This is a genomic window from Ruminococcoides intestinale (assembly GCF_040095935.1).
Taxonomy (GTDB): Bacteria; Bacillota; Clostridia; order Oscillospirales; family Acutalibacteraceae; genus Ruminococcoides; species Ruminococcoides intestinale.
On the sequence record NZ_JBBMFQ010000002.1, the window covers coordinates 173,014 to 288,356 of the forward strand.

At 41.9% G+C, this 115,343-nt stretch carries 95 protein-coding genes and 1 tRNA gene (2 of these 96 only partly in view); 47 read left to right on the plus strand and 49 right to left on the minus strand.

Annotated features, from left to right (window positions below; translation table 11 throughout):
• The 5 genes from hrcA to prmA form a co-directional block, all read left to right on the plus strand.
• A protein-coding gene (gene hrcA, locus WMO31_RS04545) for a heat-inducible transcriptional repressor HrcA (RefSeq protein ID WP_295182339.1) crosses the window boundary here: on the plus strand, positions 1 to 731 show its 3' portion. Its footprint begins 373 nt before the window's first position; 731 of the gene's 1,104 nt are visible here — the last part of the coding sequence; the start codon falls outside the window, past its left edge; its stop codon occupies positions 729 to 731.
• A gap of 29 nt (positions 732 to 760) precedes the next feature.
• Entirely contained in the window at positions 761 to 1,318 is a 558-nt protein-coding gene (locus WMO31_RS04550) for a nucleotide exchange factor GrpE (protein ID WP_367999290.1), read from the plus strand.
• A 71-nt stretch (positions 1,319 to 1,389) separates the two neighbouring features.
• Positions 1,390 to 3,246 (plus strand): molecular chaperone DnaK, encoded by a 1,857-nt coding sequence (dnaK, locus tag WMO31_RS04555; protein ID WP_367999291.1) that lies wholly within the window; start codon positions 1,390 to 1,392, stop codon positions 3,244 to 3,246.
• Between the two features lie 122 nt (positions 3,247 to 3,368).
• Complete coding sequence (dnaJ, locus tag WMO31_RS04560) at positions 3,369 to 4,511, plus strand: molecular chaperone DnaJ (RefSeq protein ID WP_015523065.1); 1,143 nt, start codon at positions 3,369 to 3,371, stop codon at positions 4,509 to 4,511.
• A 203-nt stretch (positions 4,512 to 4,714) separates the two neighbouring features.
• Positions 4,715 to 5,650 carry a 50S ribosomal protein L11 methyltransferase gene (prmA, locus tag WMO31_RS04565; protein ID WP_367999292.1) on the plus strand — a complete coding sequence of 312 codons (936 nt, stop codon included), beginning with the start codon at positions 4,715 to 4,717 and terminating at the stop codon, positions 5,648 to 5,650.
• 243 nt (positions 5,651 to 5,893) lie between these two features.
• On the opposite strand, the gene WMO31_RS04570 is transcribed toward prmA, so the two are convergent.
• The 4 genes from WMO31_RS04570 to WMO31_RS04585 all read right to left on the minus strand — a co-directional run bounded on the left by WMO31_RS04570 (position 5,894) and on the right by WMO31_RS04585 (position 8,733).
• Positions 5,894 to 6,229: a leucine-rich repeat protein gene (locus WMO31_RS04570; protein ID WP_367999293.1), complete on the minus strand. Its 336-nt coding sequence runs from the start codon at positions 6,227 to 6,229 to the stop codon at positions 5,894 to 5,896.
• A 4-nt stretch (positions 6,230 to 6,233) separates the two neighbouring features.
• The gene (locus WMO31_RS04575; protein ID WP_367999294.1) at positions 6,234 to 7,058 is read right to left on the minus strand and encodes a P-loop NTPase; all 825 of its coding nucleotides are present in this window, start codon (positions 7,056 to 7,058) and stop codon (positions 6,234 to 6,236) included.
• Positions 7,059 to 7,105: 47 nt separating this feature from the next.
• The gene (locus tag WMO31_RS04580; protein WP_367999295.1) at positions 7,106 to 7,933 is read right to left on the minus strand and encodes a hypothetical protein; all 828 of its coding nucleotides are present in this window, start codon (positions 7,931 to 7,933) and stop codon (positions 7,106 to 7,108) included.
• Positions 7,934 to 8,145: 212 nt separating this feature from the next.
• Positions 8,146 to 8,733, minus strand: coding sequence for a hypothetical protein (locus WMO31_RS04585; protein WP_367999296.1), 588 nt, complete (start codon positions 8,731 to 8,733; stop codon positions 8,146 to 8,148).
• Between the two features lie 253 nt (positions 8,734 to 8,986).
• Between WMO31_RS04585 and WMO31_RS04590 the strand changes: the two genes are divergently transcribed.
• Genes WMO31_RS04590 through WMO31_RS04605 form a run of 4 tightly spaced genes read left to right on the plus strand, consistent with a single transcriptional unit; the run spans position 8,987 to position 11,685 of the window.
• Positions 8,987 to 9,406, plus strand: a complete 420-nt coding sequence (locus tag WMO31_RS04590) for a helix-turn-helix domain-containing protein (RefSeq protein WP_242956370.1) — start codon at positions 8,987 to 8,989, stop codon at positions 9,404 to 9,406.
• 42 nt (positions 9,407 to 9,448) lie between these two features.
• The gene (locus WMO31_RS04595) at positions 9,449 to 10,177 is read left to right on the plus strand and encodes an ABC transporter ATP-binding protein (RefSeq protein WP_295228475.1); all 729 of its coding nucleotides are present in this window, start codon (positions 9,449 to 9,451) and stop codon (positions 10,175 to 10,177) included.
• Positions 10,177 to 10,923 (plus strand): ABC transporter permease, encoded by a 747-nt coding sequence (locus WMO31_RS04600; RefSeq protein ID WP_367999297.1) that lies wholly within the window; start codon positions 10,177 to 10,179, stop codon positions 10,921 to 10,923. Before WMO31_RS04595 ends, WMO31_RS04600 begins: the two co-directional genes overlap by 1 nt.
• A gap of 3 nt (positions 10,924 to 10,926) precedes the next feature.
• Entirely contained in the window at positions 10,927 to 11,685 is a 759-nt protein-coding gene (locus tag WMO31_RS04605; protein WP_296060758.1) for a heparan-alpha-glucosaminide N-acetyltransferase domain-containing protein, read from the plus strand.
• Between the two features lie 68 nt (positions 11,686 to 11,753).
• Here the strand turns inward: WMO31_RS04605 and WMO31_RS04610 are convergent, their stop codons facing one another.
• From WMO31_RS04610 to WMO31_RS04650, 9 genes are all read right to left on the minus strand, one after another.
• On the minus strand, positions 11,754 to 12,458 hold the full coding sequence (locus WMO31_RS04610) for a YoaK family protein (RefSeq protein WP_367999298.1): 705 nt from the start codon (positions 12,456 to 12,458) through the stop codon (positions 11,754 to 11,756).
• 204 nt (positions 12,459 to 12,662) lie between these two features.
• Complete coding sequence (gene argF, locus WMO31_RS04615) at positions 12,663 to 13,592, minus strand: ornithine carbamoyltransferase (protein ID WP_015523074.1); 930 nt, start codon at positions 13,590 to 13,592, stop codon at positions 12,663 to 12,665.
• Positions 13,592 to 14,764, minus strand: coding sequence for an aspartate aminotransferase family protein (locus WMO31_RS04620; RefSeq protein ID WP_367999299.1), 1,173 nt, complete (start codon positions 14,762 to 14,764; stop codon positions 13,592 to 13,594). Before WMO31_RS04620 ends, argF begins: the two co-directional genes overlap by 1 nt.
• Positions 14,765 to 14,779: 15 nt before the next feature.
• On the minus strand, positions 14,780 to 15,202 hold the full coding sequence (locus WMO31_RS04625; protein ID WP_021883825.1) for a GNAT family N-acetyltransferase: 423 nt from the start codon (positions 15,200 to 15,202) through the stop codon (positions 14,780 to 14,782).
• A gap of 186 nt (positions 15,203 to 15,388) precedes the next feature.
• Positions 15,389 to 16,240: an acetylglutamate kinase gene (gene argB, locus WMO31_RS04630; RefSeq protein WP_015523076.1), complete on the minus strand. Its 852-nt coding sequence runs from the start codon at positions 16,238 to 16,240 to the stop codon at positions 15,389 to 15,391.
• A 52-nt stretch (positions 16,241 to 16,292) separates the two neighbouring features.
• Positions 16,293 to 17,519 (minus strand): bifunctional ornithine acetyltransferase/N-acetylglutamate synthase, encoded by a 1,227-nt coding sequence (argJ, locus tag WMO31_RS04635; protein WP_367999300.1) that lies wholly within the window; start codon positions 17,517 to 17,519, stop codon positions 16,293 to 16,295.
• Positions 17,520 to 17,531: 12 nt separating this feature from the next.
• Positions 17,532 to 18,569, minus strand: coding sequence for an N-acetyl-gamma-glutamyl-phosphate reductase (gene argC / locus WMO31_RS04640; RefSeq protein ID WP_367999301.1), 1,038 nt, complete (start codon positions 18,567 to 18,569; stop codon positions 17,532 to 17,534).
• Between the two features lie 536 nt (positions 18,570 to 19,105).
• Positions 19,106 to 20,482, minus strand: coding sequence for an argininosuccinate lyase (argH, locus tag WMO31_RS04645; RefSeq protein ID WP_293639388.1), 1,377 nt, complete (start codon positions 20,480 to 20,482; stop codon positions 19,106 to 19,108).
• A 245-nt stretch (positions 20,483 to 20,727) separates the two neighbouring features.
• Complete coding sequence (locus WMO31_RS04650) at positions 20,728 to 21,951, minus strand: argininosuccinate synthase (RefSeq protein WP_015523080.1); 1,224 nt, start codon at positions 21,949 to 21,951, stop codon at positions 20,728 to 20,730.
• Positions 21,952 to 22,401: 450 nt separating this feature from the next.
• On the opposite strand from WMO31_RS04650, the gene WMO31_RS04655 reads away from it, so the two are divergent.
• Together WMO31_RS04655 and WMO31_RS04660 are read left to right on the plus strand one after the other, a co-directional pair.
• A complete protein-coding gene (locus WMO31_RS04655; protein WP_438871050.1) occupies positions 22,402 to 22,767 on the plus strand; it encodes a type II toxin-antitoxin system HicB family antitoxin in 366 nt (121 codons plus the stop codon).
• 50 nt (positions 22,768 to 22,817) lie between these two features.
• Entirely contained in the window at positions 22,818 to 23,327 is a 510-nt protein-coding gene (locus WMO31_RS04660) for a flavin reductase family protein (protein WP_367999302.1), read from the plus strand.
• A 162-nt stretch (positions 23,328 to 23,489) separates the two neighbouring features.
• Here WMO31_RS04660 and WMO31_RS04665 read toward each other — a convergent pair whose 3' ends face one another.
• The 13 genes from WMO31_RS04665 to rimP form a co-directional block, all read right to left on the minus strand.
• Positions 23,490 to 27,560, minus strand: a complete 4,071-nt coding sequence (locus WMO31_RS04665) for an alpha-amylase family glycosyl hydrolase (protein ID WP_367999303.1) — start codon at positions 27,558 to 27,560, stop codon at positions 23,490 to 23,492.
• Between the two features lie 304 nt (positions 27,561 to 27,864).
• Positions 27,865 to 29,079 carry a sensor histidine kinase gene (locus WMO31_RS04670; RefSeq protein ID WP_367999304.1) on the minus strand — a complete coding sequence of 405 codons (1,215 nt, stop codon included), beginning with the start codon at positions 29,077 to 29,079 and terminating at the stop codon, positions 27,865 to 27,867.
• Complete coding sequence (locus tag WMO31_RS04675) at positions 29,079 to 29,726, minus strand: response regulator transcription factor (RefSeq protein WP_278868163.1); 648 nt, start codon at positions 29,724 to 29,726, stop codon at positions 29,079 to 29,081. Before WMO31_RS04675 ends, WMO31_RS04670 begins: the two co-directional genes overlap by 1 nt.
• A 170-nt stretch (positions 29,727 to 29,896) precedes the next feature.
• Positions 29,897 to 32,542, minus strand: a complete 2,646-nt coding sequence (locus tag WMO31_RS04680) for an ABC transporter permease (RefSeq protein WP_367999305.1) — start codon at positions 32,540 to 32,542, stop codon at positions 29,897 to 29,899.
• 2 nt (positions 32,543 to 32,544) lie between these two features.
• Entirely contained in the window at positions 32,545 to 33,216 is a 672-nt protein-coding gene (locus WMO31_RS04685; protein ID WP_195230049.1) for an ABC transporter ATP-binding protein, read from the minus strand.
• Positions 33,217 to 33,682: 466 nt separating this feature from the next.
• The gene (gene truB / locus WMO31_RS04690) at positions 33,683 to 34,597 is read right to left on the minus strand and encodes a tRNA pseudouridine(55) synthase TruB (RefSeq protein WP_195230050.1); all 915 of its coding nucleotides are present in this window, start codon (positions 34,595 to 34,597) and stop codon (positions 33,683 to 33,685) included.
• Entirely contained in the window at positions 34,594 to 35,535 is a 942-nt protein-coding gene (locus WMO31_RS04695) for a DHH family phosphoesterase (protein WP_117950400.1), read from the minus strand. The genes truB and WMO31_RS04695 overlap by 4 nt, the downstream gene beginning before the upstream one ends.
• Positions 35,519 to 35,896 carry a 30S ribosome-binding factor RbfA gene (gene rbfA, locus WMO31_RS04700; RefSeq protein ID WP_015523089.1) on the minus strand — a complete coding sequence of 126 codons (378 nt, stop codon included), beginning with the start codon at positions 35,894 to 35,896 and terminating at the stop codon, positions 35,519 to 35,521. The genes WMO31_RS04695 and rbfA overlap by 17 nt, the downstream gene beginning before the upstream one ends.
• Positions 35,897 to 36,159: 263 nt before the next feature.
• Positions 36,160 to 38,523, minus strand: a complete 2,364-nt coding sequence (gene infB, locus WMO31_RS04705) for a translation initiation factor IF-2 (protein WP_367999306.1) — start codon at positions 38,521 to 38,523, stop codon at positions 36,160 to 36,162.
• A complete protein-coding gene (locus WMO31_RS04710; protein ID WP_015523091.1) occupies positions 38,510 to 38,842 on the minus strand; it encodes a L7Ae/L30e/S12e/Gadd45 family ribosomal protein in 333 nt (110 codons plus the stop codon). The genes infB and WMO31_RS04710 overlap by 14 nt, the downstream gene beginning before the upstream one ends.
• Positions 38,843 to 38,857: 15 nt before the next feature.
• Entirely contained in the window at positions 38,858 to 39,166 is a 309-nt protein-coding gene (gene rnpM, locus WMO31_RS04715) for an RNase P modulator RnpM (RefSeq protein WP_021883811.1), read from the minus strand.
• A 24-nt stretch (positions 39,167 to 39,190) separates the two neighbouring features.
• Positions 39,191 to 40,351 carry a transcription termination factor NusA gene (nusA, locus tag WMO31_RS04720; RefSeq protein WP_117950402.1) on the minus strand — a complete coding sequence of 387 codons (1,161 nt, stop codon included), beginning with the start codon at positions 40,349 to 40,351 and terminating at the stop codon, positions 39,191 to 39,193.
• A gap of 85 nt (positions 40,352 to 40,436) precedes the next feature.
• On the minus strand, positions 40,437 to 40,916 hold the full coding sequence (gene rimP, locus WMO31_RS04725) for a ribosome maturation factor RimP (RefSeq protein WP_015523094.1): 480 nt from the start codon (positions 40,914 to 40,916) through the stop codon (positions 40,437 to 40,439).
• Between the two features lie 446 nt (positions 40,917 to 41,362).
• Between rimP and WMO31_RS04730 the strand changes: the two genes are divergently transcribed.
• The 7 genes from WMO31_RS04730 to WMO31_RS04760 all read left to right on the plus strand — a co-directional run bounded on the left by WMO31_RS04730 (position 41,363) and on the right by WMO31_RS04760 (position 46,269).
• Positions 41,363 to 41,438: transfer RNA gene (locus WMO31_RS04730), tRNA-Thr, on the plus strand.
• A gap of 383 nt (positions 41,439 to 41,821) precedes the next feature.
• Positions 41,822 to 42,019 carry a hypothetical protein gene (locus WMO31_RS04735; RefSeq protein ID WP_015523097.1) on the plus strand — a complete coding sequence of 66 codons (198 nt, stop codon included), beginning with the start codon at positions 41,822 to 41,824 and terminating at the stop codon, positions 42,017 to 42,019.
• 295 nt (positions 42,020 to 42,314) lie between these two features.
• Positions 42,315 to 42,836 (plus strand): DUF443 family protein, encoded by a 522-nt coding sequence (locus WMO31_RS04740; protein ID WP_021883805.1) that lies wholly within the window; start codon positions 42,315 to 42,317, stop codon positions 42,834 to 42,836.
• On the plus strand, positions 42,833 to 43,027 hold the full coding sequence (locus tag WMO31_RS04745) for a helix-turn-helix transcriptional regulator (RefSeq protein ID WP_015523099.1): 195 nt from the start codon (positions 42,833 to 42,835) through the stop codon (positions 43,025 to 43,027). The genes WMO31_RS04740 and WMO31_RS04745 overlap by 4 nt, the downstream gene beginning before the upstream one ends.
• Positions 43,028 to 43,251: 224 nt before the next feature.
• Positions 43,252 to 44,220: an Abi family protein gene (locus WMO31_RS04750; RefSeq protein ID WP_367999307.1), complete on the plus strand. Its 969-nt coding sequence runs from the start codon at positions 43,252 to 43,254 to the stop codon at positions 44,218 to 44,220.
• A gap of 330 nt (positions 44,221 to 44,550) precedes the next feature.
• A complete protein-coding gene (locus WMO31_RS04755) occupies positions 44,551 to 45,243 on the plus strand; it encodes an iron-sulfur cluster assembly scaffold protein (RefSeq protein ID WP_015523100.1) in 693 nt (230 codons plus the stop codon).
• 21 nt (positions 45,244 to 45,264) lie between these two features.
• Positions 45,265 to 46,269 (plus strand): GGGtGRT protein, encoded by a 1,005-nt coding sequence (locus WMO31_RS04760; RefSeq protein ID WP_015523101.1) that lies wholly within the window; start codon positions 45,265 to 45,267, stop codon positions 46,267 to 46,269.
• A gap of 285 nt (positions 46,270 to 46,554) precedes the next feature.
• Here the strand turns inward: WMO31_RS04760 and WMO31_RS04765 are convergent, their stop codons facing one another.
• Positions 46,555 to 47,253 carry a CpXC domain-containing protein gene (locus WMO31_RS04765; protein ID WP_015523102.1) on the minus strand — a complete coding sequence of 233 codons (699 nt, stop codon included), beginning with the start codon at positions 47,251 to 47,253 and terminating at the stop codon, positions 46,555 to 46,557.
• A 192-nt stretch (positions 47,254 to 47,445) separates the two neighbouring features.
• Here WMO31_RS04765 and WMO31_RS04770 point away from each other — a divergent pair, with 192 nt between their 5' ends.
• The 4 genes from WMO31_RS04770 (at position 47,446) to WMO31_RS04785 (ending at position 53,524) form a co-directional block, all read left to right on the plus strand.
• Positions 47,446 to 48,051 carry a hypothetical protein gene (locus WMO31_RS04770; protein WP_117885649.1) on the plus strand — a complete coding sequence of 202 codons (606 nt, stop codon included), beginning with the start codon at positions 47,446 to 47,448 and terminating at the stop codon, positions 48,049 to 48,051.
• A 285-nt stretch (positions 48,052 to 48,336) separates the two neighbouring features.
• Positions 48,337 to 51,240 (plus strand): acyl-CoA dehydratase activase, encoded by a 2,904-nt coding sequence (locus WMO31_RS04775; RefSeq protein WP_117519480.1) that lies wholly within the window; start codon positions 48,337 to 48,339, stop codon positions 51,238 to 51,240.
• Between the two features lie 17 nt (positions 51,241 to 51,257).
• Entirely contained in the window at positions 51,258 to 52,583 is a 1,326-nt protein-coding gene (locus WMO31_RS04780) for a 2-hydroxyacyl-CoA dehydratase (RefSeq protein WP_117519479.1), read from the plus strand.
• 143 nt (positions 52,584 to 52,726) lie between these two features.
• Positions 52,727 to 53,524 (plus strand): DUF2238 domain-containing protein, encoded by a 798-nt coding sequence (locus tag WMO31_RS04785; RefSeq protein WP_117951610.1) that lies wholly within the window; start codon positions 52,727 to 52,729, stop codon positions 53,522 to 53,524.
• Between the two features lie 282 nt (positions 53,525 to 53,806).
• Here WMO31_RS04785 and WMO31_RS04790 read toward each other — a convergent pair whose 3' ends face one another.
• Positions 53,807 to 55,546, minus strand: a complete 1,740-nt coding sequence (locus WMO31_RS04790) for a trypsin-like peptidase domain-containing protein (RefSeq protein WP_367999308.1) — start codon at positions 55,544 to 55,546, stop codon at positions 53,807 to 53,809.
• A 447-nt stretch (positions 55,547 to 55,993) separates the two neighbouring features.
• On the opposite strand from WMO31_RS04790, the gene fba reads away from it, so the two are divergent.
• The 3 genes from fba to WMO31_RS04805 all read left to right on the plus strand — a co-directional run bounded on the left by fba (position 55,994) and on the right by WMO31_RS04805 (position 58,067).
• Positions 55,994 to 56,860: a class II fructose-1,6-bisphosphate aldolase gene (fba, locus tag WMO31_RS04795; protein WP_046431197.1), complete on the plus strand. Its 867-nt coding sequence runs from the start codon at positions 55,994 to 55,996 to the stop codon at positions 56,858 to 56,860.
• A 270-nt stretch (positions 56,861 to 57,130) separates the two neighbouring features.
• Positions 57,131 to 57,679 (plus strand): biotin transporter BioY, encoded by a 549-nt coding sequence (locus WMO31_RS04800; RefSeq protein WP_015523107.1) that lies wholly within the window; start codon positions 57,131 to 57,133, stop codon positions 57,677 to 57,679.
• Entirely contained in the window at positions 57,657 to 58,067 is a 411-nt protein-coding gene (locus WMO31_RS04805; protein WP_303666574.1) for a DUF1284 domain-containing protein, read from the plus strand. Before WMO31_RS04800 ends, WMO31_RS04805 begins: the two co-directional genes overlap by 23 nt.
• A 55-nt stretch (positions 58,068 to 58,122) precedes the next feature.
• Here the strand turns inward: WMO31_RS04805 and WMO31_RS04810 are convergent, their stop codons facing one another.
• Positions 58,123 to 58,662, minus strand: coding sequence for a type III toxin-antitoxin system ToxN/AbiQ family toxin (locus WMO31_RS04810; RefSeq protein ID WP_021883797.1), 540 nt, complete (start codon positions 58,660 to 58,662; stop codon positions 58,123 to 58,125).
• A gap of 549 nt (positions 58,663 to 59,211) precedes the next feature.
• On the opposite strand from WMO31_RS04810, the gene WMO31_RS04815 reads away from it, so the two are divergent.
• The 9 genes from WMO31_RS04815 (at position 59,212) to WMO31_RS04855 (ending at position 76,509) form a co-directional block, all read left to right on the plus strand.
• Complete coding sequence (locus WMO31_RS04815) at positions 59,212 to 60,891, plus strand: FtsW/RodA/SpoVE family cell cycle protein (protein ID WP_117931320.1); 1,680 nt, start codon at positions 59,212 to 59,214, stop codon at positions 60,889 to 60,891.
• 117 nt (positions 60,892 to 61,008) lie between these two features.
• Positions 61,009 to 62,406 carry a penicillin-binding transpeptidase domain-containing protein gene (locus WMO31_RS04820; protein ID WP_117882628.1) on the plus strand — a complete coding sequence of 466 codons (1,398 nt, stop codon included), beginning with the start codon at positions 61,009 to 61,011 and terminating at the stop codon, positions 62,404 to 62,406.
• Between the two features lie 67 nt (positions 62,407 to 62,473).
• Positions 62,474 to 65,341, plus strand: a complete 2,868-nt coding sequence (gene secA, locus WMO31_RS04825; RefSeq protein ID WP_296176512.1) for a preprotein translocase subunit SecA — start codon at positions 62,474 to 62,476, stop codon at positions 65,339 to 65,341.
• 660 nt (positions 65,342 to 66,001) lie between these two features.
• Positions 66,002 to 70,450, plus strand: coding sequence for a DUF7601 domain-containing protein (locus tag WMO31_RS04830; protein ID WP_367999309.1), 4,449 nt, complete (start codon positions 66,002 to 66,004; stop codon positions 70,448 to 70,450).
• 186 nt (positions 70,451 to 70,636) lie between these two features.
• Complete coding sequence (locus WMO31_RS04835) at positions 70,637 to 72,034, plus strand: SpaH/EbpB family LPXTG-anchored major pilin (protein WP_367999310.1); 1,398 nt, start codon at positions 70,637 to 70,639, stop codon at positions 72,032 to 72,034.
• A 510-nt stretch (positions 72,035 to 72,544) separates the two neighbouring features.
• Positions 72,545 to 73,489, plus strand: coding sequence for a class C sortase (locus WMO31_RS04840; RefSeq protein WP_367999311.1), 945 nt, complete (start codon positions 72,545 to 72,547; stop codon positions 73,487 to 73,489).
• Positions 73,482 to 74,270, plus strand: coding sequence for a class C sortase (locus tag WMO31_RS04845; protein ID WP_304016731.1), 789 nt, complete (start codon positions 73,482 to 73,484; stop codon positions 74,268 to 74,270). Before WMO31_RS04840 ends, WMO31_RS04845 begins: the two co-directional genes overlap by 8 nt.
• A 239-nt stretch (positions 74,271 to 74,509) precedes the next feature.
• Positions 74,510 to 75,418: a dockerin type I repeat-containing protein gene (locus WMO31_RS04850; protein ID WP_367999312.1), complete on the plus strand. Its 909-nt coding sequence runs from the start codon at positions 74,510 to 74,512 to the stop codon at positions 75,416 to 75,418.
• Between the two features lie 182 nt (positions 75,419 to 75,600).
• A complete protein-coding gene (locus WMO31_RS04855) occupies positions 75,601 to 76,509 on the plus strand; it encodes a dockerin type I repeat-containing protein (protein WP_303806688.1) in 909 nt (302 codons plus the stop codon).
• A 505-nt stretch (positions 76,510 to 77,014) separates the two neighbouring features.
• Here the strand turns inward: WMO31_RS04855 and WMO31_RS04860 are convergent.
• Positions 77,015 to 77,656 carry a hypothetical protein gene (locus WMO31_RS04860; RefSeq protein ID WP_303806687.1) on the minus strand — a complete coding sequence of 214 codons (642 nt, stop codon included), beginning with the start codon at positions 77,654 to 77,656 and terminating at the stop codon, positions 77,015 to 77,017.
• A gap of 423 nt (positions 77,657 to 78,079) precedes the next feature.
• Here WMO31_RS04860 and mgtE point away from each other — a divergent pair, with 423 nt between their 5' ends.
• The 7 genes from mgtE to nifJ all read left to right on the plus strand — a co-directional run bounded on the left by mgtE (position 78,080) and on the right by nifJ (position 88,722).
• Positions 78,080 to 79,447: a magnesium transporter gene (gene mgtE / locus WMO31_RS04865; RefSeq protein ID WP_015523115.1), complete on the plus strand. Its 1,368-nt coding sequence runs from the start codon at positions 78,080 to 78,082 to the stop codon at positions 79,445 to 79,447.
• 596 nt (positions 79,448 to 80,043) lie between these two features.
• On the plus strand, positions 80,044 to 80,904 hold the full coding sequence (gene metF / locus WMO31_RS04870) for a methylenetetrahydrofolate reductase [NAD(P)H] (protein WP_367999313.1): 861 nt from the start codon (positions 80,044 to 80,046) through the stop codon (positions 80,902 to 80,904).
• Positions 80,901 to 81,545 (plus strand): vitamin B12 dependent-methionine synthase activation domain-containing protein, encoded by a 645-nt coding sequence (locus WMO31_RS04875; RefSeq protein WP_015523117.1) that lies wholly within the window; start codon positions 80,901 to 80,903, stop codon positions 81,543 to 81,545. The genes metF and WMO31_RS04875 overlap by 4 nt, the downstream gene beginning before the upstream one ends.
• The gene (locus tag WMO31_RS04880) at positions 81,523 to 83,937 is read left to right on the plus strand and encodes a homocysteine S-methyltransferase family protein (RefSeq protein WP_117950104.1); all 2,415 of its coding nucleotides are present in this window, start codon (positions 81,523 to 81,525) and stop codon (positions 83,935 to 83,937) included. The genes WMO31_RS04875 and WMO31_RS04880 overlap by 23 nt, the downstream gene beginning before the upstream one ends.
• Positions 83,938 to 84,046: 109 nt before the next feature.
• On the plus strand, positions 84,047 to 84,463 hold the full coding sequence (locus tag WMO31_RS04885) for an MJ0042-type zinc finger domain-containing protein (protein ID WP_187299904.1): 417 nt from the start codon (positions 84,047 to 84,049) through the stop codon (positions 84,461 to 84,463).
• 33 nt (positions 84,464 to 84,496) lie between these two features.
• The gene (locus tag WMO31_RS04890) at positions 84,497 to 84,817 is read left to right on the plus strand and encodes an HAD-IA family hydrolase (protein WP_252967938.1); all 321 of its coding nucleotides are present in this window, start codon (positions 84,497 to 84,499) and stop codon (positions 84,815 to 84,817) included.
• A 344-nt stretch (positions 84,818 to 85,161) separates the two neighbouring features.
• A complete protein-coding gene (nifJ, locus tag WMO31_RS04895) occupies positions 85,162 to 88,722 on the plus strand; it encodes a pyruvate:ferredoxin (flavodoxin) oxidoreductase (RefSeq protein WP_021883784.1) in 3,561 nt (1,186 codons plus the stop codon).
• Between the two features lie 517 nt (positions 88,723 to 89,239).
• Here the strand turns inward: nifJ and WMO31_RS04900 are convergent.
• Positions 89,240 to 90,427, minus strand: coding sequence for a L,D-transpeptidase family protein (locus tag WMO31_RS04900; RefSeq protein ID WP_304018475.1), 1,188 nt, complete (start codon positions 90,425 to 90,427; stop codon positions 89,240 to 89,242).
• Positions 90,428 to 90,603: 176 nt separating this feature from the next.
• Here WMO31_RS04900 and WMO31_RS04905 point away from each other — a divergent pair, with 176 nt between their 5' ends.
• The 4 genes from WMO31_RS04905 to pflA all read left to right on the plus strand — a co-directional run bounded on the left by WMO31_RS04905 (position 90,604) and on the right by pflA (position 94,998).
• Positions 90,604 to 91,128, plus strand: coding sequence for a DUF5662 family protein (locus tag WMO31_RS04905; RefSeq protein WP_303994703.1), 525 nt, complete (start codon positions 90,604 to 90,606; stop codon positions 91,126 to 91,128).
• 119 nt (positions 91,129 to 91,247) lie between these two features.
• Positions 91,248 to 91,739, plus strand: coding sequence for an HD domain-containing protein (locus WMO31_RS04910; RefSeq protein ID WP_015523121.1), 492 nt, complete (start codon positions 91,248 to 91,250; stop codon positions 91,737 to 91,739).
• A gap of 266 nt (positions 91,740 to 92,005) precedes the next feature.
• A complete protein-coding gene (pflB, locus tag WMO31_RS04915) occupies positions 92,006 to 94,243 on the plus strand; it encodes a formate C-acetyltransferase (RefSeq protein WP_015523122.1) in 2,238 nt (745 codons plus the stop codon).
• Entirely contained in the window at positions 94,243 to 94,998 is a 756-nt protein-coding gene (gene pflA / locus WMO31_RS04920) for a pyruvate formate-lyase-activating protein (protein WP_015523123.1), read from the plus strand. The genes pflB and pflA overlap by 1 nt, the downstream gene beginning before the upstream one ends.
• 129 nt (positions 94,999 to 95,127) lie before the next feature.
• On the opposite strand, the gene WMO31_RS04925 is transcribed toward pflA, so the two are convergent.
• Positions 95,128 to 95,259, minus strand: a complete 132-nt coding sequence (locus WMO31_RS04925) for a hypothetical protein (protein ID WP_367999314.1) — start codon at positions 95,257 to 95,259, stop codon at positions 95,128 to 95,130.
• Between the two features lie 256 nt (positions 95,260 to 95,515).
• Between WMO31_RS04925 and WMO31_RS04930 the strand changes: the two genes are divergently transcribed.
• Positions 95,516 to 95,734, plus strand: a complete 219-nt coding sequence (locus WMO31_RS04930) for a hypothetical protein (RefSeq protein ID WP_015523125.1) — start codon at positions 95,516 to 95,518, stop codon at positions 95,732 to 95,734.
• Between the two features lie 575 nt (positions 95,735 to 96,309).
• Complete coding sequence (locus WMO31_RS04935) at positions 96,310 to 98,175, plus strand: hypothetical protein (protein ID WP_303666645.1); 1,866 nt, start codon at positions 96,310 to 96,312, stop codon at positions 98,173 to 98,175.
• Positions 98,176 to 98,374: 199 nt separating this feature from the next.
• On the opposite strand, the gene WMO31_RS04940 is transcribed toward WMO31_RS04935, so the two are convergent.
• The 17 genes from WMO31_RS04940 to rfbF form a co-directional block, all read right to left on the minus strand.
• Positions 98,375 to 98,509: a hypothetical protein gene (locus tag WMO31_RS04940; protein ID WP_298176580.1), complete on the minus strand. Its 135-nt coding sequence runs from the start codon at positions 98,507 to 98,509 to the stop codon at positions 98,375 to 98,377.
• A gap of 250 nt (positions 98,510 to 98,759) precedes the next feature.
• Complete coding sequence (locus WMO31_RS04945) at positions 98,760 to 99,008, minus strand: serine O-acetyltransferase (protein WP_252864745.1); 249 nt, start codon at positions 99,006 to 99,008, stop codon at positions 98,760 to 98,762.
• A gap of 355 nt (positions 99,009 to 99,363) precedes the next feature.
• Complete coding sequence (locus WMO31_RS04950) at positions 99,364 to 100,518, minus strand: Coenzyme F420 hydrogenase/dehydrogenase, beta subunit C-terminal domain (RefSeq protein ID WP_117882669.1); 1,155 nt, start codon at positions 100,516 to 100,518, stop codon at positions 99,364 to 99,366.
• A gap of 2 nt (positions 100,519 to 100,520) precedes the next feature.
• Positions 100,521 to 101,606 carry a polysaccharide pyruvyl transferase family protein gene (locus WMO31_RS04955; RefSeq protein ID WP_367999315.1) on the minus strand — a complete coding sequence of 362 codons (1,086 nt, stop codon included), beginning with the start codon at positions 101,604 to 101,606 and terminating at the stop codon, positions 100,521 to 100,523.
• A 15-nt stretch (positions 101,607 to 101,621) separates the two neighbouring features.
• Positions 101,622 to 102,524 (minus strand): glycosyltransferase family 2 protein, encoded by a 903-nt coding sequence (locus tag WMO31_RS04960; RefSeq protein WP_015523131.1) that lies wholly within the window; start codon positions 102,522 to 102,524, stop codon positions 101,622 to 101,624.
• Positions 102,525 to 102,537: 13 nt separating this feature from the next.
• On the minus strand, positions 102,538 to 104,067 hold the full coding sequence (locus tag WMO31_RS04965; protein WP_367999316.1) for an oligosaccharide flippase family protein: 1,530 nt from the start codon (positions 104,065 to 104,067) through the stop codon (positions 102,538 to 102,540).
• Positions 104,067 to 105,185 carry a polysaccharide pyruvyl transferase family protein gene (locus WMO31_RS04970; RefSeq protein WP_367999317.1) on the minus strand — a complete coding sequence of 373 codons (1,119 nt, stop codon included), beginning with the start codon at positions 105,183 to 105,185 and terminating at the stop codon, positions 104,067 to 104,069. The genes WMO31_RS04965 and WMO31_RS04970 overlap by 1 nt, the downstream gene beginning before the upstream one ends.
• Entirely contained in the window at positions 105,182 to 105,946 is a 765-nt protein-coding gene (locus WMO31_RS04975; protein ID WP_367999318.1) for an O-antigen ligase family protein, read from the minus strand. Before WMO31_RS04975 ends, WMO31_RS04970 begins: the two co-directional genes overlap by 4 nt.
• A gap of 562 nt (positions 105,947 to 106,508) precedes the next feature.
• Entirely contained in the window at positions 106,509 to 107,480 is a 972-nt protein-coding gene (locus WMO31_RS04980; protein ID WP_117931796.1) for a glycosyltransferase family 2 protein, read from the minus strand.
• Between the two features lie 13 nt (positions 107,481 to 107,493).
• A complete protein-coding gene (locus tag WMO31_RS04985; protein WP_367999319.1) occupies positions 107,494 to 108,687 on the minus strand; it encodes a Coenzyme F420 hydrogenase/dehydrogenase, beta subunit C-terminal domain in 1,194 nt (397 codons plus the stop codon).
• Between the two features lies 1 nt (position 108,688).
• Positions 108,689 to 109,858 carry a polysaccharide pyruvyl transferase family protein gene (locus WMO31_RS04990; RefSeq protein WP_367999320.1) on the minus strand — a complete coding sequence of 390 codons (1,170 nt, stop codon included), beginning with the start codon at positions 109,856 to 109,858 and terminating at the stop codon, positions 108,689 to 108,691.
• A gap of 4 nt (positions 109,859 to 109,862) precedes the next feature.
• The gene (locus WMO31_RS04995) at positions 109,863 to 111,110 is read right to left on the minus strand and encodes a glycosyltransferase (protein WP_367999321.1); all 1,248 of its coding nucleotides are present in this window, start codon (positions 111,108 to 111,110) and stop codon (positions 109,863 to 109,865) included.
• A gap of 2 nt (positions 111,111 to 111,112) precedes the next feature.
• A complete protein-coding gene (locus tag WMO31_RS05000; RefSeq protein ID WP_117837885.1) occupies positions 111,113 to 112,120 on the minus strand; it encodes a glycosyltransferase family 8 protein in 1,008 nt (335 codons plus the stop codon).
• Positions 112,121 to 112,156: 36 nt separating this feature from the next.
• Entirely contained in the window at positions 112,157 to 112,729 is a 573-nt protein-coding gene (gene rfbC, locus WMO31_RS05005) for a dTDP-4-dehydrorhamnose 3,5-epimerase (RefSeq protein ID WP_117837884.1), read from the minus strand.
• Positions 112,730 to 112,753: 24 nt separating this feature from the next.
• Complete coding sequence (locus WMO31_RS05010) at positions 112,754 to 113,674, minus strand: NAD-dependent epimerase/dehydratase family protein (RefSeq protein WP_367999322.1); 921 nt, start codon at positions 113,672 to 113,674, stop codon at positions 112,754 to 112,756.
• 31 nt (positions 113,675 to 113,705) lie between these two features.
• The gene (gene rfbG, locus WMO31_RS05015; RefSeq protein ID WP_367999323.1) at positions 113,706 to 114,752 is read right to left on the minus strand and encodes a CDP-glucose 4,6-dehydratase; all 1,047 of its coding nucleotides are present in this window, start codon (positions 114,750 to 114,752) and stop codon (positions 113,706 to 113,708) included.
• Positions 114,749 to 115,343, minus strand: the 3' portion of a protein-coding gene (gene rfbF, locus WMO31_RS05020) for a glucose-1-phosphate cytidylyltransferase (RefSeq protein ID WP_303806672.1). It continues 185 nt past the right edge of the window; the window shows 595 of its 780 coding nt (coding positions 186-780); the start codon falls outside the window, past its right edge; the stop codon is at positions 114,749 to 114,751. The genes rfbG and rfbF overlap by 4 nt, the downstream gene beginning before the upstream one ends.

Sequence of the window (115,343 nt, forward strand, 5' to 3'; positions counted from 1 at the left end):
GCGCAGATTCCCCCGAGAGTATTCTCAAAGAGGCAAGCGGTGTTATTTCAAGGCTGACAGGCTGCACGGCGGTAACAACAACACCTTCGGGTGAGGAAAGCAGAATCCACAGAATAAGATTTGTTCAGACGGGTTCGCACACGGCAATGGCTGTTGTGATTGCCTCAAACGGAATCATAAAAACAAAGCTGTTTCGTTGCGATTTCCTTTTGAATCCCGAACTTTTGACCGTGTTTGACAAGGCATTTAACGAAATCTTTTCGGGAATGAAGCTTTCATCGGTCAACCGACCGTTCATACAGACAGCGGCGGCAAGGCTCGGTGAACTTTCGATGTTTACCCCGGGAGTGCTTGTGGCAATTATGGAGGCTTGTGAAACGGCAAAGGAAGTCAGCGTTTATCTCAGCGGTGTGACAAAGCCGTTGTTTATGTCCGATGTCAATTTTCTTAACGCACGAAATGTTATGGAGTTTTTGAACAACAGACACGACCTTGCGGAAATGCTTGAAAATCTTCCGCTTGACACCTCCGTCAGCATAGGCGGCGAAAACAGCAGAACAGAGCTTGCAGGGAGTGCGGTAATCTCCACACGATACCGACTTGACGGCAATCCGTCAGGTGTGCTTGCGGTGATAGCACCCGTGAGAACGGACTACGCAAGAGCAATTTCAATTCTTGAATGTGTGTCCGAAAGCGTTAGCACTCTTATTGATGAGCTGATAGAAATATGATAAATAAAAATCCTTGAAGGAGGATAAAGATGACTAAGAAAAAATCCGAGAAAACCGAAGAGAAAAAGGTTTCCGAAGAAACAGTCGCAGAAGAAACCGAGACTGAAAATACCGAAGAGCCTGCAAAGAATGAAAATGCGGATAAAATCAAGGCTCTTGAAGATGAGCTTTCGGCACAGAAGGATAAGTATATGCGACTTGCCGCCGAGTACGACAATTACCGTAAAAGAACGGCAAACGAAAAGCTTTCAATCTATGACGATGCAACTTCAAAGGCTTGTATCGAGCTTCTTCCCGTTGCAGACAGCGTAACGCTTGCTCTTGCTAATCTGAAAGACGCCGATCCCGATATCATCAAGGGTATTGAGCTTATTTCAAATCAGCTTGCAGAGAGCTTTGAAAAGCTAAAGATTGAGTCCTACGGCAAAGCAGGCGATGCATTCGATCCGAACTTGCACAATGCGGTTTCAAAGATTGAGGACGAAAACCTCGGTGCCGACACAATCGCAGCCGTTTATCAGACGGGTTACAAAATCGGTGACAAAATTATCCGTCACGCAATGGTACAGGTTGCCAACTGTGACTGATTTCATATATAAATATTCAGCAGAAAACACACAAACAAAAACAATTAAAAATTCAATTGGAGGAATTTATCATGGCTAAGACAATAGGTATAGATTTAGGTACAACAAACTCATGCGTAGCAGTTATCGAAGGCGGCGAGCCTGTAGTTATCGCTAACGCAGAAGGCGCAAGAACAACTCCGTCTGTTGTTGCTTTTTCAAAAGACGGTGAAAGAATGGTCGGTCAGGTTGCCAAGCGTCAGGCTATCACAAACCCTGACAGAACAGTTGCATCAATCAAGAGAGAAATGGGTACTGCTCACAAGGTAACAATTGACGGCAAGAGCTACACTCCGCAGGAGATTTCAGCAATGATTCTTCAGAAGCTTAAGTCAGATGCAGAGGCTTACCTCGGTGAAACAGTTACACAGGCAGTTATCACAGTTCCTGCATACTTCACAGACGCACAGCGTCAGGCTACAAAGGATGCCGGTAAGATTGCAGGTCTTGATGTTAAGAGAATCATCAACGAGCCTACAGCAGCCGCTCTTTCATACGGTGTAGATAAAGAAAAAGACCAGAAGGTTATGGTATATGACCTCGGCGGTGGTACATTCGATGTATCTATCATCGAAATGGGCGACGGTGTTCAGGAAGTTCTTGCAACAGCAGGTAACAACCGTCTCGGCGGTGATGACTTCGATAAGAGAATCATCGACTGGATGGTTGCATCATTCAAGACAGAAACAGGCATTGACCTTTCACAGGATAAGGTTGCAATGCAGAGATTAAAAGAGGCTGCCGAGAAGTCAAAGATTGAACTTTCAGGTGTTACAACTTCTAACATCAACCTCCCGTTTATCACAGCAGACCAGACAGGTCCTAAGCACCTTGACCTTACTCTTACAAGAGCAAAGTTTGACGAACTCACATCAGACCTCGTAGAAGCTACAATGGGTCCTGTAAGATCGGCTCTTCAGGATTCAGGTCTTCAGATCGGTCAGATTGACAAGGTTCTTATGGTTGGCGGTTCTTCCAGAATCCCTGCTGTTCAGGACGCTGTTAAGAAGCTCATCGGCAAAGAGCCGTTCAAGGGCATCAACCCTGATGAATGTGTTGCTATCGGCGCAGCTATTCAGGCAGGCGTACTCGGCGGTGAAGTTGAAGGACTTCTCCTCCTCGATGTAACTCCGCTTTCACTCGGTGTTGAAACAATGGGCGGTGTTATGACAAAGATTATCGACAGAAACACAACAATCCCAACAAAGAAGAGCCAGATTTTCTCAACTGCCGCTGATAATCAGACACAGGTTGAAATCAATGTTCTTCAGGGTGAGCGTGAATTTGCCCGTGACAACAAGCAGCTCGGTCTTTTCGCTCTCACAGGCATTGCTCCTGCAATGCGTGGTATTCCGCAGATTGAAGTAACATTTGATATTGATGCCAACGGTATCGTTAATGTATCTGCAAAAGACCTCGGTACAGGCAAAGAGCAGAAGATTACAATCAGTAACTCAACTTCAATGAGCAAGGAAGATATCGACAAGGCTGTTAAGGAAGCTGAACAGTTTGCCGCAGAGGACAAAAAGCGCCGTGAGGCAGTTGACGCTAAGAACGAGGCTGAAAACATTGTTTATCAGGCAGAAAAGCTCGTCAGCGAAAGCGGTGACAAGATTCCTGAGGATGACAAGAACGCAATCAACACAAAGGTTGCAGCTCTTAAAGAGGCTGTCTCAAAGGACGATGCCGCACTCATCGGCACAGCTAAGGAAGACCTCCAGAAGACTCTTAACGATGCTGCCGCTAAGCTTTATCAGCAGGCTGCTCCGCAGGGCGGTGCTCCCGATATGAACGGTGCTCAGCCAAACGGCGGTAATCCTACAGGCAACAACGGCGGAGATCCTAATGTATATGACGCTGATTTCACCGATGTTGACGATAACAAGTAATTTATGTTAGAATAACATATAGTCAAAGGAGCTGTTATATGGCGGCTCCTTTTGGCTGTATAAGACGATAACCGGCTTGCAATATTGCGTGATTTCGGTATTTTGACAAAGGTGAGAGTAATATGGCAGACAAAAGAGACTACTACGAGGTGCTTGGCGTTCAAAAGGGCGCAAGCGACGATGAAATAAAAAAGGCATACAGAGCCTGTGCCAAAAAATATCACCCGGATTTGCATCCCGGCGATAAAGAATGCGAGGAAAAATTCAAGGAAGTAAACGAGGCTTATGAGGTTCTTTCCGATTCCGATAAAAAGGCTCGTTACGACCAGTTCGGTCATGCGGGTGTTGATCCCAACTACGGTGCAGGTGCAGGCGGAGCAGGAAGTCCGTTCGGTCAGGGTATTGATATTGACGATATCTTCTCCAGCTTTTTCGGCGGATTCGGCGGCAGACGCTCCAACAATGCAAATGCTCCTATGCGTGGCAGTGATATTGAAACTACGGTTTACATTTCATTTGAAGAGGCGGCAAAGGGTTGCAAGCAGACAATCAACTATTCATGCGTAACAACCTGTGATGCCTGCCACGGAACAGGCGCTCAGCCCGGCACAAGCCCCAAGACCTGTTCGTCATGCGGCGGTTCGGGCAGGGTAACAATCAACCAGAGAACGCCTTTCGGTGTTGTCCAGACTCAGCGTACCTGTGATGCCTGTCACGGCAGAGGCAAGATTGTTGACAATCCATGCAAAAAGTGCGGCGGTTCGGGCAAACAGCGCAGAAACAAGACTGTTGATGTAACGATTCCGGCAGGTATCAAGGATCAGCAGATTCTTAATGTAAGCGGCAGAGGTAACTCAGGTACAAACGGCGGTCCTGCAGGCGACCTTCATGTTTATGTAAATGTTCGTCCGCATCCTGTTTTTGAACGCAGAGGTGACGATGTGTGGTGCGAAGTTCCGATAACCTTTACACAGGCGGCTCTCGGAGCAGATGTTGTCGTTCCTACTCTTGACGGCAAGGTTTCCTACACGGTTCGTGAGGGTACACAGCCGGGTGATGTTTTCAGACTCAAGGGCAAGGGTATTCAGCGACTCGGCGGCAGAGGCAGAGGCGACCAGTATGTAAGAGTTACCGTTGAAGTTCCGAAGAATCTTAACGGTAAGCAGAAAGAGCTTATCAAACAGCTTGACGGCGCAACAGGCGACAAGAACTACGCAAAACGCAGAAACTTCTTTGATAAAATCAAGAAGATGTTCAACGAGTAACACAGAATAAATAAGATTTGTGGGGCATTTGTCCCCACAAATTTTTTATACGGCGTGTCGCCGTTCCCAATTCGAGCAGATAATTTGTTGTGCAAAAAACATATTATGTCCGAGTGTACAATTGTGATTGTCTGAACAATTTATCCGCCACTACATTACAAACAAAAATATCGGCATAAAATGCCCGTGAATCAGAGGTTAAAATGGAATCCTGGACAGAAATAAAAATATCCGTTGACGCAAAGGATATTGACAGAGCAAGTGATATTGCAAATGTCGTAGTTCCCTACGGCATCTATATTGAAGATTACACAAACCTTGAGCAAGAGGTTGAGGACATTGCCCATATTGACCTTATTGACGAGGATTTGCTTGCAAAGGACAGAAACAAGGCTTTTGTTCACATTTATCTTGAACCCGATGTTTCGCCGTCAGAGGCGGTTGCATTCCTTTCGGAACGCTACAATGCGGAGGGTATAAAGCATTCAATTGAACTTCTTGACTGTCTTGAAGAGGATTGGAGAAACAACTGGAAGAAATATTTCAACCCGATTGAAGTCGGTGAAAAACTTCTTATCCGTCCGAGCTGGCGAGATGATTACGATGCCGGCAACCGCAAAGTTCTCAACATTGATCCGGGCCTTGCGTTCGGCACGGGCGGTCATGAAACCACAAGGCTTTGCCTTGAAATGTGCGAAAAGTACCTTAAAGAGGGCGATTCTGTTCTTGATGTGGGTTGCGGCAGCGGTATTCTCAGTATTGCAACATTGCTTTTGGGTGCAGATCGTGCCGTCGGTGTTGACATTGACGAAACTGCGGTGAGAACTGCGGCGGAAAACGCAGAAATTAACAGCGTTGCTGACCGCTTTACAGCTATCTGCGGCAGCTTTACCGACAAGGTTGAGGGCAAGTATGACATTGTTCTTGCCAATATTGTTGCCGATGCGATTATGTTTCTCTCAAAGGGCATTAAGGACTTTATGAAGGACGATGCCGTTTACATTATGAGCGGTATCATCGACACTCGTGCCGAGGAAGTTAAGGCATCCGTAAGTCAGTATTTTGACATCATCGAAGAACATCTTGACAACGGATGGGCTTGTTTTGCCGCACGGCGTGCCGCCGTTCCCCGTTCGTGAAGATAGTTTTTGATTAGGGTTAGGGTTAAGACCTTCCGAGCGGAACTTTTTTAAATTGAAAATGGAAAATTGAAAATTGAAAATTATGGTCGGGCAGCAGGTTTGCATAATGCAAAACATTGTTGCCCGACCGTTTTCTTTATATGGCAGTTATTGTTTATTAGAACACGGTTCTCCCCTACAAAAACAAAACAGCTTTCCGAACTCAAAATCGGAAAGCTGTTTTTAATTTACATTAACTTTTTACTTGATTATCTCATATGACAAATTGTTTTCTTTTGCATATGCTTCGGCGGCTGAACCTTTTTTGCAATACATTTTAAAGCCCTTGAGCGGAACACTGTCATAATTGTCAGCAACATCCATACCAAGACCGCAATTATCCATTTCCTTTACGGAATCGGGAACCGTAACACTTTTAAGGTTTGGCATAGATGTGAACGCATCGCTTTCAAGAACCTTTACACCGTCGGAAATTTTAAACTCGTATATATTGTCATTGAAACTAAATGCAAACGAATCCACAACCTTAACGGTTTTCGGGATAACCACTTTAACCTTAAAAGCAAAATATTGCAAATGCTTATTTACTAAGTTCTTTTTCGATTATTTCTGCCGCTTCGTCAAGATAGTTTCCTTCAAAAAATTCAATCTTTCCCTCGTCAACACATTTTGCAAGTTCGGGATCAATCGGAAGCTTTGCAAGCACCTGTGTGTCATATTCCTTTGCAACTTCCTCAATGTGGCTGTCACCGAAGATGCTGTGTTTCTTTCCGCAATCGGGACACATGAACCAGCTCATATTTTCAACAAGACCTAAAATCGGCACATTCATCATCCTTGCCATTTTAACGGCCTTTTGAACTATCATTGAAACCAGCTCCTGCGGTGACGCAACAATAACAATTCCGTCAATCGGCAGGCTTTGAAATACCGTAAGCGGAACATCGCCTGTTCCGGGAGGCATATCAACAAACATATAGTCAACATTTTCCCAGATTACATCTTTCCAAAACTGCTTTACCGTGCCTGTGATAACCGGCGAACGCCACACCACGGGATCGGTTTCATGTTCAAGAAGAAGGTTTACGGAAATCATCTTGATTCCCGTTTCGGTAACAACGGGGAAAATTCCCTCATCGTTGCCTCTGCATCTCTCATGTACTCCGAATGCCTTTGGAATTGACGGACCTGTGATATCTGCGTCAAGAATAGCCGTGCTTTTACCGAGTCTGTTAAATGTTACTGCGAGCATTGAGGTTACAAGACTCTTGCCTACTCCGCCCTTGCCCGACACAACGCCGATTACCTTTTTTACACTGCTGTATTTATTAAGTTCTTCGTGCAAATTCTGTTCCTTGCTTTTGCAATCCGAAGAACAGCTTGAACAATCGTGGGTGCAACCCATTTAAAACATCTCCAATTTCATAAATTCATTTTATCAAAAGAAAACAATCAGTTTTCTTCAACATACGGTTCATCGCCGCCGTTCTCGTATGACTGTGTCGGCTGAGTGTCATCCGAAGTCTGTGACGATTCGGTAACACTGATATCACTGCTCTGCTGCGGCTCTGTTTCAGGCTGATACTCTGTCTGCGGTTCAGTTTGAACAGGAGCTTCTGTTTCAGGCTGATATTCAGTCGGCGGTTCATATGTCGGTTCTTCCGTGTAAACGGGAACATAGTTGTCATCGCCGTATTCCGTTGTAGGCTGTACCGTTGTCACCTGTTCCGTTGACGGTGATGTGGAAGCCTTGTTATCATTTTTCTGTGAACTGCATTGTGTGAATGCAAAAACAATGGCAACAATAAGGCAGATTACCGCCGCAATTGTTAAGATAACCGCCACATTACGGCTTGTTCTCTTTTTCTTTTTAACAACCTTTTTACGCTTTGGGTGTATCGTTGATTTTGTGTAGTAGTTACCAATATCGTCAGATGAAAGGTCATACTGAAAATCCTTTGTAGCCTTTGACACCTGCTCCCCTGTCTGAGAATCAAAATTGTCGCCATAGTCGGGAGTCTGTGTGCGGTCATCTCTTTCCGACGGCATTTTTACGGGAGTTTCCATATCGTCCTCAAAGTCGATTTCCGGCATCTGAACGGCGTCTTCGTCATAATCGCCGACAAATTTTACATCATTGTCAAAGTTATCGCCGTAATCCTCCTGAATATCGGAAGATCTTTCGGGGGCGTTGTTTCTTCTTGCAGGAAACGCAACCTCGTCATCAAAGTTGTCAGGCTCATAATCCTTGTTTCTATTATATTTATTGTTATCGTCCATTATGTAATTCTCCTTTGAAAGAAAAATTTTGAAACAGAAAAATACGGTGCATTTATTCTGCACACCCCGTACCAAAATAATAAATCAGCCGTGACAATTTGTCAACTGAATATTAGCACTGTTAAGTTTAAAAGCATAATTTTTGCCATATACAAAAAGTACCCGCACAAGCCGTGCAGGTACTCGTCGATTTAAGAAAAATCAGCAGTGAATCAAGCGTTTTCACCGTTATCGGTTTCGTCTGTTGATTCGCCTTCATCCTCGGAAAGTTCCTCTGTTTCAACCTCTTCGGATTCTTCAAATGCAGTATCTTCTGCGTTTTCGTCATCTGCAAGATCAGCCTCAATGCCTCCCTGAACAGGGTTGCCTGATTCTTCTTCAACAGCCTCATCATCGGCAACTTCAAAACCGCTGAGGAATGAGTAAGGAATTCCGTAACCGAGTGCGATACTTGCAAGCGTTACAATAACGCTTAATCCCGAGCCGTTTGCATTTGAAAATACATCATAAAGCGGAAGTCCCGGAGCAAGGGAAGCAACGATTATGTAGAGTGACGGGAGCACCATTACAATAAGTGTAACGAGCGAAAAACGCTTTACCGCCTTGCCGTCACCGACACGGGTTGCATAGAACATCAAAAGACCGAACACAGCATACACAAGAATCGGAATGATTGAACCGAGTGGCTGTGAAAGGGCTGATGCGTACTGTGAGAAGAAGTGTGCGCAAACGATAAATGCGATGATCAGAAATGCAGAGAAAAACAGATTGATTGTATCTCTTTTAGTAGGTTTTTTCATAATATGTCCTCCGTACATACGATATTGGTTTAAGTTTAACATTGAAATGTGACAGTTTTGTGAACAAACAATGATATGTACATTAGAATAATGTAAACAAGGCGTAAAAAACGCAACCGCCTTTTGTTTGACAAAATTCGTAAGGGAGTTTATCATAAATCATAAAGGGATTATGCAACTGATTTTTACATAAAGTGTAAAATCAGGTTGGTAGAAATTGCGTTACATATGAAATATACTTAACTCAGGAGGTATGAAAAGTATGATTGGTATGAATTTGAAGTATCTTCGGAAAAAGTACGGATATTCACAGGAGGACCTTGCGGAGAGGCTTGAGGTGTCAAGACAGTCTGTTGCAAAGTGGGAAAACGAGGAATCTCTTCCCGATGTTGAAAAATGCGTGACGATGGCGCAGATTTTTGAAACTACGGTAGAAATGCTTCTTGTGTGTCCTTTTTACGAGGAAGAATCTGACGCACTTACTCCCGACGGTGACGGAAAGTACATTTTCGGCATTGTTAAGGTCAGCGAAAGAGGACAGATTACACTCCCTAAACACGCAAGAAAGGTGTTCGGAATTGAGGCAGGTGACAGACTTCTGGTTCTCGGTGACGAGAAAAAAGGTATGGCACTTGCAAAAATAAAAAATCCCTTTGATAAGTTAATGAAGTAAAATTTGACTTAAATCCATTTTATCCTGAATTGAGGAGAAAATATGTACGCAATAAAAACAGAAAAACTTACAAAAAAATATAAGGAAAAAACGGCTGTATCAAACCTTGATCTTAAAATCAACGAGGGCGAAATGTACGGCTTGCTCGGAGTCAACGGTGCAGGAAAAACAACAACAATGAAAATGCTCACAACGCTTATTATGCCGACATCGGGTGAGGCAGAGCTTCTCGGTCACAGCATAAAAACCGACAGAGCAGCGGTAAAACAGATTATCGGAATTTCACCGCAGGAAAGTGCGGCGGCAATGAACCTTACCGCAAGAGAAAATCTTGAACTCATGGCAGAGGTTTACGGCTTTTCAAAGAAAGTTGCAAAAGCCAAAGCAAGCGAGCTTATCGAACGCTTTTCCATGCGGGAATTTGAAAACCGCAAGGCTAAAAAGCTGTCGGGCGGTGAGGTCAGAAGATTGAGCATTGCAATGGCACTTATCTCAGAACCGAAAATTCTCTTTCTTGACGAACCCACGCTCGGACTTGATGTAATTGCAAGACACAGCCTTTGGGTTGAGATTGAAAAGCTCAAGGGTAAAATCACCGTTATCCTCACAACGCACTATCTCGAAGAGGCTGTTGCACTCTGCGACAGAATCGGTATTATGGCTCACGGTAAATTTGTGGCTGAGGGTACTTCCGATGAGCTTGTTGCCCTTTCGGGCGAAAAAGATTTTGAGTCGGCTTTTGTAAAGCTGACAAACGGAGGTGCGTTGTAATGAGATTGACTGCGTTTGCTTCACGAAATACAAAGGAAATTCTCCGTGATCCGCTGACATTCTGTTTCGGACTCGGATTTCCCGTTGTACTTCTTCTTTTGTTGTCGGCAATAAATTCGGCAATCCCCGAACAGGCTCAGATGACAATGTTCAACATCGACAAGCTGACGCCCGGTATTACGGTTTTCGGAATGAGCTTTATCTCGCTGTTCTCGTCAATGCTCATTGCAAAGGACAGAACTACAAGCTTTATGATGAGATTATTCACATCTCCGCTCAAAGCACACGAGTTTATTATCGGATACACACTTCCGCTTTTGCCAATGGCAATTTTGCAGAGTGCCGTATGCGTTGTTGTTGCGTTCTTCCTCGGACTTGAGGTCAGCGTGAACATTTTGCTTATGCTTGCGGTAAACATTCCGATTGCAATTGTGTTTATCTCGCTCGGACTTCTGCTCGGCACACTTCTGAATGAAAAGGCTGTCGGCGGAATCTGCGGTGCATTGCTCACAAACCTTTCGGCATGGTTTTCAAACATTTGGTTCGATACCGCAATGGTCGGCGGTTGGTTCAAAAACCTTGCAAACGCACTTCCGTTTGCCCATGCCGTAAACGCTGCAAGAGATGCAATTTCGGGCAACTATTTGGACATTATGCCCGAACTTATCCCTGTCTGCGGATATGCGGTTGTGTTGCTTGTTCTGGCTGTGGTCGTCTTTTCCGTTATGATGAAAAGGAATAAATAATTGATGAATCCAAACGGTAAAGCCTTGTTAAAAGAAAACAAAAGATATTATCTTCTCGACTCTCTGCGTGGAATTTCAACCGTCAGTATGGTTGCGTTTCACTTATGCTACGATATTTTTATGATGTACGGACTTAACACAAGCTGGTACTTTTATCCCATGACAGCGGTCTGGGAACGCAGTATCTGTGTAGTGTTCATACTGCTTTCGGGAATGTGCCTTAACTTTTCGGGAAACGGCATAAAAAGAGGTGTTCTTTTGAATCTTGCGGGTTTTGCCGTTACCTGCGTTACTGTGATTGCCGAACCAAATCAGGCGGTATGGTTTGGTGTACTGAATCTGATAGGCTGTTCAATGATGATTGTTTCCGTTCTGTCGGATAACCTCAAAAAAATAAGCCCCCTGTCGGGAGCGTTGATTTCACTTTTGTTGTATGCGGTTTCGTATGATTTGCAAAAAGGCTGTGTCGGATTTTTCGGGCTGGATATCGTAAAATTGCCCGATTTTCTCTATTCGTGCAAGTACCTTGCATTTCTGGGATTCCCCTCGTCCGACTTTGTGTCGGCAGACTATTTCCCGATTATTCCGTGGATTTTCCTTTTTACGGCAGGCTTTTATCTTTGGAATTTCATCGCACAAAAAAATCTTGCAAAATATTTTGAATTCAAAATCCCGCTGTTTGACAAAATCGGCAAATACAGCCTGTGGATTTATCTTGCCCACCAGCCTGTTATTATGGGTGTTTTGATGTTGATAATGTGACTTTGCCGATTGAAAGTTATAAACAAAAAAATAATGTCGGAGGTGTACCGCCGACATTATTTTTTATTTTAAATTGTTTCCGATTGTGCTGCTAAGCCTTCGGATGTTGCAAAAGATTCTTTTCTGTCGAACACTCCGCAGAGCCACATATATGAAACTGTTGAAAGGGCAATGCTTACCAAACCGAACCAGATGCTGTTCACACCGATAAAAACGCTCGGAACGCAGGCAAGGACAACACCTATATGATAGCTTGCAAGCGTAAGCCAATAAAATTTAGCCTTTTTCTGCATATCTTTGTCCTTGTCAATAATACCCGTGAATGTTGAAACCGTTGCAACACGAAGGTTGTTTGTCGAGAAAATCGGAGATGTAACATAACTTCCGGCTGTTCTGAATGAATTCCACAAAACAGGAGTTACGAACAGAATCGGCAGAATTGCAAGGTAGTTGTTTGAAATATTCGGGAAAATTCCGATAATCAGAAGTGCGACCGCACTTGCAATAAGGCTGACGGTTTTGGTTTCAAGCTTAATAAAACGGTCGGCAATTACAAAGAAAACATTGCCGAGAATATATGTAAGGAGAGCGATGACGATAAACACAACGCCCTCAAAATCACCCGTAAAAATTTTGCTGACAAGGTGAATCATATTTGCTGTCTGTGCGTTACCGAACACATCACAGTGATTGTAAATTGCATATCCGCCCATAAATCCGCCCAGAGAGCTGACTGCAAAATGCAGAATATGCTGTTTTTGTTCTCTTGTCATTTTAAAGACTTCCTTTTTCGCCATAAAACGTGTAATTGTTTAACATAATTATACACCTGCAATTCTGATTTTGCTATTATCCCCCAATGGAATTATACTCCGTTTTGCAATAAAAATTAAGCCACATTGCACAAAACAGCTGTCTTACTGTTGTACAAGGTGACTTTTTTGCTTTTTATGAAGTTTTAAAGAATCAAACTGTCATCAAACTTTTTCAGGCATTTCATCTGCCATACATTCAACAAGAACAGCCTTCTGAGCGTGAAGACGGTTTTCTGCCTCCTCAAAGATTTCATTTGCGTGTTCTTCAAATACATCTGCAGTAATCTCTTCGCCACGGTGTGCAGGGAGACAATGGAGAACCATACAATCCTTGTTTGTAACAGCCATAAGCTCCTTGTTAACCTGATAGCCTGCGAATGCTGCCTCACGGATTTTCTTTTCTTCTTCCTGTCCCATTGATGCCCATACATCTGTATAAACAATATCGGCATTCTTAGCGGCCTCAAGCGGATCTGTTACGATTTCAAACTTGCCGTTACCGTACTTTTCCCCGAACTCGATAATGTGCTTAGGAGGCATATAATCCTTTGGACAGGCGGCAGAGAAGCTCATGCCTGTGCTGAGTGCGCCGACGATGAGCGAGTTCATCATGTTGTTGCCGTCACCGATAAAGCACATCTTGAGTCCTTCAAGCTTGCCCTTGAATTCACGGATTGTCATAAGGTCTGCAAGAACCTGACATGGATGACAATAGTCTGTAAGACCGTTGATAATCGGGATTGAACCGTACTCTGCAAGAGCCTCAACTTCTTTCTGCTCAAAGGTACGAATCATAATACCGTCAAGAAAACGGGAAAGAACACGGGCTGTGTCCTCAACAGGCTCGCCTCTGCCAATCTGAAGGTCATTTGATGAGAGGAAAAGCGGATAACCGCCGAGCTGTGTCATACCAACCTCAAATGAAACACGGGTACGGGTGCTTGACTTTTCAAAAATCATACCAAGAGACTTGCCCTTGAGAATTTTATGCTCAATGCCGTGTTTCTGCTCATATTTAAGCTGATCGGCAAGGTTAAGTGTGTTGATAATTTCTTCTGTTGACCAATCCTCAAGTTTAAGTAAGTGTTTCATTAGTTGTTCTCCTTTATTGTTTTTTCGAGTATATTAATCGCCTCGTCAATTTCATTGTAATCGATAACAAGCGGTGGGAGCATACGGAGCAAATCTTTTGCCGTGATAATAAGCAAGCCGTTTTCAACGCATTTGATTGCAATGTCATGTGCATCGCCCTTTTCAAGCTCAATACCAATCATAAGTCCCATTCTGCGAACGCTCTTTACGCCGTCAATTTTTGTGAGCTTGTCCTCAAAATACTGACCTTTTTTCTCAACCTCGGCAAGAAATTCGTCATTTGCAACTGTGTCAAGAACATAGTTTGCACCTGCACAAACAACAGGATTTGCGCCGAATGTTGTGCCGTGAGTTGACGGTGACATAACATCCTTGAGCTTTTCACCGCACATACAAACACCGATAGGAAGTCCGCCGCCGAGCCCCTTTGCAACCGTCATAAGGTCGGGGAGGATACCGTAATTCTGATGAGCAAACAGCTTGCCTGTTCTGCCTACGCCTGTCTGAACCTCATCGACAATAACGAGAATATCGTTGTCGTTGCAATACTTAACAAGTTCTTTTACATATTCGGGATCGAGGATATTTACACCGCCCTCGCCCTGAATGAGTTCAAGCATTACTGCGCAGGTTTTGTCTGAAACAACTGCTTTCAGAGCGTCCATATCGTCTGCGTCTGCATACTTAAAGCCCTCTGTAAAAGGGAAGAAATAGTTGTGAAAAACATCCTGACCTGTTGCGGCAAGAGTTGTAACAGTTCTGCCGTGAAAGGAATTGTTAAGCGTTACGATTTCATTTCTGCCCTCGCCGTACTTGTCAAAGCTGTACTTACGGGCAATTTTGATTGCGCATTCGTTAGCCTCTGCACCGCTGTTGCCAAAGCAGACCTTTGAAAGACCTGTAAGTGTGCAAAGCTTTTCGGCAAGGTTGCTTGCCTGTGAACAGTAAAAATAGTTTGACATATGCTGAATTGTGCCTGCCTGCTTTGAAACAGCCTCAACCCAACCGTCATTGCAATAGCCAAGGCTGTTTACACCGATACCCGATGAAACATCAATGTACTTTTTGCCGTTTTCGTCATATGCGGTAACGCCTTTTGCGCTTTTGAGAGCAACATCGTAGCGACCGTATGTGTGCATAATATATTTTAAATCTTTCTCTTTTGTAGTCAAGTTAGCCACACCCTTTCATATTTTATCGTTGCTGAAGGAGTAAACAAAAACATCCTCACGCTTTTCAAAGCCGAAATCACGCCAGAAGCTTTGACCTGTTTCGTTGTTCTGATAACAGAAAATGTGAGTTTTGTCGATGCCTTGTTCACGGATTTTTTGGATAGCGGTCTGTGCAAGAGCGTGACCGATTTTCTTTCGTCTGAATTCGGGCAGAACAGCCATATGGTGGATAAATCCCCGTCTGCCGTCATGACCTGCAAGCACGGTTCCGACAATTTTTCCGTCAACCACGGCAACCTGACTCATACCGGCGTTGTGCTTGAGATAACGCTCCATCTGATCTTTTTCATCAGCCTTAGAGAGCGCACGTTTTGTGGTAATCTGCCACATCTCATAGACCTCGTCATAGTCGTCAATTGTCATTTCTCGTATAATCATTGCACCCTCCAAAATCTAATCTGTAGGGGCGAACTGCGTTCGCCCGCGGGAGCACACGGTGCTCCCCTACAAACAATACACTGCTTTTGTCAAATAAAAATTTTAAGTTAAACAGAAAGTTTTATTTAGCGAGCGACCAATGACCGCCTCTACCGTTTTTACAAATCAGCAAAACAGCAATGCTAATCAATAAAACATTGTACCGATGCCTTCATCGCTGAAAAGCTCGAGCAGAATTGAATGTTCGATTCTGCCGTCAATGATATGGGCACGGTTTACACCGCTGCGGACTGCCTCAACACAGCAATCAATCTTGGGAATCATACCGCCGCTGATGATGCCGTCACGCTTGAGCATAGGAACTTCGCTGACATTGACAACTGGGATGAGTGAATCCTCATCGTGAACATCACGGAGAAGTCCTCTGATATCTGTCATAAGAATGAGCTTTTTTGCACCGATTTTAGCGGCAATCTGCGATGCCGCAATGTCTGCGTTAATATTGTATACATTGCCGTCATAACCGCCTGCAACTGTTGAAACAATCGGAATATAGCCGCTTGCAAGAGCATTGTTGAGCGGTTCGGGGTTAACCTCCTTAATTTCGCCCACATAGCCGAGGTCTGCGCCTGTAACAAGCTTTTCAGCCATGAGCATTCTGCCGTCAAGACCGCAAAGTCCCATAGCCTTACCGCCGTGACTGCCGAGGAGCTGAACAAGGCTCTTGTTGACCTTGCCTGCAAGCACCATCTGAACAATGTCGATAGTTTCCTTGTCGGTCACTCTCATACCGTTGATAAACTTGCTTTCCTTGCCAACGGCTTTGAGCATTGCATTGATTTCGGGTCCGCCACCGTGAACAAGCACAACATTGACTCCGACAAGCTGCATAAGAACGAGGTCACTCATAACTGCCGCTTTAAGTTCTTCGTTTATCATAGCGTTTCCGCCGTATTTTACAACAATTGTTTCGCCCGAATATTTCTTGATATAGGGCATTGCCTGTATAAGTACCTTGGCTCTCTTTGAAACATCCATTTTCTTCAATCCTTTATGTAGTTGATTTCCGCTCACACAATCAAATCGCATATTATGTGCGGTAGTCACCGTTGATTTTCACATAATCATAGGTAAGGTCGCAACCGTAAGCCTCGGCAGATGCATTGCCGTCACCTAATTTCACGAGAATTTCAATTTCATCCTCAAGCAAAATCTCCTTAGCCTTGTCCTCATCAAACACAAGACCGTTGCCGTTCTTGCAAACAAGGATTTCACCCTTTGCGGATTTATATGAAACATCAATTTTTTTAACATCTGTTTCGGCACCGCTGTAGCCGATTGCGCAGAGGATTCTTCCGCAGTTTGCGTCAGCCCCGAACATTGCCGCCTTTACAAGACTTGAACAGATGATGCTCTTTGAAATAATCTTTGCACTCTTATCGTCTTTTGCACCGTCAACCTTGCAGATAAGGAGCTTTGTTGCACCTTCACCGTCTTTTGCAAGCTTCTTTGCAACCTTTTTGAATGCATCGGTAAGAACGGCTGTAAAGGCTTTGTAATCATCGTTCTTCTCTGTGATTTCCTTGTTGCCTGCATAACCCGATGCCATAATTGCAAGGGTATCGTTTGTTGAGGTATCACCGTCAACGCTTACCATATTATAGCTGACATCAGCGGCTTCGATAAGTGCGGACTTGAGCATTTCGGAAGAAATTGCCGCATCGGTTGTTACAAAGGAAAGAGTTGTACCCATGTTAATATGAATCATACCGCTGCCCTTAGCAATACCGCCGATTGTAACCTTTTTGCCGTCAAGAACCGTTTCGACAGCCCACTGCTTTTTCACGGTGTCGGTTGTCATAATTGCCTCTGCGGCAGAGATTCCGCCGTCCTTTGAAAGCGTGCCTTTGAGCTTTTCAATTCCGCTTGCAATGGGTTCAATCGGGAGAGGCTGACCGATGACACCTGTTGATGCAACGATTACATCGTTTTCGTCAACACCGAGAGCGTCTGCGGCAAGACTGCACATTTTCTCAGCCTTTTCATAGCCGTCAGGGTTACAGGCATTTGCATTGCCTGAATTTACGACAACAGCCTGAGCCGTACCGTTTTCAAGGTGTTTTTTAGTAACATATATAGTGTCGGACTTTACAAGGTTCTTTGTAAAGATAGCCGCACTGTTGCAAACCTTGTCGCAGTAAATGAGCGCAAGGTCTTTTTTAGTTGTGTTAGATGCTTTGACTCCGGCACAAATTCCGTTGGCTGTAAAGCCCTTTGCGGAAGTGACCGAGCCGTTTTCAATATACTTGATTTCCATAGATATTCACCCTTAAAATGCAGGCGGAACGATTACCAAACCTGTTTTTTCGTCAAGTCCGAAGATGATGTTCATATTCTGAATAGCCTGACCTGCGGCACCCTTGACCATGTTGTCGATTGCGGCACAGGCAACGAGCTTGTTTGCTCTCTTATCGTGGTGAATTGAAACATCACAGAAGTTAGAATATTTGATATTGTGAATGTCGGCACATTTGCCGTCATCAAGAAGTCTTACAAAAAATTCGTTCTTGTAAAAGTCCTCATAAGCCTTTCTGATTTGTTCAAAGGTTACACCGTCTTTGATGTCGGCATAAACAGTTGCGAGAATGCCACGGTTTACGGGGAGAAGGTGCGGAACAAAGGTGATAATAACCTTTTCGCCCGAAAGCTTTGAAAGAGTCTGCTCAATTTCGGGAGTGTGGCGGTGGCTTGCAACCTTATAAGCGTGGAATCCTTCGTTAAGTTCGGGATAGTGGTTGCCCTGATTTGGCTTTCTGCCGGCACCCGTAACACCGCTTTTGCAGTCGCAAATGATGCCCTTTGTGCTGACAAGTCCGTTTACAATTGCAGGAGCAATTGCGAGCGGTGAACAGGTTGTGTAACAACCCGGATTTGCAACAAGCTTTTTGCCCTTGATTTTATCTCTGAAAAATTCAGGAAGTCCGTAAACTGCCTGTTCGTGAAGTTTTTTGTCAAGAAAAGTTCCGCCGTACCATTCGGTGTATTCTTCTTCGCTTTCAAGGCGGAAGTCAGCGCCGAGGTCAATAAATGCCTTGCCTGCATCAATGCACTTTGCGGCAAGCTCCTGTGAAAGACCGTGTGGGAGAGCGGCAAAGATAACATCGCTCTTTTCAACAACAGCGTCCTGATTTTCACAAATCATATCGTTTAAAAATGTATAAGACGGATAAACATCGCTCAGCTTGTCACCCTCAAAGGAAACAGAGCTGATTGCCGAAATTTCAGCCTCGGGATGAGCGGTAAGAAGTCTTACAAGCTCTGCACCTGCATAGCCCGTTGCACCGACGATACCTGCTTTTATTTTCATTGCTATCACCTAATCTATTGTAAATTTATATATTGTTTCTGTTGCTTAAAAACATTCTGATAAAACATAAAGTTTTCTCAATACCACGGATTTGCACACACAATTTCAATATTACGCTCGGGCAGAATATGCTTTTAATACTGCAAACTTTCTACACGAACCGGTAACGGCGGCTCGCTGTACTTTATATCTCTGTCAATTCATATTGACTTTTATTTGCATATACTATATAATAAGGCTACAGGGAAAACCGTTTAAAGCGGTTGACCTACTTTGTCTGGCATAATAACCGTCCGAAAGTAGAGCGTCGGGCGGTTATTTTTTTATGTTTTTAATGACTTCTGCAAGTGCTACGAGTAAAATTACGAGTAATACCGTTTCAGTCATACATATCACCCCCATTCATTTGGGAGTGTCAACCGCCTTAACTTCCCTGCAACCCCAACAAACCCGAAAATCGGGTTTATCGGCATTGAGTTTGCTTATTTATTAAATTATTTGAAACATTCCGTTAATTCGGAATGTTATTTTATTTTTTACAGCTTTTCTGCGATTTCTGCAACACGCTTAGCCTGAGCTTTTACATTTGCCGATGCAGGACCGCCGAATACTGTACGCTCGTTTGTACAGCGTTCAAGTGAAATTGCACTGTAAACATCATCGTTGAACACATCGCAAACCTTTTTGTATTCGTCCATTGGAAGATTTTCGAGGTCTGTACCGAGTTCAATACATCTTGCAACGAGTTCGCCTGTTGCCTTGTAGGCATCTCTGAACGGAACACCGTTCTTTGTGAGCCAGTCGGCACAGTCTGTTGCGTTGATAAAACCGCCTGCTGCGGCTTTTCTCATATTTTCGGGAATGACACGCATTGTGTCGAGCATGGGAGTAAAGGCTGTGAGGCACATTTTAACCGTGTCGAGTGCGTCAAAGATAGCCTCCTTGTCCTCCTGCATATCCTTGTTGTATGCAAGTGCAGTACCCTTCATAATTGTGAGGAGCGTCATATTGTCACCGAAAACTCTGCCGCTCTTACCACGAACAAGCTCAGCAATATCGGGGTTCTTTTTCTGCGGCATAATTGATGATCCTGTTGAAAAAGCGTCATCAAGTTCAATGAATTTAAATTCCCAACTGCACCACATAATGATTTCCTCTGAAAATCTTGAGAGGTGAACCATTATTATCGAAAGCACCGATGCAAATTCGATGCAGTAATCTCTGTCGGAAACACCGTCAAGAGAGTTGTTTGTAATTCTGTCAAAGCCTAGGAGTTCGGCTGTGATTGTTCTGTCAATCGGATATGTTGTGCCTGCAAGCGCACATGAACCGAGTGGCATTTCGTCCATTCTTTTAAGGCAGTCTTCAAGCCTTGAAACATCTCTCAAAAGCATTTCACCGTAAGCAAGGAGATGATGTCCGAAGGTAATCGGCTGTGCTCTCTGGAGGTGAGTATAGCCGGGCATAACAATTTCGCTGTACTTTTCAGCCTTGTCGGCAATAACCTTAATAAGACCTACAACGAGATTTTTTACATTGACAACCTCTTTTTTGAGGTAAAGCTTGATGTCAACTGCAACCTGATCGTTACGGCTTCTTGAGGTGTGAAGTCTTTTGCCGTTGTCGCCGATTCTTTTGGTAAGCTCACCCTCGATAAAGGTGTGAATGTCCTCAGCCTCCATATCAATGTGCAGAGTACCGTTTTCAATGTCAGCAAGAATGCCTTTAAGACCTTTTACGATATCGTTTGCCTCTTCTTCTTTAATAATGCCGCATCTGCCAAGCATTGTTGCGTGGGCAATGCTGCCCTCGATGTCTTCTTTATACATTCTGCTGTCGAATGAAATCGAGCTGTTAAAATCGTTAGTGGTTTTTGAAAGCTCCTTTTTGAAGCGTCCTTTCCAAAGCTGCATTATTATTTCTCCTTACATTATGTTTAGCCGTTGTAAAGCACTTTGTTGCTTTTGGTTTTAAATATTTATTTACACCTTGTTATTAATGTTGGATTAACCTGTAGGGGCGTTCATTAGACGCCCGCAAGTAATCGCAGAATATTTTTCAACCGACAAATACCGTAAAAAATAAAAAGGTGTAATAAACACTTATCGGGGCAGAGAAATTCCCTGCCCCTGATTATGTATGCAAATCAAAGATTTAATTATTTGATAAGGCCTTTCTTTGCACGAACCTTGATTGGAAGACCAAAGAGGTTGATAAAGCCTGCACTGTCGTTCTGGTCATAAACCTGATCTTCGTCAAAAGTAGCAATTTCCTCATCGTAGAGTGAATACGGGCTTGTTACGCCTGCATCAATGATGTTGCCCTTATAGAGTTTAAGTTTTACATCACCTGTTACATACTCCTGAGTGCTGTCAACGAAAGCTGAGAGAGCCTCACGGAGAGGTGTGTACCACTTGCCGTCATAAACGAGCTCTGCAAAAGCGTTGGCAACATTTTGCTTGTAGTGGAGTGTGTCCTTGTCAAGGCAGATTTCCTCAAGCTTTGCGTGAGCAGCATAGAGGATTGTACCGCCCGGAGTTTCATAAACGCCACGAGCCTTCATACCAACAAGACGGTTCTCAACGATATCTGTGATACCGACGCCGTTTCTGCCGCCGATTTTGTTGAGTTCCTTAATGAGTTCAACGCTGTCGATAGCCTCGCCGTTAAGTTTTGTGGGAACACCCTTTTCAAATGTAAGAGTTACATATTCTGCCTTATCGGGAGCCTGCTCAGGTGAAACACCGAGTTCAAGGAAGCCTTCCTTATTGTACATCGGCTCATTTGCAGGATTTTCAAGGTCAAGACCTTCGTGGCTCAAGTGCCAGAGATTCTTATCCTTTGAGTAGTTTGTTTCACGGTTAATCTTGAGCGGAATATTGTGCTTTTCAGCATATTCAATCTCATCTTCACGGCTCTTGAATTCCCATGTTCTCCAAGGAGCGATAATCTTCATGTCAGGAGCGTAAGCTTTGATAGCAAGTTCAAAACGAACCTGATCGTTACCCTTGCCTGTACAGCCGTGGCAAATTGCGTCAGCACCTTCGGCTTTTGCAATTTCAACGAGTCTTTTTGCAATGATAGGACGGGCAAAAGATGTGCCGAGGAGGTACTTGCCCTCGTAAACAGCACCTGCTTTTACTGTAGGAATGATATATTCGTCAACAAATTCCTTGTTGAGGTCTTCAATGTAAAGTTTTGATGCGCCTGTTTTGATAGCCTTTTCTTCAAGACCGTCAAGCTCTGTACCCTGACCAACATCACCCGAAACAGCGATAACTTCGCAGTTGTCGTAGTTTTCTTTAAGCCACGGAATGATGATTGAAGTATCAAGACCGCCTGAATATGCAAGAACTACCTTTTTAATCTTATTGTCAGCCATTTTTGATTCCTCCGGAATTTGGAAACACTTTATGTCGGTGTTTCCTTTAATTAATTTTTATTACTCTTACATTATACACTCTGTTTTCAAAAAATCAAGTGTTTTTTGAATAAATATTCAATGTTTTTTCAAATTTGCATTTTTGGGTACAAATTGACCGAAATCTGCTTTATTTTCGCTGTATTATCAGTGTTTTTGGCGGTTGACATGTCACATTCTCCCCTGAATTTCTGAAAAATGTATATATGCACAAAAAATGAATATTCATTTTATTCATCCATTTATGCATATTCATACATACATATACACCCATTTTGCATATTTTTCATTTTGTGAAAACGGCTGAAATCACTTCAAAAACCTGTTGACACCGTATGTGATACCATTTATAATATTATTCGGAAATACGAAAACAGACATTAAGACAAATTGTTGAAGGTGAGGCGAAAGATGATGAAAACACTTAACGATTATCTTGCAATGTCATATCGTATGGAAATTGTCGAGGACAAGAACGAGGGCGGTTTTCTTGTATCATTTCCTGAGCTTCCGGGTTGCATAGCCTGCGGTGATACAATTGAATCGGCTGTTGCAAATGCAGAGAACGCTAAAAAAGCCTGGTTTGAAGCCGCCTTTGAAAGCGGAGTTGTAATTCACGAACCCGACAGCCTTGAAGAATATTCGGGACAATTCAAGCTGAGAATCCCGAAAAGTCTGCACCGCTCACTTGCCGAACATTCAAAGAAAGAGGGCATAAGTATGAATCAATACTGTGTCTATCTTCTGGCAAAAAATGATGCAGTCTATTCAAAATAGAATTTTGAAAGCATATTATATAAAACACAATTGTTGAAAGGAAGATTTATATGTCAGCATTCAAAGAGATCAATCCGAAAGAAATTGTTGAAAGTCCGTTTAAGCTTATCGGTGATGATTGGGCGCTTGTTACGGCAGGCGACAGGGAAAAATTCAACACAATGACGATAAGCTGGGGCGGTGTAGGCATTATGTGGGGTAAGCCCGTTGTATTCACCTTTATTCGTCCGCAGAGATATACATTTGCGTTTATGGAGAACGGCGACCGCTATACAATGAGCTTTTTTGATGAAAAGTACAGAGATGCCCTCAAATTCTGCGGTTCAAAGAGTGGCAAGGATTATGACAAGGTAAAGGAAACAGGTCTTACTCCTGCGTTCACGGAAAACGGCTCTGTATATTTTGAAGAGGCAAAGCTTGTTCTTGAATGCAAAAAAATGTACGCTCAAAGTCTTAATGCCGAAAGCATTGCCGACCGTGAAAACGTTGACAAGTGGTATGACAACGACTTCCATAAAATGTACATCAGCGAAATTACAAAGGTTCTTGTAAAAGTATAATCGGTAATTTTAAATTCATCATGACAAAATGGCAGACAATCACACGGTTGTCTGCCATTTTCTATTTAAAAAGCTGTACAAAAAATGCCCCTCACATTTTGTGAGGGGCATTCCTTACTATATCGACTAAACGGAACGATATGTCAATTGCTTTAAAACTTATTAAAAGTTGCTGATGAGGTCTACAACAAACTTCTGAATAGTAGTAGCATCCTTAACTGTGATTGTGCCGTCATGGTCAACATCGGCAGCAGTAAACTGGTCGTTTGTGAATGCAACGAGCTGAGCAACGTACATCTGAACTTCGGTTGCATCTACAACTGTGATGTCGCCGTCCATGTTAACATCACCAAGGGTTACATCGCCGACAAATGCCGTTGATGCGTTTACTGATACTTTTTCAAAGCCTGTAATGCCTGTTACATCGCAAACCTTGCTGTTATTTACAACAGATGCCTGATTAAGCTTGTTGCCCTTTACATAACCTAATGTAAGGTACTGTGTGTCAAGATATACGCTTGCAGTACCTGAACCGATAACCTCAAATGTGAGTGAGATAAATGTATCTCCGTTGTACTGAGTAGGCACCTGTGGGTTAGTAAATACACCCTTAATTACATTGCTGTAAGCATTGTGAATAAGGTTTGACTGTGAAGGCATGATTGTCTGCTTGCCGTCTGCCTTGTTATCAGCCATGTTGAATTTGAGCTTGCTTGAATCATACTTAACAGCCCACTGTCCGTCAACAACGCCCATGTTTGAGTTGAGCTTGTAGAGAACAGTTACCTTCTTGCCGTCAGTGCTTACTGTCTTTGATGCAGAACCAAAGTAATTTGAAGTAGCGTTTACTGTGAGCTTCTGAGCAGGAGCAGTAGTCGGCTCTGTAGCTGTTGTAGGCTGTGTAGGTGCAGTCGGCTGAGTAGCTGTTGTTGGCTGAGTAGCTGTAGTCGGCTGAGTTGAAGTAGTAGGCTGTGTCGGAAGTGTAGGAGATGTTGGAACAAATCCGCTTTCAATGTCGCCGTTCTTCATAGCATATGAATATGTGCCGTTTACACCGTTTCTTGTTGCGTCAACCTTGATTGTGCTTGTTTTCTTGAGAGCTGATGTTGCAACTGTGAATGCGCCCGTTACATCGTCTGCAGTAGCAGTATATGTCTTACCGTCAACTGTAACAGTTACCTTTGCACCGCTGGCTGTAACACCTGATACAACGCTCTTGCCTGCAACTGCATATGTGAGTGTTGCAGGAGCAAGTACAAGTGCCTTCTGAGCTGACTTGAGGTCTGCAATCATAGCATTCATATCTTCAGCTGTTGTAGCGTCTTCGCCTGCTTTAATCATAGCCTCGGCTGACTTGAGAACCTTCTGAGCATTTGCCCAGCTCTCTGCTGTGTAGTCTGATGCTGTCATAGCAAGAATCTTTCTTGCTTCTTTCTTGAGTGATTCATAAGGTGAAACAACGATTGGCTTTGATGTAAGCTTGTATGTTGTACAACCTTCGTTTGTAATTTCGATTGTAGCGCCATCTCTAACGCCTGTGATATCTGCTGTCTGACCTGAACCGCTGCTGAGAATAATGCTTACTTCGTCAACATTATCGAACTTAACAACATAGTTGCCGTCAGAATCTTTTTCTGTAAGAGCAACGCCCGGCCATGCGCCTGTGAGCTTCTGTGTATCATTCCAAGCGTAAATTTTGTAGCTTGCAGATGGGCTGTAAGGCTTAATTGTTACGGAAACAGAACCCTCTGCAGGCTCTGGCTCGCCGCCGCCTCCCTGCTGATTACCGTTGGTTACTGTCTTAACCGATGCGTAGTTGCCGTTCTGAATTTCGAGAACAGCACCGTCATAAAGACCTGTGATATCGCCTGACTGTGAGCCGCTGCCGTTGTTGAGAACAACGCTGAATGACTTGTCAGCTGAAACAGGAAGTGTGAGTTCATATGTGTTTGCCTGACCTGAAACGGCTGCTGCCTTTTGACCCGGCCATGCACCGTTGAGTGCTGTGCTTGCACCTGTCCAAGCGTAAACATTCGGAGCGCCTGCTGTGCTCTTGATTGTAAGCTTTGATGTCTGACTTGCTGTCGAACCGGGAACAGTTGTGCTCTGTGTCGGGCTGGTTGTAGGCTTTTCGTCGTTTTCGCCGAGCTTGAGGAATGTGAATTTAGCCTCTGAGCTTGCCTTGTCGTTTGTAGCCTCAACAGTTACTTCGATTGTATCGTTCTTGTAAGCTGTCTGACCGATTGTGAATGTGTCGCCGTCCTTAACAACAAACTTGTTACCGCCGTCAACAGAAACCTTTGCGCTGTCGCATTCCTTGAGAGAAACAGTAACCTGCTCTGTGCCGTAGAACTTCGGCTCGCCTGTGATTGATACAAGCGGCTGACCGTCAGCATTTTCCATAAGGATTGTGCCGTTTACACCGCTGTTGAAAGTTACCTTACCGTCAGTAACAACTGAAGATGAGTTGTCATAAGTATTGATTACATAGCTGCCGTCTTCCCAAAGAGTTGAAACATCAACAGTTACGCTTGAATTTTTGTTACAGCCGATTACTGCAGCTGCCTGATCTGTTACGCCGTTCTTATCGTATGTACGGCCGAAAGCAACACCGCTTGTAGCTGAGAGCTTAACATTTGCGCCGGCACCGATAGATACGTGCTTGTTACGGAACTGACCAACCTTCTGCCACTGAGCAAGAAGAGTTTTGTCCATGTCGTTCCAGTTCATATCACTTCTGAGTGCGTGACCCGATCCGCCGTAACCGTCAAATGCAACGCCGGGATAGAGAGGACGGTTGGTTTCGTCACCGTAGAAAATCTGAACTCCGCCCGGGAGAAGGAGGAATGCAGCCGCATTGTAAAGCATTGTGTTCTCATCGCCACGGGTAAGTGTTTCATCGTGTGATGACATAAATGAAAGAACGTTAAAGCCTTCCTTTGTGTTGATCTTGTCTGCATAGCCCTGATATGTGTTTGCAACACTACCGCTTGCAAGAGCACCGCCGCCTGTAACTGCGAAGTTAATCATTGAGTCGAAGCCGCCCTCGGAATAGTATGTGTCGTAGCCTACACCGTGATCCCAATGCTCGCCTGTCATCCAGAAATCTTCTTTCCAGTCAGCACCTGCTTTGCCCTTGTTGTTGGATCTCCACTCTCTGAGAGCAGAAACACAAGCCTGCTTGAGCTGGTTCCAAGAAGCCTTATCAACATGCTTTGCAGTATCGCAACGGAAACCGTCAACACCGTACTCCCTAACCCACTCTGAAAGCCAGGTTGAAAGGTAGCCTGTTACTGTGTTTTTGTCACCGTATTTTGCGAGCTTCTGAGCATATGTACCTTCCTGAGTCCACTTTGTTTTGAGGATCGGAGGAATTGTAACATCCTTTGTCTGCTCTGTTCTGAAGTCGGGAAGTCCGCTGAGTGACATTGTAAGATCACCGCCGGCACCCTCTGTATATCCGGGAAGACCGCTGCGGATCCAGTCATTGCTCCACCATTTGCCCCAGTCTTCTTCTGATGTTTTATAGTCAATGTGGTCGTTTACTTCACCTACATCTGTGAGCTTGTATTTGAAGTCTAACGCACCGTCAAGGAGAGTACCGAAGCCGAACTGCTCCATATCTGCAACGGTGTTGTAGCCTGTGTGGTTCATTACGATATCCATGATAACTCTGATACCGTGCTCATGCGCTGTGTCAACGAGAGTTTTGAACTCCTCTTTTGTACCGAAGTTTGCATCGGTTTCGGTATAGTCAAGAACATAGTAGCCGTGATATGAGTAGTGAGCAAAGCCCTTACCTGAATCACAATAGCCGTGGGTCTGCTCATACGGAGCTGAGATCCAAATTGCGTTTACACCGAGGTTGTCAAAATAGCCCTCTTCAATTGACTGAGTAACACCTGCAAAGTCGCCGCCGTGGAATGTACCGGGGTTTGTATCCCAGCCGTCAAGCGGTTTGCCGTCCTTGTCAAGTGTTCTGCCGTATGAATGGTCATTTGCGGTGTTTCCGTTCTTAAAACGGTCGGTAAGCAGGAAATACACATTGGCATTATCCCATGTAAAGCCGTCATCCTCAACAAGTGAACCTGCGGCAGTTGATGATGCAGATGTGCTGCTGTCATCGGAAACTGTTGCAGCACTTGCCGAACCAAATGCTACGGAAGCACCGGGGAGAGCCATACAAAGTGTCAAAACGGCACTGAGCGCTCTCTTCATACTTCTTTTTTTCATTGTTTGATTACTCCTTTCAAAGCTTTTAAAACGTAGGGTCAAACATCCCTAGACAATTTGATTTTATCACAAAACTCTCACAAAAACTACACATAATCCTTTTATTTTGTAAAAATAGCAAGTTACACAATCTTTACACTGGAATTTTATGCAAAATTACCCTTGTCGCTCTTCTGTTTTTATTTATAAAGACAGTTTCAATTGCCCCCCTGCCGAAAATTACATAAATACGGTCGGGAATAATAAGATTTGTACTTAACAAAACTTTATTCCCGACCGAAATTTTCGCTTTTTAATTTTTATCTTATCTGAGTCTTACATTCAAAAATCTGAGTTTAAAGGTTGAGCCGACGCCGAGTTTGGAATCTGCGGTAATATATCCGCCTGTTTTTTCAACAATTGATTTTGCAAGCGACAGACCTATGCCAACGCTTGACGGGGATGAATTTCGTGCTTTATAGAACCTCTCAAAAATGTGGGGCAAATCCTTCGGGCTGATTCCGCAGCCGTTGTCGCTTATGGTGATTTCCGAATACATACTGTTCCTATAGGCAGAAATTCTGACATAACCGCCGTCGGTATGCTCAATACAGTTTTTTACAATGTTTGAAACCGCTTCGCAAATCCAGCGAAAATCGCAATTAAGCATAAAATCATTTTTGACGGTTTTTTCAATTCTCACATCACGGATATCGGCAAGAACCTCTGTGCGTGAAATGCACTCGTCAATTATTTTTTCAACCGACACATCTCCGAACTTCAATTCAACAGTTCCCGAATCAAGCATTGAGAGCGTAAGCAGACTTTTTACAAGGAAATTTATCGAATGGGCATTATGCGCTATATCCATAACAAAATCCCGTCTGATTTCAACGGGCATATCATCGTCATCAAGGATATTTTCGGTTGTTATCAAAATTGAAGTCAACGGTGTTTTAAGCTGATGTGAAATGTCGGCAAGCGAATTTTTGAGGATTTCTTTCTCTCGCATTGAATTGTCGGCATACTCACGAAGCATTACCGTTGTTTTTTGAATCTCCTGCTTTAACAGTGACATATCGTCGTCGGTTGAGCCGTCAAGGTCGAGGTCGTACTCTCGGTTGTTTATTTTTTCAAGACATTTTACAATTTCAAGTCGCTGTCGCTTTTGCTTTTTACAGTATCTTATGAACACAACGCAGAGCAAAATTCCGAACACACAAACACCTGCGGTTGCAATCACAATTGTAATTGTTGCATAACTTCCGCTCTGAATGTCAACCCAGCCACTGTCGGATTTTATTCCGTACTTTGCAAAGTCGCCTTTTATGCCGGCAGTGTCGCTGTTCAAAATTTGAGCAAGCTCCTTTTCCGAAATGTCGGGATATTGTTCCCTAACCTTTTCCGCAACGGCAATTATCTTTTTATCCGTGCTTTCACGAACAGCGTTAAAGCCTGCACCGATGCCTACTGCAACGGCACAACAGAAAAGCCCCGTTATCGCAAGCATTACCGCAAGAAATTTTGATGTGTTTTTCATTATACCTCCAGCCTGTAACCAAGGCCCTTTACGGTTTTAATCATATTTGTATCAAGTTTTTTGCGAAGTCTTTTTATGTACACGGTCAGCGTGTTGTCCTCAACATAATTCCCCGACAAATCCCATATGCGTTCAAGAATCTGTTCACGGGTCAGCACCTTGCCGCTGTTTTTGGCAAGCATTGCAAACAGACGGTACTCAAGCGCCGTAAGCACAACGGGATTGCCGTTTTTGCAAACCTGTTTTTTGTCAAAGTCAATGCTGATGTCGCCAAAATTCATAGCCATAGTTTTGTCGAGCTTTTTGGTAATTCGTTTAATTCTTGCAAGAAGCTCACGGCTTGAAAACGGTTTTGTTATGTAATCCTCCGCTCCGAGGTCAAAGCCTTTTACAATGCTGTCCTCATCGTCAAGTGCGGTGAGAAAAATCACGGGAGTTTCGCACACTCTTTTTATCTCGTCACAAAGCTCAAAGCCGTTGCCGTCGGGAAGCGATACATCAACAATAAAAAGGTCAAAGTCACCGCCGAGAGAGTTAAGGGTTGATTCGGCATTTTCACACAACGCAACCTCAAAGCCGTTTTGTTCAAGAGTGTAAACAAGTCCTTTTGAAATTGCACGGTTGTCCTCAACAAGAAGAATTTTCACAACAAGTCCTCCAAAATGAAATTCGGGCGGATTAAATCAATAATCCGCCCGTCAGCAATGAAAACATACAAAATATTGTGGTATCTGTTGTTACAACTACATTATAACAGAGTGTAAAACTATTGTCAACAAATTTCAACAAAATACAGTCTGTTGGCTGAATATGACGCTCAGATATTGTCATTTCTGATTGTTTCAATAATATTTTGTTTATTAACCTTTGAAATTGAGTATTTCATAATCAGCCATACCACAATAAATACAGCCGCAATACTAATCAAAATCGCTTTCCATGGGAATACAAAGCTTATTGGAACGCTTCCTTTTGAAAATGCCGAGAAGATTGCAAATACACCGAGAACGCCGAGAGGAATACCGATAAGCAAAGATTTTATGCCGTACATAAGGCTTTCGAGGCGAATCATACGGTTAAATTCTTTCTTTGTCATACCGATAGATTTAAGCGATGCAAATTCCTTGCTCCTCAACTGCATATTGGTTGAAATTGTGTTGAAAATGTTTGTAAGTCCGATAAGCGAGATAACACCGATGAAACCGTAAACAAATATCCCGACAATCAGCATAATGGCATTGAACTGTCTTACGTTTTCTTCATAGTCAAAAATGTAAATGCTGTCGTCCGCACCTTCCATAGACTCAATGCGGTTTGTAAGCGAAGTGTGGTTCGATGTATTGGCGTAGAGGGTAATATAGCATTCGTGTTCGCCAAGCTGAGGTGAGATTACACCCTGTTCACCGATTATCAATCCCTGACCGAAAATTGTTCCTTCGCCGATTACAGAATCAGCCGACTTTGGAATTTCATCAAACACTGACGAAACCTTTAATTTGCCTGCTATCAGCTCATTTCCGTTATCATCATTTCCGTAAACGATAAACTTTGTCGGAGCGGTTTTGCCGAACAGTTTCATTGGCTTTGAAGAGTTGCCACTCTCACTGTTATCGGGGGTTACCTGAGAATACACAAGTACACCGCCCTTGACCTTGTTGTAGTCAAGTTCCAATTCCCTGCAAATCTTAACAAATGTATCGTGTTCAAACTCAAGAAATTCCACGCTGAATGACTTTGTACCGTCAGCATTGTCATAAAGGAAATTTTCTCCGCATTCGTTAACAGGCACATCTGCCGACACATGACCGTACTGTAAACCGACTGTCAGATAATTATCAATTTCAGGCATTTTTTCAATTGTCTGAGCCTGCTTTGTATCAATTCCGGAAACCATATAGCTGTAGTCTGTTTTGCCGTAGTAATGCTCTGTATATGTCATTCCGTAGTCCATAAATGCCGAAACTGCAATGAACATTGCAACGCTGACTACAATTGAGATAACCGTTGTGCGATACTTTTTCCTACTGCGTTTAAGGCTCTTTGAGGCGATTTCACCGCCTACACCGAAAAGCTTTTTTGTAAGTTTCGAGGTGCGGTAGGATTTGTTGTTCTTCACCTTGATATCCTTGTTGCCTCTGATTGCAACAAGGGGCGGAATTCTTGACGCACGAAGTGCAATGAAGAATGATGAACAGAATATAGTAACAGCCGAAAGAACAATTGCACAAATAATCGGAATTGTCGGAGTTACAAAGACAAATTTTGCTCCGTTCAGCATATCCCCGAGAACGCTGTTGAGTATTGTAATAAGAATTGCGTTTACACCGAGTCCGAGAAGTATGCCGAGAGGAATACCGATTAAGCCGAGAATAAATCCCTCAAAAAGCACATTCCTGCGGATTTGCCTTTTGGTTGCACCGACCGACGCAAGCATACCGTACATACTCGTTTTCTCTGTAATTGAAATTGCAAAGCTGTTGCGGATTACAAACACGCTTGCAAGCATTACTATAATAATGATAATAACGGCAAGGCTGAAAATCACAGTATTTGTTGCGTCATTTGAACCGTAGCCTTTCATACTGAGGAGTATGGAATTGAATTCGTATGCATTTATTCCAGAGGTCTGCTGATCTTCGGGTGAAATTTCATCGCTGATTACATTACTCATATCATCAGCTTTAAAGCCTAAAATATCCGCTGTATTTTGAAGATAATTGCCTTCGCTCTGAGGAGTATAGGCGATATACAGCTTATTCATATGCTTTGTTCTGATTGCCTCGATAGGTGCTTTTTCATCAGACACGGTATATATCATAGAAAGATTTGACGGATCATAGAGTTCGCTCGTTTTCGGTCTTTCAATAATACCCGTTACGGTATAGGTTCTTTTTACCGTGTCAATAATGCTGCACTTATTAAAATCTTTTTGCAACAAATTATGAATGCCTTCCTCATCAAGGACATTGCCGTCCTTGTCGGTAAGCACACCGACATCAAGTGTGATTTTGTCGCCGATTTTCACATCTTTTCCGTCCTGTGTTTTAAACGATTTTGTAACAACAGCCTCACCCGAATTTGTGGGGAACTTGCCCTTTATAAGGTCTATCTTAAAACAGTTGCCGTAGGTATTTTCGCTCATGGCAAGAACGCTGTAATCGCAGATTTCGCCGTCAGCATTTTTTGTCCTGGCATATCCGAGCCTTTCTTTATAAAAGGCATTTTCAACATTGCGGTTCTGTCGGATTTTATCAATTTTTGCGGTGTCGATAATATCAAGTGCAACATCATAATTGCCCGACCAGGTTTTTTGACCGTCAATCATAGTCTGTCGTCCGCTGAGTGCCATTCCCGAAACTACCGTGATGAGTGCCGCCGAGAGCATAATTCCCACGATTGTAACAATTGTACGCACCTTGTTAAGTCGCAGGTTTTTAAGAGTAAGCTTGTTGAGAAGTTTCATAATCAAACCTCCTCAACAATTTTGCCGTCGCTGATTGTTATGATTCTGTCTGCCTGTTTTGCAATGTCAAGGTTGTGCGTAATCATTATAACAGTCTGTCCGTAACTCTGATTGCACATTTTGAGCATACTCATAACCTCGTCGCTTGACTTTGAATCAAGGTTGCCTGTCGGTTCATCGGCAAGCACAAGAGACGGATTGTTAATGAGCGCTCTGGCAATAGATGTTCTTTGTTGCTGACCGCCCGAAAGCTGGTTTGGAAGGTGTTTTCTTCTTGCACGCAGTCCGAACGAATCAAGAATCATCTCAAGTCGTTCTCTGTCAACACCTCTGCCGTCAAGGTCACAGGGGAGCGTGATGTTTTCTTCAACAGTCAGAATCGGGATAAGATTGTAGAACTGGTAGACAATGCCCACCTGTCTGCGGCGAAATACGGCAAGCTTGTCATCATTCATTTTGCTTATATCGTTGCCGTCAACAAAAATTTTTCCGCTTGTGGGACGGTCAACACCGCCGATGAGATGAAGAAGAGTTGACTTGCCGCTGCCGCTTGCACCGACAATGGCAACAAATTCGCCCTTTTCAACCGAGAACGAAACATCGTCAACCGCATGGACAAGGTTTTCACCGCTTCCGTAGGTTTTTGTAAGCTTTTCAACTTTCAGAATTTCCATAAAATATACCTCCAAATTCATTTTACACCCATATTATAGTGACGCAAAATGACTGTAAAGTGAATCCTGCAAACAAATTGTTTTATTGCACAAAATAATGTAGCGGAGAACCGTGTTCGCCAATCGTATCGTGTGCAAACACGAAATGATTAACTATCAATTTTTCTGTTCATCTGTAGGGGCGTTCATCGGACGCCCGCTTTGATGGAATGTTATGTTTATACACATATGTTTTGATATGATGAAAGTAGTGCAATAACTTTCATATAAACAAAAAATGCATCAATGCTGTATCGGGCATCAATGCAATTTCTTTATCTAACTATCTTCTCGAATTGAGTGCGGTGGCTCACCATCAACCGCATTTTTTCATTTTCAATTTTCAACTTTCAATTTAAAAGCAACGCTCGGGCGATAATGCTTGAACTATCGCAAACTGTCTTCACGAATTGGGCGTAGCGACACGCTACCTGCAGTTTTGAAAATATATTTTGATGAGATTATTCGGCTTGTCGGCAATGCCTATGCCTAAAAAATCACCATCATGGGTTTTCATTCTGAAAAGCTGACCGTTCTCGTACCCCGACTTGGCAAGATATGTTCTGTCGGCACTCAACGCACCGCCGTTTGCAAATCGTTTTGCCTGCGCAGGCGATACGGCAAGATAGCCTAAACTCATAAACAGACTTTCAACGGAACGCAGTTTTTCTTCAACATTTCCGTTTTCGCAGATGCTTTTCAGCTCGTCAAGCGTTATGCACTCGTCAAGCGAAAATCCGCAAGCCGAGGTTCTGCAAAGTGCCGTCATAACCGCACCGACACCGAGAACCCTGCCTATGTCATCAATTATCGTGCGTACATAAGTACCCTTTGAACAGGAAATTTCAAGCGTGCCTGTCTGTGCTTTTTCGTCAAAATTTGCAAGCGAAAGAGAATAGACAGTAACCTTTCGGCTCTCACGCTCAACTTCAATTCCCTGTCTTGCAAGGTCATAAAGCCTTTGACCGTTCTTTTGCACGGCAGAGTACATCGGCGGAATCTGCTCAATTTCGCCCGTGAATTCAGGAATTACTCTGCGAAGCTGCTCCTCTGTAACCGAAGACTCGCATTCTCCCGTCACCGTACCCCAGATGTCGAGGGTGTCGGTGGTTTTGCCAAGCTGAAATTCTGCCGTGTATGACTTGTCATGATTGAGAATCAAATCCTGCGTTTTCGTTGCAGTTCCGAGCAAAACAGGCAGAACGCCCGTTGCGTTCGGATCAAGTGTTCCCGTGTGACCGAGCTTTTTTTGTCCTGTCAGTCTGCGAACAACGGCAATAACATCAAACGAGGTGAATTCCTTCGGCTTGTCAATCAGCAGTACACCGTTAAGATTGCTCATGATAAAAACTTCTCCGCAGCTTTTTCAAGCGTTGTCTTTACGGTTTCAAGGTCGCCCTCAATTGAGCAGCCTGCCGCCGCAGGATGACCGCCGCCTCCGAACTGCGAACAGAAATCCGAGGCATTGATATTATTGTTTGTACGAACGGAAATCTTGAAGAATCCGCCCTCTTTTTCACGCATTGTGATTCCGATGAGAACACCCTCAATCTGACGGGGAATAGAGGCAAGTCCCTCCATTTCGTCATCACCCGTGTTGAGCTTTTTGAGCATATCAAGCGTTGTGTAAATTATTGCGCACCTGCCGTCTGCACAATAGGTCATTGACTCATAAACGGCTCTTTCAAGCTGAATTTTGTTTTTCGACTTTGTTTCAAACATCGCCTTGTTTATGTATGCGGTGTTACAGCCAAAGTCCATAAGACTTGCGGCAACACGCATGGTTTCAGCGGTTGTGTTTGTGTATCTGAAACAGCCGGTGTCGGTTGAAATGCCTGTGTAGAGGCAGTCTGCAATGTCCTTTGTAAAGTTGATGTGCATTCTGAGGAACAGCTTGTAGAGAATTTCGCAGTTTGCCGCCGCATATTTGTCAACAAACTTTTCCTTAGCGGTAAATGTGTTTGAACCGTGGTGGTCAATGCACAAATCAACCTTGCCGATATATTTGCCCATATTTGAACCGAGAAGGCTGTCAGCCGCAACATCAACGCTGACAACCGTTTCGGTTGTAAAATAATCTTCCTCTATGTTCTTCTGAAGATAGGTAAACTTTGACGGAACACCTGTTGTGATAACTCTTGCTTTTTTGCCGATTTGGCGGAGCGCAAGGCAGAGTGCAAATCCGCTGCCGAGGGTGTCACCGTCAGGATAAGCGTGAGTCAGAATATCATAATTATCGTGTGCCTCAAGAAAACGGGCAACCTCATACAGATTCATCATTTTCTTCCTCGTCTTCCTTAATGTCAAGGCTGTTGAGAATACGGCTGATGTTTGCGCTGTATTCTATGCTGTCTGTTGCGTGGAAAATGAGTTCGGGAACATGACGAAGATGGAGTCTGTGTCCAAGCTCTCGTCTGATAAAGCCAGAGGCAGACTTTAAGCCCTTGACAGCCTCTTTGGCTCTGTCAAGACCTTCAATTGCGCTGATCTGTACCGTGCAGTATGAAAGGTCATTTGTAACCTCAACTCTTACGATAGAGATAAACGCCTGCTGAACCCGTGGGTCTTTTAATTCTCTGAAAATAGCAGTAAGCTCTCTTTTGATGTCCTCTGTTGTTCTTTCAATTCTATGGCTTCCCATGCTATCACATCCTTTTGTCTTATTTCCGTAGGGGCGGTCATCGGCCGCCCGCTTTGATGAAATATTTTGTTATTTTACAGCTACTGACTTGAACTATACAGTATTTATTTAAACTGAAAATTTCTGCCGTTACCTGCGGGCGCCCAATGACCGCCCCCTGCAAAATAACGGTAAATTTGTGCCGTTTTTGATTTGACAAACAACCGACCGCAGGACGATTTCATCCGTCACAGCGGAATTCACCGACTGATTTGCTTTGCAAGTTAGTCCCTGTATTCTTCGATTGTATAAACCTCGAACATATCGCCCTCTTTGAGGTCGTTGAATCTTTCAAGACCGATACCGCATTCGTAGCCTTCGCTAACTTCCTTGACAGCGTCCTTGAATCTCTGGAGAGATGCAATTGCGTCATCTGCAATAACGATACCGTCACGGATAACTCTTACGCTTGCGCCACGCTGAATCTTACCGCTCTTAACATATGAACCTGCGATTGTGCCGACTGACTTAATCTTGATAACATTACGGCACTCAGCCATACCGAGAACAACTTCTCTTGTCTTAGGAGCAAGCATACCCTTCATAGCAGATTCGATTTCGTTTATACAATCGTAGATAATGCTGTAAAGACGCATATCAACGCCCGAACGCTCTGCATTTTCTGCGGCAACCGCATCCGGACGAACATTGAATCCTACGATAATTGCGTTAGATGCCTCTGCAAGCATTACATCGGACTCGTTGATTGCACCTACTGCGCTGTGAATTACATTTACTCTTACCTCGTCATTTGAAAGCTTTTCAAGTGACTGCTTAACAGCCTCGGCAGAACCCTGTACATCGGCTTTAACGATAATCTGAAGTTCCTTGATTTCACCGAGTTTCATCTGGTCAAAGAGATTGTCAAGAGTAACCTTAGTCTGTGCGTTGAAGATTTCTTCCTTCTTAGCGGCCTTTCTCTGGTCAACAAGAGTTCTTGCAAGACGCTCGTCGGAGACTGCGTCAAAGATATCGCCGCCAACCGGAACTTCGTCAAGACCTGTGATTTCAACAGGAACAGAAGGACCTGCCTCGGTAACTCTTTCGCCCTTATCGTTTGTCATAACTCTTACACGACCGACGCAAGTGCCTGCGATGATTGTATCGCCCTTGTGAAGTGTACCGTTCTGAACGAGTACGGTTGCGATAGGACCTCTGCCCTTGTCAAGTCTTGCCTCGATAACAGTACCCTTTGCGGCTCTGTCGGGGTTAGCCTTGAGTTCTTTCATCTCTGCAACAAGAGTAACCATTTCAAGAAGATCGTCAAGACCTTCCTTTGTCTTTGCGGAAACAGGAATACACGGTGTATCGCCGCCCCACTCCTCCGGAATAAGCTCATACTCTGTGAGCTGCTGTTTAACATTTTCGGGATTTGCGCCGACCTTATCCATTTTGTTGATGGCAACAATAACAGATACACCTGCGGCTTTTGCATGGTGGATAGCCTCAACTGTCTGCGGCATGATACCGTCATCGGCGGCTACAACGAGGATTGCGATATCAGTAACCTGAGCACCTCTTGCACGCATTGTTGTGAATGCCTCATGTCCGGGTGTGTCGAGGAATGTAACAGGCTTGCCATTTACCATAACTCTGTAAGCACCGATATGCTGTGTGATACCGCCCGCCTCGCCTGCTGTTACATTTGCGTGACGGATAGCGTCGAGAATTGAAGTTTTACCGTGGTCAACATGACCCATAACAACAACAACCGGAGCTCTCTCAACGAGATTTGCCTCATCGTCCTCGCTGTCATCAATAATCTGTTCTTCGATTGTAACAACAACCTCTTTTTCAACCTTTGCGTGGAATTCCATGGCGATAAGTGACGCTGTGTCAAAGTCGATTGTATCTGTTGCTGTTACCATTGTACCCATAAGGAATGCCTTTTTAACAACCTCGGCAACGGTAGCCTTAAGTCTGAGAGCAAGCTCCGAAACTACGATTTCATCAGGAATCTGAACTGTAATCGGTTTCTGCTTACGCTCAAGAGCAATACGGTTCAGACGCTCCTGCTCTGTTTCACGCTTCTGTCGTCTGCCCTTTTGACGCTGGGTACGGTTTGTGAATTTCTGCTTTTTAACAATGTTGTCTGTGCTTCTGCCCTTTGAGCTGTCGCTTGCAAGGTCATCATACTTCTGGTTGTAACGCTCAACATCAACATTTGTTGCACGGGTGTCAATTACTCTGCGCTTGCGGGGAGCAGACTCCTCAACGCTCTTTTCCTGAGTAACTTCAACCTTTTCCTGTTTTGATGCAGGCTTTGCATCCTTGTTGTTAGGCTTTTTGTCGTTTTTATCGGTCTTTTTCTTCTGATTGTCAGCCTTTGCATTCTGCTTTGCGGGCTTATCTTCCTGCTGTGGCTTGCTTTCGTTGTCAAGCTTGTTGTTGCGTGCCGCAAAGTATTCGTCAAAGTTTTCAACCTTGTTCTTCTTTGTGATTACATCAAAAATCACATCGAGTTCGCTTTCCTCGAGTGTTGTCATTGTTTTCTTTGTAACACCGCAATATTTTTCGAGAATCTCAATAATTTCCTTGTTTGAAACTCCGAGATCTGCTGCTGCGTCCTTTACCTTATATTTTATCATACAATTCTCCTCCCGATTCGTTTTCAATAAGCTGTTCAAGCTTATCTGCAAAGCCTTTGTCTTCGGTTGTCATAACTCCGCAGATTTTTCCGAGAGCAAATCCGATTTCCTCTTTGCTTCGGTTCATTGTCAATGTTTTCACATTGCATTCATCAGCGGCTGTTTGCACGCTTTTCTTACTGCTCTTTGAAAAATCATTTGCAAAAATAACAAGCTTTGCCTTGCTTTTTCGTATTGAGTCAATCGTCGTGTCGGCACCTGTAATCAGCTTGCCTGCCCTCTTGCAAATGCCAAGCAGCGACAAAATCCTGTCGTTCATAAAAAATCCTTTCGCCTACTCGCTGTCTGCTGCGGCAAGTTCACTTTGCATCTGCTCATATACTTCATCAGGGATTTTACAGCTTAACGAGCGTTCAAAGCGGCGTGCCTTGCGAGCCTTTTCAAAGCAGGCAAGATTTCTGCACACATATGCGCCTCTGCCTGCCTTACGACCTGTGAGGTCAAGCGAAATTTCGCCTTTTGCAATGATTTCACCGTTTTCATCTTTGGTGTCGGGTGCTTTGACAACACGGATAAGCTCACGCTTTTCTTTCATCTCTCCGCAACCCGTACATTTACGCAACGGCATTTTTCTTTGCTTCATAAAATCCCTCTCTGTTTAATCTGATTATTCCTCTGTTTCATCCGAAACAACTGTTTCGCCTTCTGTGCTTTCGTCAAGGTCGAGAACATCTTCGGACTTTTCTTCTGCCTTTGGTTCATCGTCATCATCTTCGCCGTAGAAACCGCTTTCGGGACGGATGTCAATTCTCCAGCCTGTAAGTCTTGCGGCAAGACGGGCATTCTGTCCTTTGTTGCCGATAGCAAGTGAAAGCTGACCGTCGGGAACGGTTGCACGGCAGCTCTTTGTTTCTTCATCTGTAATTTCAACCTTGCAAACGCTTGCAGGAGAGAGAGCCGCCGAAATGTACTTTTCGGGATCATCGCTGTAAAGCACGATGTCGATTTTTTCACCGCCGAGTTCTTCAACAATCTTGTTTACACGAGCGCCCTTGTTACCGATACATGAACCGATTGCGTCAACATCGGGATTTGAGCTGTAAACAGCCATTTTTGTACGGCTGCCTGCCTCACGGGAGATTGACTTTATTTCAACAACGCCGTCATAGATTTCAGGAACTTCCTGTTCAAACAAACGCTTTACAAGACCGGGGTGTGTTCTTGAAATGATTGCGTGAGGACCTCTTTCGTTGTCTTTGACATCTGCAATATAAACCTTAATGTGGTCGCCTTCTTTAAGGTCGTCATGACCGAGCTGTTCGCTTTTTGGCAGAGTAGCTTCGCTCTTGCCAATTTTGATTGTTGCAACGCCCGACTTAGGATCAATTCTTTCAACGGTTGCAGTAACAATTTCACCGAGCTTGCTCTGAAACTCGATAAGAGTCTGACCTTTTTCGCCCTGACGAATGCCCTGACGGATAACATTTCTTGCAGAAGAAACAGATGTCCAACCGAGGTGCTTGGGATCAATCGGAACTTCAATCTCATCGCCGACAATAAATTTCTTTCTCTTGTTAATCTGCTGAGCCTCCTCAACAGTAACCTCAAAGTTAGGATCAAAAACCTCGTCAACTACTGTTTTGACAAGCTTTGCGTCAAAGCTGTTCTTTTCCGGATCAACCTTGAATACAACATTTTCATTACCGCCGTAGTAGTTCTTGCAGGCAACGGAAATTGCCTTTTCAATGTTTTGAAGCATATAGTCCATAGGAATGCCCTTTTCCTTTTCAAATGTTCTCAATGCCTCAAATAAATCTTTGTTAGTCATTTTCCAAATCATCCTTTTCTTATTTTTCGGTTATATACAAATTGTTATGCTGTTATGTGTATCCGTAGTGTTCAAACTGCAATTTTTAATCAAAATCGTCAAGCTTAATCCATGCGGCGTCCTTTTTGCTGATTGTGATTTCATTCTCACCGCTGTGATCCTCAATTGTGACCTTACCGTCGGAATAATCCTTTAAAACCCCTTTAAATTCTCTGCCTATGCCGTCAATGGGGCGGAGCATCTTAACCATAATATCCGCACCGATGAACTGCATAAAATGTTCGTCACGGATAAGTTCACGCTCAATTCCGGGAGAGCAGACCTCAAGACAGTACGCCTCCTCAATCGGATCAAGCTCATCAAGAGGGCCGTTGATTGCACGGGAAACATTTTCGCAATCGTTAATGTCAATGCCTTCGGGCTTGTCAATGTAAACACGCAGAAAACGGTCTGCACCTTCCTTAACATAACGCACATCCCAAAGTGAAAGTCCGAAGCCTTCAACAATCGGCTGACAAAGCTCCCATACTTTTGATACGGTTACACCGCCTTTGCTTTTTGCCATAAATTCACTGCCTTCCTGTCTGCAAAAATACCCTGTACGAAATATTGCAGACAGATAAACCGCACCGAGGAACAAAGTGAAAACTAATAAATAAGGAGCGGGTTTGTTGCCCACTCCTTTAGCTTTCATTATTTACAAGAAAATTATAGCACCAAAACGGCTTATAATCAAGTGTTTTTCAAATCTTTTCGTATTTTTTACAAAAAAGTTTAAAAAAACATTTGAAATCACCGTGCAAATGTGTTATTATATTTCGTGGACACTTTACATCACGATGTTTTTGTGATATAATCACCGTGGTTTTGCGACCGTGTAAAAAAAGTAAAATTAATTTTGATTTTGTTATTGTTGGATTTTTACTGTTTTTTATATCAATGATTTGGCTGTTAATGTCCGAAATTTTGTGAGATTAACATTATAAAGGTTGCAACCTTACAATTAAATATGCTGATATAGCTCAGTAGGCAGAGTGCGTCCTTGGTAAGGACGAGGTCACGGGTTCGAATCCCGTTATCAGCTCCATAAAAGGGTATTGGTTAAAAAGACTGATACCTTTTTATTGTTGTTTCAGATTAAGATAACGGGAATAACGGGATTCGAAAGCCCGTTTAGAAAACGCTTTAGTAAAGCGTTTTTAGGGCGTAGCGTTGATGAGCGTTCAGAATTTGCACCGCAAACAACAAGCGAGGTATGCACTCTTGCAATTGTTTTCGTGGCTTTTAATGAAGTCATTAAGAATATAAAGAAATAACCGCCCTGTGTAGCAGCACAAGACGGTTAAGTTGAAAAATTTAATCTAGTTGCAAGGTTGCAAGCGAAACAGCTAAAGTCGTTCCTTTGCAACTATATTATACAACAACAACAATTTGAAGTCAATAGATTTTTAACGGTCAGGCGGTGAAGAAATGGCAGAAAATAAGAACAGCAGGGCGAGAATTGAGGCAAACAACCGATATAACGCTAAAGCATATGACCGTATCAATGTTGCTGTGCCGAAAGGTCGAAAGGACATTATCAAAGCCCACGCAGAAAAGAACGGCGAAAGCGTGAACGGCTTTGTTAATCGTGCTATTAATGAAACAATACAGCGTGACGGTGAGTAATTCCACAAGGCAAGCTCTGAAATATGGGCTTGTCTTGTTTTGTTTTAGTTGACAGGTTTCGTAACGGATTTAATTTTCCAAAACAGCCAAATGAAAGTATTTTTGAAATTATGTAAAATATACTTGACAATAAGTAACTTTTAATGTACTATAATGGTACAGAAAGCTTTTTGTACGCATTGTGGATTTTTTAAGTATTCACATCTAAACACATAAAATTTTTTAATATTATTTGCGGATTATCGGTTGGACGAATAAATCTGCAAATTGGCTGATTTATTTGGGAGATGTTATTATGGGAGAAAAATACTATTGGGTGCTTGGTTTTTGTTGCGGTTTTATTGCCGTAGTTATCGTAACGCTCATTATCGCAAACATTAAAAGGAAAAAGAACACTTACACAGAATACGATGAACGACAGATTCTTGCACGGGGCAAGGCTTATAAATCGGCATTTTTTGTGCTTATCGGGTACATAATTGCCTGCGCTTTAGTTAATGTTTTGGAGATTAATTGGGCTGAACTCAGCGTTCAAATGTTCATAGGACTGTTTCTTTCAACCGCCGTATTCGTCGGAATAAGCATTTTAAATGACGCATATTTCACATCGAATAAAGGCAGAAGGAGTCTTTTAGGCTCTTTGGCATTTGTTGCGGGAGCAGAATGTTTGGGAATTGCTTTCGGCAACAAAACCTTTGTTACAAACGGAATAGCAAATCTTGACATTATTCCTATCATTGTAATGATTTGGACAATAAGTATTTTTGTGATAGTTGTCATCAAAAAAATAATTGACAAAAAGGCAGTTGAAGAATGAAGAATTTAAGATTAAAAAGCGCCCGTGCCGCAAAGGATTTGTCACAGCAACAGCTTGCGGAACTTGTAAAGGTGTCAAGACAGACAATAAGCGCAATTGAAAAGGGCGACTACAATCCCACAATTAACCTTTGCATAGCAATATGTAAAGCGCTCGACAAAACCCTTGACGAATTGTTTTGGGAAGAATAAGTAAACTTTAACGGCAATCGGCTCAAAAAATTCAATTATCTATTACACAACATATCAGTTATGGAGACTTACAACTTATTTAGCAATTATAATCTTCTATATTTTTACTATTTATAATAAATACACTTTTGACTTGTATCTTGGAACAATCTGAGATATAATATACTAAAATGTAGAAAAAATACGATAAGTTTGCAAAATAGTTCACATACGGAGTGTTGTACATGAAACCTAAAAGCATAAATTCGCTCATGGCATATATGCGTGATGAAAAGAAAATAAATATATATGGTAGTTTTCAAAAAAGACAATTAAGAAATATGGGATATTATCATGGATACAAAGGGTATCGCTATTGTGGATCTCCAAATCAAATACTTTTATACACTGATTTCAAACAGATAAAAGCAGTGTATGATTTTGATATGAAAATTAAATCCATATTCTATCCACAAATTATGTTTTTAGAAACAACAATAAAAAACTATTCGTTAGAAATAATTCTAAACGAGGTTAATAGTGATAGATTTGTTGATGTTTACACAAAGTTAATGAACAACTATAAATCTTATCCTTTTAACAGCAAAAAATACAAGATAGCTATCACCAAAAAAATGTCCATGCGCAATAAAATATACGGAAACATTGCAAGAGATTATGGAAAAAATAATATAATTAAGCATTATTATGACAAAGACAAACCTGTTCCCATATGGGCTATTTTTGAAATATTAAGTTTAGGAGAATTCGGAAACTTCTTTTCATGTTTAAATAAAACGGTTAGAATAAAAATATCTAAATCAGTAGGCATTAAATCTAGTGTTGACAGCAATGGCGAAATGATTGAAAACATCGTATTCGCACTTAAGGATTTAAGAAATGCCATCGCACATAACAACACAATATTCGACACTAGATTTAAAAGCAATAAAATTAATGGGGTTATTAGCAAGTATATATCGATGGAGACCGGAATAAAAAATATAAATTTTCAAAATATAACAGATTATTTAATTCTAATTTCTTTCGTAATGAAATTGTTAAAGTGTAATAGAACTGATATAATAGCCTTGATAAATCAATTTAATAATGAATGTGAGGATTTAAGAAAGCAAATTCCAATGAATATTTTTTCTAAAATTGTATATACTGATACTAAAGGGAAATTAAGAGATTTAAAAAATTTTTTATAATTATTCAAATCCTCTTGAATTTTTCTTTATTTTGTTCTATAATTAAATATAGAATTGCGGCAGATGTCTGCGGACTATGCCTAAGGGAGTCGGATGCGTCCGGCTCCCTTTTTAACATTTTCATAATAATGAATGAAATAATAAATCATCTCTCTTGAACACAACAATTTCCCGTTTCAAAATCAAACGGAAAATTGCCACGGGAAATATTACAATGTGGGGGAATTGTAAAAATTAACGAAAAATGCTTGAAAAATGTCGGGTTAAGCCGTATAATATAGGTGTTTGAGGATTTCGGACTCATACAATTTATTGAAAGGAGAAGTACACATGATTTATTCAAAAGAAGTTGAAAATATGTGCACTGTAGCAAAGGGACCTAAGCACGGTCCTGCACCTATTCCCGAAGAGGGCAAGTGGGTAAAATCTTATGACATTAAAGACATTTCAGGTCTTTCACACGGCATTGGCTGGTGTGCTCCTCAGCAGGGTGCCTGCAAGCTTACACTTAATGTTAAAGACGGTATCGTTGAAGAGGCTCTTGTTGAAACAATCGGTTGTTCGGGTATGACTCACTCTGCAGCTATGGCAGCAGAAATTCTTCCTAACAAAACACTCCTTGAGTGTCTTAACACAGACCTCGTTTGTGACGCTATCAACACAGCTATGAAGAACATCTTCGAGCAGCTCGTTTACGGCAGAAGCCAGACAGCTTTCTCAGAGGGGGGTCTTCCGATCGGCGCAGGTATGGAGGATCTCGGTAAGGGTCTTCGCAGCCAGGTTGGTACAATGTACAGCACAAACGCTAAGGGCGTTCGTTACATGGAAATGGCTGAAGGCTATGTTCTCAAGACAGCACTTGACGAGAACGATGAAGTTATCGGCTATCAGTTCGTAAAGCTCGGCAAAATGCTCGAGGACATTCGTCACGGCGTTGAGCCAAACGAAGCATACAAGAACAACATCGGTCAGTACGGTCGTTTTGACGGCGCAGCTAAGTACATTGACCCTCGTGAAGAATAATTCGGTAAGGAGGACACCATAATGGCAGTAACATTTGAAGGTATGGAAAGAAGAATGCCTAAAATTGAGAAGTGCCTTGCCGAATACGGTATTGCAAATCTTGAAGAGGCAAGAAAAATTTGTAACGATCTCGGTTTTGACCCCTATGACATCGTAAAGGGCGTTCAGCCGATCGCATTTGAAAACGCAGGCTGGGCTTACACACTCGGTTGTGCAGTTGCAGTTAAGAAGGGCGCAAAGACTGCTTCAGAGGCAGCAGAAGCTATCGGTATCGGTCTTGAGGCTTTCTGTATTCCCGGCTCAGTAGCTGAGCAGAGAAATGTTGGCCGTGGTCACGGTAACCTCGGCGCAATGCTCCTCAGAGATGAAACAAAGTGCTTTGCATTCCTCGCAGGTCACGAAAGCTTTGCAGCAGCAGAGGGTGCTATCGGTATCGCTCGTAACGCTAACAAAGCAAGAAAAGAGCCGCTCCGTGTTATCCTTAACGGTCTTGGCAAGGACGCTGCTTACATTATTTCAAGAATCAACGGCTTTACATATGTAAAGACTCAGTTTGACTATTTCACATCAGAGCTTAAAATCGTTGAAGAGAGAGCTTTCTCAGACGGTGAAAGAGCTGCAGTTCGTTGCTACGGCGCTGATGATGTTCGTGAAGGTGTTGCAATTATGCAGCATGAAAATGTAGGTGTATCTATCACAGGTAACTCTACTAACCCGACTCGTTTCCAGCACCTCGTTGCAGGTACATACAAGAAGTGGGCAAATGAGAACGGCGTTAAGTATTTCTCGGTTGCATCAGGCGGCGGTACAGGCCGTACACTTCACCCCGATAACATGGGTGCAGGTCCTGCTTCATACGGTCTTACAGACTCAATGGGCAGAATGCACGGTGACGCTCAGTTCGCAGGTTCATCTTCTGTTCCTGCTCATGTTGAAATGATGGGCCTTATCGGTATGGGTAACAACCCGATGGTTGGTGCTACAGTTGCTTGCGCAGTTGCAGTTTATGAAGCTGTTAACAAGTAATTACCAATCTTTTCAATAAATTAAAAAGGGATCGGCTCTTTGAGTCGATCCCTGATTTTTTTGTGCAACTAAAATCCCAAATTGTATTAGCATTCTGACAAGTTTGAATTGCAAATACAAAAAATATTAAGCTGAATGATTCCGCCACCCTAATCGGTACGGCGGAAATTTTTATGCATTTTTGCTTTAACGAGTTTATGTTTACGGATATTCTTTACAGTGTATATGTTACTTATTTGCAGATTCTTTTTTAAACCAAAAGAATCGACTGACTACAGTAACAGCTTACTCTTTCAGCTTGTTAAGCTTTTCAATATGCTTCATGCGCTTGTAGCGGTAGAGAATGTTTTCTGCCCATTCACGGTCAATTTTAAGAAAGCCCTTTAATTTTTTGTCCTTATATGCAAGCGAATCGACAATTTTCTTCGATTTAACATAAATTTCAAGTCTTGCTGTCTGAACATACGGTGTATGCTTTTCACCTGTAAAATATGTAAATCCCATTGTGTTGCGTTCACGATCGTACATTGAAAGGTAGCCGTCATGAATTTCCGCACCGTTAAGCTTTTTTGAAACCGTTTGGCTGATTGCAAGCTTTGTAAGCTCAACTGACATATCGTCAAGTCCCGACTCAAAGATAAAAATTTTCTCCTTGAACGAATTGAAGGTCGGAACAATTCGTTTGCTTATGTTGCGGAGATTGCTGTATTTTTCTTCAAGCTCGTTGTCGCAGAGCTGAAAATGATCAATTTTGGGAATGAAATACACCATAAAACGATTCTTCATATCATTGTAGAGAATCGGATATGTGAGCCTTGCGGAGTATCCGCATGACGGACATTTCCACGCAAAAAGCTCACCGTCAAGCGCTCTTCTGCGCACACCCTTTGTTACGGACGGGTTGATGCTGGTGTAAACATCAGCCTTGCTCATTTCACCGCACATTGGGCAGACGATTGCCTTGGTAATTTTCTTTTCAGGCATCCAAACCACCTCTTTAACACTCTATGAAACTAATTATAGCAATTGACCGTGATTTTAACAAGTAAATTTTAAAAAAATGTTGATTTTATCAAAAAAATCTGTCATAATAATAGAAATAAGTTTAATATTATTCGCCACGGCAGAATGTGTCAGAGTGTTTGTGCCGAAGCGGTTTTAAAGGAGAAATTTACTATGACGATACTTGACAGTGTAAAAGGAACAGTAAATACAGCCGTTGATACAATTTCATCGGTAGCTCAGACAATAGTAGAAAAGAACAGAACAAACGCAAAGCTCAACAGATTAAGACTTGTTATGAAAAGCGAAAGCGAGCTTATGAACAGAGCATATATTGCTCTCGGAAAGATTATGTACGACAGCAGAAAGAAAGGCACTGAAATTAATGACGCCGAGTGCGAAAAGCTTTTGAAGGTTATTGACACTTCAAAGGCCAAAATCGCAAAAGCAAGAGAGTGTTACAGAAAGATTGTCAACAGCTCAAACGATATTTTCTACGGCAATCCCGAGGTTGCTCCCGAGGTTAAAGAGGATGATATTGTTGATATTACAGTAGCTTGCTCAAATGAGGGCGACTACAAGTCATCTCCTTTTAAAGAGGAAAAGCCTGTTGAAAAACAGCCCGAGGCTGTTGCCGAAGAAAAGGCAGAACCCGAGCATCTTACAAACATCTGCGACCTCAAGGCAGAGCTTGAGGCAAAGCGTGAAGAAGGATTCTCCGAGTCCGCAGATTCAGACGAGGCAGATGACGGTGAAGCTCCTCACGGTGAACTTTTCTGATAATTTAAATACTTAAAGCTAAAGACCTGCCGATTTCGGCAGGTTTTTCTGCATTTTTAAGATATATTAAAGTCGGAACAATGCTCCGCTTTGCTTTTGAGGGCAAATTATATGCAGTAGATTATACATTATGCCCTTTATGTGTATTGAATTTTTGTGATAAAAATGGTAAAATTCATCAAAGGTGAAAATATTCCGAATTAGAATTATTTTCTTGACAAAAAATACTATAATTAATTAGATATACACAATGAGATTACTATGTATTGATTTCGGAGGCACAAGTTGAAATTAGGATTGGATATTGGCTCAACAACAATAAAATGTGTTGTGCTTGACGACGAAAACAAATTAATATACAGCACATATGAAAGGCATTATTCCCGAATTACGGAAAAGATTGCAGAAATTCTTGCACTTGTACGAACAAGGATTGACGGCGTTGAAAATGCCTCGGTGGCTCTTTCGGGTTCTGCCGGAATGGGTGTTGCCGAGTCTGTCGGCGTTGATTTTATTCAGGAGGTTTACGCAACAAGAGTTGCCGCCAATACTTTTATTCCGGGTACAGATGTTATAATTGAACTCGGCGGTGAGGATGCAAAGATATTGTTCCTCACAAACGGACTTGAGGTAAGAATGAACGGTACCTGCGCCGGCGGCACGGGTGCGTTTATTGACCAGATGGCAACACTTCTGAATGTTAAGCTTGAGGATATGGACGAGCTTGCAAAACAGCACGAAAAGACATACACAATCGCATCAAGATGCGGTGTGTTTGCAAAGACCGATATTCAGCCGCTCCTTAATCAGGGTGCGAGAAAGAGCGACATCGCAGAGAGTATTTTCAATGCGGTTGTAAGCCAGACTGTTGCAGGTCTTGCACAGGGCAGAGAAATTGAAGGTCAGATTGTATATCTCGGCGGACCTCTTACATTTATGAGCGAACTGCGAAACTGCTTTGACCGCACGCTCGGAACAAAGGGAATCTGCCCCGAAAATTCACTTTATTATGTTGCCTGCGGTGCGGCTTTGTGTGCCGAAAAGACTATTGATTTTGACGAGGTTATCGAAAAGGTAAAGAACTACCGTGGCAGCGGTAACTTTGCGTTCAATCAGCCGCTCTTTAAAAACGAAGAGGAGTACAAGGAATTCTGCGACCGTCATGCAAAGGCTGATGTTAAGCAGAAGGAGCTAAAGGGATACACAGGCAAGGCTTATATAGGAATGGACGCAGGCTCAACAACCGTAAAGGGCGTTGTCCTCAATGATGACGGTGAGCTGCTCTATTCAAAATATCTGCCATCAAAGGGAAACCCCGTTGAGATTATGAAGCAATTCCTTGACGAGGTTTACGAAATAAATCCCGAAATAAATGTTGTTTCTTCTGCCGTAACAGGTTACGGAGAGGACATTGTAAAGAACGCATTTGCGGTTGATTACGGCATTGTTGAAACAATCGCCCACTTTACCGCCGCAAAATATTTTATGCCCGATGTTGAATTTATCATCGATATCGGCGGACAGGATATCAAATGCTTTAAGATACATAACGGTGCAATTGACAATATATTCCTTAATGAGGCTTGTTCATCGGGTTGCGGAAGCTTTTTGCAGACTTTTGCAAACGCTCTCGGATATGAGATTGCCGACTTTGCAAAGCTCGGACTTTTTGCAAAGCGTCCCGTTGACCTCGGCTCACGCTGTACCGTATTCATGAATTCAAGCGTTAAGCAGGCTCAGAAAGACGGCGCAACAATTGAAGATATCTCGGCAGGCCTTTCACTCAGCGTTGTAAAGAATGCCCTTTACAAGGTTATTCGTGCGTCAAGCCCCGACGAACTCGGCAAGCGTGTTGTAGTTCAGGGCGGTACTTTCCTTAACGATGCTGTTTTGCGTGCATTTGAACAGGAAATGGGCGTTGAAGTTGTCCGTCCTAACATTGCAGGACTTATGGGTGCTTACGGTGCGGCTCTTTACGCAAAGAAAAAGTCAAAGGGCGTTGGCAAGAGTACAATTACCGACAAAAAGGGACTTGATGAATTCGTTCACGAAATCAAGGTTGCAAACTGCGGTATGTGCAACAACAACTGCCGTCTTACAATAAATTCATTCGGCAAGGGCAGAAAGTTTATTGCGGGAAACCGTTGTGAAAGACCAATCACAAAGAAGGCTCCTGCAAACGATATGAATATGTATGCCTATAAGCTGAATCTCATTGATTCCTACAAGCCTGTTGAAGGCATAAGAGGTAAGCTTGGAATTCCTATGGCGCTCAATATGTATGAGCTTTATCCGTTCTGGTACAGATTCTTTACTGAACTTAAATTTGAGGTGTTCCACTCACCGTATTCAACAAGAAAGCTTTATCAGAGAGGTCAGCAGACAATTCCGAGCGATACCGTTTGCTTCCCTGCAAAGCTTGTTCACGGTCACATTCAGACTCTTATTGATATGGGAGCAGAAACAATTTTTTACCCCTGTCTTTCCTATAATTTTGACGAGCATCTCGGAGATAACCATTACAACTGTCCTGTTGTTGCTTATTACCCCGAGGTTATCAAAAACAATATGAAGGATATACGCAAGGTTCACTTCATAAAGGAATACTTTGGTATTCACCGCCCGAACGATTTTCCTAAGAAAGCCTATGAAAGACTTTCGTTCCACTTCCCCGACCTCACTCTTAACGAGGTCAGAAATGCGGCTAAGCTTGCATATCAGGAACAGGAAAATTACAGGAAAAAGGTTATTGACAAGGGTAACGAGATTATTGCCAAGGCTGAAAAAGAGGGCAAAAAGATTTTTGTTCTTGCAGGCAGACCATATCATATTGATCCCGAAATTAACCACGGAATCGACAGACTTATCTCAGGCTTTGATGTTGCAATCGTCAGCGAAGATGTTATTTCTCCGAGAGTTGAACATTTCCGGACTCATGTTCTCAACCAGTGGACATACCACGCAAGACTTTATGCGGCGGCAAAATATGTTACAACAAGAAAGGACATGGAGCTTGTTCAGCTTGTATCCTTCGGCTGCGGTGTTGATGCGATTACAACCGATGAGGTAAGAGAAATTCTTGAAAGCAAAAATAAGATTTACACTCAGATTAAGATAGATGAAATTACAAACCTCGGAGCAGTTAAAATCCGAATCCGCAGTTTGCTTGCTGCGCTTGAAAACGATTGATGAAAGGAAATTCTGTTATGGCAGAGTTGAAGTATGACAAAAAAACAGGTCGTTTGCTGTTTACAAAGCAGATGAAAAAGGAATACACAATCCTTATGCCCAATATGGCGCCTATTCATTTTAAAATACTTGAAAAGGTGTTCAACTACTACGGCTATAAGTCTGATTTGCTCGACACAACGGGTCCGGAGATTGCGCAGACAGGTCTTAAATATGTTCACAACGACACCTGTTATCCGGCTTTGCTGGTTATAGGTCAGTTCATCAATGCTCTGCAAAGCGGAAAGTATGATGTTCACAAGGTTGCCCTGATGATTACTCAGACAGGCGGCGGATGTCGTGCGTCAAACTACATTTTCCTTTTGAGAAAGGCTCTCAAAAAGGCAGGCTTTGAGTTCGTTCCCGTAATTTCGCTTTCATTCGGTATGGAGCACAACAGCGGTTTTTCGCTCACACTTCCGCTTATCCGCAGATTTGTCGGCGGTCTTGTGTACGGCGACCAGTTAATGCTGCTTTCAAACCAGACAAAGCCCTATGAGGTGAACAAGGGTGAAAGTATGGCGCTTGTTGATGAGTGGACGGATAAGATTTCCGATATGCTCATACAGGGCAAGGGCTACACTCTTGAAGAAATTGACGAAACTCTTGATAAAATTACAAAGTCATTCACAAAAATTGAGCTTAATAAAGTGCCGAAGGTTAAAGTCGGTATTGTCGGCGAAATCTATGTAAAATACTCCAAAATGGCTAACAACGGTCTTGAGGACTTTCTTGCAGATCAGGATTGCGAGGTTTGCGTACCCGGTCTTATGGGTTTTGCATCATTTAAGGTTGATAACCGTATTGAGGACTACAAGATGTTCGGAGGAAGCAGAGTTAAATACAAATTCTGTTCGATGCTTCTTAACTACCTCACAAAGCTTGAGGGACTTATGGTTGATGCGGCTGAAAAGTACGGCTTTGTTCCGCCTCACAGATATGCTCACACAAAGGAGCTTGTAAACGGTGTTATCGGCTACGGCAGTAAGATGGGCGAGGGTTGGTTGCTGACAGCCGAGATGATTGAACTTGCCGATACAGGCTATGAGAATATCGTATGCACACAGCCTTTCGGTTGTCTGCCGAATCATATCAACGGTAAGGGCGCAATCAGAAAGATTAAAGAAATCAGACCGAATGCCAATATCGTTACCATCGACTATGATCCGGGTGCGCCGAAGGTAAATCAGGAGAACCGTATCAAGCTGATGCTTGCTGTCGGCAAAGAGGAACTCAAGAAAAAGCTTGAGGCTGAAAAAAATGGCGAAAAAGCCGAATCGTCAGAGAAGTCAGAGAAAAAGTAATTTAATATCAATGCTTATGAGTCATCGCAGATGGCGGTGGCTTTTTTATTTTGCGGTAATATCAGGCAGAAAAAGCTAATACAATTTTACAGGGGTTTATCTCGTTTTTAAGGAAAAAATAAGTGTAAAAATCGGGGGATATTATGAAAAAACGACTTAAAGGATTTTTTCAAAGGCTTGCACGGTGGCTGAATGTGCGTGAAATGCGACAGCACAAGGTTAAGGCAGGCGTTTACATCATTATAAGGCTCATACTTGTGTCACTTTTGACTGCCGGCATTTTAAACGGAAAATGGGAGAATGTCATGACCTGCGTGTTAACGCTCGGACTGTTGATGCTTCCGTTGTTCATCGACCGAAAGCTGTCGGTAGCGTTGCCGAGTGTGCTTGAAACGATTGTTGTGCTGTTCGTGTTTGCGGCAAATGTTATGGGTGAGCTCGGTGCGTTCTACGAAAAGATTCCGATATGGGATTCATTGCTCCATACTGTGAACGGCTTTATCTGTGCAGGCGTTGGTTTTGGACTGACCGATATTTTGAACAGAAGCGAACGGGTGAAATTGAGCCTCTCGCCCATGTTCGTGTGCCTGTTTTCGTTCTGCTTTTCAATGACAGTCGGTGTTGTGTGGGAGTTTTTTGAGTTTGGTGCGGATATGCTTTTTGAAAAGGATATGCAAAAGGACACCGTAATCACGGCAATACATTCGGGCTTGATTTCGGGCAAGCCGAATGTGATAATGCACATCAGAGATATAACATCAACCGTTGTGAACGGTGAAAATCTCGGTATTAACGGTTACCTTGACATCGGTCTGATTGATACAATGAAAGATTTGCTTGTTAATTTTGTAGGAGCGGTAGTTTTTGACACCATAGGTTGGTTTTACCTGAAAGGAAGAAGTGCAGGATTTTTGCGGAATTTTATCCCAAGGAAGAAGTAGCGGCGATCACGGCGAGCCGCCGTTCCCAATTCGTGCAGACAGTAGCGGCGATCAGTGATCGCCAATCGTTTTGGTTGCAAAACCAAAACGAACAAACCACAAGTCAATTTTGTGGTATTATTATCTGTTAAAGCAATCATATAATGTCGAACCAATTTTACAATTGGTTCGATTGGCGGTCAATGACCGCCGCTACGGGAATGCACATTATTTTAAGACAAACAAAAGGCAGTCACATTGCCGTGACTGCCCTCTTGCTTTTGGTGATATTCTTATATAAAATTACTTATCTTCCTGAAGTGTGATTTCAACCTCACCGTCGCCCGATGATGAGCTGTAATATTTAACCTTGATTTTGTCCCCCGGCTTGTGGGTTTCAAGAATCGCATAAACATCTGCAAAGCTTGTAATTGTTTCGCCGTCAACCTCTGTGATGATATCGCCTTCTTTAAGGCTTGTGCCGTCACACGGACCGCCCGATACGATACTCTGAACATAAATGCCCTGCGGAATGTTGTAATTTGATGCCTGATCGGAGGTTACTGCAATGCCCGAAATGCCTATTTTTACTCTGCCTTCAACATAGCCGTTCTTTACAAGTGTGTCAACAATGTTTTTTACTGTCTGTGACGGAATTGCAAAGCCCATACCTTCGTAAGTTTCGGAAACAATCTTTGAAGTTGTAATTCCGACAACCTGACCGTAGTAGTTTACAAGCGGACCGCCAGAGTTGCCGGGATTGATTGCGGCATCGGTCTGAATGTACTTTGTAAGGCTTGATGTTGAAAGTTTTCTGTCAAGCGCCGAAATAACGCCCTTGGTTGTTGTGTTCTGATAGTCAAGACCGCCGGGGTTGCCGACTACGATAATATCCTGACCAACCTCAAGCTGTGACGAATCGCCGAATGTTGCAGGAGTAAGTCCCTTTGCATCGTCCATTTTGAGAACCGCAATATCGGTTCTTGAATCGTAGCCCACAACACCTGCCTTGTATTCCTTGCCGTCAGATGTTACAACTCTGATCGCATAGGCTGTTTTGCTGTTGCCGATTACATGAGCGTTTGTGATAACATAGCCGTCCTGTGAGAAGATAATTCCGCTTCCCTGTGAGGAGGCGGTTGTTGTGTCAGCCTGATCGGGTACATCGTCCGAGTAACAGAGAATGCCGACTACCGAGTCGGAAACCTTTTCTGACGCTTTTGCGGCTGTGTAGCTGTTGTTTGTTTTTGCGTCTTTCGGATTGCTTTCAAGCTTCATACCCGAGTAATCCTTGTTCACCTTGTCACTGTAGTCAGACTCATCGTGAGTTTTACCCTGCGAAGATGTGTTAGGAAGGGTTCCAAACGGTGTTGTGCTGTCTTCATTTGGAAGTCTGAACGAATTGCCCGAATCACTTCGGTCGTTGTTCAAATCTTCTTTTATGTCAGCCGAAAATCCGTACACCATCATGCCGATAAAACCGATTGTAAGAAGTGAACAGAGAACGATAATCAACGCAATTATTCCGCCCTTTGTTTTCTTTTGGGGGTACTGTGCGAACATCTGCGGATTGTATTGCTGATTGTATGTACCGTTGTTGCCGTAGGGAGGCTGTCCGTACATATTCTGCTGATACGGAGGTACATTCTGATTGTACCCTGTGTTGTTCTGATACTGGCCGTGCTGCTGACTGTTCTGATTATACTGCGGATTCTGTCCGCTGTAGGGATACTGACCGTAACCGTACTGCCACGGCTGAGCGTAGGTGTTCGGATTCGGATTTTGATTCTGCTGATACGGCGGAACATTTTCAGTCGGATTTGCATTGTTTGCCGTATTTTGATTGTTGTTGCCGAAAATATAATCACCGTACGGTGTGTTGCCGTTCTGCGGCTGAACATTCTGAGCCTGTTCTTCCTGTGTTTCGGGTTCGGAAACGGGAATTGTCTGTTCCGTGTTCATATTATTGTTTTGTACGGGCCTTTCGGTGAACGGCCTTTGCGGTTCAAACCCACCCATATTGTTGTTGTCAAAATTGTCCATAAAAGTTACTCCTACATTTATTTGTTACCGTGGGGTACAAACTGCGTTTGTCCTTAAGTAATGAAACAAAATTTTTTGCAAGCAAATTGCCGAAATGAACAAATATTTCGTAGTGGCGGATATCATCTGTCCCTACGGGATAGTTTACAAAAAATATTATCATACAACGCTTGACCAAAATCAAGTATTGTAATTTACATTTATATTATACCTTTTCACAAAATCAAAATCAACCTTGTTGTGTTACGGAAGTGTGAGTTTATTTTGAAAGTTTAGTGATAATTGACTAAAACAGGACAAAATGAAGAATTTTTCGACTAATTGTTAAAATTTTCACTAAATCTTCTTTTTAGGTCTTTATATTTTCAAAAATATATTGTATAATAAACTTAAATCGGCAGGTGGGGACGCTTGTCTGCTGAAATTTTTTAAAAAAGGAAGATTAAAATGCCATTAGTAAACGCTAAAGAAATGCTTACAAAAGCAAAGGCAGGCCACTATGCAGTAGGTCAGTTCAACATCAACAACCTTGAATGGACAAAATCAATTCTTTTAACAGCACAGGAACTCAACTCACCTGTTATCCTCGGTGTATCTGAGGGTGCCGGTAAATATATGTGCGGCTACAAAACAGTCGTTGGTATGGTAAACGGTATGCTCGAGGAACTCAACATCACAGTTCCTGTTGCTCTCCACCTTGACCACGGTTCATATGAAGGCGCTAAGAAGTGCATCGAAGCCGGTTTCAGCTCAATCATGTTCGACGGTTCACACTATCCGATCGAAGAAAACATTGAAAAAACAAAGGAACTCGTTGCAACTTGTAACAAGCTCGGTCTTTCACTTGAGGCTGAGGTTGGTGCAATCGGCGGCGAGGAAGACGGCGTAGTCGGCATGGGCGAATGCGCAGATCCTAAGGAATGCAAAATGGTTGCAGACCTCGGCGTAACAATGCTCGCAGCAGGTATCGGTAACATTCACGGTAAGTATCCTGCAAACTGGAAGGGCCTCAGCTTTGAAACTCTTGACGCTATCCAGCAGCTTACAGGCGAGATGCCGCTCGTTCTCCACGGCGGTACAGGTATCCCTGCTGACATGATCAAGAAGGCTATCTCACTCGGCGTTTCAAAGATCAATGTTAACACAGAGTGCCAGCTTGCATTTGCAGCAGCTACAAGAAAGTACATTGAAGAGGGCAAGGATCTCGAAGGCAAGGGCTTCGATCCAAGAAAGCTCCTCGCTCCCGGTGCAGAGGCTATCAAGGCTACTGTTAAGGAAAAGATGGAACTCTTCGGTTCGGTTAACAAGGCTTAATTGTAAGCACGCAAACTTAATCTTTACAAAAATTTCAGGGACAGCAAAACGCTGTCCCTGTTTTTATGTTCTGTTTGGTTAACTCAGTTGTATTATAAGACGGTTGTAAAGTCAATTGTTACGTCAAAACGGATTGTAATTGTCACTTTAAAACATAAATCGGGTTGACAAATGCGATAATCGGTACTATAATAATTGTCAACCGATAAAATAATTTGGTTGACAATCTGCAAAACAAAAGAAGCGGTTTTGCAAAGGAGAGGTAATTTTATGACAGAAGCAAAAACAAACAGTAAATCAAAAAGTAATGTATTAAGCCTTGTGTATATGGCGATGTTCGTCGCAATCATCACAGTGTGTGCACAGATTCAGATTCCGATGACAGTTCCGTTCACACTTCAGACTCTCGGCATCTTTATGGCGGCGGCTATGCTCGGTTGGAAAAGAGGACTCATCAGCGTTGCGGTTTATGTTCTCCTCGGTGCAATCGGTGTTCCCGTGTTTGCAGGATTCTCAGGCGGAATCGGCGTTCTCGGCGGTCCGACAGGCGGTTATATCATCGGTTTTCTCTTTACGGCACTTATTGTTGGACTTATGACTGATTTTCTCGGCAGAAAGCTTTGGGTGCTTGCGGTTTCAATGGTTGCAGGTCTCGCAGTATGCTACCTTTTCGGTACAATCTGGTTTATGATTGCAATGCACACAGACTTTGTTGCCGCACTTCTCACCTGCGTTGTTCCGTTCCTTCTTGCAGATGCTGCAAAGATTGTTGTTGCAACAGTTTTGGTGAATCGTCTTGACAAAATCGTTAAGCTTTAAGTTCAGACCGCACCACAGCCTTTGTGTGCAGTTTTTTGAAGGCAAGGGTTACAGCGATGAATTTGTCTGCGGAATGGCAAAAATAGTGTCGGTTCTTGAAAATAACAACGCAAACCTTACGCTTACGGGCGGTTGTGACGAAATTTGTTCATCGTGTCCGAACCGTGACAACGGTAGCTGCGATGTTACGGGCAAGGCGTCATGCTATGACAAAAGATGTCTTGATTTACTCGGAATGAAAATCGGCGATACTGCCGATTGGAAAGAGCTTTCGAAAATTGCAAGAGAAAATATAATTTTAAAAGACAGGCTTTCGCAGGTGTGCGGCGACTGCAAATGGTCGCATATATGCCGTGATAAAGCCGATAAAATGAAAAGTCTTCATTAATCCTCATAGATATATCATGATAAAAGACCTCACGAATTTCGTGAGGTCTTTTGCGTTAATTTACTTTATTTTTGTCAATAGGAATATTATGTTCATTACAAAAATCTATGTATGCTTGTTCAAGTAATTTAAAGTCACAGCTGTTATGAACAAGTCTATCGTTTACTTTGTTTGTGATACGATAGTAGGTGTTTTGTGCTTGCTTTTTAATTTTATCTCTATATTTGTTACAAAAAGCAAGTTCTTTTCTGATTCTTTCTCTTCGTGTGTTGTTGGTAATTCCGTTGATATTCAACATATTGATGCACTTATGTGGAATAGGTAACATATAGGCAAATCTTAATGTTGCATACTCATTACAGTATTTATCGTTTTTTGGTTTGATTTGTATATCGTCCTGTCTATTGTGTTGTTTTGATGATATAGGTACAAAGTAGTCAATTCTGTTAATGTTGAGAACCGTCCCATAGAAAAACTTGTTGTTACCGCTTCTATAATTAACATTAGGTACTCTTGTAAATCCACGGACTGAAGTTTCGTATTGTTTAAGATAATCAATGTATTCCAAGTCTACATTGTAAAATGCGATTTTCATATTCTACCTCATTAAAAATAAAAGCGGGCAAAGAGTACCCGCTTTTTGATTACTTTTACACTCGCACTTTTACAAGCGGCGAAACGCTCAACGATAAAAACACTCGCACTTTTACAAGCGGCGAAACGCTCAACGATAAAAACACTCGCTCTTTAAACAAGTGGCGAAACACTCAACGATAAGATGAGTAATCAAACATCTATCACAGTTATTATATGCTATAAAATTAAAAAAATCAAGGTGTTATCCAAAATTAAAATAATAAAACTTTGCCGATATTTTAAGCAAATTTTGATAAAAAATACTTTATTGAGTAATATTGTTTTTTGTTTTGCTCCTTATTTCAGACGAGCGAACACGGTTCGCCGTTACATTGAAATTGAATGAACAATTACAATGCTACGCTCTGGCATTAAAGTATTTGACTTAAAAAACTATCTTCACGAATGAAAATATTGACTTTTGGAGGAAATTGGATTATTATTTAAACTGTATAACTTTAAGTATGCTTATTTTTAAGATATATGATTTGCAAAGGAGTTGAAAAAAGTGCCGGATCTTTCGATAATTTTCGATATGGGTGTTGTTGCACTGCGTTTTCTTATGCCTGTTTATGCAATAATAATTGTGTACCAGTGCTTTGCCGCAATGCGCCGTCGCCGCCGTCCCGAAACTCCTTTGATTTCACTTTTGAACCCTGCAACGGGCGAGATGCTCCCCGTGCTTTTCTGGGAAAATTCAATCGGCAGAAGTAAAAGCAGTGATGTAACCGTTGATGACCCGACAGTTTCAAGAAATCATTGTGTACTCCTTCGCCGTAAAGACGGTTGGTATGTAAGCGATACCGACTCAAAGAGCGGCACAATGCTCAACGGCAAAAGAACAAGAGGCAGAGCAAAGGTGCTTATTGACGATACAATAACAATAGGCGGTACAAGCCTTATAGTAAAAAGAGGCGAGGAGTTCCAACAGCCGTTGCAGTCGAGCTGGTTTTTCTCAAAGGTCAGCGATAAGCCTGCAATGAAATCGTGGAAGCTTATGCTTCTTATTACATTTTTTCACTTCTTTATGTGCGTTCAGGCAATGTTCTGGAATGACGGCACAAATACAATGGCTCCGCTCGTGCTGTTCGGCGCTCTTGCGGCTGTTGAATGGGGATTCTTCTTTATCTCCTATTTTGTAATCCGCAGAGTAAATTTCGAGCTTGAATCGCTTGCCCTGTTTTTGACGGGCATAGGCGTAATGATGCTTATCAGACAGTCGGAACGCTCGGCTTATGTTCAGCTTGTTGCCGCCGCAATAGGTATGATTTTCTTCTGCATAATCATCAAGCTGATTGAAGATCCCGATAAGGTAAATAAACTCAGACTTCCGGCAATGATTTGTGCGGTCGGTCTTTTGGGCGTAACAATTGTATTCGGTAAGATTACAAACGGCGCCGCCAACTGGATTTATATCGGCTCGTTTTCATTTCAGCCGTCAGAGCTTGCAAAGATTATTTTCATCTTTATCGGCGCAAGTTCGCTTGATGTGTTGATGACAAAGAAGAACCTGCTTGAGTACATTATCTTCTCGGCAGTCTGCGTCGGCCTTTTGGCTCTTATGGGTGACTTCGGTACTGCGCTCATCTTCTTTGTAACATTTTTGCTCACAGCGTTTATGCGCTCGGGCGATTTCAAGACGATTATTCTTGCTGTTGCCGCCGCAATTTTCGGCGTAACCTTTGTCCTCAAGTTTAAACCGTATGTTGCCGACCGTTTTTCGGGCTGGCGTCATGTGTGGGAACATACTCAGGACAACCTCGGTTATCAGCAGGCAAGAGTTCTCACATATATGGCAAGCGGCGGACTTTTCGGCGTAGGTATCGGCAACGGTTTTTTAAAGCAGGTTGCCGCATCCGAAAGTGACCTTGTTTTCGGACTTGTTTCGGAAGAAATGGGAGTTATCGTTGCGTTCACACTTGCCGTGGCAGTAGGTGCAATGTTTATTTATGCAAGGGCAATTACAACCCGAAGCAGAAGTACCTTTTATTCAATTTCAGCGTGCTGTGCGGCAGGACTTTTTGTCGTTCAGCTTTCTCTCAATGTTTTCGGTGCAACCGATGTTCTTCCGCTTACAGGCGTAACATTTCCGTTTGTGTCTGCCGGCGGTTCAAGTATTATGTCTTGTTGGGGACTTGTTGCATTCATCAAAGCCGCAGACGAGAGAACTTATTCGGTAAAAAGATAAGTTTAGTAAATTGAAAACTTGTTTTTCATATATGTACTTTGGTATTAAATAAAATTAGTGCCTTTACTTGCGGGCGTCCAATGAACGCCCCTACTGATACACAGGGAGGTGTAAGGTTTGAAAAAAATACTTCGCAGAAGTACACTTATATATATAGTGGCGCTTGCGTTTATCGGCGGACTCGGCTATCTTGCCTTTGAGCTTGTAACAGGGGCAGACGACTGGGTTGATCAGGCATATAATGCGCATATAGCAGGTGACGGCGGCCTTGCACAGGCAGGAGCGATTTATGACCGCAACGGCACGGCTCTTGCACAGACGGTTGACGGTAAAAGAGTTTATAACGAAAGCGAGAGCGTAAGAAAATCTCTGCTTCATGTTGTCGGTGATGACAGCCTTAACATTTCAACGGCTGTTCAAAGTATGTATCGTTCTCAGCTGATAGGCTATAACCTTGTTTTCGGACTTAATATGCCGGAATCATTGCGTGCTTCTCACGATATAAAGCTGACAGTCGATTCCGCAACCTGTGCGGCTGCTTATGATGTTCTTGCAGCTTATAACAAAAAAGGTGCCTGTGTAATATATAACTACAAAACAGGCGAGGTTATCTGTTCCATAAGCACAATGGCTTACGATCCGCAGGCTCCTCCCGAAATTACCGAGGACAACGAAAGCGAATACGAGGGCGTTTATCTTGATAATGTGCTTTCGTCAACCTTTACTCCGGGTTCAATCTTCAAAATCGTTACATCTGCGGCGGCAATCGAGAATATTCCCGACCTTTATGACCGCACTTGGGTTTGTAACGGAAGTGAGAACATAGGCGGAAGTGAAGTTACCTGTACGGAAACTCACGGAACGCTGACATATAAAGAGGCAATGGCACATTCCTGCAATATTGTTTTTGCAAAGCTTGCCGTTGAACTCGGAAGTGACACAATGACAAAAACTGCCGAGAAAATCGGCATTAACAGCTCCTTTGATGTTGACGGAATTAAAACCGCAAAAGGTTCATATGATGTCAGCGATGCCAATGAAAACCAGCTTGGCTGGTCGGGTGTAGGTCAGTATAATGACAAGGTAAACCCGATGCAGATGGCAATCATCTGCGGTGCAATCGCAAACGGCGGTAAGGCTACAAACCCTACCCTTATCAAAGATGAGTCCATACTCTCCGCACTCGGCATAAACTACAAGAGCAGCGGACAGGAGCTTTTTTCATCCGATACGGCGGCAAAGCTTGATGATGTTATGAGATACACCGTTTCGGATTACTACGGCGACAACCTTTTCGGCGGACTTACAGTCTGTGCCAAAACAGGTACGGGTGAAGTCGGCGATGATAAGAACCCTAACGGCTGGATGGTCGGCTACTCAAAAGATGAGGACTGCCCTCTCGCCTTTGCCTGTGTTGTACAGGATTCGGGTTTCGGCTTCCAATATGCCGGTCCCGTGGTTGAGGCCGCAATGATTCAGGCTGCAAAAAGCCTTGGAGCGTCTGCGGTGCAGTAAATTAAAATTATATTATTGAAAATACAGTTTGACCGATTTTTTCGGTACATTGAAAGGAAGAACCCTGATGAATTTTTTAAAGGCTATGTTCGGCAACTACAGCAAGCGTGAAGTTAAGCGTGTGCAACCAATCTGTGACAAGGTGCTTGCACTCGAAGATAAATATGCGGCTATGAGCGAAAGTGAACTCAAGAACCAGACAACAATTCTTAAAGAAAGACTTGCCAACGGCGAAACAACAGACGATATTCTCCCAGAAGCATTTGCAACCTGTCGTGAGGCAGGCTGGAGAGTGCTTGGTATGAAGCACTTCCCCGTTCAGATTATCGGTGGTATCGTTCTTCACCAGGGCAGAATCGCCGAGATGAAAACCGGTGAAGGTAAAACCTTGGTTGCTACCCTCCCTGCATACCTCAACGCTCTTACAGGCGAAGGTGTTCACATTGTAACAGTCAACGATTACCTTGCCCGTCGTGACTCAGAGTGGATGGGCAAGCTTTACAGATACCTCGGTCTTTCGGTCGGCCTTATCTGCCACGATCTCGATAACGAGGGCAGAAAAAAGGCTTATGCCGCAGACATTACATACGGAACAAACAACGAACTCGGTTTTGACTACCTCCGTGACAACATGGTAGTTTACAAGGAAAACAAGGTTCAGCGCCCGCACGCATTTGCAATTGTCGATGAGGTTGACTCAATCCTCATTGATGAGGCGAGAACTCCTCTTATTATTTCGGGTAAGGGCGACAAGTCAACAGACCTTTACGCAAAGGCTGACGCTTTTGCAAAAACTCTTAAAGTTCAGCGTTTTGCAGAACTTGATGCAAAAGAGGATATGGAGGAATATTACAAGGAAAACGACATTGATTATGTTGTTGATGAAAAGCAGAAAACAGCAACCCTCACACAGAGCGGTGTTAAGAAAGCCGAAGAATTTTTCGGTATTGAAAACCTTACCGATCCCGATAACCTTACAATTCAGCACCATGTAAATCAGGCTATCAAGGCCAACGGCGTTATGAAGCTTGATGTTGACTATGTTGTTAAGGACGGCGAAGTTATCATCGTTGACGAATTTACAGGTCGTCTTATGTACGGCCGTCGTTTTAACGAAGGTCTTCACCAGGCTATTGAGGCTAAAGAGGGCGTAAAGGTTCAGAGCGAAAGCAAGACTCTTGCTACAATCACATTCCAGAACTACTTCCGTCTTTACAAAAAGCTTTCGGGTATGACAGGTACTGCTCAGACAGAGTCGGAAGAATTCCAGGAAATCTACAAGCTTGATGTTGTTGAAATTCCTACAAACAAGCCTGTTTTAAGAAAAGACCTCCCCGATTCGGTTTATAAGACAGAAAACGGCAAGTTCCACGCTGTTATTGACGCAATTGTTGAGGCTCACGAAAAGGGACAGCCTGTCCTTGTCGGTACAATTTCAATTGAGAAGTCGGAGCTTCTTTCAAAAATGCTCAAAAAGAGAGGCATTAAGCACAATGTCCTCAATGCAAAACAGCATGAAAAAGAGGCTGAAATTGTTGCTCAGGCAGGTAAACTCGGTGCGGTAACAATCGCAACCAACATGGCAGGTCGTGGTACCGATATCATCCTCGGCGGTAACGCAGAGTATATGGCAAAAGCCGCAATGCGTAAGCAGGGCTTTACAGAGGAGCTTATTGAAGAAGCTACAGGTTATGCGGAAACCGATGATGAAGAAATCATCAATGCAAGAAATACATTCAGAGAACTGAATGACAAGTATAAGGAAGAAATTAAGGGCGAGGCTGAAAAGGTAAGAGAGGCCGGAGGTCTTTACATTATGGGTACGGAAAGACACGAGTCACGCCGTATTGATAACCAGCTCCGTGGTCGTGCAGGCCGTCAGGGCGATCCGGGTGTCAGCCGTTTCTTCCTCTCAACCGAGGATGACCTTATGCGTCTGTTCGGCGGTGACAGAATGAAAATGATGATGGAGCGTATGAATGTTGCCGAAGATATGCCTATTGAGAACAAAATGCTCACAAGTATTATCGAAGGCTCACAGGAAAAGGTTGAGCTTCGTAACTTCGGCATTCGTAAGGATGTCCTCCAGTACGATGATGTTATGAACAAACAGCGTGAAATCATCTACGGTCAGCGTGATCAGGTTCTTAACGGTGAGGATCTCCACGAAACAATCCTCAAAATGGTTGAGGATACAATCGCAACTTCAATCAAGCAGTACCTCCCCGAAGGTCCTGCAGAACATTGGAACTTCCAAAGCCTCAAGGATTATTACGCAGGCTGGCTTATCAGAGATGATTCTAAGTACGATTTCAGTCTTGAGGATCTTGAAGATATGGAACCCGAAGAGATTCAGAAGATGCTCGTTGATGATGCTCTTGAAATCTACAAGGAAAACGAAGAACTTCTTCCCGAGGAAACAATCCGTGAGATGGAGCGTGTTTACCTCCTCAAGAATGTTGATACACATTGGATGGATCACATTGACAATATGGATCAGCTCAAGAGCGGTATCAGACTTCGTTCATACGGTCAGCACGATCCTGTTGTTGAGTACAGAGTTGAAGGCTTCGATATGTTTGATGAGATGATTGAAAGCATTCGTGAAGATACTGTCAAGATGATGCTCATTATGCCAAAGCGCGTTTATGAGATTCAGAAAAGACAGGATGCAATTGCAGCGGCAAAGAGAGCAGCTCAGAGGGCTGCCGCAGCGGCACAGTCTGCATCCGATGATGAAGAAGCTGTTGAACAGTCGGACGCCGTAAAGCAGGCGCTTCACCGTGAGCAGGTTGCTCAGCCTACAGAAACTTCTGCAGACGGTACGGATTCTGTCAACAAGACTATCCGTAAGGGCAAGAAAATCGGCAGAAACGATCCCTGTCCGTGCGGCAGCGGTAAAAAGTACAAGAAGTGCTGCGGCAGAGATCTTTAATATGTTTGCATAAAGCGGTTTGTATAATTGCGATTTAAGTGAATTACATTTTGAAGGGCAGAGAGCAATACTCTGCCCTTTATTTGTGCCGAATTTTCAAGGTATTCGGTGATTAATTTGATGAGATATAGATATTGATTATAAAAATATATCTGAAAAATTCTGCAAAATGCTGGTTTTGGGGCATTTTATGTTAAAAAACAACAATCGCAAAATAATACATATTTCTACACGCGCAGCTTGGAGTAAACTTGCATAAAAATTTTTGATATTTTTGAAAAAAGAATTAAAAACCAACAAATTTAGTGCCGAAATGGACTTTTTAACTGCCTGTTAAGGTTATACAATGGGCATAATTTATCTTAAACACAAAAAATGGCGATAAATAAGTAATAAAATCACATTATGGTCAAAAATATTAAATTGTATTCGCAGATATGCAAAATAACCAAAAGCATTACCCGAAGTTTGGTTATATTGCCTCTACAAAAGTGCAATAAAATATTATATAATTGTATGCAAATCAAAAAGAAGAACAAATTCAAAAATTTACGTTTCATAATTAGTTGGCAGATATATTGGACTGTTCTATGCAGTCCTGTTTAATTGTACTTTGACTGCCAAAACAAAGTAATCGGCAATGAAGGAGAAGAAAAAATTATGAAATTAGGTAAAAAGCTTTGCAGAACCGTAAAGAAAAGCTTTTCCCTTGTGCTTGCACTTACCATCATGCTTTCGGTATGTGCCGTGTCGGGTATGTCGCTTAATGTATTTGCGGCAACATCTTCGGGACAGAAGATTTATATTAACCTGACCAAGAATAAGGAATGGAAAGATTTTTCTTCTGTTACATATCGTTTTGCTAAGGATGACGGCACGGTTCTCAGTACGGGTACTGTAAGCAAAAATTCTTCGGGAGTTTTTGAAACCACTGCACCATCCGGTGCAACAAGAATTGAGCTTTCTTCGGGGGTTAAATTTACTCTTCCTGGAAAGACTGTTGCAAGCGATTCCCGTCGTATCTATCTTCATAACAGTAACACCTATAACGAAGCTTATGCATATTCTTGGGTAACCGATACTGACTGCAATGGAAAGTGGCCCGGTGTTGCAATGAACAAGCTCACATCTTCGGACAGCGATTACTACTATGTGGATGTTAAGTCATCCTATAAATATGTAATCTTCAACAGCAGGGGAGAAAAACAAACAAGCAACCTCAGTATTAACGATTCATACAGTACCGATAATGCTCTTTATGACGCCTCAAAAAGTCAGTGGACTAACCCGTTCATCAAGACTCTCGACCTTTCGGGTACTTCGGGCGACACGGAATTTTATCTTACAACTGACGGCTCGTTCAAAGAAAGTAAATACCTTTCTGTTGAAGCTCCCGACAAACAGTCAAAGGCAACATATAAAACAGTTTATGTTTCAAACGATGACTGGAAGTCGCTTACAAAGGTTTATGCAACTTTTGACTACAACGATGCCTATGAAGGAACAGTTGAGCTTACACAAACCACGGTAAACGGTCATGTGGTGTTCAGCGGTAAAATTCCGACAGATGCGGTTTTAAGATTCCATCCGCAAAAATCTAATCTCAATGGTGCATCTTCCGCAACTTCATATCCGACAGGTTCGGGATATGATTATTTGGGCTACAGCGAGAACACGGCTACATATGTTAAGACAGCCAGAGGCGAAAGCTGGACAAAATTCTCGGAAATAGGCAATGTAGACTATAACGCTGTTGTTGAAAATTCATTCTCAAATAATCCTAACATAGTAGGCGTTGACGCAACATACTTTGACTACTGGTCGGACATGGAGCAGGAGAAAGGGTATCTTCAGTGTCAGGGTAATGGCAATATGTATGACTATTGGTATCAGTTTGATAACTTCAACAGCTACATAAGCAACATTGCTTTAAACTATAAGTCGGACTGGAAGTATCCTCTCTACTTCGGCAATATGTATAAGGGTAATGAACACTACGAAACGTTTGAGACTCACGCAAAAGGACTTACAAACATCAACAATTATGATGATAACTATTACTATGCAGTAAACAACTCCAACGGTATGAAATGGGATGGCGGTAATTATAACCAGTCCTTACAGGGTCTTATGTACAACAGGCTTGACAGCAAGGGCGATCTTCAGGTTATAAATGGTGTCAAGGCTCCTTACTTTGATGCTGAGGCACTTTCAACCGCTACATATGATGGCTCAAGAGTTGCCAATGTTTATAAGTCATCTTTCCCGTTCCGTACAACTACTGACAGTGCAGGCGTTACTACTTATGAATTTACTTCAAAGAGTGCAGCCGATAACATCTACTTCACATGGAACGGCCTCACACCTACAAAAATTAACTACGGTGCGGATAAGAAGTATGGAATTCTCGATGACCTGGGTAGCTTCGGCGGCACCAACGGTTATGGTATTTTCCCATTCAACAATACTTCGGCTACATCATCGGGCAAGGGTACTAACGATAACCTTGACTATGGTTTCGGTATCAGACTTGATATAGACTTTAGAGTTCCTGCAAAGGGTAAACTTGCAAACAACGAAGATGTAACCTTTAACTTCACCGGTGACGATGACCTTTGGGTTTATATCGGCGAAGATTCAACAGGCGCTGATGCAGAGCTTGCTCTCGACCTCGCTGGTGACCATAAAGAGGCAAGCGGTTCAATTAACTTTAATTCAATGACCGCAACAGCCGACAATGTATTTGCCGACTACTCACCTTCATCATCGTCGACAAAACTTACAGTTCCGAGTGATGAGTTTTGGGTTAAGACAGGTAATTATACAGACTTCTGTTTGAATGTTTGGCAGGATAAAGAAGTTGCTACACTTAATGACGGTGCATATTTTGTAAAACCTTATGAAACATCAGATGGTTTTTACAAATTCAAAAAGTCAAAACTTGGCAACAATACAAACGCTATCTTCTGTAAGTGGCAGAATATAAGGGACGGCATGCTTACAAAAGAGCTTACTCTTTCAGACCTTTACGGTAAAATGTGGAACGGTGACGGCACTCCGTATTCTGCAGACGTTTCGTCACATCCTACAAACCTTGGCACAGTTTCAAAGACAATCAACAATGGTGTTCAGCTTGATCCTAACAAGACATACCATATGGTAGTATTCTATATGGAGCGTGGTGAGGCTGAATCTAACTTCTCAGTAAACTTTACAATGACACCTGCCAACAATGACCTCAAGGTTACAAAGGCACTTGATACAGGCGATGTTGTTTCTGAAATTTCAGATGACCTCAAAGCTAATGAAACTTTTGATTATACAATCAAAGAGAACGGCAATGATACCTCCGGTAAAGGCTACAAGCTTACAAAATCAGACGAAAGCACAAGCAGTGAAACTCTTTCAAACAGCGGTTTCACACTTAAAGATGATTATATGGCTGACTTTGACAACTCATTCAAGACCGGCAACGATATGACGGTTGACGAGTCAACAGACAGCAGTAAGCTTAAATACACAACGAACTGGGAACTTGTGAACAACAGAGTCGGTTCAATAATCAAGAGCGGTTCAACTACGAACTCGGCATTCAATCTTGCGGATCCCGCTGATGAAAGTGCTTATGCACAGCTCCAGCTCGACTATACCAACAAGATAGTGACAGCACCTCTTGAAATTTCAAAGAATGTTGTTGATGAAGACGGTACAACCGACTACGACACAAGTCAGCAGTTTACATTTGCAATTGCTCTCGACTTTGACGGCAACGGTTCAACCTATGACTACAAGACCTATCCTCTTGAGTATCAGCTCAAAGAGGAGGGTGCAAGTGATTATTCAAGCACAGTTTACCGTACATCCTTGGACGGTTCGTTCACAATCAAAAAGGGCGAAAGCATTAAGCTTCTCAATATTCCTGTAGGTGCAACTTATAAGATTACAGAGAAAACCGTTACAGGTTATATTCCCTATAAAGTAGGCGATCAGAGTTTCAACGGTACATTCGTCGGTACTCTTGCGGAAGCAGGAAATGTGCTTGACTTTGTCAATAAGGTTAATCCTACAAACTTTGCTGTTTCGGTAAATAAGACTCTTGACGGTCAGCCTTACAGCGGCAGCAAGTTCGTTTATACATTGACAGGTCTTGAATCAATGGATACAACAAAACAGGATACTGACGGCAATACTATCAAGACAAACAGCACAGCATTAGTTTCCAAGAAATCGGCAACACCTGACGCAAGCGGTAAGGTTGAATTCAAAGACCTCAGCTTAATCAATGTGGGTGTTTACAGATTTAAGATTACCGAGGCTCTTGCCGAGGGCGAAAATGCATCCGATTATAAAATGGATACAAACACCTGGCTTGCCGAGATTGAATTTCTTGAAGGCGGTGAAGTAACGCCGCCTAAGTATATTAAGGTTAAGAACTCAGATATTGAAGGCAAAACCGATGCTCAGCTTGCAACTTACTTCAACAATTCTTCTCCTGTTGAAAAAGCCGTGTTTGAAAATGAAACCACACACGGAAGTGCAACAGTAAACAAGAAGAATCAGACAGGCGGTAATGTAAGTGATACGGAATTTGCTGTGATGAAGGTATCTCGTGAGGGTATCTTTACTGCAGATGATATCAATACAATCATTAAAGATGCCACAAAAGATGCCACAATGAAAACTCATATGACTTCTAAAAATACAGACAGGAACGGTAAGGCTGTGTTTGACAATCTGACAATCTTCAAGGACGGTCAGGGCGAGTTTACAAAAACAAACGGTAATGTTGTATGGAGCGACAGTTCCGACAATTATATATCAGGTACTTCAACATATCAGACATACTGTCTGTTTGAGTACAAACCGTCAGCGGGTTACACCCCGAACTACACACTTTCCTACTTCACACTTCCTGTTGAGGGTAAGTACGATGTTACATATGATTATGTTGACGGCGCAATTACAATGCCTTCGGCAAGCGGTGACGGAATGAACGGTTATTTTGTTCTCGGTGTATCGGTTGCAGGACTTGCGGTGACAATGTTCACGGGTTACGCAATCTATTACGGAAAAGGTCGTAAAAAACGCAGAGCAAGACGCAGAAAGTAACCCAATATGATTTAACTTGTTAGAACAGGTGATTTTTTAATCATATGTTTCTTTCATAGAAAACCTCTTTGACTGCTACGGACACCGTTGTTAGCCGGTGTCCGCCATGCAGCCACCCCAACCCGTTTAACCATTTGGTTAGAATATAATTACATATATTAAATCAAACACAAAGGAGAAAGAAAAATGAAAACTACAAAGAAAATCTTTGCAGCAGTTCTCGCAGTAATGATGATCGCTCTCATGATTCCATTCTCAGCAAGCGCTGCAACAAGCGATGCTTATAACGCATTTATCAAGGGCAAGAACGGCTTTACAGTAAATGTTTATAAGGTAGCAAAAATTGACACAACAACAGGCGAATATACAGAAATCCAGGGTGGCACAGCTGTTGAAACAGCTCTCAAGACTTGGAAAAATGCATCAGGTAACGATTCAAAGGCTCTTCTCGAGGCTTGCGAAAATACAACATTTGCAGACAGCAAGGGTGACCACACATTCGCTTCTGACGAAGATGTTTACAACTTCGGTACAAATGAAGCAGGTGTTTACTATGTTAAGGTTACAGGCCAGCCTGCTGAAACAAGCGTAAAGAAAAAGGGCGGCGCTCTCTTTGCTCTTCCTGAGGGCACAAAGACAACTCAGGGTTCAGCAGAAGCTCCAATCGAACTCAAGATTAACACAGGTGCAGTTGAAGTTTCTAAGGAAATCGTTGGTGGCGACATCGATACTAAGAGCACAACTGCTTCTGCAGGCGACACAGTAACATTTAAGCTCACAGCTTCAGTTACAGGTTCTAAGGAAGTTCCGCTTACTGAATACACAATCCACGATAACCTTTCAGGTAGCTTCGACACTCCTGCTGTAACAGAAGTTAAGGTTGACAACACTAAACTTTCAACTTCAGATTACACAGTAGATGCTTCATCACAGTCAGATATTAAGATTTCTCTTTCAGAGTCTTATCTTAAAGCTGCTAAGGAAGGCACAAACGACTTCTATGCAAGTTCAGATGTTACTGTAACACTTACAGCAGTTCTTAAGGACACAGCTGTTTCAGGCAACACTGCAACAGACAACAGCAACAGCGACAGCCTTACATACACAAATGTATACGGTCAGACTGAAAAGTCCGGTGAAACAGTATATGTTTACACATTCGACCTTCCTGTATTCAAGTATGATGGCACAACAGATAACAAGACGGGTCTTGGCAATGCAACATTTGAACTCAAGACAAAAGAGGGCACATTGATTGACACTAAGACAACAGACAGTAGCGGTAATGTTACATTTGCAAAGCTCGCTGCAGGTACATACAAGGTTAAGGAGACAGTAGCCCCTGCAGGTTACAACCTCAACTCTTCTGAGTACACAGTTGTTATTAGCACAACAGGTGTTATCACAGTTACAGTTGACGGTAATTCAAGCACAGTAAATCAGGTAGAAGTTCCTGATTATCCTGTAACAGTTCCTTCAACAGGTGGTATGGGTACAATGATGTTCTATGTTGGCGGTGCAGCACTTATCGCTTGTGCAGGCGTTCTCCTCTTTGTTCTTAAGAGAAAGAAAGCAGCAAAATAATTAATCGAATATCTTTATCTTAAAATCTGTGGTATATGTAATTTTCAGGGGATGCGGCAACGCATCCCTGTTCTATTTACAGAAGAGCTGTAGAGGCGGATGAATATTTATGTTTATATAATATGTTTTGATGTGATGAAAATTGTGTATTGTCTGTAGGAGAAAACCATTACATTTTTACAGTCGGGCATAATATGTTTTTTATATTACAAACTGTCTTCCCGACATTAATTTTCCGTTTTCCATTTTCAATTTTACATTTAACTAAACCTTTCGCTCGGGCATAAATGTTTTTTGACATTACAAACTATCTTCACGAACTGGGAACGGCGGCTCACCGTGCTACAGATTTGTGAGAACAATTGTAATGTTACGCTCGGGCATAAATGTTTTTTAACATTACAAACTATCTACACGAACAGGGAACGGCGGCTCGCCGTGCAGTTGCGATAAATAGTAAAATATAGTATAATAACAACGGAACAAAAACACGCAGAAAAGGAAAATTTTATGAAACGAAAGCTGTCAATTTTACTAATAGCTTTAATATTTGTTGCAGGAATCGGCATAATGAGCTATCCGCTTGTCAGTTCCGCAATTAATAACTATGTCAGTAGAAGCAGGGTTAAGGAGTACACCGACAGGGTTGCTCAGATGCCGAGTGAGAAAACTCAAAAAATGTTTGAAGAGGCGACAAAGTACAATAACAGCCTTTCAAATAATATGATAATTACCGACCCATTCGATGAAAAGGCTTTTCAGAAAATCGGTGCAAATTATGAGAAAACTCTCAATATTGATGATAACGGTCTTATCGGCTATATTGATGTGCCGAAAATCAATGTTTATCTGCCGATTTATCACGGCACAAGCGAAGAGATTCTTTCCAAAGGTGCAGGGCATCTTCAAAACACTTCCCTGCCTGTCGGCGGTGCAAGCACACATTCCGTAATTTCTGCCCATTCGGGTTTTCCGGGAGAAACTTTCTTTGATTATCTCACTGATATGAAAGTAGGCGATGAATTTTATGTTCATATTCTCGACAGAACGCTGAAATATGAGGTTGATCAAATCGAAGTTGTTCTTCCCTCGGAAATCAATTCCTTGCGAATTGTTGACGGTGAAGACCTTGTAACGCTCCTCACCTGTACCCCATACGGCATTAATACTCACAGACTTCTCGTGCGTGGCAAGCGTGTCGATTATGACGATACAAAGTATATTGAAACGGGCGAGTCGCTTGCAAAGTTTGACAACGGTTACATATTCTTTCTCGGTTACAAAATCCCTTATGCAGTCGCAATCGGCATAATTGTCGGCTTTGTTGCACTTGTTGTGTTTGTGGTTGTATTTCTGCTCAAGCGTAAAAAGAAGAAGTCAAACGGTGCAAAACGGCTGAGAGATGACTCGGCTGACGAAAATCAGAATAATTCGGGCGGTGATTCCGATGATTAAAAAAATACTTACGGGTGTGGCAATAGCAATGCTCGTTGTCGGAATAGGTCTTGTCGCATTCCCCCCTATATCAAATTTTATCGGAACACAGATTTCAAACGGTGAGGCTGACGGCTTTGATACCCGTGTTGAAGAAGCTGAGGACGGCTCTTTTGAACAGGCGGTCAAGGACGGCAAGGTTGACGAAGATGGTTACAAAATTGACAGGGAAGGCAAGCGTACCTCCAAACAGCCCGTTGTTTTCAAGGCTGATCTCGACAGACTTTTCAATGACAGCGTTGCCTACAACAAAAAACTTGAAACAAACCAGTATGAAATGCTCCGCAATGATACCTATTCACAGGCTGCCGTCAATCTTGAAGATTACGGCATAACCGACGGCATTTACGGCTATGTTACCGCCGAAACAATAAATATGCGTTTGCCGATTTACCTCGGTGCGAACAGCTCAAATATGAGCTACGGTGCGGCACATATGAGTGCAACATCATTGCCGATCGGCGGTAAGAATACAAACGCAGTCCTTGCAGGTCACACGGGATACATCGGTCGAATTTTTTTTGACAACCTCCGCAACCTCAAAATCGGTGACAGGGTTTCAATCACAAATTATTGGGATACACTCAATTACAAGGTAGTTGAAACCAAAGTCAATAAGCCGAGCGAATCGGGCGACTGCTATTTGCAGAAGGACAGAGATTTGCTCACGATGTTTACCTGCATAAGTGACGGCAACGGCGGTTTTGACCGTTACTATGTAATATGTGAGCGTGCGTCATAATTTACAGCAGACTGCATCACGGTGCAGCCTGTTTTTTTGTTTAAAGACCAATTGTTTAAAACAGAAATGACCGAGTATTTTGTCTGTCATTTTGTAATAATTAATATCGGGAAAAATACGCATATATTGCCGTAAATGCCGAATTTATTTTAAAATTATTGACATAAGAAAAATAGATTGATAAACTTAGACAAGTATGAACAAATTTGCGGATAAAATTACAAACACGGAGGATAACAATGAAAAATATAATTAAAAAAATATCTGCAATCGCAATGTGCGGTGTGCTTACCGTCGGTTCGGTTCTTATGACAGGTGCGGTAAGCGAGGATGAAAATCACAAGGACTTTGAAGTTACAGGTACAACGCAGAAAATCTCAAACAATCAGCTTTTTGTGTCAACAACGGGATACACTGAAAATACCGATAAAAATTTCGGTGCAAAGTTCCAAACAACTGAAGAAAAGGATTACGATATATGGTTTAAGGATTGTATCAATGCACCGAAATTTGTAAATCTTCCAAAGGGCGAAAAATTTGTAAAATATATGATGACGCAGGGGCACAGTTATTTCGGTAATGTTCAGACATTCTATCAGTTTGACAAAACAGGCGGTGAATATGTCAAGGTGAAAATTAAGCTTTCCGATTTTTCCCGTCTGTTCAATGAAAACGGAACAATGACTTCTGAGCTTAGCGACGGTTCTTACAAGGATTTTGATTTTACATACGAAGATTTCGGAACTGACAGCATCGGTGTTAATTGCTATGCGGAATCCGGCGCATATGCGACAAGTGGAGGTGCGGTAACATCCTTTGCTCCCGATAAGGACGGCTATGCTGAAATATATGTTTCAAGACAGCTTGGTGTAGATACAAAAGTAATGTCATACCGCTATTGCAGACTTAAAGACGGCGCTCATTGCGATTACGGAATAATCGGAGATACTCTGGTCGGTTTAACTTGCGGTGATACGGATTTAAACGGATACATTTCTGTTACTGATGCAACGCTTGTTCAAAAATATGTTGCAGGTATTGAGGACTTTGACAAGCTTCAGCTTTTTAACAGCGATGTAAACCATGACGGTGAAATCAGTGTTGTTGACGCAACCTTGATTCAGAAGTATATCGTTGGGTTGAGTTAAATAAAAATTTCATGTAAAAGCAAACTGACGAAGTAATGGTACAATCTTTTTGATAAGACAGATTATATATATGTCGCCAATTACACACAACTTCCATAACATCAACTGATTTTGCGAAAACATAAAATTCAATCAAATCGGGCGTCCAATGAGCGCCCCTACTGATAGAAAGAGGAAAAACAATGAAAAATATAATTAAAAAAATAACTGCAACTGCAATGTGCGGTGTGCTTACCGTCGGTTCGGTTCTTATGACAGGTGCGGTAAGCGAGTATGAAGATCGCAAGGACTTTGAAGTTACAGGTACAACGCAGAAAATCTCAAACAATCAGCTTTTTGTTACAACAACGGGATATACCGAAAATACGGCAAAGAATTTCGGGGCAATGTTCATATCAACGGATTATCAAAAGTACAGCGTGATGTTTAAGGACTGTATTGATGCACCGAAGTTTGTAAATCTCCCGAAAAATCAGGAATTTACTCGCCATATGATAACAGCGGATAATCGTTATTTTGGTAATACGGGTATGAAATTCAATTATGATTCAACAGGCGGAGAATATGTTAAGATGAGGATTAAACTCTCCGACTATTTTCCTGATGTCTTTAATGATGATGGCACAATGACCGGAAAACTCAGCGATGGCACATACAAGAATTTTGACTTTACATATGAGGATTTCGGTACAGACAGCAGCGGCAAACCTTGCTATGCAACCTCGGGCGCATATTTTGTCAGCGGAGGTGCGGTAACATCTTTTGTCCCCGATAAGAACGGCTATGCGGAGTTTTATATTTCAAGACAGCTTGGCGAGGATACGGGCCTTATGGCTTATAAATATTGCAGACTTAAAAACGGCGCAGAGTGTAAAACAACGATTGGTGGCAAATTGAACTGCCTGACTTGCGGTGATGCATATCCAGACGGAAACATTACGGTTGGAGATGCAACATCTGTTCAGAAATATGTTGCAGGTATTGTAGAATTCGGCAAGACTCAGCTTTTTAACAGCGATGTAAACCATGACGGTGAAATCAGTGTTGTTGACGCAACCTTGATTCAGAAGTATATCGTTGGGTTGATTTAAACAAAAATAATGGTATAAATAATATTGTAATTTAAATGATATAAATGTTACAAAGTAATTGCAATTCTGTATCTCATTTATACAGTTTATTTTTATCATAAATTTTCTGTCATTACTTGGCGGGCGTCCAATGAACGCCCCTACGGGATTGTGCGAAAAATTGCAATGCTACGCTCGGGCATGATATGTTTTTTATATTACAAACTATCTACACGAATCGGGAACGGCGGCTCGCCGTGCGGGAGAATACGGTTCTTCCCTACAAAATCATACACAACTTCCATAACATCACATAATCATGTTTAAACATAAAATTCAATCAAGGTGGGAGTCCGATGAACGCCCCTGCTGATTAAACAAAAACAGTCGGGAAGACAATGCTTTGCATTTCGCAAATTGTCTTCCCGACTTTAATTTTACATTTTTAGTTATAGAGTTCTGCTCGGGTATTTTATTTTCGCCCTTATAAATACTATCTGCACGAACTGGGAACGGCGGCTCGCCGTTAGTGTCTGTATTCGTTTAAGATATCGTCAATTTCGCTTTCGTTCGGATCTTGCTTTCTGTCAATACCGGAAAGGTACTTGTCATAATCAAAATCATCGTCATCTGCTGTTTCGGTTTTCTGCGGTGCAGGCGACGGTCTGCGTGCAGGCTTGCGTTCCTGTCTGTAAGGTGCTTTTCTTTCGGACTTTTTGCTTGATGAAGTCATGTTCTCAAGCTCTTCCTTTTCACGGCGCTTTGCCTCAAGAAGCATTTCCTCTGCTTCTTCCTGTTCTGCCTTTTCTTTCTGACGGCGCTTGTCACCGAAAGCAAGGTCGCCGAGGAAAAGTCCGAAAATTCCGGCAACAAGATAAACTACGAGGAGAATAAGGTTTGTTGAAAGTGTGCCAGAAGAAAATCCGCCGTTGTAGATGAGCATGCTCGGAAGATAAATAATCGGCGCAATGAGAGCAAAGAGAAAGTCAAGTCCGTGTTTTGAGCAGTAGTGTGCCGAACAGCTGATTGCTGTAATCGGGAACACAAAGTCATATGCAACGGGTGAAAACTTCTGCATTGCGCCCGGAATAAACACAAGCGGCAACAGCATATAAACAAGCAAAATTATTACCGCATAGGGAACATATTTTTTAACCATATCTGTCATAACGGTTAATCTCCAATCTTTGAAATTTTATTTTAAATCATGCATATTTATTATACATTGATACACTTAAAAAAGCAAGAAATATTATACCGAGTTACCAAGCTGTTACAGAGGATAATGTAAAATGTTTGCAAAGTGGATTTTTAGCGGATAAATCCGTTGACATCGGACATAAAAAAGAATAAAATAAATATGTACGGGCTTTTGCCCGAATTTAAATGCGAATGAGGTGAAAACTTAATGGACGCAGACGGTAATAAAGGCGCTGTACCCGGGCGAAGTTGCAACAGAATGTGCGCTTGTGCGTTCATTTTGTTTTATTGATTTTGCTTTGTATTTTTATTTTAATTTGAATTGATTTAATTTAATACTCAGGGTGACACCGTCTTTACTTCCAATTGAATTAAAAAGGAGGAAAAGATGATGGAACAGGTTAACGTAACCCTTACCGAAACTATCAAAGTGTTGCTTGATGACAAAAAGTTCAGCACTTTGCGTGACATTTTGATTACGATGAAACCGTTTGACATTGCGGCGGTTTTTGAAAATCTACAGGATGAAAAAATGCCGATTCTGTTTCGTATTCTGCCAAAGGAGCTTGCGGCGGAAACCTTTGTCGAAATGGATGACGAAACTCAGGAATTCCTTATCCACGGCTTCAGCGACAGCGAACTGAAAGAGGTTGTCGATGAGTTATTTGTCGATGACGCCGTTGACCTTATTGAGGAAATGCCTGCCAATGTTGTAAAGCGTATTTTAAGACAGGCCGACAAGGATATGAGAAAGCAGATTAACGAGCTTTTGAAATATCCCGAGGACAGCGCAGGCTCGATTATGACAACCGAGTTTATTGTGCTTCGTCCCGATATGACGGCTGAAATGGCTATTAAAAGAATCAGAAGAACAGGTGTTGACAAGGAAACAATCTACACCTGCTATGTAACCGATGCCAACAACAAGCTTATCGGTATTACTACCGTAAAAGACCTTTTGCTTGCCGAAGATGACGAGCTTGTAAAGTCGATTATGGAGGAAAATGTTATCTCGGTAACTACTCTTGCTGATCAGGAGCAGGTTGCCCAGATGTTCTCAAACTATAACTTCCTTGCTCTTCCTGTTGTTGATAACGAAAACCGACTTGTCGGTATCGTAACAATTGACGATGCTATTGATGTTATTCAGGAAGAGGCTACCGAGGATATCGAAAAGATGGCAGCCGTATTGCCGTCTGACAAACCGTATATGAAAACAAGCGTTTTCGGTCTGTACAAAAAGAGAGCGCCGTGGCTGCTCATACTCATGCTTTCGGCAACCTTTACAAGTGCGATTATCTCATCATTTGAGGCTGTGCTTGCAAATGTTTTGATTCTCTCATCGTTTATCCCGATGATTACGGGTTCGGGCGGTAACGCAGGTTCTCAGGCGTCGGTTTCCGTAATCCGTGCGTTGTCGCTCGGTGAAATTCATTTCAGGAGCATTTTTCTTGTGCTGTGGAAAGAATTCAGGGTGTCAATTCTTTGCGGTATTACCCTTGCGGCGGCAAACTTTGTAAAACTGCTTTTGTTTGATCTCAACGGTCAGGAAAACGCATTTATGATTGCCCTTGTAATTTCGCTTACGCTTGTCGGCACAATTATTATGGCAAAGCTTGTCGGCAGCAGTCTGCCTCTTTTGGCAAGCAAGGTCGGCTTTGACCCTGCCGTTATGGCGAATCCGCTCATTTCAACAGTCTGCGACTCGCTTTCATTGCTTATCTATTTCGGCGTTGCAAAGTTGATTTTGCATCTGTGATTTTTTAAAATTGAAAGTTGAAAGTTGAAAATTGAAAATTGCGGTCGGGAAGACAGTTTGCAAAATGCAAATCATTGTTTCCCGACCGTTTTTGTTTAATCAGTAGGGGCGTTCATTGGACGCCCACCTTGATAGAATATTATGTTTAATAAATAATAAAAATTTTTTGATGTAATGAAAGCCATGTATAGTCTGTAGCGGCGAACGAGGTTCGCCACTACAAAATATCAGTAACTTTGTGATTTTTATATAATGTGATTTGACATCAAATTTGTACCATTGCTAACGGGAGAACACGGTTCTCCCCTACATCATTTAGGTAATTGTATCTCATTTATATGGTTTATTTTTATCAAAAAAATTGTGTCGTTACTTGCGGGCGTCCAATGAACGCCCCTACAGTATAATGGTGAATTTGGTTTGTTAACAAAATTATAATTATTATAAAACTCTTTGATATAATTTTTGCTTATACCCAAACTTCCAAAAAAATGATAGCCTTAAACGACAAAACCCACCAAAACAGTATTGTATGCAAAAATTATTTATGCTATAATTAATCAAGTTTAACAAAACCATTACCGAGGTGTTTATATATGAAAATAAGCAATTTATTTAACAGCGGAAAAACAGTTTTTTCTTTTGAGGTATTTCCGCCTAAAAAGACCTCTCCGATTGAATCGGTTTACGGCAAGCTTGAAGAAATTTCGGCTTTAAAGCCTGACTTCATCAGCGTAACATACAGCGCAGGCGGCAGCGGTTCAAAGAGCCGTACCTGTGAAATCGCAACAAAAATCAAGAGAGATTTCGGAGTTGAATCCGTGGCACACCTCACCTGCATTAACAGCACAAAGGCTGATATTGACCGCAACCTTGCGCTTTTTAAAGAGAACGGCATTGAGAATATTCTCGCACTCCGTGGTGACATGGTTGAAGGTGTTGAACCGCAGAAGGATTTCACTTATGCAAGCGATTTATGCAGATATATTGCGTCACAGGGTGATTTTGACATTGCCGGTGCTTGTTATCCCGAGGTTCACAGCGAGGCAACCGATGAGGTTGAGGACATTCACAACCTTCGCAAAAAGGTTGAGTCGGGTGCAAGCCATCTTATTTCACAGCTTTTCTTTGACAACTCCGTTTACTATCGCTTCCTTGAAAGAGCGAAGATTGCAGGCGTGAATGTTCCGATTGAGGCAGGTATTATGCCTGTAACAAGCAAAAGTCAGATTGAAAGAATGGTTTCAATGTGCGGTGCAAGCCTTCCTGCAAAATTTGCAAAGATTATGCAGAAGTATGATACAAGACCCGAGGCTTTGCGTGACGCAGGCATTGCATATGCGGTTGACCAGATTGTTGACCTTATCGCACACGGTGTTGACGGCATCCACCTCTACACAATGAACAACCCGTATGTTGCAAGAAAAATTACGGAGGCGGTGTCAAGTCTTTTATGATAACGCTTGACAGATTAAACCGCAAAGAGGCTATACGCTACCTCGGCGGTGCAGGAATCAGCCTTAATTACCGCATGGATGTGCTGATGGATGAATGCGAAAAAGAAATACTGAAAACAGCAGAGCCGAGATTTCTCTATGTTGAACGCAAAGCTCCGTTTGACGATATTTTACTCGGCAATGATATAAAAAAGCACCTTGAGGGTTGCCACACAGCCGTTATGATGTGTGCGACAATCGGTTCGGAAATTGACAAGCTTATCCGTATAAGTCAGATTTCCGATATGGCAAGGGCGGTTGTGCTTGACAGCTTTGCAAGCGTTGCCGTTGAACAGGTGTGTCAAAAGGTTGACGAAATCCTTGCCGAAAAATACAGCGGAAAGTATATGACCTTCCGTTTCAGCCCCGGCTATGGGGACTATCCTATTGAGATGCAGAAGGAGTATCTGAGAATACTTGACGCTCCGAGAAAAATAGGTCTTACAACAGGCGACAGCTGTCTGCTTGTCCCGTCAAAGTCGGTTACGGCGGTTCTCGGAATTTCAGACAATCCGATTGAACGAAGAAAACGAGGGTGTGCAATTTGCAGTATGAAAGGCAAATGTCGCTTCAGAAGAAATGGGGAACATTGTGGTGTTTAAGAATTTTTCAAACTTTAGTGAATATCTCAACCAAAAGAATTTTATTTTGCTTGACGGTGCAACAGGAACTCTCATTCAGAAAAGCGGTGTAAAGTACGACCATGTGCCCGAGGTGCTGAACATTACTCACCCCGAGCTTATTGAGAGCTTTCACAGGAGGTATATTGATGCCGGATCTGACATTGTGTACGCAAACACCTTCGGTGCAAATGCCTACAAGCTTCAGGACAGCGGTTACAGCGTTGAAGAAATCATCGGTGCCGGTGTTAAGATTGCAAGAAAAGCCGTTGAGGGTACAGACGCCCTCGTTGCCCTTGATATCGGTCCGATAGGTCAGTTGCTTGAACCTGCCGGTTCAATGAAATTTGACGAGGCTTATGAGTATTACAAACAGCAGATTCTTGCCGGTAAAGATGCCGATGTCATAGTTTTTGAAACAATGACCGACCTTTACGAGCTTAAAGCCGCAGTCCTTGCCGCAAAAGAAAACTGCGATAAGCCTATCCTCACAACAATGACTTTTGAGAGAAACGGACGAACATTTACGGGTGTATCCCCTGCCTGTGCGGCTGTCACTCTTACGGGACTCGGTGTTGACGCTCTCGGTGTCAACTGTTCACTCGGTCCGGATGAGCTTGAACCCGTTGTTTCTGAGATGTCGAAATACACAAATCTTCCCCTTGTAATCAAGGCTAACGCAGGTTTGCCCGATCCTAACAGCAACGAGTACAACATTATGCCCGACAAATTTGCCGAGTGCGTTTGTTCACTCCTCAAATACGGCGTTAAGGTTATCGGCGGATGCTGCGGAACGAATCCCGATTATATTGCAAAAATTAAGTCGGAGGTTGCCGACAAAGAATATCAGCCTCAGACAAAGAGCGTTGACACAACCGTTTGCAGTTCAACGACGGTTGTCGAAATCAACGGTCCGAGAATTATCGGCGAAAGAATTAACCCCACAGGCAAAAAGCTGTTCAAGCAGGCGCTTGTTGAAAATAATATTGACTATATCCTCACTCAGGCTCTCAGTCAGGTTCAGGGCGGTGCGGAAATTCTTGATGTCAATGTAGGTCATCCCGAAATTGACGAAAAAAAGATGATGGTGCGTGTTCTCAAGGCTATTCAGAGTGTGTGTGATGTTCCGCTCCAGATTGACTCCACAAAGCCCGAGGTTATTGAGGCCGGACTCCGCTACTACAACGGAAAACCGATTCTGAACTCCGTAAACGGTGAGGAACAGAGCCTTGCAACGGTTCTTCCTCTTGTCAAAAAGTACGGTGCGTCTGTTGTCGGACTTGCACTTGACGAAAACGGTATTCCGAAAACCGCCGAGGGCAGATTTGAGATTGCAAAACGAATTGTTGAAAGAGCCGAGGCTGTCGGCATTGACAGAAAAGATGTATATATCGACTGTCTTACTCTTACGGTTTCCGCAGAACAGGCGGCTTGCCGTCAGACTCTTGAGGCCTTGCACAGAGTAAAAACGGAACTCGGCTGTAAAACCTGTCTCGGTGTTTCAAACATTTCTTTCGGACTTCCGAACCGTGAGCTTGTCAACAGAACTTTCCTTACAATGGCTATGGAACAGGGACTTGATTTGCCGATTATCAACCCAAATGTTGAGTCGATGACAGGTGCTGTAAGAGCATTCCGTGTGCTTAACGGCATTGACAAGAACTCGCTTGAATTTATCAACGCATATAACGATGCTGTTCCTGCTGCTCCCGTTAAAAAGGCAGACAGCAATGTTGATATTTTTGCGGCTGTTTATAACGGACTTAAAAACGAAGGTGCAGCCGCAACCGCAAAGCTTCTTGAAACAACCGATGCAATGCAGGTTGTAAACGAAATGCTTATCCCTGCACTTGACAGAGTGGGTGAAGATTTTGAAAAGAATAAAATCTTCCTTCCACAGCTTATCCAAAGTGCAAACACAGCTCAGGAGTGCTTTGATGTAATTAAAAAGCACCTTACAAAGACAAGCGGAACTCCCGTAAGCAAGGGTAAAATTATTGTGGCAACCGTAAAGGGTGACATTCACGATATCGGCAAGAACATTGTAAAGGTTCTTCTTGATAACTACGGCTACACAGTTGTTGACCTCGGTCGTGATGTTGATCCTCAGCTTATTGTTGATACTGCCGTTGAACAGAATATTACAATGATAGGACTTTCGGCTCTTATGACAACAACCCTCAAGAGTATGGAAGACACGATAAGGCTTGTAAGAGAATGTAAGGAACTTCAGAATCCCGACGGCTCAAGCAAATGCACAATATTTGTCGGCGGTGCGGTTCTTACAAAGGACTACGCTATGAAAATCGGCGCTGACTACTACTGCCGTGACGCAAAAGAAAGCGTTGACACGGCAAAGCTCGTTCTCGGCTGATTTAGTGACACATATCGTCAAATGTTTATTGAATGTATGCCCTGACTGTGATAAAATGGTGGAAGGATGATTTTTGTAATTACCGCTTTTTGCGGAAAGGATGAACTTTATGCGAGGATTATTTAACAGATTCGCCAATTTTATGCAGGGCAGATACGGCACGGATAAGCTCAACAATGCACTCTGGGTGCTGTTGCTTATACTGTGGTTCGTGAATATTTTTGTGTGGAACCGTGTTGCAAGATACATCATTGACGGAATAATGCTCTTGATTATCGTGCTTATCTGTTTTCGTATGTTCTCACGCAACATTGTTGCAAGAAGTGCCGAAAACAGAAAATTTCTTCCGATTTACAATGCGGTAACAGGTTGGTTCAAACTGACCTTCAAGAAAATTCGTGACCGCAAGGAATACCGTTATATCAAGTGCCCCGTGTGCAAGGCGCAGCTTCGTGTTCGCAACAAAAAAGGCAATCATACTGTTCGCTGTCCGAAATGCGGAAGTGAATTTAACAAAAAAATATGACCGCAGAATCTGCGGTTGCAACGAAATGATTTTGTGATAAAACTAAATAAAAACAGAGATTTGACCACGGGCAGTATAACAGGCGGCCTGTGGTCTTTTGCAGTACCGCTTATGCTCGGCAATGTGTTTCAGCAGTTTTACAACCTTGCCGATACATGGATGGTCGGAAAATATGTGGGCGATAATACCCTTGCGGCAGTCGGCTCGTCATATACACTTTTGACCTTTCTCAATTCAGTTATAATCAGACTTGAGCCGGTGGACTGCGTTGCGTTTGAGGACAGCATTAACGGCATAAAATCTGCACACGCCGCAGGTATGACCACGGTTATGGTTCCCAATTCGTGCAGATAGTTTGTAAATGTCAAAAAACATATTATGCCCGAGCGTAGTATTGCAACCGTTTGTACAAATAACCAAAACCTTTGTTATTGATTTTTAAAAAATCAACAACAAAGTATTTTGACAGGAACAAGTAAATATAAAAAACTTTTTTGTAAAAAACGAAACAAAAATATATATCATGCTTTGAATTTCTTGTGTAAAACACTTTACAAATCGGTGTTTAAGTGATAAAATTTAAGATGATACAAAGTATCCGTATCGCTTGTTGATTTACGGTGCGTAATTAACGGGTATCGAAAATTTATGCGGCATCATTTCCTTTGCCGCTTTGATTAAAAAGGAGGACGATTCCATTGGCAAGAAAAATGAAAACTATGGATGGTAACAGCGCAGTAGCTCATGTTTCTTATGCGTTTACCGATGTTGCGGCTATCTATCCTATTACACCTTCTTCCGTAATGGCTGACCTTACCGACAAGTTCTCGGCACAGGGTGCCAAGAACCTTTTCGGCAGACAGGTTCAGGTAACGGAAATGCAGTCGGAGGGCGGCGCATCAGGTGCTGTTCACGGCTCACTCGCAGCAGGTGCTTTGACCACAACTTACACAGCATCACAGGGCCTGCTCCTTATGATTCCGAATATGTACAAGATGGCAGGCGAGCTCCTTCCGGGCGTTATTCATGTATCAGCCCGTGCGCTCACAAGCCACGCACTTTCTATTTTTGGTGACCACTCAGATATCTACGCTTGCCGTCAGACAGGTTATGCAATGCTTTGTTCAAACAATCCTCAGGAATGTATGGACCTTGCCGCTGTTGCTCACCTTGCAGCTATTGAAGGCAGAGTTCCTTTCCTTCATTTCTTTGACGGTTTCAGAACTTCTCACGAAATTCAGAAGATTGAGGAGTGGGATTACGCAGACCTCGCCGATATGCTTAACTGGGATGCAGTTGAGGCTTTCCGTCGTCGTGCTCTTAACCCTGAGCATCCTGTAACAAGAGGTACTGCTCAGAACGACGATATCTTCTTCCAGGCAAGAGAAGCTTGTAACAAGTATTATGACGCAGTTCCCGAAGTTGTTGTTAAGTACATGGACAAGGTTAATGCTAAAATCGGCACTGACTACAAGCCGTTCAACTACTACGGTGCAGAGGATGCAGAGCATGTTATCGTTGCTATGGGTTCTGTTTGTGACTGTACGGAAGAAGTTGTCGATTACCTCAATGCTGCAGGCGAAAAGGTCGGTCTTCTTAAAGTTCACCTTTACAGACCTTTCGTTGCCGACTATATGCTCAGAGAGCTTCCTAAGACTGTTAAGACAATCTCTGTTCTTGACAGAACAAAGGAACCCGGTTCAATCGGCGAACCTCTTTATCTTGATGTTCTCGCCGCTATCAACGGTTCGGACTTTGCAGGTGTAAAGGTTTACACAGGCAGATACGGTCTTGGTTCAAAGGATACAACACCCGGCGACATCATCGCTGTTTACAGAAACGCTGAAAGCGAAACACCTAAGAGAAGATTTACAATCGGCATTGTTGATGATGTTACAAACCTCTCACTTCCGATTGTTGAAAATCCCGATACAACTCCGAAGGGTACACACAGCTGTAAGTTCTGGGGTCTTGGTGCTGACGGTACTGTCGGTGCTAACAAAAACTCAATCAAGATTATCGGCGATAACACCGATATGTATGCTCAGGGCTACTTTGCATATGACTCAAAGAAGTCGGGCGGTCTTACAGTTTCTCACCTTCGTTTCGGTAAAACTCCAATTAAGTCAACATACTACATTTCAAAGGCAGACTTTGTTGCCTGTCACAATCCGTCTTATGTTGACAAGTACGATATTGTTGATGACCTTAAAGAAGGCGGTTCATTCCTTCTTAACTGCCCATGGGATACAGAAGAGCTTTCCGAGCGTCTCCCGGGTAAGATGAAGAAGATTCTCGCTGAAAGACACATCAACTTCTACACAATTGACGGTATCAAGATCGGTAAGGAAATCGGTCTCGGCGGTCGTATCAACACAGTTCTTCAGTCAGCATTCTTCAAGATTGCAGATATCATTCCTGCCGACAAGGCTAAGGAGCTTATGAAGGCTGCCGCTAAGAAGTCATACATGAAGAAAGGTCAGGCTATCGTAGATATGAACTACGCCGCTATCGACCGTGGTATGGAAGACCTCAAGAAGGTTGAAATTCCTGCTGATTGGGCTAACGCTGTCGATAATTCAGTTGCCGACAAGGCAGAGGGTAACGGTGCTCTCGTTGAGTATGTAAACGAAATCCTCAAGCCTGTAAATGCGTATAAGGGTAATAAGCTCCCTGTTTCAACATTTATGGATCATGTTGACGGTACTGCTCCTAACGGTTCTGCCGCTTATGAAAAGAGAGGTATCGCAGTTGATGTTCCCGAATGGAATCCTGAAAACTGTATTCAGTGTAACAGATGTGCAATCGTATGTCCTCACGCTGTAATTCGTCCTGTTGCCATGACAGCCGATGAGCTTGCAAAAGCTCCCGAGGGTACAAAGAGCCTCCCGATGATGGGACTCAAGGACCTCAACTTTGTAATGACAGTTTCAACACTCGACTGTACGGGTTGCGGCGCTTGTGCTCAGGTTTGTCCGGGTAAGAAGGGCGCTAAGGCTCTCACAATGCAGTCAATCGATTCACAGCGTCCTAAGCAGGCAGTATTTGACTACGCTCTCACACTTGAAGATAAGCCTGAAGTTCACGAGAAGTTCAAGTTCACTACAGTTAAGGGCAGTCAGTTCAAACAGCCGTTGCTTGAATTCTCAGGCGCTTGCGCAGGCTGCGGTGAAACACCGTATGCAAAGCTTGTTACACAGCTTTTCGGTGACAGAATGTTTATCGCTAACGCAACAGGCTGTTCATCAATTTGGGGTGCATCTGCTCCTGCAACACCTTATACAAAGAATAAGAAGGGTTACGGTCCTGCTTGGCAGAACTCACTCTTTGAAGATAACGCAGAGTTTGGTCTTGGTATGGCTCTCGGTCAGAAGGCTATCCGCAACAGACTTATCGAGTATGTTGAGGGTATTCAGAAGGATACAGACAGCGCTGACCTCAAGACAGCTTGCCAGAACTATCTCGACACAGTAACAGATTCAACTTCAAGCCGTCCTGCAACAGACGCTCTTATCGCTGAACTCGAAAAGAACACAGAGGACGCAAAGGTTGGCGAACTTGTTAAGAAAACACTCGTTGACAAGGACGAACTCGCTAAGAAGTCAATGTGGATCTTCGGCGGTGACGGTTGGGCTTACGATATCGGTTTCGGCGGTCTTGACCATGTAATCGCATCAGGCGAAAATGTTAATATCCTCGTATTCGATACTGAGGTTTATTCTAACACAGGCGGTCAGGCTTCAAAGGCTACTCCTGTAGGTTCGGTTGCACAGTTTGCCGCTGCAGGTAAGGCTGTTAAGAAGAAAGACCTTGCCGCTATCGCAATGAGCTACGGCTATGTTTATGTTGCACAGTGCGCTATGGGTGCTGACAACAATCAGGTTCTCAAGGCTATGGTTGAGGCTGAAAGCTACAACGGTCCGTCACTCGTAATCTGCTACGCTCCGTGTATCAACCACGGCATCAAGGGCGGCATGGGCATTGCTCAGCTTGAGGAGAAAAAGGCTGTTGAGGCAGGTTACTGGAACATCTTCCGTTACGATCCTCGTCTTGCAGACGAAGGAAAGAATCCGTTCATGCTTGACGGTAAAGCTCCTTCTGCATCATATCGTGACTTCATCATGGGCGAAGTTCGTTATAACTCACTCACTCGTTCATTCCCCGAAAGAGCAGAAAAACTCTTTGAAAAGGCTGAAAAGGTTGCTGCTGATAAGTATGCTCACCTTGAAAAGCTTGCAAGTCTTCCCGATGCCGAATAATTTTGGCTAAAGCTTGTACAAAGTGAATATGTGAATAAATAAAAAATTCTCCCGAATATGGCATTTGCCGTGTTCGGGAGATTCTTTTTAATTGAAAATGTAAAATGGAAAATTGAAAATTATGGTCAGCGGTGTGCCACCGCAGTCCTTTCGGGAAGACAGTCTTGTTAATGAGAGAGTGAATATGCCCGAGTGTAGGTATGCAATGTTTGTACAAATCTGTATGGGCGAACACGGTTCATCCATACATTATTACAGTTGCTTTGCAGCATTTATAAAATTTGTATTAATATGTAGTCTGTACCGTTGCTTGCGGGCGAATGATATCCGCCCCAACAGATAAACAACAACTTTCATATATAAAAAACAGTCGGGAAGACGATGTTTTGCATTTTGCAAACCGTCTTCCCGACATTCATTTTACATTTTCAATTTTCCATTTTCAATTTAAAATCTCCGTTCGGGCATCTTTATTTTCGCTTTTGCGGAACTATCTTCTTAAATTGACTGCGGCGGTTTATTGCACCGTTACCGTAATCGTTACGCTTGATGTTCTTTTAAGCACATCGGTGACTGAATATGTTACCTTGTACTTGCCTTTTCGGGTGGTTATCACATTGCCTAAAACTTCGATATTCGATGTTATGTCGTTGCCGCAGGTGTCAACGGCTGTTACTCCTGCAAGGGCGTAAAATTCGCCGCCGCTTTTGATTGTGTAATCGTTTGCACCGCTGATTATTGGTGTTGCTTTGGCATACGGGCATTTTTTATTGCTGTCTGTCGGATCCCATTTGTTGGTAAAATCGGTGATTTTGATTGCATCCGGTTTTCCGAGAGGGCCTGCATTTTCTGCGTCGTCATATATGCTTACATTCGTGCCTGTGGGGCAGTTGTCATAAACCCACTTTGCATCCGAAACCGCAAGTCTTACGCATCCTTGTGATGCCTGTTCGCCAAGCTTGTTGAACTCCTCAAGCTCCAAATCTTCTTCGCTCATTGAGTAGTAGGGAACGGAGTGGAAAAGATAATCACCAGAAATTCCGCTGATGTATCTTCCGAAAACATCGCCCACAAGGAAAAGCCATTCGGACTTGATTCCGATTGTGTAGTCACCCGTGATTGTCGAATTGTCAAGACCTGTGGAGCAAATCATCGCCCTTACGGGGATTGTGTACTTGCCCTTTTCGTCATATGTGTAAACCGTCACGCAGTTTGCCGTGCGGTTGACCTTGATTGCGTACAGATTTTTTGCCGTGTTACGCTTATTGCTTTCAAGCTTGTCAAGATTTGCCGTTATACAGGTTGAGTAGCTTTGCTGTTTTTTCGCAGTTGATTTTGCCACCGTAATCTGAAATTCCGACTTTGATTTGTCTTTTGAAATGGCAGAAATCAGAGCCGTACCCTCTTTGAGAGCGTCAACCCTTCCGCCGTCATCAACGGTAACAATTTTACTGTCCGAGCTTGTCCATTTGGTAACGGATTTTGCTTTTTCGGATGACAGTTCAATAAGCTTTGATTCGCCGACTTTTAATGTGAGCGAATCGACCTTGCTCGGAAATGTCATATTTTCGGTTACTGCCGTATCGGGCGTCTGCGGTTTTGGAGAATTTTGAGAATCATTTCCGAAAATTCCCGTCACAGCGCATAATATGCAGGTTGCAATGAGGACAACACAAAGTAAAAGAATGAAAATTTTCTTTTTCATAGATTACCTATCCTTATAGAATTTAACATTAAATGGTTACAAAATTTTAACCTTTGTATATTATAACTTTTTTTCGACAATCTTGCAAGTGCTATTTTAAATCGGCGAGAAATGTGGTAAAATGTCAGTCGGAGAATGTTTTGTATTTTCCAAACTAACAATTTATGGTGATAATTATGGCACATCCGATTAAACATTTCAGAACAATAACCCGTCACAGGCACAAGGTAATTGCCAACTGTGCAAGGGCAGGAATTCTCAGACAGGGATTAATACACGATTTGTCAAAGTATTCGCCTACAGAATTTATTCCGGGTGCAAAGTATTTTCAGGGCACGAGAAGTCCCAATGAAAAGGAAAGAGAGCTGTACGGCTATTCACAGGCGTGGATGCATCACAAGGGCAGAAACCGTCACCATTACGAATACTGGAACGATTACAACCCAAAGACAAAGCAGGTTGAAAATGTTGAAATGCCTGTAAAATATGTTATCGAAATGTTCTGCGACCGAGTTGCCGCAAGCAAAATCTACAACGGCAAAAACTACACGGACGGCGCTCCGTTTACATATTTTTGCAGAATCAGAGGCAAACACCGTATGCACCCCAACACCGAGGCCTTGCTTGAAAAATTATTGGTTATGCTGAGAGATGAGGGTGAAGAAAAGACCTTTGCATATATAAGAAGTATGAAAAAGTGATTGTTTGTGCGAATCCTCCCGTCTGAAATATAGTCGCAATGCTACCCCTACAGAATTGCACAAACAAAAAAACTGTCTACACGAATAGGGTACGGCGGCTCGCCGTAAGGAGTGATAATATGAAAACCGACAGGGTTATAACTGCGATGATTGAATATTTTGGAAGTGACAAGAAAAGAATTCACCATTTTCTCAAGGTTTATTCATTCGCAAAGACAATCGGTGAAAGTGAAAATCTTTTGCCCGACGATCAGGAGCTTCTTGAAATCTCCGCAATCGTTCACGACATCGGCATAAAGGTGAGCGAAGAAAAGTACAATTCGTCTGCAGGAAAGTATCAGGAACTTGAGGGTCCTCACGAGGCTGAAAAGCTGCTTGCTGCTCTCGGCTACGAAAAAACATTTATTGACAAAGTTTGTTACCTTGTGGGACACCATCACACCTATGGAAATATTGATACTTTGCCGTACCGAATTTTGGTAGAGGCAGACTTCCTTGTGAACCTTTATGAGGACGATTCAAGCCGCAGTGCAGCAGAGCAGGCATATGACAAAATATTCCGCACAAATACAGGAAAAAATCTGCTGAAAATAATGTTCCTCATACCCTAAAATTGTACTCATTTACCATAGTGCTTTGAGTGTGAAAAAGTGGTGTAAAAAGTATCCCAAAATGCTTGACAACGCCCTTAAAAAGTGTTATTTTAATGGTGTTGGTTATATGATTATAAAAGTGAATAAATGACAGAATACAAGGATGTATGACGATTTTTTCAAGGAGCTGACCTTACCGGGCGTCTGCTTGGAATTGAGTCGGCATTTTTTTGTGTCATATACAAAATTCAGTATTAATTATCATTATCGGAGGTTTTACAGTAATGAGAGAAGAATGGACAAATTTTGCAGGTGGCAAATGGGAGTCCGACATTGATGTCAGAGACTTCATTCAGAAAAACTACACACCTTATGACGGCGACCAGTCTTTCCTTGAAGGTCCTACAGAAGCTACAGACAAGCTCTGGGGCGAGCTCAAGGAACTCCAGAAGGAAGAAAGAGCCAAGGGCGGCGTTCTTGATATGGAAACTGAGGTTGTAAGCGGCATCACAGCTTACGGCGCTGCATATCTTGATAAAGACCTTGAAAAGGTTGTAGGTCTTCAGACAGACAAGCCTCTCAAGCGTGCATTTATGCCTTACGGCGGTATCAAAATGGCTGAGCAGTCATGCCAGATGTATGGCTACACTCCAAGCCCTAAACTCCACGAAATCTTTACAAAATATCACAAGACTCACAACCAGGGTGTATTCGATATCTACACTCCCGAGATGAAGCTTGCCCGTCACAACAAGATTCTTACAGGTCTTCCCGACACATACGGCAGAGGCAGAATCGTCGGTGACTACAGAAGAGTTGCTCTTTACGGTATTGACCGTCTTATCGAAGGCAAGAAAGAGGACTTTGCAGAAACAAACCGTCAGGGTATGAGAAGAGGCGACTTCCAGCTTCGTGAAGAAATCGCTGATCAGATTCGTGCTCTTAACGATATGAAGGAAATGGCACTTTCTTACGGCTTTGATATTTCACAGCCTGCTAAGAACGCTGCAGAGGCAGTTCAGTGGCTCTACTTCGGTTATCTTGCTGCTATCAAGACTCAGAACGGCGCTGCAATGAGCGTTGGTCGTGTATCAACATTCCTCGACATCTACATTGAGCGTGACCTTGAGAACGGTACACTTACAGAATCACAGGCTCAGGAACTTGTTGACCACTTTGTTATGAAGTGCCGTATGGTTAAGTTTGCAAGAATTGAGTCTTACAACCAGCTCTTCTCGGGCGACCCTGTATGGGCTACACTCGAAGTTGCAGGTCTTGGCATTGACGGCCGTTCAATGGTTACAAAGAACGACTACCGTTTCCTCCACACACTTGAGAATATGGGACCTTCACCTGAGCCAAACCTCACAGTTCTTTATTCTTCAAGACTTCCGGAGAACTTCAAGAAGTATGCTGCTCATATTTCAGTTACAACAAGCTCAATTCAGTACGAGAACGATGATGTAATGCGTCCTGTATGGGGCGATGATTACTCAATCTGCTGCTGCGTATCCGCAACACAGACAGGTAAGGAAATCCAGTTCTTCGGCGCAAGAGCTAACCTTGCTAAGTGCCTTCTCTACGCTATCAACGGCGGTATTGATGAAAAGACAAAGATGCAGGTTGGTCCTGAATATACACCTATCACATCAGAGTACCTTGATTATGACGAAGTTATCAAGAAGTATGACACAATGATGGATTGGCTTGCTCACCTCTATGTAGGCACACTTAACATGATTCACTACATGCATGATAAGTACTACTATGAGGCAGCAGAAATGGCTCTTATCGATACAGATGTAAGAAGAACATTTGCAACAGGTATTGCAGGCTTCTCACATGTTGTTGACTCACTCAGCGCTATTAAGTACGCTAAGGTTAAGGTTATCCGTGACGAGGACGGCATTGCTGTTGACTTTGAAACAGAGGGCGACTTCCCAAGATACGGTAACAATGACGAGAGAGCAGATAAGATTGCCGTTGACCTTCTCAAGACATTTATGGCTAAGCTTAAGTACTGCCACACATACAGAGATTCAGAGCCTACAACTTCTATCCTTACAATCACATCAAATGTTGTTTACGGTAAGGCTACAGGTTCACTTCCTGACGGCAGAAAAGCAGGCGAGCCGCTTTCACCGGGTGCTAACCCAAGCTACGGTGCAGAGCAGAACGGTCTTCTTGCTTCACTTAACTCTGTTGCTAAGCTTCCTTACGAGTACGCTCTTGACGGTATTTCAAATACTCAGACAATCAACCCGGGTGCTCTCGGACACAACGACGATGAGCGTGTTGACAACCTCGTAAATGTTATGGACGGCTACTTTGATCAGGGTGCACACCACCTCAATGTAAATGTATTCGGTACAGAAAAACTCATTGACGCTATGGAGCATCCTGAGAAGGAAGAGTACGCTAACTTCACAATCCGTGTATCGGGTTATGCTGTTAAGTTCATCGACCTTACAAGAGAGCAGCAGCTGGATGTTATTGCCAGAACCTGCCACGACAGAATGTAATGTCGGACAACGCTGTTAAAGGCTTTGTACACTCAATAGAAACTTTTGGCTCTGTTGACGGTCCGGGCGTGAGATTTGTGATTTTTCTGAGCGGTTGCGCAATGCGTTGCCAGTTCTGCCACAATCCCGACACATGGAAACACGATGAAAACACCGTGGAATACACCGCCGACGAGTTGCTTAATAAAGCGCTTGCATACCGCCCCTATTGGAAAAATAAGGGCGGTATCACAGTAAGCGGAGGTGAGCCGCTTTTACAGATTGACTTTTTGCTTGATTTGTTCAAGAAGGCTAAAAAGCAGGGCGTTAATACCTGTATTGACACAAGCGCCAACCCGTTTACAACCAAAGAGCCGTTCTATTCAAAGTGGAAAGAGCTAATGGAATATACGGATTTGCTGTTGCTTGATATAAAGCATATCGACAACGAACAGCACAAAATCCTTACAGGACAGCCAAACACCAATATTCTTGAAATGGCAAGACAGCTTTCCGATATGGGCAAGCCCGTATGGATAAGGCATGTTCTTGTGCCTGAAAGAAATGATAAGGACGAGTATCTTTTCAGACTTGCCGACTTTATCCGCTCGCTCAGGAATGTTGAAAGAGTTGAAGTTCTTCCGTATCACACCCTCGGTGTGTACAAGTGGAAGGCTCTCGGTTATGACTATCCTCTCGAGGGCATTAATCCCCCGACAAAAGAGCGTGTTAAGAATGCGGAAATGATTCTTAACGGCGAAAAAACAAGAGATTAATTTCTTATATAACAACGGCAGTACCGATTTTTTTGGTACTGCCGTTTTTGTTTTGATTTTTATTTGTTATTCTGCTTTTGTTGTTTTTTCTTCAGCAAAATTGATGAATAAAGGTGTATTCAAAGATTTTTAAGCTGTCCTTGTTGAGAAATCGTCACCGTCGGAAGAAACGACTGCTCCGACGGGTGAGCCTGCAACTGTCGGTACAACCTCTGTAAATCCGACTTCGGCAACAGGCGGTGCCGCAACATCGGACAGCACTCCTTCACAGCCTGATAAAAACGGCAGTGTTCAGACAGGAGTGACAGCAACGGCTGTTATGATGCTTGTTGTAATTTCGGGCGGAGTGCTTTTTGCCCTTGCAGAGCGTAAAAAGAGAATATAACACACTGACAGCCATTTGTGCAAAGATTATCAGTTGTCTATTGAAAAATTTGTAAAAATGATATAAAATAGCAATAAGTAGAAAAATACGGTTTTTCCGCTGATTTATATTAATACTGAAAGAGGTGCCGGAATGGATAAAAACAAAAAATTATTCTACACAATCATCGGTGCAATTTCTGCACTTGCGGCTGCCACAGCAGCATTTCTCGCTTTAAAAAAGCACAGATGCGCAGAACAGAAGCTTATTGAGGAAATTGACGATATTGTTTCCGAAAAAGAGCCTGAGGAGGCTGCAAAGGAAGAACCGCAGGCAGAAGTTACAGCCGATGAGCTTGCTGAGGAAGAATAAGCAACAAGTTGTTGCACCCAATTCGGGTAGCAGTATTTGCATGTGAAAAAGTTAAATACCCGAGCGGTGCTTTCAATTAAGAATTGAAAGTTGAAAACAGAAAATGATGTCGGCGGTGTGCCACCGCAGTCTATTCAAGAAAACAGTTTAAAAAAGAAAATGCATCAGTTGCCCGAAAAGGTCTGATGCATTTTTGTTTTGTTAGGCTGTTTTGTCACAGCCCCATCGAAATTGCTCTTGACGCAGACTTTTTTGTTACAAAACAATTGTTGTAAAAAATTAAATACGATAGTATTATTATCAGTTATTTCTGAACTGAGGAACATGGATAAGACAATATCCACAATAATCAGACAAGGGATTTGTATATAATAGCAAACTTACCGTTAATTTGCACATATTTTAGGGCAAAAAATTTTCGCTAAAAGAATAACAGATTCATTGCCCGAACAACTTAAATGTGCTATAATTTAAATGTCCTCGGAAATTTTGTACTGTTAAAGTTTCCGAAGCTAGAAGTATTGCCACAAAACTGTGGCGAACGGTAATTTTATTTTATTAAAGGAGCAGCAAGTATGAAAAAAATTCAGAAAAAGCTTTCTGTGGTTCTTGCGGTAATGATGGTGCTGTGCATGTTCACAGCTCTGCCTTTCTCAGCAAGTGCTGCCGAAACAAGCGAAGAAACAAGTGCAGGCAACAAGATCAATGTTACATCAAATGTGACAGATCCTGTTTCGTATGATTACAATGCACAGACAGAGCAGGTTGTTGTTACTTACCTTCTCAAGGCAGATCACATGATCGTTGATACACAGAGCAGCCTTACATACGACAGTAAGGTTCTCAAGCTTGCATCAACAACAACAACAAATACAAAGAATAAGGTTTTCCCTGTATTCCAGAGCAGCATCGTTTGGAATCCAAGCCTTACAAATCAGGTTCTCTTCAACTGCTCAAGCCTTGATCTTTTCAACTTCAAGTCAGAGAATGTTTATTGCACATTTACATTTGATGTTGTAGGCAGCGGTGACACAACAGTAAATCTCAATGTTGATTATCTTACAGGTACAGAGGCTGACACATATGATGAGCTCTTCGAAAGCGAAAAGAAGGACATCGATTATATTTACAATAGTGCTAACAAAGTAGCAGGTGCTGCATTTACTGCAAAGGCAGTTCTCGTTCAGGGCGAAGAGCCGACAACAGCTCCTCAGCCGACAACAGCAACACAGCCTACAACTGTAACACAGCCAACAACAGCTCCCGCAACAAAGCCGACTCAGCCTGCAACAGAGCCGACACAGCCACAGAGCGGAGTAAGTGTAACAGGAGATATCGCACTCCCGCTTGCAGATGACGGCAACGGCATTTATACAGGCTCAACTGAACTTGAAGCAGGTTCATACACATTCAAGATGAGTGTAAACGGAGTTGCTTTCGGTAACGGTTCAACATTCACAGATAAAACAACAAACGCAAAATACAATTCAAAGTGGACAAGTTCTACAACGCTTAAGGCAACAGGCGGTAAGTACACATTTAAGTTTAATACTGCAAAGAATACCCTTACAATTGAATATCTTGCACCTTCAAAGGCTTCAATAGTCGGCGATATCAACCTTGACCTTCAGGCAACAAAGGATGCAAATGTTTATTCGGCATCAGTTAAGCTTAACAAGGGCAACTATGAATTCAGAGTAATGAATCAGGGTGTTCGTTATTGTTGCGGTTACACATACAAGGACTTAACAGTCGGAAGCCAGTACAACTCAAAGTGGTCGAGTGCGTCAACGCTTGCAGCATCAGGCGGTACATATACATTCAGCTATGATATTGATACAAACAAGCTTACAATATCATATCTTCCTTCAGGAGCAGAAGTAAGTGTAGTAGGTAACTTTACACTTGCCCTTGCAAAGACAGATAAAGAAAATGTATATTCAGGTACAAAGACACTTAAGGCAGGAAACTATCAGATAAAGATGAATAACTACGGCAAGCTCTGCGGAACATCAGCGGTAGTAAAGGATGTAACACCGGGTCTTGTATTCAATCCAAAGTGGAGCAAGTACACAACATTTGTAGCAACAGGCGGAACATACACATTCACATACAACACAGCAACAAATACACTTGTAGTGACAGCAGATAAGGGAGATATTCCGGTAAAGGTAACAGGAGATATCAACCTTTCACTCAAGAAGAGCGATACAAATGTATTTACAGGTTCGGTAAAGCTTAAAAAGGGTGACTACTCGTTTAAGATGAATGTTAACGGTACAGATTTCTGCAACGGTACAACAATCAGAAATGCAACAACAGGTACTATTAAGTACAACTCAAAGTATACAAGTGCATCAACACTTGTAGCAGTTGGCGGTACTTACACATTTGCATATAATGCACTTACAAATCAGCTTTCTGTGAAGTATTCTAAGTAAATCGGCTTAGCATCAACAGGAATATAATTTCAAGCACTCCGCACATCAGTGTGGGGTGCTTTTTTTGCTCAATATCAATAGAGTTAGTTGGGGTAACCCGAAAAAACGGAATCTGCTCTTCTTGAGAAACAAATTTACCGAATGCAGGAATATCCTTAATTACCTGTTCTCGATAATCGTGAATTTTATCAGTGTGTTTTCAACACACAGGATATTCGTGCATTTTTAGTTCAAGCTTGCAGTAAATATGGATAGAGCCATCAATTTCTTCAATGTTTTCAATTAAAATGTCTTGCAATCCCAAGAGTTTTTCTGTAAAATATCTGAAGAGCATATTTTTTCCTCCGTTTCAGGTTTTTAAGCAATTCTATTTTAACGGATTTTGGTAAAATATGCTCTACTTTTTTACTTTTCATTTGTAGGCTCTTTTTCTACCCAAACTTTTATTATAGAGTTTCTTTTATTGGCGGCTGCAATTTGCAGCCGTCTTTTTAGATGAAATAAATAATATTGCAAAAATCAGTAAAATAAAACGCATACTCAGTGTAAATTGCACCGAGTATGCGTTTTTGAATTATTGATATTTAAAGTTCTTCTCTGACTTTTTTACCGTTTCGTTTTACAATATATGCCCTACTGCCGACAACAACACAATCTGAAGGGACATCTTTAACGATTATTGCTCCTGCACCGATTATGACATTGTCACCGATAGTAACATTTCCGAGAACTTTTGCACCTGTCATTATTTTAACATTGTTTCCGATTTTTGGTCTGCCTTTATCTGTGTGACCAACCGTAACTTGCTGATTTATCCAACAATTACTTCCCATAGATTCAACCCCTACAATTGTAGAAAATCCATGTTGTATAAATAAGCCGGGTCCCATATTTTTACTGGTTAAGTACAGCGAATCCAAGGGCTTGCAAAAAATTTTCAAAAAATATTTTATATTTCCAAGACGCAGATAAAATACATTTCTGAATTCCTTAAAATGACACATCATATAGAAAAATAAGTATGTATAACTGCAATTGTTTTTTTTAGGACAAAGTTTTCTCCAACTTTCAAGATCCTTGCATAAAACATCGTGTTTTTCACAGAGTTTAAATACAAAGAAATGCGGAAGAAGAAAAATTGAGCGTAAGGCAAATAATAATTTCATAAATCCTCCTGAGGTTCAATAATCAATGAAGCTTGGATACCTTGTTTTTTAGGCTATAAAACTTCAGTTTTATTCTTCTTTTGATTTTCTTTATTCTGATTTTGTTGTAATATTTTTTAAATGTCTTTTCAAAACCGTTTTTATAATAAAAATCCCAGAAATCTTCTCGACTGTCAGGTTTTGCGGTTGGGCGTGACAGATTAGGGTTAGACTTTATTGAAGCGTTAAGGTCACATTCTACACAATGAATATTGTCGATTACTTTGTTGAGAATACGAGATCCTTTTTCGGAATTTACCAACAATAAAGAAACTCCTTTGTTGTCATTGAAATTTTCAACTACACGGTCGATTCCCCAAAAGTCAGCAAGTGTGAGATCGGCGGGTCTTTCAAGGTTTGAATATTTACAATTGTAGCAGGATGGACGCTCAATATCGTTTTCGTAGAATAGGTATGTGTAGCCGTTAAGGATATGCTTATTGTCATCAATCCAAATCGCTTCCTTGTGGGTATTCCAGCCTATAGTTTTATCACGAAAATCTGCCTTGGTTACTTTTCCGCAAAACTTTTTTTCACAATGTTTGAGGTACTCTTTCCATATAATAGGCGAGGGAACTCCGTGACAGGCAATGTCACATGTATAGAGTTTTGAGGTGTCGCATTTACCAAGGTATCTTTTAAGTCCGGCAACTTGACAGGCTGTTCCGGAAAACATGACATACATATCGTTATTTAAATCATTTTTGACAGATTTAAATGTGTCTTTCATATCGCTCTGGACATATTTTGATCCCTTAAACTTATCTCTGACATAACGATCTGTTGCTCTTATGTGGCTGACTGAGAAATCATCCTGAAACGCAGCACCGTAAACAGATCCTTTTTTATTAAGAATATAATCGGATAAGGCTACAAATGCAGCACCGCTACGGCTTGTAAAGCGAGTATTAAAGTCTTTATGCTTGATTGCATATGCTGTCTTTGAATGGTTCTTTTCATAACCGTTCTGAAATGCGCATATTTTTTGGCAGGCGCCGCATTCAATACAGAGTGAGACATCAATTTGTGGGTAGAGAAAACCTTCTGAATCAGGCTTCATAGCTATAGCGCCTTTAGGACATATCTGTTTACAGGCTGAACATCCGCAGCATTCACTTTTTGAAGGAAAAATTTGCATATTTATTCCCCTTTAATTATATCTTTAAGGTAATCAAGCGAGAGTTTGCGCTCTGCTTGAAGTATGTTATCGACTTTATTCCAGTCAATATCTGTTGTAACGGCTTCCCCGTCCTTAATTTCTCGGTTTATGCCTATTGTCTGAAGAAGATTTTTTGCACGGTGATTAAATCCTTTTGCTGTTTCATATTCAACAAACATATTTTTGTGAAAAATTACAGAAAAGGCAGTTCCGTGAAATGAATTGGTTACCGTATAATCTGCGTTTGCAAAATAGCCAAGAAATTCTTCAACTGTTGGGGCAGATACATAGGTAAAATTTTTACGCTTTTTTTGTGGATTATCTGTTATATAAACAACAGGAATTTCGGTCTTTTTTGAAAGTTTTTCCGCAAAATCTATTAGTGATTTTACAGGTTTTACATTAAATACAAGAATATATGGTTTATCAATTTTTTTTACAGAAATCTTTTGCCATTCATCTTTTTTCAGAAGAAGTGTAGGGTCAATATGACACACACCGTTCTTACCGGTTATCTTCTTTACAATATTTAATGCGCTTTTTTCACGAACCGAAAAAGACTGAAAATTTTTAAGTAAAGGTCTGAGCTGCATTGCCTTTACATCGCTTATATCTGCAATACCAAAACTTGCTGCATAACTGTATTTTTGGTTATCGTCTGCAAAGCTCAGAAAATAGATGGAATCAGGATTTATTCCTTCCTTACCGGGTCCCCAAACCTGATCGCTTCCGCTGATGAAAGCATCATAAAGATTTTTGCATTCTGATATATCCGAATTACTATAGGTTTTATCGCTGATTTTAAGATAATTGTTGTAGAAGCTTGAAAACTGTTCAATTTTTTTAGCTCTCTTGCGATACATAACAATGGATTTCAAAATTGACTTAATAGGATCAGTTTTGCTAAACTGAAACGGTTTGTAGCCATTGTCGATATTTTCACATTTATAATCTACGATCTCACAGTCACTTCCAAGCTGTTCAAGGGTGTGTTGAAGTGCATACGCCTGGAGAACAGCGCCGTAATTTTTGGCACGATGAAAAGTAATTATTCCAATTTTTTTCATATCCGTTAAATCTCCTTATGAATGCTTGTACAGCAGGTAACCGATAGGGCTTGTTAGGAGAACGAGCAATCTGCGGGGCTTAGTCTTGAGCATAGTCAATATTTCACTAAGTTTGTAGCCGTTTGCAAGTCCATCACGGGTTATTGCCACGATGTGTTCAAGGTAACGCTTTCGATTGTATTTTCTGTAATCCCAACAGTCATTTATATAATGCAGATGCATGACAAATTTTTCTTTTGATGCCTTTTTTCTGTTGACATTTGTAACAGCATTTTCCTGATCTTGAATATAGTATCTCAATGCTGTGCTTAAATATCTGCATATATATTTTCTTCCGACATTATGCCAGATAACATTTTCCGGGTAGAAGTGATAGCCTTCGACAACAGGAAATGGAAATTCACGCATAATATCGGTTCTAATCATACCCCATAATTCCCCTGTGATATTGAGTTTAAAACGCAAATCGAGGTCATTGCTGTCAATATACGGAACATTCATTTGTGTTCCGTTAATTTTACCATCCTTATCATATGTACGGCAGGATATGCCGTAATATTTTTTTTGCTCCTGTTTAGGAATTTTATTCCATTCATTTACAAATGTTTCAAGGGCATCATTTGTACAGGTATCATCAGAGTCAAGCGTAATGAAAAAGTTTCCTCTGCACATTTTTACAGCATTGTTTGTTGCTATATGCTTGCCTTGATTTTTTTGATAAACATAAATAATGTCAAAAAAATTATTTTCTTTCAGAAATCCGTCGACAACATCCTTTGTATTATCTTCACTGCCGTCATCTATAATTATCCATTCAAAGCTTTTATAGGTTTGTTTTTTCAAACATTCAAAAACTCTTGGAAGAGTTTTTGCACGATTATATGATGGGGTAAATACAGTTATTTCAACATTACTCATAATTAACTCCATTTCATTTTTTTGTAAGCTTATTTTTGAGCTTGCAAAGTTCCGCTTTATTAAATAACAACGGCAAGGACAAGGCATATGCAAGGATTCCGCATATAGCACATATGAATATAAATGAACTCCAACCGGTTACTGTAATAAAATTGCTGATAATTGAGAATAATACCAATATAATGATAAATCCAACACAATCTCGGATTACTGTCGGGAAAAATATTGAAAGTTTTTGCTTTAGTATGTATGCAGAATATGCAGGGGTAAAGATGAGTGCGCGCAGTCCCATAAGAACGGAACTCGTTCCTGCTACAAAATACACGCCATAGTCGGTGAGGTTACAGGCTACAATTGCAACTATAACGCTGACAATGCCAACTGTAAGGTTTACAAATACAGGTAATCTAAGTTTATTACATACGGTGTTTATCATCATAAGCGACTGAGTTTGACTGGAACAAAGAAATGTAATACAAGTCAACACCGACATAAACTGAATCATTGTAATCTCCTCCGGTGACTTTGTCGGTTGCCATAATATGTAGAACTGTCTGCCAAAGGCAATAAAACCGGCAATGGGAGTCGAGAGTATAAAGCTTACAATTTTGGTACTGAATTTCGCCTCGATAATTAGCTCCGGTATTTTTTTCTTTGCATAAAGAATTGTATAATGAGGAGTAAATACTGAACCTAAAATTACAGTTAGGTTGCCGATACTGTTCGGTACGGTTTTTGCGATAGAGAGAAGTCCCATCAGTGCCGTTCCAAGGGTTAGGTTGCATATCAGAAGATCAAGACCGCTTAGAAGCACCTGACAAAGTTGTGAAAGTGAAAGCCAAATGCCGGACGCAAGAAGTGTTTTAACTATTTTAATGTCAAATTTTCTAATATCAGCCTTTACTTCCGGGAGTACCTTCTTTTTAACAGTAATATTTGCCAGCAAAAGAAAAATACCGCTTCCAAAACTTGCAAGGGTAACAAAGTAAAGCTGTGCAGGGAAAATTGCAAATAAAAGTACTATGAGTGCAACTTTTATAAGGTTGGATATAATATCTCGTATAGAATTTATATCAATTCTGTTTTTTACAAAGGCTGCTGTTGTGAAAATAGCAGTAACTGTGCTGACAACAAATGTGAGAAAAGCAAAAGCAAAGGTTATTTTTACGCCGGATACAAGATTTGAAGGTATGTTAAGCACAGTGTCAAGAAAACAAACAAAAATTGACGACAGAATCAACATTACTGCAGCGAGGAACAAATCGGCAACGAGAACTGAACTGAATATTTTTGATGATTTCTCAACATCGCCCTTATGGTATGCAATTGAAATAAATCTGCCTGAAATTGAATTCAAAGCGGTCGTAACGATGGTAGCATACTGTACAAAGTTATTAGCAAGACCGATAAAGCCATAGGCATCACTGCCGACCTCTTTTACAAGATACGGTGTCAGAAAAAAGTTAATTCCAACAGTAACTGCAAATGAAACGATACTTGCAATTATGTTTATCGACATTTGTTTTCCGGCGGATTTTGGCATTAAACGGTCACCTCTAAAGATTCGTTCTGTATCAGTTCCTTTATTTTATTTATATATTCCTTTGATTTATTTCTTTCCTTTAAAAGTACATTGTCAACCCTTTCCCAATTAACCGCACCGTTTATATTTGGAAAAACATCGTTTGTTATCTCGCGATCATTGATTCCAAGATTGTTAAGAAGTTCTTCGGCACGGATGTTTCTGCCACCGATATGTTGCAATTCAACTGCAAAATTCTTTTTATAGATTACCGAAAAGGCAGTGCCGTGAAATGAATTTGTGCAAATATATTCTGCGTTTTTTATTAAACCTACAAATTCAGTGGCATTCACCGGATCAAGGTACTCTATACCGTCAATCTTATGGAGCCTCTCCTTTTGCAGGTAGTAGATTTTGTATCCGGTTTTTTTAGAAAGTTCAAGAGCGTAGCTGATAAGCTTAATTGGCTTTCTTACGCTGAACAGAAAAATATACGGTTCTTTTGGTACAGGACATCTGCTTATTTTATCCCAATCATCTTCAGTAAGCAACAACGAGGGATCAATACTGATTTCAGCTTTTCTGTTGATAAGATTTTCAATAATATCTGCTCCGCTTTTTTCACGAACTGAAAAGAGCTGAAATTGTGATAACAACTCTTTATATGTACGTTCCTTATCAGCAGGAAGCTTATCAACTGCAAAGCTTGCCGCATAGGAGTATTTTTGCTTTGGCTTTGCAAAATCAAGTAAATATACCGTATCAAAGCCAACGCAGATGGGACTCCACACCTGGTCGCTCCCTGCAATAAATGCTGCATATTCATTGGAGGCTTCCCCAATGTTTTTGGCATCAAAAGGACGACTGAGGTTTAAAAATTCGTTTCTGAATGTAACGGACTTTTTTCTGTCAATTCCTACTTGACGCATAGTGATGAGTGAACGGATAAATGACTTCAACTTATGATGCTTGCCTACGCGAATAGGTCTTATGTTTCTTGTATACATAAAATGACATGTGTAGTCAATTACATCATTTTCTATGCCGTTTTTTTCCAAAAACTGCTGAAGGGCATAGGCTTGAAGTTTTGCTCCGTAGTTAAGTGCCTGATGAAAAGTTACAATACCGATCTTTTTCATAAATGTCGCCTTTCAGATTCTTTGTTTATCACTATGTCAATATTGTGTTTCCTTGCAATATGAAGAACGGCTCCGATTGAGAAAAACCAGATAAACATAATCTGTCTTGAATATGTCGGATTACCCGTTACAGAGTAAGCTAAAATCATAATTTGTATATATAGCGAGAAATAGCAGATTCTTGCATCATCGCAGACATTTTTTACCCTTCTGATTGCGAGAATTGTGAGTACAACGGAAAGCACTGCAAACAGAAGAAAAAATACACTTCCGACTATTCCGAGCTCTACCGCAATCTGAAAGTAGCAATTGTGACCGTTGAAGTTCCATCTGTCTCCGCCTACACGCAATCCGTTATCATATGCGAACTGATTGTATGAGCCGAATCCTGCGCCAAAGACCGGGTACTTTTCACCCATCAGTAAAAAATATTTCCAAAGAGAATCTCTATTACCTAAGGCCATAATATTTTCTTCATCCATAAAACGGTCAAATATATTTGCAACCTTTGGAATAAACATTGAAAGAATAAACACGGCAGATAAGGCACTCAGCACTATTCCTCCTGTTTTAGCAAATTTTCCTTTGATGTTTGAGATGACCATAAATAATGCAAATGAAAGGACGGGAATAATGAAAAGGGTTCGTTTTCCGGTCAGCATAAGCGACACAATAAATACGAACAACATAAGAATATCAATTTTTTTCAGCTTTTGCGATGAAAAGTACTTAGAAAGTAAAAGAGCAATTCCTACATTCATAATGTATGCCGCTTCACCTTTTTCTCGTGCGAATCCGGAATACGCACCTATTGAAAGTTCATTTTGAATCGTTTGTGCTACCTGTACCGAATGGTTTGGATTTACAATAAACCAAAAATATTTTAACATACAGTTGTCGATAACTGCACTTATCAAAATTGAAAAGGCAATAACCGAGCAAATAACATATATTATCGTAAATATTTTTTTATAATAGCTGCCCGGGAGATCAATGAACAGTAGTGTGAATGCACACAGGTACAGCCAAAATAAGTTTAATGTTGATGCGGGGTCATATGAGTATGCGATTGATATGCATATATATGACAACAGTATAAATGCCGTTCCGGAAACAGCATTAAATTGAAGTTTTATGTCAGTAAGGACGAATACCACAGCAAAAAGTATGCCAACAGTGTAAATTAACGGTAAACGCAATGTGTAAGGAAAAATTGTAGCACCGGTTACAGTTATAAAAGGGATGGCAATAACAAGAAACATTTGCCATATATTTTTTAGTTTTAAATCTCTTATCTTAAAATTTTCCATGGAGTATCACCAATTAGTATTTGTCTAAGTATTTTATCATAAGAAAATACAATCTTTTACTTGTACAGAGTGTTTTGTATCTTATGTAGTCTTTTTTTGACAAATATTTTTTGGCAGTTGCTTTGTCAAAACTTTTAACATACTTAACGAGTTCGTTTCCTTGGCTGCTGAATTTTTTCAGCCCGTTTCTCATATACATAAGTTTGTATATTCTGAGAGTTGTAGAAAGTCTGTTGCAAACAGCGTTTGCGTAAATTGACGGATGTTCTTTGCTTACAGTTTCAAGCATTTTGTCAGCAAGATAAATGCAGTCAAAATATTTTTCGGTAAATTCTGTTATGGAAGACGAACCTTCCCTGCGATAATAGGTGTATTTTGCAACGCTTTTGCTACTGAATGTGTTAGAATTGAGAGCAGCAAGGAAACAAAAATACTTGTCCTCGTTTGTTTTACAATTTTCGGGATATTCAACACCCCTGCAAACTTTTGCTTTGAATAATTTGGTGTAGGTACTCATACCAACATTTCCTTTAAAGAGGTCGCAAAGAAAACTTTCATTGTTGTTCCAGATTTTGGATTTACCCGTTGCAATGTTACGAACAGTGCCATCCTCAAATTCAAATCTTACTTCACAGATTGAAATATCTGCATTATCTTTGACAGCAATGTTCATTAGAAATTCGAACATATCAACATCGGGAACATCATCCCCGTCACAAAAGCCTATATAATCTCCTGTTGCTACTCTCATCCCTGCATTTCTTGCCGCAGAGACACCTTTGTTTTTTTGATGAATGACCTTAATCCGGTTATCTTTTTTGGCATAAAGGTCGCAGATTGCAGGGCTGTTGTCAACTGAACCGTCGTCGACAAGTATGATTTCAATATTACGGTATGTCTGATTTATCAGGCTCTTGATAGAGCTTTCAAGATACTGACCGATATTATAAACCGGTACAATTACAGATATTTTATTATCATACATATATAATCCTGCCTTATTTTATTTTAAGTTTTTTCAAAAATCCGAGTATTCCTGTTTTGTAGAAAAAGCCCCTGAATTTACCGAAAATTTTTCTGCTTATTTTAATAGGAATATATTTTTTTACGACTTGTTCAATATTATAGCCATTGTTAAGCATTTCAAAGTATTCTTTTCGGTTTTTGTGATATTTGGGATTTTCCATTGCCATATGCCCGTCATTTTCAAGTAAAAGTTTTGGATCGGCAGGATATACTATGAGATTGTGTTTTGCCTTTTCAAATAATTTTGCACCTTTGGCGCTCTGAATAATGACTGCTGTATATCCTTTGTCATCATCGGCAAGTCCGTTTACATATCGCGTAATATTCCAACAGTCAAATACAGTCAGATCCGATACTCTTCCCGGCTCACGAAATTTACAGTCATAACATGATGGGCGTGAGCATATTCCCTTAAAAAAGCTCTTAAGCATATAGTCAGTATTGGTGTTTTCTATACTTTTTTTGCCGTTGGCAAATCTAAGAGTCAGATTTGCACTATGGTATCCGTAGGTTTTTTCGCGAAAGTTTGCATATGTAATTTCAGAACCGAATTTTTTTTCCATAAATTCTCTGTATTTTTCCCATACCAATGGAGATGGGACAGCTCTGCATACAAAGTCAATGGTGAAGAGGTTATCATATGGTTTTCTTAAGTAATTTTGAAGCCCTTCAACCTGACACGGAGTCCCCGTAAACATAACAAATTTTCCGTTGTCAAGTTGTTGCTTTACCTCGGTAAAGGTTGTACCCATATCACTTTGAACATATTTTGAACTTCTGAATTTTGAAAGTTCACTTTCTGTTTCAGCGTATGTATGTTTGACATAAAAGTTACCGTCAAATGCACCGCCAAATACGATTCCCCCGTTATTGATTATCTCTTTGCTGAAAGCGGTAACTGCACCGCCTGATGTACTGGAGCGGACAATTTCAGAATTTTTATTACGAACAACATATGCGGTATTTGGAAATACATTATGTGTTTTATTGAGTATAGGACAAACCTTTTCACAAAGGCGACAGTTAACACATTTAGTTTTATCGACAACCGGATATTTAAATCCCTCATTGTCTGTCTGCATTGATATGCACTTTTTATGGCACACAGACTCACATGCTGTACATCCGCAACAATGTTTTTTATTTGTTTCGTTTATATTTATCATTTTAATCTCCGTTTGAGAAACAACTGAGTGCATTGTCAAGAAATGCTTTGGACAGCATTCTGTGATTTTTAACTTTTTCGAGAACACAATCATAATCTATTGCATTTTCAACATCGTTTATATTACCGCTAAATCTTCTGTCGTTTAATCCGTATGTCTCACAAAAGCTGTCAATACGGGAGTTTTTGGAAGATACAGAATCGTTTGAATAGCGGTTGAATATAAAAAACTGTTTTTTGTACAGCATAGAAAACACTGAGCCATGGAAAGAATCGGTAAATATATACTTAGCATTTCTAATCAAATTGACAAATTCAGCCGGTCCGATGTCAAACGGTGTGTAATCACCAAAACCCCTGTCAGCCTTATTATAACTGTCCATATGCAATTCTGTGACGATTTTTAAATTTTTTTCTTTTGCAAACTTGGTTACTTCATCTCTGTATTCCTGACTTTTACCGAGAAAATATGCAAATATATACGGTTCATTGAAAAGATTCTTGTTTGGAATTTCTTCGAGCCATTCATCGGAATCAAGAAGAATTACAGGGTCACAGACGACGACGGCATCATTTATGCTGAGCTTGTCAACAATTACCTTTCCGCTGTTTTCTCTGACGCTTACATAATTAAGTCGGTCAAGAAAGTTTTTGTAAATTTTATGGTATCTTTGCTCAATCTGTGAAACACCGAAGCTTGTTGCATATGATATTTTTGTGCAGCTGTCGCCTGCAAACATAAGATTGTAAAAATTAGAGGTTATTCCGCTCGGAGACCAGAGTTGGTCGCTTCCAACCATAACGGCGGTGTATTTTTCAGATTGCTTCTTAAGTTCATCGTAACCGTAGTAAATAGGTGAAAGCTTTTTAAATCTGTTTTCCGAAAATTTATTAAACGCGTCATTTCTAACGGCATTTTGTTCCGCAAGCTGTGAATGAAGTTTAAGCATAAGCTTTTTTTGGAATGTTTCAATAATCCTGTCATTTATAAAAACGGGGTTAAAAAGACGCGGTATTGCTTTTGTAAGAAGCAATGGTGTAATCTTTTTTTTATATCGGATTATTTCGTAATCAATGTTACGCTTTTTCAGTTCAACTGTTGTTGCATAGCTTTGAAGCTGGCTGCCGTAGTTTTTGTGGTTGTAGCAAGCGCAAAGGCCAAGTTTTTTCATGGTATCAGCCTTTCTTTTTGTGATTATTTATAATCTCATTATATTTTTGTGTGAGTTTCTGCGCATAGGTTACCGGAGAAAATTCGATTTTTGCTTTCTCAACGGCACAACTGCTCATTGCTTTGTATTCAGCATCAGAAAGCGAGCAGACTTTTTTAATTGAGTCTTTAAGGTCATCACTGTCAAACGGTGAGCAGATAAAGCCTGTTTTTCCATCTTCTACAATTTCAGGAAGTCCGCCGTAATTTGTTACGATAACAGGTTTTCCCTGTGACATTGCTTCCATAATTGTATAGGGTCCGTTTTCGTACCACTCACTGGGAAGAATGACGCATTTCGCTTCTGCAACATACTTTTTAAGCTCGTCACCGGACTTGAAGCCTAATGCTTTGATTCTGTTTCCAAGGTTATGTGCTTTTATATATTCCTTGATTTCATCTTCAATAGGACCTGTGCCGAGAATGATGAGCGGAATATTGTTCTCGAGCTTCTCAACAGCCTTAACGAGCGTCAGCACACCCTTTTCCTCGGAAATTCTGCCAAAGTATAACAGATAACCGTTGTCGGGATTATTGTCGGAATAAACAGTATCGGTAGGCAGAAAGTTTTTTATATGGATAATTTCGCTATGGATAATACCGGATTCTTCAAGCTTCTTTTTGTAAAAATATGACGGCGTGATGTACAAGTCTATGTCGTCGTATATTTTCATTCGTTTATAGTTTGTTGCCTCAATAGCCGCAAGAGTACTTTTTGCAGTTGAACCTTTTACACATTTATTTTTTATGCAATTTGAATATCTGCCGTGCAGGCATTTTTCACACACATGGCCGTTTACAAGCATTTCGTGGTTGGGACATACACAGTTAAGGTCGTGAATTGTGAACACTATTGGTATGTTGTATTTTTTTATTGCCCGAACAATCGAAAGGGTGATGTGACGGTGAACAAGGTTAATATGAACAATATCAGGATGTTCTTGTTCAATGAGAGCAGAAATATTTTTTTTCGCCTCAAAAGAATAGAGAACGCGAAAACCTGCCTTTACTTTCTGAAGCGTGGAAATATTAGAATTAAAATCGACATTTGAAACAAAGTATTTTTCCTGTTCACATGGTTTGTTGTTACTGTCTGCCATTGAAAAGTAAATCACTTCGTGACCAAGCTTTGTGAGAAGGTCGGCAAGACCGAAATAGTAGGTTTCACTTCCGCCTTTTACATAGTGGTATTTATTAACAAGCAGAATTTTCATTATCAACCCCGCCTTTTTCCTTTAAGTGAGCGTACCATTGGGTACAACTTTGAGTGAACAAGTGAGATACCTGCAATCATCATTCTTTTCGGCATGGCATTGCACACACTCGTCATCATTTTTTTTGATTTCTTTCTGACATCGGGATATTGCGGAAAATCTTTCCACGGTGACATTGCTTTATATTTGAGATAATCCCCGACAAAAGGATGATTGTTATTTTCATTCCATGGGCGAGTTCCCGAAAGAAAACACGAGGTGTAGTGAATTATATAAGGATCGGTTACCGCCTCAATGTATTCTTCTTCACTCAGATGATGCTCGGGACGACGCACCTTCATAAGATCTTTAAAATTAAAATCAAAGAACACGGTCATAGCATCGTACTTGGTATGGACAACCTTTACAAGATTCTTTTTTGCAAGAACACCGTTAAGAACACCCTGATCAACATATGTAATGTCACCGTTATGGGCAATAATGAAGTCGAGAAAGTCTTTTTCTACATTCATCTCTCTCCAGCTTTTAAGGTCAATCAGCAAAACACCGTTATTTGTATAAGTGCTGTCGCACGGAAGATTTAGTTCGGTTTTATAACGGTCACTTCGGCAATCGTCAACTGCCGCAACAATCTTATCTTCCAGATCTGTTTCCCAAAATTCTCTCAAAGAGTGACGCACAACTGTGTCACAGTCAAGATAAATACAGCGGTCAAGATTATCAGGCAGTATCGTGCAGAGAAACAGTCTGAAAAATGTACTTATGTTCCATCTTCCGACTTCTATATCAACACCTGCCATTTTGTTGAGGTCGGGACGGGGGATAAAAACAATATTTCTGCCGAATTTGTCAACCATATTCTCAAATCTCTTTTTGTTTTCATCTGAGATATTGTTGTCAATCATATAAATGTTGATTTCATCGGCATCGGTATTATTGTGTAAGAGTGACATTATTGACACACCGGCAATAGGCGCATAGCTGTCGGAGCTCGAATATACTACGTTCATTTTACCCTCCGCAAAAAAATAGTCGTAACATAAAAATTACTTAAGATACTTATCCTCGTATTCCTTAAAAGTCTGAAGATTTTTATCTTTGTCGGCAATAATGAGATTTTCAATACCGCCGATTTCATCAAACGGCCATTCAACCCCCAAATCCGGATCGTTGTACATAATGCCGTCATCATATTCGCCGTAGAATTTTTCACCGCATTTGTATGAAACAACAGACGGTTCAAGCACAAGATAGCCGTGTGCAAAATGTTCGGGAACATAGAGTTCATTCATATTTTCTTCTGAAAGACAGAAACCCTGCCATTTTTTGAATGTAGGTGATTCGGGACGGAGGTCAACGATAACATCAAAAACCTTGCCCTTAATGCACCGTACCAGCTTTGCCTGTTCGTGAACTCTCTGAAAATGAAGCGCACGAATTACACCCTTGTGAGAAACCGTGTAGAAAACCTCGGCAAGGTTGTGTTCAAGGCCGTTAGCCTCAAAAACTTCCTTTGAGTAGTCCTTTATAAATGCACCTCTGATATCGGTTGCACAGAACGGTTTGATGAGGTATGCACCCTCAAAGTCCGTATTGCAAAATTCAAATTTCTGTATCATTAAAATACACCTTACTTTAAAAAACTAATTAAGTGATTTAAGCCATTCCATTGTTTTTGAAACACCTTCGGCAAAAGAAACCGAGGGCTTGAAATAACAGTCTGTTTCAATATCGGCTGTATCAAATGCCTCAAGCGGCATATTTACTCCCGTAAAAGGTACATCGCCGAAAATCGGCTTTGCTTCGGGGGCAAGCGTCTGTTGCATTTCAAGAATAAATTCTTTAAGAGGTCTTGCGTTCCCGCTGCCGATTGTATATTCCTTGTTAGGTTTACCGTATTCTCCGATTGCCTCAAACGCTCTTGCAACATCGTCAATATAGATGAAGTCATAGTTCTGTGTTGCGGCGGTGAACTGCAACGGCTCATTTGCAATGATTTTGCGGATTGTAGAATTTACAAAACGGGGCGAAAGCTCACCAACACCGTATGCGTTTGTGATAACTGCCCAACAGAGGTCAATTGAAAGGCTGTTTGCAATCGGCTTGCAAATTGCTCTTGCAATCAGCTTTCCTGCGCCGTAAATGTACGGAAGTCCGGGCTTGCTTTCCTGAGTGTAAACAGCGGTGTAGGTTTCTTTTTCCATAATAGAACCGGCATTTACAAACTTTTTGCACTGCATTTTGTCGGCTGTTCTGAGAGCACGAGCGGTCCACAGGGCGTTTTGCAACTGAACATTTTCATCGCATCTGAGCGATCCTGCCGAGCCTACCCATGCAAAGTGGTAGAAAACATCAATATCTCTGTCGGAAATTATGTCAGCCAAGGTTTCAATCTCATCAAGCTCACAATACACAATTTCAATGCCACTGAGATTCTTTATGTTATCAATGTTTTCGTTTTGATCCTTAACAACGGCAAACACCTTTATACCGTCGGCACAAAGTCTTTTGCAGACATTTGAGCCGATAAAACCGTTTGAACCTGTTACAATTGCCTTTTTCATAAGTAAACCTCTTTTTATATTTGCCGTATGATTATTTCAGAAATTCTTCAATCTGCCTATCCATACAGTCTCTTACATTGCCGTTTTCCATATAACAGCATGACCATTCGACCGTTTTTTTAACTGCATCATCAACATGCCAATGAGGTTTCCAGCCAAAAACAGTCTTGAGTTTTGAGCAGTCAAGCTTGAGAAAATTAGCTTCGTGGACTGCATCCTTTTCACTTTTGTCAATCCGGTTTATATTGCCGGCATATTTTACGAACAAGTCAACAAGTTCGCCTGTTGTTATGCAGTCGCACTCGTCAGGACCTACATTATAACAGTCGGCAAACTTAATGTCCCCGTACTGGGCTTTTGCGATCATAAGATATGCATAAAGCGGTTCGAGAACATGCTGATACGGTCTTGTGGAATGCGGATTGCGGACGATAATATTCTCGCCCTTTTCCAATGCTCTAACGCAGTCGGGAATAATTCTGTCGTTTGCAAAATCTCCGCCGCCGATAACATTTCCTGCTCTCGCTGTGGAAATCGCCGTTCTTCCGTCGGCGAAGAAAGAATTTTTGTAGCTGTGGGTTACAAGTTCCGAGCAGCTTTTGCTGTTTGAATATGGATCAAACCCGTCAAGCGGTTCGTTTTCACGATATCCCCATTGCCATTCCTTGTTTTCATAAACCTTGTCGGTTGTTACATTGAGAAACGATTTCACACAATTTGACTGCCGTACACACTCAAGAATGTTGACCGTTCCCATAACATTTGTTTCATATGTATATGCAGGCATTTTGTAGCTGTCACGCACAATCGGCTGAGCCGCAAGATGAAGTACAATCTCAGGCTGTGCCTCATCAAATGCCTTTTTAAGCGAATCAAAATCACGGATATCTCCGATAACCGACTTTACATCGCTCTCGATATTTGCAATCTCAAAAAGTGACGGTGAGGTTGGCGGATTAAGCGAATAACCCGTTACATCCGCACCGGCATTTGCAAGCAGTTTGCAGAGCCAACTGCCCTTGAATCCTGTGTGTCCCGTAATGAACACTTTTTTACCCTTATAAAAATCAAGCATCATTCCGACCACACTTTCCAAGGAGCGGTACGGTCGTTCCAAAGCTTTTCAAGACGCTCCTTGTCACGTAATGTGTCCATACACTGCCAAAATCCGTTATGCTTGCAGCACATAAGCTGACCTTCTCTTGCAAGCTGTTCCATTGGCTCACGCTCAAACATAACTGTATCGTCTTTTATATAGTCCAAAACCTTCGGTTCAAGCACCATAAAGCCTGCGTTAATCCAGCCTGAGTCAATATCACTTTTTTCACGGAAAGCTCTGACTTCGTTGTTTTCGGCCAAATCAAGCACACCGAATCTGCTTTCGGGTTTTACGGCTGACATAGTTGCAAGCTTGCCGTGCTTTTTGTGAAAATCGAGCAGAGCGTTTATATCAACATCGGAAACACCGTCGCCATAGGTCATAAAAAACGGTTCGTCTCCGATAAAATTGCGAATCCTTTTAAGTCTGCCGCCCGTCATCGTGTCAAGACCTGTGTCAACAACAGTAACCTTCCATTTTTCGGCTCTTTTGTTATGGACGATAATCTTATCATCCTGAGTAAAATCAAAGGTGATATCGGATGTATGAAGAAAATAGTCGGCAAACCAT

Bases quoted from the DNA above. Each gene is read 5' to 3' on its own strand.
- rimP (WP_015523094.1), bottom strand. From the start codon at position 40,916: ATGGCAAAAAGCAAAGGCGGTGTAACCGTATCAAAAGTATGGGAGCTT.
- WMO31_RS04670 (WP_367999304.1), bottom strand. From the start codon at position 29,079: ATGAAAAACACATCAAAATTTCTTGCGGTAATGCTTGCGATAACGGGG.
- WMO31_RS04975 (WP_367999318.1), bottom strand. From the start codon at position 105,946: ATGAATGTAGGAATTGCTCTTTTACTTTCTAAGTACTTTTCATCGCAA.
- WMO31_RS04955 (WP_367999315.1), bottom strand. From the start codon at position 101,606: ATGAAAAAAATTGGAATAATTACTTTTCATCGTGCCAAAAATTACGGC.
- dnaK (WP_367999291.1), top strand. From the start codon at position 1,390: ATGGCTAAGACAATAGGTATAGATTTAGGTACAACAAACTCATGCGTA.
- WMO31_RS04950 (WP_117882669.1), bottom strand. From the start codon at position 100,518: ATGCAAATTTTTCCTTCAAAAAGTGAATGCTGCGGATGTTCAGCCTGT.
- WMO31_RS04835 (WP_367999310.1), top strand. From the start codon at position 70,637: ATGAAAACTACAAAGAAAATCTTTGCAGCAGTTCTCGCAGTAATGATG.
- WMO31_RS04965 (WP_367999316.1), bottom strand. From the start codon at position 104,067: ATGCCAAAATCCGCCGGAAAACAAATGTCGATAAACATAATTGCAAGT.
- argB (WP_015523076.1), bottom strand. From the start codon at position 16,240: ATGGATGTTTCAAAGAGAGCCAAGGTACTTATACAGGCAATGCCCTAT.
- WMO31_RS04580 (WP_367999295.1), bottom strand. From the start codon at position 7,933: ATGGACGATAACAATAAATATAATAGAAACAAGGATTATGAGCCTGAC.
- WMO31_RS04885 (WP_187299904.1), top strand. From the start codon at position 84,047: ATGCGAGGATTATTTAACAGATTCGCCAATTTTATGCAGGGCAGATAC.
- WMO31_RS04810 (WP_021883797.1), bottom strand. From the start codon at position 58,662: ATGAAAATCGCATTTTACAATGTAGACTTGGAATACATTGATTATCTT.
- WMO31_RS04685 (WP_195230049.1), bottom strand. From the start codon at position 33,216: ATGGAAATTCTGAAAGTTGAAAAGCTTACAAAAACCTACGGAAGCGGT.
- fba (WP_046431197.1), top strand. From the start codon at position 55,994: ATGCCATTAGTAAACGCTAAAGAAATGCTTACAAAAGCAAAGGCAGGC.
- WMO31_RS04960 (WP_015523131.1), bottom strand. From the start codon at position 102,524: ATGAGTAATGTTGAAATAACTGTATTTACCCCATCATATAATCGTGCA.
- WMO31_RS04840 (WP_367999311.1), top strand. From the start codon at position 72,545: ATGAAACGAAAGCTGTCAATTTTACTAATAGCTTTAATATTTGTTGCA.
- WMO31_RS04930 (WP_015523125.1), top strand. From the start codon at position 95,516: ATGGATAAAAACAAAAAATTATTCTACACAATCATCGGTGCAATTTCT.
- WMO31_RS04845 (WP_304016731.1), top strand. From the start codon at position 73,482: ATGATTAAAAAAATACTTACGGGTGTGGCAATAGCAATGCTCGTTGTC.
- WMO31_RS04900 (WP_304018475.1), bottom strand. From the start codon at position 90,427: ATGAAAAAGAAAATTTTCATTCTTTTACTTTGTGTTGTCCTCATTGCA.
- WMO31_RS04860 (WP_303806687.1), bottom strand. From the start codon at position 77,656: ATGACAGATATGGTTAAAAAATATGTTCCCTATGCGGTAATAATTTTG.
- WMO31_RS04780 (WP_117519479.1), top strand. From the start codon at position 51,258: ATGGCAGAGTTGAAGTATGACAAAAAAACAGGTCGTTTGCTGTTTACA.
- dnaJ (WP_015523065.1), top strand. From the start codon at position 3,369: ATGGCAGACAAAAGAGACTACTACGAGGTGCTTGGCGTTCAAAAGGGC.
- WMO31_RS04830 (WP_367999309.1), top strand. From the start codon at position 66,002: ATGAAATTAGGTAAAAAGCTTTGCAGAACCGTAAAGAAAAGCTTTTCC.
- WMO31_RS04605 (WP_296060758.1), top strand. From the start codon at position 10,927: ATGAATCCAAACGGTAAAGCCTTGTTAAAAGAAAACAAAAGATATTAT.
- WMO31_RS04760 (WP_015523101.1), top strand. From the start codon at position 45,265: ATGGCAGTAACATTTGAAGGTATGGAAAGAAGAATGCCTAAAATTGAG.
- WMO31_RS04590 (WP_242956370.1), top strand. From the start codon at position 8,987: ATGAAAAGTATGATTGGTATGAATTTGAAGTATCTTCGGAAAAAGTAC.
- rfbG (WP_367999323.1), bottom strand. From the start codon at position 114,752: ATGATGCTTGATTTTTATAAGGGTAAAAAAGTGTTCATTACGGGACAC.
- WMO31_RS04745 (WP_015523099.1), top strand. From the start codon at position 42,833: ATGAAGAATTTAAGATTAAAAAGCGCCCGTGCCGCAAAGGATTTGTCA.
- WMO31_RS04680 (WP_367999305.1), bottom strand. From the start codon at position 32,542: ATGAAACTTCTCAACAAGCTTACTCTTAAAAACCTGCGACTTAACAAG.
- nusA (WP_117950402.1), bottom strand. From the start codon at position 40,351: ATGACTAACAAAGATTTATTTGAGGCATTGAGAACATTTGAAAAGGAA.
- WMO31_RS04770 (WP_117885649.1), top strand. From the start codon at position 47,446: ATGACGATACTTGACAGTGTAAAAGGAACAGTAAATACAGCCGTTGAT.
- WMO31_RS04765 (WP_015523102.1), bottom strand. From the start codon at position 47,253: ATGCCTGAAAAGAAAATTACCAAGGCAATCGTCTGCCCAATGTGCGGT.
- pflB (WP_015523122.1), top strand. From the start codon at position 92,006: ATGAGAGAAGAATGGACAAATTTTGCAGGTGGCAAATGGGAGTCCGAC.
- WMO31_RS04945 (WP_252864745.1), bottom strand. From the start codon at position 99,008: ATGGGAAGTAATTGTTGGATAAATCAGCAAGTTACGGTTGGTCACACA.
- WMO31_RS04665 (WP_367999303.1), bottom strand. From the start codon at position 27,560: ATGAAAAAAAGAAGTATGAAGAGAGCGCTCAGTGCCGTTTTGACACTT.
- WMO31_RS04785 (WP_117951610.1), top strand. From the start codon at position 52,727: ATGAAAAAACGACTTAAAGGATTTTTTCAAAGGCTTGCACGGTGGCTG.
- WMO31_RS04880 (WP_117950104.1), top strand. From the start codon at position 81,523: ATGGGGAACATTGTGGTGTTTAAGAATTTTTCAAACTTTAGTGAATAT.
- rnpM (WP_021883811.1), bottom strand. From the start codon at position 39,166: ATGAAGCAAAGAAAAATGCCGTTGCGTAAATGTACGGGTTGCGGAGAG.
- WMO31_RS05010 (WP_367999322.1), bottom strand. From the start codon at position 113,674: ATGAAAAAGGCAATTGTAACAGGTTCAAACGGTTTTATCGGCTCAAAT.
- WMO31_RS04910 (WP_015523121.1), top strand. From the start codon at position 91,248: ATGAAAACCGACAGGGTTATAACTGCGATGATTGAATATTTTGGAAGT.
- pflA (WP_015523123.1), top strand. From the start codon at position 94,243: ATGTCGGACAACGCTGTTAAAGGCTTTGTACACTCAATAGAAACTTTT.
- WMO31_RS04610 (WP_367999298.1), bottom strand. From the start codon at position 12,458: ATGACAAGAGAACAAAAACAGCATATTCTGCATTTTGCAGTCAGCTCT.
- WMO31_RS04980 (WP_117931796.1), bottom strand. From the start codon at position 107,480: ATGTATGATAATAAAATATCTGTAATTGTACCGGTTTATAATATCGGT.
- WMO31_RS04905 (WP_303994703.1), top strand. From the start codon at position 90,604: ATGGCACATCCGATTAAACATTTCAGAACAATAACCCGTCACAGGCAC.
- WMO31_RS04875 (WP_015523117.1), top strand. From the start codon at position 80,901: ATGATAACGCTTGACAGATTAAACCGCAAAGAGGCTATACGCTACCTC.
- argJ (WP_367999300.1), bottom strand. From the start codon at position 17,519: ATGGAAATCAAGTATATTGAAAACGGCTCGGTCACTTCCGCAAAGGGC.
- secA (WP_296176512.1), top strand. From the start codon at position 62,474: ATGAATTTTTTAAAGGCTATGTTCGGCAACTACAGCAAGCGTGAAGTT.
- WMO31_RS04595 (WP_295228475.1), top strand. From the start codon at position 9,449: ATGTACGCAATAAAAACAGAAAAACTTACAAAAAAATATAAGGAAAAA.
- rfbC (WP_117837884.1), bottom strand. From the start codon at position 112,729: ATGATACAGAAATTTGAATTTTGCAATACGGACTTTGAGGGTGCATAC.
- metF (WP_367999313.1), top strand. From the start codon at position 80,044: ATGAAAATAAGCAATTTATTTAACAGCGGAAAAACAGTTTTTTCTTTT.
- WMO31_RS04655 (WP_438871050.1), top strand. From the start codon at position 22,402: ATGATGAAAACACTTAACGATTATCTTGCAATGTCATATCGTATGGAA.
- rbfA (WP_015523089.1), bottom strand. From the start codon at position 35,896: ATGGGAAGCCATAGAATTGAAAGAACAACAGAGGACATCAAAAGAGAG.
- WMO31_RS04985 (WP_367999319.1), bottom strand. From the start codon at position 108,687: ATGATAAATATAAACGAAACAAATAAAAAACATTGTTGCGGATGTACA.
- WMO31_RS04750 (WP_367999307.1), top strand. From the start codon at position 43,252: ATGAAACCTAAAAGCATAAATTCGCTCATGGCATATATGCGTGATGAA.
- truB (WP_195230050.1), bottom strand. From the start codon at position 34,597: ATGAGCAATCTTAACGGTGTACTGCTGATTGACAAGCCGAAGGAATTC.
- WMO31_RS04550 (WP_367999290.1), top strand. From the start codon at position 761: ATGACTAAGAAAAAATCCGAGAAAACCGAAGAGAAAAAGGTTTCCGAA.
- WMO31_RS04970 (WP_367999317.1), bottom strand. From the start codon at position 105,185: ATGAAAAAGATCGGTATTGTAACTTTTCATCAGGCACTTAACTACGGA.
- mgtE (WP_015523115.1), top strand. From the start codon at position 78,080: ATGGAACAGGTTAACGTAACCCTTACCGAAACTATCAAAGTGTTGCTT.
- WMO31_RS04940 (WP_298176580.1), bottom strand. From the start codon at position 98,509: ATGCTCTTCAGATATTTTACAGAAAAACTCTTGGGATTGCAAGACATT.
- WMO31_RS04625 (WP_021883825.1), bottom strand. From the start codon at position 15,202: ATGATTATACGAGAAATGACAATTGACGACTATGACGAGGTCTATGAG.
- WMO31_RS04740 (WP_021883805.1), top strand. From the start codon at position 42,315: ATGGGAGAAAAATACTATTGGGTGCTTGGTTTTTGTTGCGGTTTTATT.
- WMO31_RS04990 (WP_367999320.1), bottom strand. From the start codon at position 109,858: ATGAAAAAACTTGGCCTTTGCGCTTGCTACAACCACAAAAACTACGGC.
- WMO31_RS04575 (WP_367999294.1), bottom strand. From the start codon at position 7,058: ATGGGTTGCACCCACGATTGTTCAAGCTGTTCTTCGGATTGCAAAAGC.
- WMO31_RS04710 (WP_015523091.1), bottom strand. From the start codon at position 38,842: ATGAACGACAGGATTTTGTCGCTGCTTGGCATTTGCAAGAGGGCAGGC.
- prmA (WP_367999292.1), top strand. From the start codon at position 4,715: ATGGAATCCTGGACAGAAATAAAAATATCCGTTGACGCAAAGGATATT.
- WMO31_RS04585 (WP_367999296.1), bottom strand. From the start codon at position 8,733: ATGAAAAAACCTACTAAAAGAGATACAATCAATCTGTTTTTCTCTGCA.
- WMO31_RS04800 (WP_015523107.1), top strand. From the start codon at position 57,131: ATGACAGAAGCAAAAACAAACAGTAAATCAAAAAGTAATGTATTAAGC.
- argH (WP_293639388.1), bottom strand. From the start codon at position 20,482: ATGCAGCTTTGGAAAGGACGCTTCAAAAAGGAGCTTTCAAAAACCACT.
- WMO31_RS04650 (WP_015523080.1), bottom strand. From the start codon at position 21,951: ATGGCTGACAATAAGATTAAAAAGGTAGTTCTTGCATATTCAGGCGGT.
- WMO31_RS04735 (WP_015523097.1), top strand. From the start codon at position 41,822: ATGGCAGAAAATAAGAACAGCAGGGCGAGAATTGAGGCAAACAACCGA.
- WMO31_RS04935 (WP_303666645.1), top strand. From the start codon at position 96,310: ATGAAAAAAATTCAGAAAAAGCTTTCTGTGGTTCTTGCGGTAATGATG.
- WMO31_RS04850 (WP_367999312.1), top strand. From the start codon at position 74,510: ATGAAAAATATAATTAAAAAAATATCTGCAATCGCAATGTGCGGTGTG.
- WMO31_RS04755 (WP_015523100.1), top strand. From the start codon at position 44,551: ATGATTTATTCAAAAGAAGTTGAAAATATGTGCACTGTAGCAAAGGGA.
- WMO31_RS04660 (WP_367999302.1), top strand. From the start codon at position 22,818: ATGTCAGCATTCAAAGAGATCAATCCGAAAGAAATTGTTGAAAGTCCG.
- WMO31_RS04695 (WP_117950400.1), bottom strand. From the start codon at position 35,535: ATGATGAATCTGTATGAGGTTGCCCGTTTTCTTGAGGCACACGATAAT.
- WMO31_RS05000 (WP_117837885.1), bottom strand. From the start codon at position 112,120: ATGAACGTAGTATATTCGAGCTCCGACAGCTATGCGCCTATTGCCGGT.
- WMO31_RS04600 (WP_367999297.1), top strand. From the start codon at position 10,177: ATGAGATTGACTGCGTTTGCTTCACGAAATACAAAGGAAATTCTCCGT.
- argC (WP_367999301.1), bottom strand. From the start codon at position 18,569: ATGAAAATAAAAGCAGGTATCGTCGGTGCAACGGGCTATGCAGGTGCA.
- WMO31_RS04855 (WP_303806688.1), top strand. From the start codon at position 75,601: ATGAAAAATATAATTAAAAAAATAACTGCAACTGCAATGTGCGGTGTG.
- WMO31_RS04790 (WP_367999308.1), bottom strand. From the start codon at position 55,546: ATGGACAATTTTGACAACAACAATATGGGTGGGTTTGAACCGCAAAGG.
- WMO31_RS04995 (WP_367999321.1), bottom strand. From the start codon at position 111,110: ATGAAAATTCTGCTTGTTAATAAATACCACTATGTAAAAGGCGGAAGT.
- infB (WP_367999306.1), bottom strand. From the start codon at position 38,523: ATGATAAAATATAAGGTAAAGGACGCAGCAGCAGATCTCGGAGTTTCA.
- argF (WP_015523074.1), bottom strand. From the start codon at position 13,592: ATGAAACACTTACTTAAACTTGAGGATTGGTCAACAGAAGAAATTATC.